Annotated in this window: 94 protein-coding genes and 10 tRNA genes (1 of these 104 only partly in view); 65 read left to right on the top strand and 39 right to left on the bottom strand. The window is 43.3% G+C overall.

The features are described from left to right. On the bottom strand, positions 1–235 hold a 235-nt coding region (locus tag C0J08_RS18235; RefSeq protein WP_212653316.1), incomplete at its 3' end, for a transposase. Between the two features lie 275 nt (positions 236–510). On the opposite strand from C0J08_RS18235, the gene C0J08_RS18230 reads away from it, so the two are divergent. From C0J08_RS18230 to C0J08_RS18220, 3 genes are all read left to right on the top strand, one after another. Further along, positions 511–1,677 carry a nucleotide sugar dehydrogenase gene (locus tag C0J08_RS18230; RefSeq protein ID WP_212653315.1) on the top strand — a complete coding sequence of 389 codons (1,167 nt, stop codon included), beginning with the start codon at positions 511–513 and terminating at the stop codon, positions 1,675–1,677. Between the two features lie 2 nt (positions 1,678–1,679). After that, a complete protein-coding gene (locus C0J08_RS18225; RefSeq protein WP_212653314.1) occupies positions 1,680–2,552 on the top strand; it encodes an NAD-dependent epimerase/dehydratase family protein in 873 nt (290 codons plus the stop codon). A 293-nt stretch (positions 2,553–2,845) separates the two neighbouring features. Next, entirely contained in the window at positions 2,846–3,889 is a 1,044-nt protein-coding gene (locus tag C0J08_RS18220) for an O-antigen ligase family protein (RefSeq protein ID WP_249344371.1), read from the top strand. A gap of 65 nt (positions 3,890–3,954) precedes the next feature. On the opposite strand, the gene bamJ is transcribed toward C0J08_RS18220, so the two are convergent. Beyond that, positions 3,955–4,680 (bottom strand): BamJ family beta-barrel-assembly machinery protein, encoded by a 726-nt coding sequence (gene bamJ, locus C0J08_RS18215; protein WP_212653312.1) that lies wholly within the window; start codon positions 4,678–4,680, stop codon positions 3,955–3,957. A gap of 430 nt (positions 4,681–5,110) precedes the next feature. Then, positions 5,111–6,025 (bottom strand): LysO family transporter, encoded by a 915-nt coding sequence (locus tag C0J08_RS18210; RefSeq protein WP_212653311.1) that lies wholly within the window; start codon positions 6,023–6,025, stop codon positions 5,111–5,113. 245 nt (positions 6,026–6,270) lie between these two features. Between C0J08_RS18210 and C0J08_RS18205 the strand changes: the two genes are divergently transcribed. Both C0J08_RS18205 and galE read left to right on the top strand, forming a co-directional pair. Then, positions 6,271–7,641, top strand: coding sequence for an MATE family efflux transporter (locus C0J08_RS18205; protein ID WP_249344369.1), 1,371 nt, complete (start codon positions 6,271–6,273; stop codon positions 7,639–7,641). Between the two features lie 43 nt (positions 7,642–7,684). After that, positions 7,685–8,707, top strand: a complete 1,023-nt coding sequence (gene galE, locus C0J08_RS18200) for a UDP-glucose 4-epimerase GalE (protein WP_212653310.1) — start codon at positions 7,685–7,687, stop codon at positions 8,705–8,707. Between the two features lie 60 nt (positions 8,708–8,767). Here the strand turns inward: galE and C0J08_RS18195 are convergent, their stop codons facing one another. After that, positions 8,768–10,276, bottom strand: a complete 1,509-nt coding sequence (locus C0J08_RS18195) for a cobyric acid synthase (RefSeq protein WP_212653309.1) — start codon at positions 10,274–10,276, stop codon at positions 8,768–8,770. Between the two features lie 86 nt (positions 10,277–10,362). Here C0J08_RS18195 and cbiB point away from each other — a divergent pair, with 86 nt between their 5' ends. The 6 genes from cbiB (at position 10,363) to C0J08_RS18165 (ending at position 14,541) form a co-directional block, all read left to right on the top strand. Continuing rightward, positions 10,363–11,355: an adenosylcobinamide-phosphate synthase CbiB gene (cbiB, locus tag C0J08_RS18190; protein WP_212653308.1), complete on the top strand. Its 993-nt coding sequence runs from the start codon at positions 10,363–10,365 to the stop codon at positions 11,353–11,355. Further along, entirely contained in the window at positions 11,340–12,437 is a 1,098-nt protein-coding gene (locus tag C0J08_RS18185; RefSeq protein WP_212653307.1) for an aminotransferase class I/II-fold pyridoxal phosphate-dependent enzyme, read from the top strand. The genes cbiB and C0J08_RS18185 overlap by 16 nt, the downstream gene beginning before the upstream one ends. Further along, on the top strand, positions 12,434–12,946 hold the full coding sequence (cobU, locus tag C0J08_RS18180) for a bifunctional adenosylcobinamide kinase/adenosylcobinamide-phosphate guanylyltransferase (RefSeq protein ID WP_212653306.1): 513 nt from the start codon (positions 12,434–12,436) through the stop codon (positions 12,944–12,946). The genes C0J08_RS18185 and cobU overlap by 4 nt, the downstream gene beginning before the upstream one ends. 100 nt (positions 12,947–13,046) lie before the next feature. Further along, complete coding sequence (gene gpt, locus C0J08_RS18175; protein ID WP_212653305.1) at positions 13,047–13,544, top strand: xanthine phosphoribosyltransferase; 498 nt, start codon at positions 13,047–13,049, stop codon at positions 13,542–13,544. A gap of 206 nt (positions 13,545–13,750) precedes the next feature. Next, a complete protein-coding gene (locus tag C0J08_RS18170; RefSeq protein ID WP_212653304.1) occupies positions 13,751–14,158 on the top strand; it encodes a DUF2914 domain-containing protein in 408 nt (135 codons plus the stop codon). Between the two features lie 50 nt (positions 14,159–14,208). Further along, positions 14,209–14,541 carry a DUF1904 family protein gene (locus C0J08_RS18165; RefSeq protein WP_212653303.1) on the top strand — a complete coding sequence of 111 codons (333 nt, stop codon included), beginning with the start codon at positions 14,209–14,211 and terminating at the stop codon, positions 14,539–14,541. Positions 14,542–14,757: 216 nt separating this feature from the next. Here C0J08_RS18165 and astB read toward each other — a convergent pair whose 3' ends face one another. From astB to C0J08_RS18145, 4 genes are all read right to left on the bottom strand, one after another. Continuing rightward, the gene (gene astB, locus C0J08_RS18160; RefSeq protein ID WP_212653302.1) at positions 14,758–16,104 is read right to left on the bottom strand and encodes an N-succinylarginine dihydrolase; all 1,347 of its coding nucleotides are present in this window, start codon (positions 16,102–16,104) and stop codon (positions 14,758–14,760) included. A gap of 33 nt (positions 16,105–16,137) precedes the next feature. Next, a complete protein-coding gene (gene astD, locus C0J08_RS18155; RefSeq protein ID WP_212653301.1) occupies positions 16,138–17,610 on the bottom strand; it encodes a succinylglutamate-semialdehyde dehydrogenase in 1,473 nt (490 codons plus the stop codon). Positions 17,611–17,691: 81 nt separating this feature from the next. Beyond that, the gene (gene astA, locus C0J08_RS18150; RefSeq protein ID WP_212653300.1) at positions 17,692–18,732 is read right to left on the bottom strand and encodes an arginine N-succinyltransferase; all 1,041 of its coding nucleotides are present in this window, start codon (positions 18,730–18,732) and stop codon (positions 17,692–17,694) included. Between the two features lie 61 nt (positions 18,733–18,793). Continuing rightward, positions 18,794–19,807: an arginine N-succinyltransferase gene (locus tag C0J08_RS18145; RefSeq protein WP_212653299.1), complete on the bottom strand. Its 1,014-nt coding sequence runs from the start codon at positions 19,805–19,807 to the stop codon at positions 18,794–18,796. A 155-nt stretch (positions 19,808–19,962) separates the two neighbouring features. Between C0J08_RS18145 and C0J08_RS18140 the strand changes: the two genes are divergently transcribed. Next, positions 19,963–20,190 carry a DUF1653 domain-containing protein gene (locus tag C0J08_RS18140; RefSeq protein WP_212653298.1) on the top strand — a complete coding sequence of 76 codons (228 nt, stop codon included), beginning with the start codon at positions 19,963–19,965 and terminating at the stop codon, positions 20,188–20,190. Positions 20,191–20,208: 18 nt separating this feature from the next. Here the strand turns inward: C0J08_RS18140 and C0J08_RS18135 are convergent, their stop codons facing one another. The 4 genes from C0J08_RS18135 to C0J08_RS18120 form a co-directional block, all read right to left on the bottom strand. Next, a complete protein-coding gene (locus tag C0J08_RS18135) occupies positions 20,209–21,189 on the bottom strand; it encodes a LysR family transcriptional regulator (protein WP_212653297.1) in 981 nt (326 codons plus the stop codon). Positions 21,190–21,300: 111 nt separating this feature from the next. Then, positions 21,301–24,378 (bottom strand): efflux RND transporter permease subunit, encoded by a 3,078-nt coding sequence (locus tag C0J08_RS18130; protein ID WP_212653296.1) that lies wholly within the window; start codon positions 24,376–24,378, stop codon positions 21,301–21,303. Then, positions 24,378–25,490 (bottom strand): efflux RND transporter periplasmic adaptor subunit, encoded by a 1,113-nt coding sequence (locus tag C0J08_RS18125; protein ID WP_212653295.1) that lies wholly within the window; start codon positions 25,488–25,490, stop codon positions 24,378–24,380. The genes C0J08_RS18130 and C0J08_RS18125 overlap by 1 nt, the downstream gene beginning before the upstream one ends. Before the next feature lie 133 nt (positions 25,491–25,623). Continuing rightward, positions 25,624–26,532, bottom strand: coding sequence for a LysR family transcriptional regulator (locus C0J08_RS18120; RefSeq protein ID WP_212653294.1), 909 nt, complete (start codon positions 26,530–26,532; stop codon positions 25,624–25,626). Positions 26,533–26,710: 178 nt separating this feature from the next. Here C0J08_RS18120 and C0J08_RS18115 point away from each other — a divergent pair, with 178 nt between their 5' ends. After that, complete coding sequence (locus C0J08_RS18115) at positions 26,711–28,201, top strand: CoA-acylating methylmalonate-semialdehyde dehydrogenase (protein WP_212653293.1); 1,491 nt, start codon at positions 26,711–26,713, stop codon at positions 28,199–28,201. 72 nt (positions 28,202–28,273) lie between these two features. On the opposite strand, the gene C0J08_RS18110 is transcribed toward C0J08_RS18115, so the two are convergent. Further along, entirely contained in the window at positions 28,274–29,338 is a 1,065-nt protein-coding gene (locus tag C0J08_RS18110) for a GGDEF domain-containing protein (RefSeq protein ID WP_212653292.1), read from the bottom strand. A gap of 217 nt (positions 29,339–29,555) precedes the next feature. Here C0J08_RS18110 and C0J08_RS18105 point away from each other — a divergent pair, with 217 nt between their 5' ends. Together C0J08_RS18105 and C0J08_RS18100 are read left to right on the top strand one after the other, a co-directional pair. Further along, complete coding sequence (locus tag C0J08_RS18105; RefSeq protein ID WP_249344368.1) at positions 29,556–30,089, top strand: COG3904 family protein; 534 nt, start codon at positions 29,556–29,558, stop codon at positions 30,087–30,089. 34 nt (positions 30,090–30,123) lie between these two features. Further along, entirely contained in the window at positions 30,124–30,408 is a 285-nt protein-coding gene (locus C0J08_RS18100) for a DUF1289 domain-containing protein (RefSeq protein WP_212653290.1), read from the top strand. Here C0J08_RS18100 and radA read toward each other — a convergent pair. From radA to glnK, 4 genes are all read right to left on the bottom strand, one after another. Next, positions 30,405–31,793, bottom strand: a complete 1,389-nt coding sequence (gene radA, locus C0J08_RS18095) for a DNA repair protein RadA (RefSeq protein WP_212653289.1) — start codon at positions 31,791–31,793, stop codon at positions 30,405–30,407. The genes C0J08_RS18100 and radA overlap by 4 nt on opposite strands. Before the next feature lie 109 nt (positions 31,794–31,902). Further along, positions 31,903–33,432 (bottom strand): carbon-nitrogen hydrolase family protein, encoded by a 1,530-nt coding sequence (locus C0J08_RS18090; RefSeq protein ID WP_212653288.1) that lies wholly within the window; start codon positions 33,430–33,432, stop codon positions 31,903–31,905. 198 nt (positions 33,433–33,630) lie between these two features. Further along, positions 33,631–34,896, bottom strand: coding sequence for an ammonium transporter AmtB (locus C0J08_RS18085; protein WP_212653287.1), 1,266 nt, complete (start codon positions 34,894–34,896; stop codon positions 33,631–33,633). 39 nt (positions 34,897–34,935) lie between these two features. Next, entirely contained in the window at positions 34,936–35,274 is a 339-nt protein-coding gene (gene glnK / locus C0J08_RS18080; protein ID WP_012071322.1) for a P-II family nitrogen regulator, read from the bottom strand. Between the two features lie 146 nt (positions 35,275–35,420). Between glnK and C0J08_RS22670 the strand changes: the two genes are divergently transcribed. After that, a complete protein-coding gene (locus C0J08_RS22670) occupies positions 35,421–35,546 on the top strand; it encodes a DUF4466 family protein (protein ID WP_249344366.1) in 126 nt (41 codons plus the stop codon). 226 nt (positions 35,547–35,772) lie between these two features. Then, positions 35,773–36,012 carry an accessory factor UbiK family protein gene (locus C0J08_RS18075; RefSeq protein ID WP_212653286.1) on the top strand — a complete coding sequence of 80 codons (240 nt, stop codon included), beginning with the start codon at positions 35,773–35,775 and terminating at the stop codon, positions 36,010–36,012. Positions 36,013–36,076: 64 nt separating this feature from the next. On the opposite strand, the gene C0J08_RS18070 is transcribed toward C0J08_RS18075, so the two are convergent. Further along, positions 36,077–36,292, bottom strand: a complete 216-nt coding sequence (locus C0J08_RS18070) for a TIGR02450 family Trp-rich protein (RefSeq protein WP_212653285.1) — start codon at positions 36,290–36,292, stop codon at positions 36,077–36,079. Between the two features lie 108 nt (positions 36,293–36,400). Here C0J08_RS18070 and C0J08_RS18065 point away from each other — a divergent pair, with 108 nt between their 5' ends. The 4 genes from C0J08_RS18065 (at position 36,401) to rep (ending at position 42,128) form a co-directional block, all read left to right on the top strand. Further along, entirely contained in the window at positions 36,401–37,912 is a 1,512-nt protein-coding gene (locus C0J08_RS18065) for a YifB family Mg chelatase-like AAA ATPase (protein WP_212653284.1), read from the top strand. A 139-nt stretch (positions 37,913–38,051) separates the two neighbouring features. Further along, positions 38,052–38,822: a hypothetical protein gene (locus tag C0J08_RS18060; protein ID WP_212653283.1), complete on the top strand. Its 771-nt coding sequence runs from the start codon at positions 38,052–38,054 to the stop codon at positions 38,820–38,822. 185 nt (positions 38,823–39,007) lie between these two features. Further along, complete coding sequence (locus tag C0J08_RS18055) at positions 39,008–39,937, top strand: bile acid:sodium symporter family protein (RefSeq protein ID WP_212653282.1); 930 nt, start codon at positions 39,008–39,010, stop codon at positions 39,935–39,937. A 142-nt stretch (positions 39,938–40,079) separates the two neighbouring features. After that, complete coding sequence (gene rep / locus C0J08_RS18050) at positions 40,080–42,128, top strand: DNA helicase Rep (RefSeq protein WP_212653281.1); 2,049 nt, start codon at positions 40,080–40,082, stop codon at positions 42,126–42,128. Between the two features lie 11 nt (positions 42,129–42,139). Here the strand turns inward: rep and C0J08_RS18045 are convergent, their stop codons facing one another. Beyond that, complete coding sequence (locus C0J08_RS18045; RefSeq protein ID WP_249344364.1) at positions 42,140–42,604, bottom strand: c-type cytochrome; 465 nt, start codon at positions 42,602–42,604, stop codon at positions 42,140–42,142. A gap of 94 nt (positions 42,605–42,698) precedes the next feature. On the opposite strand from C0J08_RS18045, the gene C0J08_RS18040 reads away from it, so the two are divergent. From C0J08_RS18040 to C0J08_RS18000, 9 genes are all read left to right on the top strand, one after another. Continuing rightward, positions 42,699–42,775: transfer RNA gene (locus C0J08_RS18040), tRNA-Arg, on the top strand. A gap of 252 nt (positions 42,776–43,027) precedes the next feature. Continuing rightward, on the top strand, positions 43,028–43,954 hold the full coding sequence (locus tag C0J08_RS18035; RefSeq protein ID WP_212653280.1) for a LysR family transcriptional regulator: 927 nt from the start codon (positions 43,028–43,030) through the stop codon (positions 43,952–43,954). A gap of 166 nt (positions 43,955–44,120) precedes the next feature. Continuing rightward, the gene (locus C0J08_RS18030; RefSeq protein ID WP_212653279.1) at positions 44,121–45,608 is read left to right on the top strand and encodes an aldehyde dehydrogenase; all 1,488 of its coding nucleotides are present in this window, start codon (positions 44,121–44,123) and stop codon (positions 45,606–45,608) included. 111 nt (positions 45,609–45,719) lie between these two features. Then, positions 45,720–47,045 (top strand): histidinol dehydrogenase, encoded by a 1,326-nt coding sequence (gene hisD / locus C0J08_RS18025; RefSeq protein WP_212653278.1) that lies wholly within the window; start codon positions 45,720–45,722, stop codon positions 47,043–47,045. A 381-nt stretch (positions 47,046–47,426) separates the two neighbouring features. Beyond that, the gene (locus C0J08_RS18020; RefSeq protein WP_212653277.1) at positions 47,427–48,506 is read left to right on the top strand and encodes an ABC transporter ATP-binding protein; all 1,080 of its coding nucleotides are present in this window, start codon (positions 47,427–47,429) and stop codon (positions 48,504–48,506) included. Continuing rightward, complete coding sequence (locus tag C0J08_RS18015; protein WP_212653276.1) at positions 48,503–49,387, top strand: ABC transporter permease; 885 nt, start codon at positions 48,503–48,505, stop codon at positions 49,385–49,387. The genes C0J08_RS18020 and C0J08_RS18015 overlap by 4 nt, the downstream gene beginning before the upstream one ends. After that, positions 49,387–50,211: an ABC transporter permease gene (locus C0J08_RS18010; protein WP_212653275.1), complete on the top strand. Its 825-nt coding sequence runs from the start codon at positions 49,387–49,389 to the stop codon at positions 50,209–50,211. The genes C0J08_RS18015 and C0J08_RS18010 overlap by 1 nt, the downstream gene beginning before the upstream one ends. Before the next feature lie 19 nt (positions 50,212–50,230). Further along, positions 50,231–51,259, top strand: coding sequence for an extracellular solute-binding protein (locus C0J08_RS18005; RefSeq protein WP_212653274.1), 1,029 nt, complete (start codon positions 50,231–50,233; stop codon positions 51,257–51,259). Between the two features lie 95 nt (positions 51,260–51,354). Beyond that, on the top strand, positions 51,355–52,974 hold the full coding sequence (locus C0J08_RS18000) for a GMC family oxidoreductase (protein WP_212653273.1): 1,620 nt from the start codon (positions 51,355–51,357) through the stop codon (positions 52,972–52,974). Between the two features lie 90 nt (positions 52,975–53,064). Here the strand turns inward: C0J08_RS18000 and C0J08_RS17995 are convergent, their stop codons facing one another. After that, on the bottom strand, positions 53,065–54,456 hold the full coding sequence (locus C0J08_RS17995; protein ID WP_212653272.1) for an aminotransferase: 1,392 nt from the start codon (positions 54,454–54,456) through the stop codon (positions 53,065–53,067). 573 nt (positions 54,457–55,029) lie between these two features. On the opposite strand from C0J08_RS17995, the gene C0J08_RS17990 reads away from it, so the two are divergent. The 5 genes from C0J08_RS17990 to C0J08_RS17970 all read left to right on the top strand — a co-directional run bounded on the left by C0J08_RS17990 (position 55,030) and on the right by C0J08_RS17970 (position 61,357). After that, complete coding sequence (locus tag C0J08_RS17990; RefSeq protein WP_212653271.1) at positions 55,030–56,637, top strand: GMC family oxidoreductase; 1,608 nt, start codon at positions 55,030–55,032, stop codon at positions 56,635–56,637. A gap of 33 nt (positions 56,638–56,670) precedes the next feature. Continuing rightward, complete coding sequence (locus tag C0J08_RS17985; RefSeq protein WP_212653270.1) at positions 56,671–58,053, top strand: purine-cytosine permease family protein; 1,383 nt, start codon at positions 56,671–56,673, stop codon at positions 58,051–58,053. A 275-nt stretch (positions 58,054–58,328) separates the two neighbouring features. Further along, positions 58,329–59,285, top strand: a complete 957-nt coding sequence (locus tag C0J08_RS17980) for a LysR family transcriptional regulator (protein ID WP_212653269.1) — start codon at positions 58,329–58,331, stop codon at positions 59,283–59,285. Positions 59,286–59,325: 40 nt separating this feature from the next. Beyond that, positions 59,326–60,474 (top strand): acyl-CoA dehydrogenase family protein, encoded by a 1,149-nt coding sequence (locus tag C0J08_RS17975; RefSeq protein WP_212653268.1) that lies wholly within the window; start codon positions 59,326–59,328, stop codon positions 60,472–60,474. A gap of 19 nt (positions 60,475–60,493) precedes the next feature. Beyond that, a complete protein-coding gene (locus tag C0J08_RS17970) occupies positions 60,494–61,357 on the top strand; it encodes an alpha/beta fold hydrolase (RefSeq protein ID WP_212653267.1) in 864 nt (287 codons plus the stop codon). A 399-nt stretch (positions 61,358–61,756) separates the two neighbouring features. Here the strand turns inward: C0J08_RS17970 and C0J08_RS17965 are convergent, their stop codons facing one another. After that, positions 61,757–63,280, bottom strand: a complete 1,524-nt coding sequence (locus tag C0J08_RS17965; protein ID WP_212653266.1) for a PAS domain S-box protein — start codon at positions 63,278–63,280, stop codon at positions 61,757–61,759. Further along, entirely contained in the window at positions 63,270–63,872 is a 603-nt protein-coding gene (locus C0J08_RS17960) for a response regulator transcription factor (protein ID WP_212653265.1), read from the bottom strand. Before C0J08_RS17960 ends, C0J08_RS17965 begins: the two co-directional genes overlap by 11 nt. Positions 63,873–64,276: 404 nt before the next feature. Here C0J08_RS17960 and C0J08_RS17955 point away from each other — a divergent pair, with 404 nt between their 5' ends. Next, positions 64,277–65,797 carry an aldehyde dehydrogenase family protein gene (locus C0J08_RS17955; RefSeq protein WP_212653264.1) on the top strand — a complete coding sequence of 507 codons (1,521 nt, stop codon included), beginning with the start codon at positions 64,277–64,279 and terminating at the stop codon, positions 65,795–65,797. Positions 65,798–66,724: 927 nt separating this feature from the next. Here the strand turns inward: C0J08_RS17955 and nhaR are convergent. After that, positions 66,725–67,621, bottom strand: coding sequence for a transcriptional activator NhaR (nhaR, locus tag C0J08_RS17950; protein ID WP_212653263.1), 897 nt, complete (start codon positions 67,619–67,621; stop codon positions 66,725–66,727). A 126-nt stretch (positions 67,622–67,747) separates the two neighbouring features. Here nhaR and C0J08_RS17945 point away from each other — a divergent pair, with 126 nt between their 5' ends. Continuing rightward, positions 67,748–68,161: an HPF/RaiA family ribosome-associated protein gene (locus tag C0J08_RS17945; RefSeq protein ID WP_212653262.1), complete on the top strand. Its 414-nt coding sequence runs from the start codon at positions 67,748–67,750 to the stop codon at positions 68,159–68,161. A 102-nt stretch (positions 68,162–68,263) separates the two neighbouring features. Here the strand turns inward: C0J08_RS17945 and C0J08_RS17940 are convergent, their stop codons facing one another. From C0J08_RS17940 to C0J08_RS17930, 3 genes are read right to left on the bottom strand one after another with little or no spacing between them, the layout of a single operon-like run. Further along, positions 68,264–68,668 (bottom strand): hypothetical protein, encoded by a 405-nt coding sequence (locus tag C0J08_RS17940; RefSeq protein ID WP_212653261.1) that lies wholly within the window; start codon positions 68,666–68,668, stop codon positions 68,264–68,266. Positions 68,669–68,677: 9 nt separating this feature from the next. Next, entirely contained in the window at positions 68,678–69,070 is a 393-nt protein-coding gene (locus C0J08_RS17935; RefSeq protein ID WP_212653260.1) for a hypothetical protein, read from the bottom strand. A gap of 30 nt (positions 69,071–69,100) precedes the next feature. Beyond that, positions 69,101–71,200, bottom strand: coding sequence for a TonB-dependent receptor domain-containing protein (locus tag C0J08_RS17930; protein ID WP_249344362.1), 2,100 nt, complete (start codon positions 71,198–71,200; stop codon positions 69,101–69,103). A 258-nt stretch (positions 71,201–71,458) separates the two neighbouring features. On the opposite strand from C0J08_RS17930, the gene C0J08_RS17925 reads away from it, so the two are divergent. The 3 genes from C0J08_RS17925 (at position 71,459) to C0J08_RS17915 (ending at position 74,537) form a co-directional block, all read left to right on the top strand. Next, the gene (locus C0J08_RS17925) at positions 71,459–72,307 is read left to right on the top strand and encodes an AraC family transcriptional regulator (protein ID WP_212653259.1); all 849 of its coding nucleotides are present in this window, start codon (positions 71,459–71,461) and stop codon (positions 72,305–72,307) included. 160 nt (positions 72,308–72,467) lie between these two features. Next, positions 72,468–73,133 (top strand): glutathione S-transferase family protein, encoded by a 666-nt coding sequence (locus tag C0J08_RS17920; protein ID WP_212653258.1) that lies wholly within the window; start codon positions 72,468–72,470, stop codon positions 73,131–73,133. A 183-nt stretch (positions 73,134–73,316) separates the two neighbouring features. Further along, positions 73,317–74,537, top strand: a complete 1,221-nt coding sequence (locus C0J08_RS17915; RefSeq protein WP_212653257.1) for an MFS transporter — start codon at positions 73,317–73,319, stop codon at positions 74,535–74,537. 50 nt (positions 74,538–74,587) lie between these two features. Here C0J08_RS17915 and C0J08_RS17910 read toward each other — a convergent pair whose 3' ends face one another. Both C0J08_RS17910 and C0J08_RS17905 read right to left on the bottom strand, forming a co-directional pair. Then, positions 74,588–77,020 carry a DUF2309 domain-containing protein gene (locus tag C0J08_RS17910; protein WP_212653256.1) on the bottom strand — a complete coding sequence of 811 codons (2,433 nt, stop codon included), beginning with the start codon at positions 77,018–77,020 and terminating at the stop codon, positions 74,588–74,590. Between the two features lie 9 nt (positions 77,021–77,029). Next, positions 77,030–78,643, bottom strand: a complete 1,614-nt coding sequence (locus tag C0J08_RS17905; RefSeq protein ID WP_212653255.1) for an NADH-quinone oxidoreductase subunit L — start codon at positions 78,641–78,643, stop codon at positions 77,030–77,032. A gap of 175 nt (positions 78,644–78,818) precedes the next feature. Between C0J08_RS17905 and C0J08_RS17900 the strand changes: the two genes are divergently transcribed. From C0J08_RS17900 to ppnN, 3 genes are all read left to right on the top strand, one after another. Continuing rightward, on the top strand, positions 78,819–79,724 hold the full coding sequence (locus tag C0J08_RS17900) for a LysR family transcriptional regulator (RefSeq protein ID WP_212653254.1): 906 nt from the start codon (positions 78,819–78,821) through the stop codon (positions 79,722–79,724). A gap of 33 nt (positions 79,725–79,757) precedes the next feature. Beyond that, a complete protein-coding gene (gene zapE / locus C0J08_RS17895; RefSeq protein ID WP_212653253.1) occupies positions 79,758–80,900 on the top strand; it encodes a cell division protein ZapE in 1,143 nt (380 codons plus the stop codon). 144 nt (positions 80,901–81,044) lie between these two features. Continuing rightward, complete coding sequence (gene ppnN / locus C0J08_RS17890; RefSeq protein ID WP_212653252.1) at positions 81,045–82,418, top strand: nucleotide 5'-monophosphate nucleosidase PpnN; 1,374 nt, start codon at positions 81,045–81,047, stop codon at positions 82,416–82,418. Positions 82,419–82,638: 220 nt separating this feature from the next. Here ppnN and glsB read toward each other — a convergent pair whose 3' ends face one another. The 5 genes from glsB to C0J08_RS17865 all read right to left on the bottom strand — a co-directional run bounded on the left by glsB (position 82,639) and on the right by C0J08_RS17865 (position 88,592). Further along, complete coding sequence (glsB, locus tag C0J08_RS17885) at positions 82,639–83,550, bottom strand: glutaminase B (protein ID WP_212653251.1); 912 nt, start codon at positions 83,548–83,550, stop codon at positions 82,639–82,641. A gap of 132 nt (positions 83,551–83,682) precedes the next feature. Then, positions 83,683–85,365 (bottom strand): choice-of-anchor I family protein, encoded by a 1,683-nt coding sequence (locus C0J08_RS17880; RefSeq protein WP_212653250.1) that lies wholly within the window; start codon positions 85,363–85,365, stop codon positions 83,683–83,685. A 110-nt stretch (positions 85,366–85,475) separates the two neighbouring features. After that, the gene (nudC, locus tag C0J08_RS17875; protein ID WP_212653249.1) at positions 85,476–86,285 is read right to left on the bottom strand and encodes an NAD(+) diphosphatase; all 810 of its coding nucleotides are present in this window, start codon (positions 86,283–86,285) and stop codon (positions 85,476–85,478) included. A gap of 73 nt (positions 86,286–86,358) precedes the next feature. Beyond that, on the bottom strand, positions 86,359–87,384 hold the full coding sequence (gene tdh / locus C0J08_RS17870; protein ID WP_212653248.1) for an L-threonine 3-dehydrogenase: 1,026 nt from the start codon (positions 87,382–87,384) through the stop codon (positions 86,359–86,361). Further along, positions 87,381–88,592 (bottom strand): glycine C-acetyltransferase, encoded by a 1,212-nt coding sequence (locus C0J08_RS17865; RefSeq protein WP_212653247.1) that lies wholly within the window; start codon positions 88,590–88,592, stop codon positions 87,381–87,383. The genes tdh and C0J08_RS17865 overlap by 4 nt, the downstream gene beginning before the upstream one ends. A 199-nt stretch (positions 88,593–88,791) precedes the next feature. On the opposite strand from C0J08_RS17865, the gene C0J08_RS17860 reads away from it, so the two are divergent. From C0J08_RS17860 to C0J08_RS17820, 9 genes are all read left to right on the top strand, one after another. After that, positions 88,792–89,856: a polysaccharide deacetylase family protein gene (locus C0J08_RS17860; RefSeq protein WP_212653246.1), complete on the top strand. Its 1,065-nt coding sequence runs from the start codon at positions 88,792–88,794 to the stop codon at positions 89,854–89,856. Between the two features lie 62 nt (positions 89,857–89,918). After that, a tRNA-Ser gene (locus tag C0J08_RS17855) sits at positions 89,919–90,009 on the top strand. A 41-nt stretch (positions 90,010–90,050) separates the two neighbouring features. Next, positions 90,051–90,126, top strand: a tRNA-Asn gene (locus tag C0J08_RS17850). 2 nt (positions 90,127–90,128) lie between these two features. Beyond that, a tRNA-Pro gene (locus C0J08_RS17845) sits at positions 90,129–90,205 on the top strand. Positions 90,206–90,232: 27 nt separating this feature from the next. After that, positions 90,233–90,308, top strand: a tRNA-His gene (locus C0J08_RS17840). Positions 90,309–90,321: 13 nt separating this feature from the next. Beyond that, a tRNA-Lys gene (locus C0J08_RS17835) sits at positions 90,322–90,397 on the top strand. Positions 90,398–90,428: 31 nt separating this feature from the next. Further along, a tRNA-Asn gene (locus tag C0J08_RS17830) sits at positions 90,429–90,504 on the top strand. Positions 90,505–90,506: 2 nt separating this feature from the next. After that, positions 90,507–90,583, top strand: a tRNA-Pro gene (locus C0J08_RS17825). A gap of 27 nt (positions 90,584–90,610) precedes the next feature. Next, positions 90,611–90,686, top strand: a tRNA-Lys gene (locus C0J08_RS17820). A 506-nt stretch (positions 90,687–91,192) separates the two neighbouring features. Here the strand turns inward: C0J08_RS17820 and C0J08_RS17815 are convergent. The 6 genes from C0J08_RS17815 to C0J08_RS17790 all read right to left on the bottom strand — a co-directional run bounded on the left by C0J08_RS17815 (position 91,193) and on the right by C0J08_RS17790 (position 95,044). After that, a tRNA-Tyr gene (locus C0J08_RS17815) sits at positions 91,193–91,276 on the bottom strand. 51 nt (positions 91,277–91,327) lie between these two features. After that, positions 91,328–92,275, bottom strand: coding sequence for a ProQ/FINO family protein (locus tag C0J08_RS17810; RefSeq protein WP_212653245.1), 948 nt, complete (start codon positions 92,273–92,275; stop codon positions 91,328–91,330). Between the two features lie 184 nt (positions 92,276–92,459). Continuing rightward, a complete protein-coding gene (locus tag C0J08_RS17805; protein ID WP_212653244.1) occupies positions 92,460–92,933 on the bottom strand; it encodes a hypothetical protein in 474 nt (157 codons plus the stop codon). After that, a complete protein-coding gene (locus C0J08_RS17800) occupies positions 92,930–93,160 on the bottom strand; it encodes a cell division protein ZapB (RefSeq protein WP_212653243.1) in 231 nt (76 codons plus the stop codon). The genes C0J08_RS17805 and C0J08_RS17800 overlap by 4 nt, the downstream gene beginning before the upstream one ends. A 60-nt stretch (positions 93,161–93,220) precedes the next feature. After that, positions 93,221–94,414 carry a flagellar assembly protein T N-terminal domain-containing protein gene (locus C0J08_RS17795; RefSeq protein ID WP_212653242.1) on the bottom strand — a complete coding sequence of 398 codons (1,194 nt, stop codon included), beginning with the start codon at positions 94,412–94,414 and terminating at the stop codon, positions 93,221–93,223. A 3-nt stretch (positions 94,415–94,417) separates the two neighbouring features. Further along, on the bottom strand, positions 94,418–95,044 hold the full coding sequence (locus tag C0J08_RS17790; RefSeq protein WP_212653241.1) for an LPP20 family lipoprotein: 627 nt from the start codon (positions 95,042–95,044) through the stop codon (positions 94,418–94,420). 392 nt (positions 95,045–95,436) lie between these two features. Between C0J08_RS17790 and dinB the strand changes: the two genes are divergently transcribed. The 13 genes from dinB to C0J08_RS17725 form a co-directional block, all read left to right on the top strand. Further along, positions 95,437–96,501: a DNA polymerase IV gene (dinB, locus tag C0J08_RS17785; RefSeq protein WP_212653240.1), complete on the top strand. Its 1,065-nt coding sequence runs from the start codon at positions 95,437–95,439 to the stop codon at positions 96,499–96,501. A 66-nt stretch (positions 96,502–96,567) separates the two neighbouring features. Then, positions 96,568–97,548: a hypothetical protein gene (locus tag C0J08_RS17780; RefSeq protein ID WP_212653239.1), complete on the top strand. Its 981-nt coding sequence runs from the start codon at positions 96,568–96,570 to the stop codon at positions 97,546–97,548. 111 nt (positions 97,549–97,659) lie between these two features. After that, entirely contained in the window at positions 97,660–98,328 is a 669-nt protein-coding gene (locus C0J08_RS17775) for an alpha/beta hydrolase (RefSeq protein ID WP_212653238.1), read from the top strand. A 38-nt stretch (positions 98,329–98,366) separates the two neighbouring features. Continuing rightward, positions 98,367–99,179, top strand: a complete 813-nt coding sequence (locus tag C0J08_RS17770) for an inositol monophosphatase family protein (RefSeq protein WP_212653237.1) — start codon at positions 98,367–98,369, stop codon at positions 99,177–99,179. A 31-nt stretch (positions 99,180–99,210) separates the two neighbouring features. Beyond that, entirely contained in the window at positions 99,211–99,669 is a 459-nt protein-coding gene (locus C0J08_RS17765; protein WP_212653236.1) for a DUF2489 domain-containing protein, read from the top strand. Then, positions 99,669–100,040, top strand: coding sequence for a hypothetical protein (locus C0J08_RS17760; protein WP_212653235.1), 372 nt, complete (start codon positions 99,669–99,671; stop codon positions 100,038–100,040). Before C0J08_RS17765 ends, C0J08_RS17760 begins: the two co-directional genes overlap by 1 nt. Positions 100,041–100,078: 38 nt before the next feature. After that, on the top strand, positions 100,079–100,909 hold the full coding sequence (locus C0J08_RS17755; protein ID WP_212653234.1) for a mechanosensitive ion channel family protein: 831 nt from the start codon (positions 100,079–100,081) through the stop codon (positions 100,907–100,909). Positions 100,910–101,045: 136 nt separating this feature from the next. Continuing rightward, positions 101,046–101,519: a transcription elongation factor GreB gene (greB, locus tag C0J08_RS17750; RefSeq protein ID WP_212653233.1), complete on the top strand. Its 474-nt coding sequence runs from the start codon at positions 101,046–101,048 to the stop codon at positions 101,517–101,519. 234 nt (positions 101,520–101,753) lie between these two features. Then, positions 101,754–106,037 carry a two-partner secretion domain-containing protein gene (locus tag C0J08_RS17745; RefSeq protein ID WP_212653232.1) on the top strand — a complete coding sequence of 1,428 codons (4,284 nt, stop codon included), beginning with the start codon at positions 101,754–101,756 and terminating at the stop codon, positions 106,035–106,037. Further along, complete coding sequence (locus C0J08_RS17740; protein ID WP_249344360.1) at positions 105,952–107,826, top strand: ShlB/FhaC/HecB family hemolysin secretion/activation protein; 1,875 nt, start codon at positions 105,952–105,954, stop codon at positions 107,824–107,826. Before C0J08_RS17745 ends, C0J08_RS17740 begins: the two co-directional genes overlap by 86 nt. Before the next feature lie 86 nt (positions 107,827–107,912). Next, entirely contained in the window at positions 107,913–108,533 is a 621-nt protein-coding gene (locus tag C0J08_RS17735) for an invasion associated locus B family protein (protein ID WP_212653230.1), read from the top strand. A 378-nt stretch (positions 108,534–108,911) separates the two neighbouring features. Continuing rightward, positions 108,912–112,121: an AfsR/SARP family transcriptional regulator gene (locus C0J08_RS17730; RefSeq protein ID WP_212653229.1), complete on the top strand. Its 3,210-nt coding sequence runs from the start codon at positions 108,912–108,914 to the stop codon at positions 112,119–112,121. 194 nt (positions 112,122–112,315) lie between these two features. Continuing rightward, positions 112,316–112,476, top strand: the start of a protein-coding gene (locus C0J08_RS17725; protein ID WP_212653228.1) for a DUF72 domain-containing protein. It continues 703 nt past the right edge of the window; 161 of the gene's 864 nt are visible here — the first part of the coding sequence; it begins with the start codon at positions 112,316–112,318; its stop codon lies beyond the right edge, outside the window.

Genomic DNA, 112,476 nt, shown 5'->3' with positions numbered 1-112,476 from the left:
GGTCGCGCTCTTCTGTCACTCGCTTGAGTTCTTTTCGAAGACGAAGAATCTCGCTCGACTCAGCAGAGGCTTCTGCAAACGATTCTGCCTCTGGGCCATATCGCTTAATCCAAGCATATAAACTGTGGGTGGTGTTGCCTAAGCGATTAGCCACTTCAGCAACACTAAAGCCTGCTTCAGTCACTTGCTTAACCGCTTCAATTTTGAATTGTTCTGGGTAACGTGTTTTGCTCATAAATACCTCTCAATTAGATCATTTTATCTAACTAAAAGGTGTCTAGCTAACTAGTGGCGATTCACCCTTTTATTGCAATAGTCTTACTTTATTGTGGTTGGCTTAGGCTGATGTGACTGATAAAATTGCAAGGCAGTCACTTTATTGCCTGTAATTGATAATTTTACTATTGGCTTTTTAAAAAATCGTTATTCCTTTTTTTATTAACCATATTAATTGAATAAAAAAGAGTTTTGGCCGTAAAGTTGAGATACTAGTATAGGTTTAGGAGTTTTATGAAAATCGCAGTGGCAGGAACAGGTTATGTGGGGTTATCCCTTGCAGTGCTTTTAGCACAAAATAATGAAGTAGTTGCTTTGGATGTCGTTCCCGAAAAAATTGCTTTATTGAACAATATGACGTCGCCAATTCATGATGTAGAAATTCAAGATTTTCTTGATAACAAAGCATTAAACCTTGTGGCGACTCTAAATAAGGAGCAAGCCTATACCGATGCGGATTTTGTCATTATAGCGACACCAACTGACTATGATGCGGAAACCCATTACTTTAATACTAAGTCGATTGAGTCTGTCATAGCTGATGTATTAGCTATTAATCCTAATGCTGTTATGGTTATCAAATCCACAATTCCTGTTGGCTATGTAGAAAGAACTAAGGCTAAATTTGGGGTTGATAATCTTCTATTTTCGCCTGAATTTTTACGTGAAGGCCAAGCTCTACATGATAACCTTTATCCATCTCGAATTATCGTCGGAGAAGTCTCTGAGCGAGCAACAAGGTTTGCAAATTTGCTCGTAGATGGAGCGATAAAAAAAGATATGCCGGTGTTGTTTACCGATGCGACGGAAGCGGAAGCGGTAAAGTTATTTGCCAATACTTATTTGGCTATGCGTGTGGCATTCTTTAATGAACTGGATACTTATGCAGAAGTTCATGGCTTGGATTCTCGACAGATTATTGAGGGCGTTAGTCTTGATCCTCGTATAGGAGATCATTATAACAACCCTTCTTTTGGTTATGGTGGTTACTGCTTACCAAAGGATACTAAGCAGCTACTTGCTAATTTTGAGTTGGTTCCTCAGGAGTTAATTGGTGCTATCGTTCAATCGAATGCGACTAGAATGGATTTTATTGAACATCAGATCTTGCTCAGAAAACCTAAAAAGGTGGGAGTATATCGCCTTATCATGAAAGCGGGTTCTGATAACTTTCGTGCAAGTGCTATTCAAGGCATTATGTATCGATTGCAGGGTAAAGGCATTGAGCTAGTTGTCTATGAGCCTGAGCTAAATCAGTCTGAATTTCACGACGTAAAGGTCCTTGATTCATTAGAAACCTTTAAAGAGGAATGCGATGTTATTATTGCAAACAGAATGAATGATGAATTGTCGAGTGTCACTGAAAAAGTATATACCCGTGATTTGTTTGCAAAGGATTAGAAATGAGCAATAAAAAAGTGTTAGTCACTGGTGGTGCTGGTTTTGTCGGCAGTCACTTGTGCGAACGCCTAATTAAACTGGGGGGCTATGATGTCTACTCACTTGATAACTACTTTACGGGTAGTGAATTGAATCATATTGGTGGGGTTACTTATATTCGTGGGGAGACGAGAGACATCTCTACCCTTGTAGATTTTTCTCCAAGCATGGTTTATCACTTGGGTGAATATTCAAGGGTTGAGCAGAGCTTTGATGATATAGAAAAGGTTTGGACCTATAACAAAGATGGTATTTTTGCAGTATTAGAATTTGTTAGAAAAGTTGGCTGTAAGATACTTTATGCTGGAAGCAGTACCAAATTTGGTGACGGCGGCTTTGGCCGCAGTGCTTCGCCTTATGCTTGGACAAAAGCCAGTAATACCGAGCTCGTAATGAATTATGGCCGCTGGTTCAATGTGCCCTATGCTATTACCTATTTTTACAATGTCTATGGTGATAGAGAAATACAAACGGGTAAGTATGCGACATTGATTGCTCTATTCAAAGAAAAAATGCGCAATGAAGAATCTTTGACAGTCGTCAGCCCAGGCTCACAGAGGCGAAACTTTACTCATATTGATGATATTATTGATGGCTTAGTACTGGTTGGTGAGCACGGCTATGGTGATGAATTTGGTATTGGTAGTGAAGAAGGTTTTAGTATCTTAGAAGTTGCTAATATGTTTGGTGGTCACGTGGAAATGCTTCCTGAAAGAAAGGGAAACAGAATGACGGCTGATGTAGTGACCGATAAAACTAAAGCATTGGGTTGGACTGCAAAGAGAACACTTTTAGATTATATAGAATCCTTGAGGATGAATCATTGGAAGTCATGAAGTTGGCTGCTTTAGATCTAATGTAATTGTTAATATTTACTTCGCTTTCAACGAATAATCTACTTTAATTTGAGGCAATCTGAACGATGTTGAGAGAAGGTTTTTTTGTTTTTGTATGGTTTCTTGCGGGCCTAACTTTTGCAATTTCTATAGGTATCTACGGTGGATATGGCATAGCCACATCATTATTGTTCCTCTGCTCTGCTTTTTTAGTCTATTTAAAACCTAAATGGTCAGAATTAAACGAAGATGATAAACGCTTATTTTACTCATTTCTGGCTTTTGGTTTGAGTATGTTTTTTTTCGTATTTATTGATGGTTTTCAGTTGAAGGATTTAGATCGACCTTCTCGGTTTATTTTAGTTTTGCCCGTGATGTTACTTCTGCTACAAGCTACCGATAAAAAAGAATGGCTCTGGCATGGAGTGGTGATAGGGGCTATTTTTGCCTTTGGAGTTGCTTGGTATGAGCGTGTGATCTTAGGCTACGGGCGAGCTGAAAACGGACAACATCCAATTATGTTTGGTAATACGGGGATGTTATTAGGCATGCTATGCTTTGCTTCATCCACTTACTTTTTGTCGCATAAACGCTATTTATGGCTGGTTCTTTCTTTAATTGCAGGTATATGTGGCGTCGGAGCTTCTGTTTTGTCTGCCTCTCGAGGTGGTTGGGTTGCTTTACCCTTAATTGGCTTATTTTTGTTTTGGCAAAGTCGGTTTTTATTTAAAAGGAGCGCATGGCTTTTGTTCGGGATAACTACCTGTATTTTTATTGTTTCAGCAATATTGGTGCCACAAACAGGGGTAAAGGAGCGGTTGAATGAAGCTGTTGGAGATGTTTCGAATTACACTAGTGGGGTGAATAAAGACACTTCGGTTGGTTTGCGCTTTGAGATGTGGAGGGCTGCTTTTTATATGTTTCAAGACTCTCCTGTTTTAGGGGCTGGAGTGCACAGCAGTATTGTTGTCAAGAAAGAATTGTTAGACGAGGGGTTGGTGATACCTGAAGCACTTGCGTATGGCCATGCTCACAATGAGTATATTAATGCTTTGGGTTATCGGGGAGTTGTTGGTCTTGCTTTTTTGTTATTAGTTTATTTGGTGCCACTTAGACTTTTTTTGAAAAAGATGGAGCAATATAAAGATAATTGGAATATTAAGTCTTATGCTATGGCTGGTGCTTTAGTCCCCATGTGCTATATGGATTTTGGTTTATCGCAAGTGATGTTTGCCCATAATATTGGTGTCATGATGTATGCCTTTCCTATAGTGTATTTTTGGGCCGCCGTTCGATGGGCAGAGCATGAAGAGCAAATTAAAACCATAGATTCCTGATTCAGCTCTGAAGAAAAAATGGCCGTCATGAATGACGGCCATTTTTATTTGCATTCTTAAGCTGGTTACTTGGCAGATGCATTTGCTTTAGGGGTGTCAGCTTTTTTGATGCTGTGTAATTCTACAACAAATTTTAGTGCGGCATTTGGTGGGATTGGGCCGGTACCACCAGGACCATAAGCTAAGTCAGCTGGAATATATAGTTCATATTTAGAACCAACAGGCATAAGTTGTAGACCTTCAGTCCAACCAGGGATAACGCCGTTTAGAGGGAAAGTGATCGCTTCACCGCGTTTATAAGAGCTATCAAATACGCTGCCATCTATTAGGCTACCTTCATAATCGACTTCAACCGTATCTGTTGCGTTAGGTTTTGCACCATTACCTTTGGTGATTACCTTATATAGTAAGCCTGAGTCTGTTTTTTTAACGCCGTCTTCTGCTTCTTTCTCTTTTAGCCAAGCTGCAGAGGCAGCTTTTGCTTCTTCAGCGGCTTTTTCTTGCTCAAGCTGAGCTTTCTTCATTTGTTCTTGCTGGTAGTCTTGAATGGTTTTCGTCACTTCATCCATCGTCATTTTGCTTTCTTTACCAGCAAATGCGTCTTGGAAACCTGCCATGAAAGTTTTCATATCGAGATTAGAGAAGTCTTGTGACATGCGAGTACCAAACATGGTGCCAATGCTGTAGCCAAGGCGCTGTTCTTTGGAATCTAGTTTGATCGAACTGTCGTCATGTGCATAAGCAAAAGAAACGGATGACATGACTAGCGCCGCAATAAGTGTTTTTTTCATAAGAAAATGTTCCATTATTTGTTGATTTATCACTTTGTGATGTAAAGCATTAAGACGGAGTTCGGATTCGCATTTTTTGACCAGCATTTGATGGGGCGAAAACAAAGCAGGAACAATGATATACGCCTTGTGCTTTGCAAAATCAGATCCGTCGTTTCTGTTTAACGTAAGTGTTCTAACATAAGATAGACTGTTTATGCCAATTATATGTTCTCACGTTACCAAAGCGACCCCTTCACCTGCACACTTTGTTTGAATTTCAATAGATAGAACGGTTCCACAAAGCACAAGACGTGTAATGAGATTAATCCTCTGTTCTTCACTGAGACAATCGCTTTTACAAAAGCATGACAGAGTTTGCGAAAGCCGCTTTGTTTGATTATGTGTCTTTACGTATATCTGACAAAATCGAGAGCGAGTTTGTTCGTTATTAATGAATTCCCATAAATAAGGGGATCAGAATTGGTACTAAAATACTCATAATAAAGCCACTGGCGATACAGACAGGGATGATTTGCGCACCATGAAATTTGCCAAGTATAGGCAAAGTAAAATCCATAGCCGTTGCGCCAGAGTATCCAACCGACATATGGCTGTTTAGTCGCGCTAAAAAAGGTATTAACATGAGTGCTAGTATTTCACGCCCAAGGTCGAGCAAGAAAGCGGTAGTACCTAGCACTGGATTGCCTAAGCCAGTAATAAGAATTCCGGATAAGCTGTACCAGCCAAAGCCTGAAACGACCGCTAGTCCCTGATGCCAACTTAACCCTAAAATTAGGCTACCAATCCAACCAGCCAATAATGTGGTGAAGATGGTGACCAATGCGATAATGACGCCTTGGGAATTTAAAAACAGTTTGCGAAGACGATGATTGCCTTGACGTAACTGACAACCAATTAAAAATAACAAAACATACAATAAGCCAGTGACTAATTCGTCTACGCCTGTAAGCCAATCTTTGGCAAAAATACCTATGATGACACCACCAATGACCCAAGCAAGGGTTTTTGCTGCGTCTTTTAGAGCATGGCTTTTGCTGTCAGATGGGCCCTGAGCAAGGTTATCTGCATGCATACCGCCAAATCTAGCGCCACTAAGATATAAGCCGATTAAACTGAACACGCTGATAAGCGTAAAGAAAATAATGGCCTGATAGCCAGCGATAAAGAGCTTTTCGGCTAAGTTGTCTAATGCTCCGAGGCTAAAGCCGATTAGACCAAGAATAAGATAAACCAATTGCTCTAATCCCTTTGCTACACGAGAAGGGGTGAATAACTTGATATTGACCCAGTAGCCGAAGAGTAAAGCGATTAATAAAGGGCCAAGGGTGGTGAGAATGGTCATGTTAGAACTGTCTTCCCTGTTTAGTCTAATTATCTAATTAATAGTGGAGCGGCATTTTCTCGGTATTGAGTGGTAAATACAAGTCGAGATCATGGGGTTGCTTTAGTATGGTGCAAAATAAAGTCAACCAACGGTGCAATAAATAGAGAACAGTGGTAAATTGCTCGGCTGTTTCAGGCAAGACCAATACAAGACTGAAGTATTTTAAGGTCTCGAATGTTTTTATGGATAATCGGCGGTGATGTGTGGCTAAGCGTTTTCCAGTGTTAAGAGAAGTTCTGCATTTATTATTTCCGATGATTCTTACTATGACATTGGAACTGTCGATCAGTGTTGTCGATACTATTATGCTAGGGCATTACAGTGCATTGCACTTGGCGGCTGTTGGGTTGGCTTCAAGTCTATGGCTGCCTGTGGGCTGTTTTTTGATTGGGGTGACTTTTGGTCTTACTCCACTGGTTACACGTCACTTACATGGTCGACAACCTAAATTAGTTAATCTCTACATGTCTCAAGCGGTTGGTCTGTCCATTGTGCTTGGTGTGATGGCTAGCTTGATCGTCATTTTCTTACTGCCTTATTTTGCTGGTTTGATGGCAACGGAAGAGGAAACAAGGCTGGTTTCTATTTCTTATTTGTATATTTTTGCCCCAGCTCTGCCTATGTTGGCATTGATGACAGCCTATAAAAATTTATTTGAAGCCGCAGGGCGTCCAGGCTTTCCTTTGTTTGTTGCCAGTTTTGGCTTGGTACTGAATATATTGTTCAACTATGTACTAATTTTTGGCCAGCTTGGTTTTCCTGAATTAGGCGCAAAAGGGGCGGCATTAGCGTCGGCTTTGTCATTGTATTTGGCTGTAACTATGTTTTTTGTTTACGACCGCTTTATGAATAAAACCCCGCTCTTTACTCGCTTAGTATGGCGTTATACACGTAAGTTTACGATCCTCTTGAATGTTGGTACACCTGCGGGTTTTGCCTTTGCGTTTGAAGTGGGACTGTTTTCTTCTATGACCTGGTTGATCTCATCATTTGGTGATCTGGCTTTGGGGGGAGGTCAGATCGTCATGTCTTACACTTCTTTCTTGTTTACACCTATGATGGCGATGAGCGCTGTGACGGCTATTGTGGTGGCAAAAGCCATGTCGAAAGAAGGTGTTGACGGCGTTAGAAAACGCATTCGGGTAATTGTACTGTTAGGTCTATCCTATGTGAGCGCCTGTTTTATTATCACTCAAGTATTTCATAACCAGATTCCTTATATATACAGCAACAATGCCGAAGTAGTGGCGCTAGCGGCGAGCATCTTGCTGATCTCTTCTTGTTATCAATTCCCAGATATGCTGCAAACGGTGTTTACTGGCGCGTTACGAGGCTTCCGCGAAACTCGCTCAACTATGATCGCCTTCGCTGTGTCGTTATTTGGCTTGAGTATTCCCTTCGGATTTTGGCTGTCCCATTACAGTCCTTGGGCGGAAACCTTGTCCTTACGAGGTTTTTATATTGGATTGGGAGCAGGTTTAACGCTGCTTGCGATAATCCTAATAGTGCGTTTTCAAATGGTATTGCGTTATTATGAAGGCAAACGCATTGCTTCTCCAAGAGAAGTCGCTTAACTAGAATAGACAAAACAAAGACAGAGTTTTTGCAGAGAATTTTATGAAAACTATTTTGGTAACGGGTGGCGCTGGCTTTATTGGAAGTCATACTTGTGTGGAGTTATTAGATCAGGGCTATGATGTCGTTGTCGTTGATAATTTGTGTAATTCCAATCCGGAAGTATTAAATAGAGTTGCGCAAATTACTGCTAAAACAGTGGCTTTTTATGCCGTCGATTTGTTGGACTCTTCGGCGTTAAATGCGGTTTTTGAGCAGCATTCTATTGATGCAGTGATTCATTTTGCTGGTTTGAAGGCGGTGGGAGAGTCCACTCAAATTCCACTATCTTATTACCATAATAATTTAACCGGAACGCTGATTTTATTAGACATAATGGCGAATCATGGTGTATTTGATTTGGTGTTTAGTTCTTCTGCAACAGTGTATGGCGATAATAACCCTATTCCTTATGTAGAGCATTTTCCTCTCAGTTCGACGAGTCCATACGGCCGAACTAAAGTCATGACTGAGCAATTTCTGCAAGATGCCCATGCGTCTGATCCTAGATGGAATGTGAGTCTGTTGCGATACTTTAATCCGGTTGGTGCTCATCCAAGCGGATTGATTGGTGAAGATCCGAATGGCATCCCGAATAACTTGATGCCGTTTATTACTCAAGTGGCTGTCGGAAAACGCGAGAAACTCAGTGTGTTTGGCGGTGATTACCCAACTCATGACGGTACAGGAGTTCGGGATTATATCCACGTGGTAGATTTGGCTTTAGGGCACATTAAAGCGCTTGAGAAACTGGCGAATCAAACGGAGAAAAGTATTGAAGTTTACAACCTAGGTGCCGGTAAAGGTTTTAGTGTGTTGGATGTGGTCAATGCCTTTGAAAAGGCATCAAAGCAGCGGATCCCATATGAGATTATGGCAAGGCGAGCTGGGGACATAGCAGAGTTTTACGCTGACCCGAAAAAAGCAAGCGACGCACTAGGTTGGCAAGTGCAGCTGTCTTTAGAAGACATGTGTCGCGATGCTTGGAATTGGCAGAGTAAAAACCCGCAAGGTTATAGTAACTAACTTATCCTTCTCGGTTTTTAGGGGAAACCTCTAACTCCTCCACCGTCGTGGGTGGAGGAGTTAGTTTGTCATTTTAAATACTCTACACTGTTCAATTAATGCATCAATGTCCATGTGTTGTTCTGCGCTGTCGGCGAGTCGGTCGATTTCTTTGTCGCGGAATTGGTCGTAGTTAAATGCTGCTGCTTGGTCAACCCCGGCCCAGTTGAGTAGGGCTTTGAGGGCGTCTGGGTGATCGAAGACTCCATGTAAATAAGTGCCGATGATTTGACCATCTGGTGATAGGTAGCCTTCTTTTTCGCTGTTTTCTTTGTTCTTTCCATCATCTAAGAGAGCGAAATGCGCAATCTGTGTTTCATCAGTAAAGCGTGAAACCCCCGAATGAATTTCATAGCCTGTCACTTGAGCATTGGCAGCGAAAGTGAGCTGACCTTGGCGTTGCTTAAGCTGTTTCTCCTCTTTTAAGACAGTTTCCATGGGGATAAAGCCAAAACCTGTAGATCGCGTGTTAGCGTGTTGGTTTTCTAGTCCTAGTGGATCCAGCAGTTGTTCGCCGAGCATTTGATATCCGCCGCAAATCCCGATGACTTTGCCGCCATATCGTAAGTGTTTGTTGAGGTAGTCTTCCCAGCCTTCGTGGCGTAAATAGGCGAGGTCGCTTTGTACGCTTTTGCTGCCAGGTAAAATAACCAAGTCAGCAGGCGGAATAGGTTCGTTGGCGCCTACTAGGGTGACTTGAACTTCTGGATGAAGGCGCAGAGCGTCCCAGTCTGTGTGGTTGCTGGTGCGCGGCATGATCGGTATGACGATGTTTAGTTTGGCGTTGCTGTCTGTTTTAATGGGGCTTTTGGCAACGGCGTCTTCGGATTCTAAATGGAAACCTTTTAAGAAGGGCAGCACCCCTAAAACAGGTTTACCAGTGCGTTCTTCAAGCCAATCTAGACCAGACTGCAATAAGCTGATGTCGCCACGGAAACGGTTTATCACAAAGCCAATGACTCTATCTTGCTCACTTGGGCTGAGTAAATCCAGTGTCCCAACAAGGTGAGCGAACACGCCACCTTTGTCTATGTCGGCAATGATAATCACAGGGCAATCAATGCTTTCAGCAAAGCCCATATTGGCGATATCACGAGCGCGCAAGTTTATTTCGGCAGGGCTGCCAGCACCTTCAATTAAGACGGCTTGATATTGATTGGCCAAACGCTGATATGAATCCAATGCAGCGACTTTGGCGATGCTTTTGTATTCGTGATACCCAACGGCGTTCATGTTGCCCACGGCTTTGCCTTGAATAATGACTTGCGCCCCAGTGTCTGTATTGGGTTTGAGTAGAATAGGGTTCATATCTACTTGCGGTTCTAGCCCGGCTGCATAGGCCTGTACCGCTTGTGCTCGACCAATTTCATTGCCGTCTTTGGTGACCGCGCTGTTTAATGCCATGTTTTGCGGTTTGAAGGGCGCAACGGAAATGCCTCGGCGATAAAATAAACGGCATAATGCCGTGACTAGGGTGCTTTTTCCGGCATCCGAGGTGGTTCCTTGGATCATTAAACTAAAGGCTGGCATTCAGTATCATCACGCTTTGAATCAATAAGGTGATAGAATTCTACCTGACCTATTCACCTTGTTAAGTGAAAAAACGACTTATATTTATGATCCTTTCTAATCTAGACTCTGCTATTCATGCTTTTTGCGATCATTTCTTAGCCTTTTCTTCTGTCACCAGTTTGATTTTAGTGGTCGCTTTGGTGTTGGACCGTTTGTTGGGAGAGCCCAATAGCTGGCATCCCCTTATTTGGTTTGGGCGTTGGGTGGACCTTTGTCGTCAGTATATTCAATTGCCATTAGATGCTTCTGCTTCTCGTCAACGTCTGGTGGGGTTTTTGGCTTGGCTGGTGGCGGTTCTGCCTTGGTTGGTGCTTTTATTGACTCTGCTGTGGTTGCTCCCTGATTGGATGGATGTGTTGCCGTCCGTTTTGGTGTTGTATTTTGCCATTGGTTGGCAAAGCTTGCGGGAGCATGCCTTGGCCATATATCAGCCGTTATCTGCATCGCCATTATCAGACGATAAGCTCGATGAAGCACGCCGTGCCGTGAGCTATATTGTCAGTCGTGATACGCAAAACTTGGATGAGTCAGCCGTGGCGAAAGCCGGTATTGAGTCGGTATTAGAAAATGGCAGTGACGCGATTTTTGCGCCTATTTTTTGGTTTTTGATATTTGGTGCGCCGGGTGTGCTTTTGTATCGTCTGGCAAATACGCTGGATGCCATGTGGGGCTACAAAACAGAGTCTTTATTGCACTTCGGCTGGTTTGCCGCGCGTTTTGATGATGTGCTGAATTATATTCCGGCTCGTTTGGTGATTTATACCTATGGTGTTTGTGGACATTGGCGTGCCGCGATTCGCAGTGCTCGTCGTCCTTCTGCGCGCTGGAAAAGCCCTAATGCTGGCCCAGTCATGGCCGCTGGTGCGGGAGCGTTAGGAGTTCAATTAGGTGGCGAAGCGCCGTATTTTGGCAAAATAGAAACCAGACCAATTCTTGGGGAAGGTGAACTTCCAAAACCTCATCATTTGAAAGAGGCGATTTGGCTGGTGGATAAAAGCGTGATTTTGTGGGGATTGGTTGTATGTCTGTTGGTCTAAAATCTTCTAAATTAAGCTGCACGCCGCCAAAGCATGGTGGTGATTTAGCATACTGGCAGCGCAAGGTAGGCGATGATGCGTTGAATTGGCTGGATTTATCCTCGGCCTGTAATCGTGAGCCTTGGCCGATTCCAGATACATCGCCGACGTTGTGGATGGATCTGCCTGATCAAGCGAATTTATTAGACGAAGCTGAGCGCTACTTTGCTCGTCGTCCCAGTGCTATTGGCGCAGGATCTCAGCACATCATTGAGTCTTTGCCTCCCATGTTGTTAGCCAGTCAGTCGTCCCCATTGCCTGTTTCGCAGCAAAAGGTTTTTGTCCCTCGCATTGGTTATCAAGAACATGCTTTTGCTTGGGAGAAGTGGGGCTTTGAGATTGACTATTACAATGCTGTAGAAGAGTTATTCGCGCAAAAATGGGCGGTTGCTGTGGTGATTCAGCCGAACAACCCAACGGGGGAGGTCGCTTCAGCTGAGGTTTTGATGCAGTTGATTGCTTACGCGGAACAGCAGAAAGCCTACCTTGTCGTGGATGAAGCCTTTATTGATGCTAGCCCTGAATTAAGTTTGTTAAATCATCAAACGGCTGAAGATCTGAGTGACGCTCTTTTTCTGATGCGCTCGGTTGGGAAATTCTTTGGTTTGGCAGGGGCTCGTGTCGGATTCGTTTTTTGTTCCAGTAAATGGCAAGCGGCCATTAAGAACTTGCTTGGTCCTTGGCCGGTAGCAACGCCGAGTTTGCATTTGGTGCAATTAGCTTTTGCTGATACCGCTTGGCAGTCTGGTGCAAGGCAAAGCTTAGCAATACGGCAGGCCGCCTTTGTTGAGCGCGTTGTGCCTAAGTTTAATACTATCTTTGATTCTCAAGAGTATATGTTGAGTCCGTTGTTTGTGACTTGGACTCTTGAAAGTGAGGACTATGCGGCGCAAGTCTTCGAGATGTTGCATCAAGTTGGTGTGCATACTCGTTTAGGTGAAGGCTGGATTCGTGTGGCATTGCCCGCTTTGCATGAAATGGGTGCGTTAAATAGCGCATTGATTCGTTTGTTAAAAACAGCGGGAGGTCGAGAGCTGGCATGAAGCATCTTGTATTGGGTGGTGTTCGCAGTGGCAAAAGTGCTTTTGCGCAAGAACAAGTCGTGTCGAGTGGCAAACCTGTGAGCTATGTGGCGACCTCTCAAGTTTGGGATGAAGACATGGCGGAAAGAGTGCGCCTACATAAAGCCAACCGACCAAGTGATTGGCAAATAATCGAAGAGCCACTGGTGCTGGCCGAGGTGTTGAGCTCTCTGAATTCACCGGAACAGGCTGTGATTGTTGAGTGCTTGACCTTGTGGATGACCAACTTATTGTGTTTAGAAGATGAAGACCGTTTAGAAGAAGAAAAACGCGCTTTACTGCGTGCTGTAGAAGATTTCGAAGGCGATTTGGTGTTGGTGTCCAGTGAAGTGGGTTTGGGTATTATGCCAATGAACGCATTGGCTAGACGCTTTGGAGATGAGGCTGGAGTAATGAACCAGATGTTAGCTAAATTGACCGATCGGGTAACTTTTGTTGCGGCGGGACTACCATTACCGCTAAAATCCTAATCTTCCACTTTATTCAGTGCTTTCTTGAACCATTTCTGCGTTCTTGTTGGCATTATATTATTCAAAATTGTAATTGATAGCGAAAAGCGTAGGAGCTTTGATGACCCCGTATTCAAAAGATTTTCCGGTATCTTGGGAAGAGTTACATAGAAATGCTCGTGCTCTGTCTTGGCGTCTGCTGGAGCAAGGTCCTTGGAAGGGGATTATTGCCATCACTCGTGGCGGCCTAGTTCCCGCGGCTATCTTATGCCGTGAGATGGATATTCGTTTGATCGATACTATTTGTATCGTGAGCTACGGTGAAGATGAAAGTGGCAAAGGGGCTATGAAACAGGGCGAGCTGAATGTCTTGAAAGGTGTAGAAGGTGATGGTGAAGGTTTCATCCTGATTGATGACTTGGTTGATACCGGTCGCACCGCGGCGAAAGTTCGTGAAATGTTGCCGAAAGCGCATTTTGCTACTATTTACGCAAAGCCAGCTGGTAAGCCGTTAGTGGATACCTTCATCACAGAAGTTAGCCAAGATACTTGGATACGTTTTCCTTGGGATATGGAATATACTTTTTCAACTCCATTAGCAAATCGACAAGGAAAATAAGAATTTTTATTTTCCTACGCTTTATTCTGGAACATAAAGGTTTGTCTTTCACTACAAAGAAATGAGAAGTCTTGCAAAATTTCACAAAAATCTCATTTCTTTTACACCATTTCAGTTTAACTTTGTGTTTAGATGATCTCAGAGTGAAGGCAGCCCGTGAAATAGCTGTTTTGAGAAATACCAATATAAATTCAATAGGCTTTGATATGAAACAAACAGTTATCAGAATTATGTTAGCGGGCGTCTTATCCTTGTTAGCCGCTTTACCTGCTTGGGCAGAAGGCACTGTCGCTCGAGCCCAGTTTTCTACCGATGTGGTAGACAGAGAACCGATTGATAATATTGGTCCAATTGTAAAAGTTGAATACGGCGAAATACAGCGAGTGTATTTTTTTACTGACTTGCGCAATATGTCTGGCAGTAATGTTATCCATCGCTGGAAACTTGATGGAGAAGATCAAGCGGATGTAGGGTTTGATATTGGTGGTGACCGCTGGCGAGTATGGTCGAGCAAACGCCTGATGCCTGGCTTCGATGGAAAATGGAGTGTGGATGTCGTGCAAGACGGCAAAGTGATAGACACTCGTACATTTGATTATGTAGATGAAGGTTAGTAAATAAGGCATTATCTACCTTTCACTTCAAGATCGAGTAAGGACTGAATATGCCTCATTTACGTGTTCGTGGACTAGCCTTTGATGAATTAGAATCCATTGCCGATATTCTAATCGAGAATCTCGCAGAGCTGACTGATACACCTAATTCACACTTTACTCTTGAGTATCAAGCCACCACTTACCTTGTGGTTGGTGGGGCTTCCCCTGCTTACCCATTTTTTGATGTCTTATGGTTTGATCGAGGCGATGAGATAAAGCGTAAAGTCGCTTTAGTCATTGAAGACTTGGTTAGACCGCTGGTGGACAGCGGACAAGACATTACTGTTTTGTTCCATGACCTGCAGGGTAAGGACTATTATGAAAATGGCGAGCATTTCTGAGCGACTTTTTCTCGATTACTGCGCTTGCTAACACTTTGTTAAAAATAGACTCGGAATGCTCATTTATAAATATAACTCGACTTTGGCTTCCTGCGTCGCCCTAACACCTACATCCATGTAGGTGTCCGCTTCCTCGTCTATTTTTGCCTCGTTTTAGCTTCGCTCGCTACATCGAGCAAATGCCTATATGTGTAACTTCTTTATTGATTTCGAACCTTACCTTTGAAATTCGTAGACGCTTCCCAGTTTCATTATCTGAGTTAATTCATCTAATGCCGTTCGGCTTTCGATTAGCAGTTGAGGGTCAGCAAGGTCTTTTTCATGCAGTTCGTCGCGGTAGTGTTTATCGACCCAAGTGTTTAAGCGTTCAAACAAGCCGTCATTCATTAAGGTTGATGGATTAATAGCGTGTTGTTCCGCTTGGGTTAAGGCAACGCGAAGTCGAAGGCAAGCTGGGCCACCGCCATTGCTCATGCTTTGTTTTAGGTCGAAGACTTTGATCTCCTTGATTGGAGATTGACCCGCCACTAGGCTATTCAAATATGCCCAAACCGCTGGGTTATTTTCACACTCCCCCGGTACAACGAGCACCATGTCATCATCACCACGGCTTAATAATTGGCTATTAAACAGATAAGACTGGATGCAATCTTGAACGGATACCGCGCTGCTGGGTACTTCAATTAGATGAAAAGAAGAAGCCCTATCTCCCCAGGCTTTAAGCAGGTCTTGCTTCATTTTAGCGGTATCTAAGAAGGCTTCTTGGTGGTAGAAGTGCGCATTGCGGTTACCAACGGCAATGACATCATTGTGAAAAACGCCTGCGTCGATGACATCTGGATTTTGTTGTGCATACACCACTTGCTCTGCGGATAAACCATGACGTCGAGCAACGGCCTGTGATGCCTCTAAGGTATGGCGAGCTGGAAATTTAGCGGGTTTTGGGGCGTTGCTGTTAAAAGCCTCCATTCCATACACGAAGAACTCGATCCCTTGTTCACCATAAGCATGACAAAAGCGGGTGTGGTTGGCCGCACCTTCATCGCCAAAGTGGTCAACACTTGGCAAAGCAGGGTGATGGGCAAAATGTTTCTCGTCTTTAAAAGTCGCTTGCAAAATAGCGCCTGTGGTTTCGTGCTCGATGGATCGATGGAATTTATTTACCAAGTTAGCGGGGGTGAAATGCACGCGTTTATCATGGGTATCACCACTGGGTGAAACGGTTGCGGCATTGGCTGTCCACATGCAAGACGCAGAGCTAACAGCCGCAAGCAGCTTAGGAGCTTGTTTAGCCGCTTGCGCTAGGATGTTGGCGTCACTGCCAGAAAATCCTAAGCGACGTAGCGTTGGGATGTGCGGGCGTTCGTGTGGAGCAAGAACCCCTTGGACGAATCCCATATCAGCCAAGGCTTTCATTTTTACCAAGCCCTGTTTTGCCGCCGCTTTGGGATTTGATGGACGCGAGGAATTACTCAAAGACGCGACGTTACCAAAAGATAGGCCGCTGTAATTGTGGGTTGGGCCCACTAAGCCGTCAAAATTGGCTTCTGTCGCAGTGTTCATAATGACCTCTTGTAAGTTGAGTATTCTGTGTCGTTAAAGGGTAATGCCGTGACCGAGTTTTTCCGGCATGGTTAAGCTGTCTGCCTCGATACTGGCCACTGGGTAAGCGCAGTAATCGGCCGCATAGTAGGCGCTGGCTCTATGATTGCCACTGGCTCCTGTGCCGCCAAATGGCGCGTTACTGGAGGCTCCAGTCGTTTGACGGTTCCAGTTAATAATGCCAGCACGGCTGTGCTGTAAGAACCACTCGTATTCGCCAACATCATCGGACAAAATCCCTGCCGATAGGCCGAACTTAGTATTGTTCGCAATGGTCATGGCTTGCTCTAAAGAGTCATAACGAACCACCGTCAGCAAAGGGCCAAAGTATTCCTGATCGGGAAGCTCGTCCAATATGTCTGTAGCATCAATAATGCCTGGTGTGACAAAGCCAGTTTGGCTGTCACCGCGGGTCATTTCTACAATTGGGCTGGCGCCTAAGGCGATCAGCTTTTGGTAGGCTTGTAGTAATCCATCCGCGGCTTGAGCTGAAACGATTGGTCCCATGAAGGGTTGTTCTTCAGCATCATAACGGTCGATTTTCAGGGCTTTGGTCGCTGTGACTAGGGATTGCAAAAGAGCATCGCCTAGAACGCCTTTTGGCAATAATAAACGACGGGCACAAGTACAGCGTTGTCCTGCTGATATGAAGGCTGACTGGATGATTTCATGCACGGCGGCTCGTTGATCGGCGACGTTTTCTGATACTAATAATGGGTTGTTGCCGCCCATTTCTAACGCCAAAATCTTGCCAGGGTGGCCCGCAAAGTCTTTATGCAAAATGTGACCCACTTGAGGGCTGCCAGTGAAGAACAAACCATCGATGCCTTGATGATTGGCTAGGGCAACGCCCGTTTCTCGCTCACCTTGAATCAAGTTAATGACGCCTGCTGGTAGCCCCGCTTTTTCCCATAGTTGAATGATGAGATCTGAAGTGGCAGGCGCTTGCTCACTGGGTTTGAACACCACCGTATTGCCGGCAATCAAGGCCGGCACAATGTGCCCGTTGGGTAAGTGACCTGGAAAGTTGTATGGGCCGAATACGGCAACCACGCCATGTGGGCGATGACGTAGTCGAGCGGTAGCGCCAGGCATGGGGGTGGTTTTTTCGCCGGTTCTTTCATGGTAAGCCTGTTTGGAAATGGCCACTTTGCCGACCATAGCGGCGGCTTCGGTGCGTGTTTCCCAAATAGGTTTGCCTGTTTCACGGCTGATAATGGTTGCGATCTCTTCGCTGTGTTCTTTCACCAATTCTGCGAAAGTTTCAATAATGGCTAAGCGTTCTTCCAGAGGTCGATTGGCCCAAGCAGGAAATGCGGCGCGAGCGGCATTAATGGCAAAGTCTACTTGTTCCGCTGTGGCCGTGTTGGCCTGCCAGACTAATGTCGCGTCTGAAGGGTCGATTGACTGAAGTGCGTTACCTTCGCCTGCTAACCATTGACCATTAATAAACTGTGCTTGTTTCATGATAACTCCTGTTAATTCGTGTGCTTTAAGCATGAATACTTTTCAATCTGCCACTGCTATTCAGGTAGCCGTTAAATGCGCTTACCTTGAATAGGGCGATAGTTCCACGATTCGAACGGGTTCTTTGTTTGTGATGCAGAGGGTGTCCGCTTCTTCTTGGGTCAATGTCATGGCACTGCCGGGCGGAGTAGATCGTTGGATCAAAATGCAGCGAAAGTCTTTTACTTTCGCATTTGAGACAAGATAGTAGTTACCCTCACCAATGCCTTTAGGTTGACCTATGTTAGCAAGGCAAAGCCGGCTTTCACGCACGGCGCGGATGTCTTGCACACGAGCTTCTAGGCTCGGGCCGCCATCAAAAATGTCGACATAGTTTTCGTAGCGGAAGCCTTCTTGTTCTAATAGGCGACGCGCTGGCGCGGTGTTTTTATGAACTTCTCCCAAGACCTCACGAGCGGCCGGTGGAAGCAAGTTGACGTACACAGGGTTGTTGGGCATCAACTCAGCAATAAACTGTTTGTTGCCCTGCGAGGTGAGCTCATCGGCTTCTTTAAAGTCGATTGAGAAAAAGTGACGTCCAAGACTTTCCCATAAAGGAGAAACACCGTTTTCATCACTCACGCCGCGCATTTCAGCAAAGACTTTTTCTGTAAAACGTTCCGGAAATTGTGCCATGAACATAAAACGTGCTTTAGACAGTAACTGGCCGTTTTTTGAGTGTCGGTACTCTTCTTCTAGAAATAAGGTGCAGATTTCACTGCATCCGGTGAAGTCATTATTCAGAATCAGAGTAGGAATCGCGTTATGTACACCCAGTTCACGAGAGGCATGTGTGATGGTTCCTAGGTGATAACTGTAAAATGGCTCATCTAAACCAACAGTTGCTAGCATTCCGCAGGTGCCGACTATGTCACCTGTTACAGTGTCTTCTAGCACCATTAAGTAATCTTCGTTATGGGGCTTGGTGATGTTCTCTTTGTTAAAAGAACGTACGGCGCCGTCGATCTTTTTCTTGAGAATGGCTTCGTCAGAGACTAAAGAGGTAAAACCAATCCCCGTTTTTTCAGCCAGTCGATAAAGTGACTTTAGGTCATTTTGAGAAATAGGGCGTATGACCATCATGATGGTGTTCCTCTTGTATTAAATTTGAACCACCTGAAAATTATGTGGCGTTGTTCATTGTTTATAGTGCGACCCACTGGATACGCTTACCGGATGAAATTCCTAATCGCTCTTGTGGCGACTTTTCTAGTGCCAAACCAGCGACTTGGGGCTCGGCTGGTGCGGCTGTAACTCTGAAGTTTTCCAAATGTCCTGTTGCAATTAGGTGCATTGCGCCTTTGGATGCTTCCGTTAAAGTCAGTGCTTTGCCTGTTTGTTGATGGCTGATGGTATGCAGGTTTTCTGTTCTGGCTTCAATGCTTGGACCCGCATCAAAGATGTCCACATAACCTCGGAACTCAAAACCTTCCTCTAATAAAATGTCTGCACTTTGCCCAGAATTTTCATGTATAACCCCAATGGCTTCTTGGGCGGCTTCTGGTAGGGTGGGTACATAAATGGGATAACGTGGCATTAATTCCGCGATAAAGTTTTTATTACTCACTCCTGAAAGATAGTCGGCTTTTTTGAAGTCCATGGTAAAAAAGTGTTTACCCAAGGCATCCCAAAACGCGGAGTAACCGTGTTTGTCACTTTCACCGCGTAGTTCGGCGAATAATCGTTTAGTAAAACGTTCAGGGTAACGCGCGATGAATAGCAGACGTGCCCTAGACAATAACGACATGGCAATAGGGTTTTGATGTGCTTTGTCGACCACTAGGGCGATTAGGCGACTGGTTCCGCTGTAGTCATGGCATAAGAAAAGAGCCGGAATGCGATTGTGAATTTGTAACTGTGGCGATGCATGAACCACTTCATCTATTCGATAGCTATAAAAGGGGGTGTCTACTCCGACCATGGCATCAATACCACAACAACCAACGATTTGATCATTGCTGGTATCCACTAACACAAACAAGTAGGATTCATTGCCTGGTTGCACCACATCGGTTTGAAAGGAGCGACGGGAAGAAGCGATTTTATCGTTTAGACGCTCTCTGTTTGCAGGGAAGTTTGTAATACCAATACCCGCCTGTTGAGCAAGACGTTCCAGCGCGGGAAGATCGGCAAAATCGACTGGTCGTACTAGATACATAAAGAATTCCTGAAAAATGAATGAGAGCATTGATAGTGACGTATTATTGCCGAGTTAAGTAAGGCACGTAAGATAGTAACTTTCGTATTAGCGACAGATTTTTCTGGATATTGGCTAATTGTGGTCGGATTTTTAAAAGTTTGGAGGTTTTGCATATGAAGTCAGGCGTTTATCAGCATTATAAAGGCGCACTTTATTGGGTGGAGCGAGTGGCAAAGCACAGTGAAACGGAAGAAGAACTGGTGATTTATCAAGCCTTATATGGCGAGTTTGGCTGGTGGGCAAGGCCGCTAAGTATGTTTCAAGAATCCGTTGAAATTAATGGTGAGAGTATTCCACGATTCGATTGGATTAAGGCTGAACGTGATGATATTAACGGCTAATAATTAGCCGTTATCGAGTTAGTCGGGTAAGTGCATCCAAGGAGATTCACGCATAAAATAAATGATTTGTTCTCTCAGCCAACGATGGGCCAGGTCATTATTAAAACGTTCATGCCAGAAAATGTGAATGGGGTGTCGACCACTGTAGTCATCCAGCTCCAAAACTTCTTTTGGAATAGGTAATAGTTTTACTGGATAGAAGTGGGCTTTTTCGCACATTACTTGTAAAAATAAGTCACCAATTGAACGGGAAGCAACCAATGCCATGCCTCTTTTTACGGCTTGCATCGCTACCATTAGGCTATCAGTCTCTAAATCTGGTTGAATGAAATGCCCTTGCTGTTTAAGCTTTTGTTCTGTTTTAAAAAAGGTGCTATCTCGATTGTTATGCAAATGATGGGTAACCACTTTATGAGACAGTAGCTCGGTTACGGTTAATTCATCTTTGTGATAAAGCGGGTGGGCCTCACTCAAGATAATGCAGGCTTCCATATAGCCAATTAACTTACTGCGAACATTACTGGGCGTATCATTAATGCGCATAATGCCAAGATCGACATTGCCAGAAACGAGTTCATCTAGACTGTAATCACCCCATGAGCTTATGGCTAATCGCATACCAGGGGCTTGATATTGTAGTGAAGCCAGTAGTGGCTCGATAAAGTTTTCTAAGTCTCCTTCTCCTACACGTAGCTTAATGCGTCGATCTAGATTTTTTAGGTCTAGAGAGTTTGGACTCATTAATTCAGAAAGAGAGTTTAAAATAGGCTGAATGAGGTCGTGTAATTCAGAGGCTCGCGCTGTAGGGCTGAGACCATACGCTTGGCGAGTGAAAAGAGAGTCTTTAAATAACTCTCTTAGCCGCTGTAAACTCTTGCTGAGCGCGGGTTGCGTCACTCCAAGCCTTTCTGCAGCGCGAGATACACTGCCTTCTTCCATGATAGTGACGAAGGCGACGAGTAACTTAATATCTAGTTTTAAGATGTCGTCTAAATGCATGATACTCTCAATATTATAAATAGATTTAAAATAAGAGTCTTATCAATGAGATAAGACTCTATTCCCGAAATGCAAGGTTTCCTTATTATTTAAAGGGGCTTTTCAAAAGTATTATTCAAAGTCTTCATGGTGACGATATTTGACTCGGAATAATATGGTGTAAAACACAGGGACTGCGATCAGTGTCAGTATGGTTGCAAAGCCTAAGCCGAAGGAAATAACCACGGCCATGCCTTCAAAGAAAGCATCATAAAGCAATGGTACCATGCCAAGTATTGTGGTGATCGCGGCCATACAAACAGGACGAACACGGCTTACGGCTGAATTGAAGATGGCTTCATATTTTTCAGTACCTTGCTCTAGTTCGTAGTTAATTTGGTCGGCCAGCACAATACCGTTTTTCACCGTCATACCAGATAAACTCAAGAAACCAAGTAATGCCATAAAGCTGAACGCTGAGTTCATCATCAATAGTCCTGTTGACACCCCTATCAAAGCCAGTGGCACACAGAACCAAATGGTCAGTGGCACACGAATGGAGTTAAACAGCAATATGGTGATGATAAACATGAACAGGTAGCCCATAGGCAAGGCTTTGAATATGTTGGCCTGCGCATCGGTACTGCTTTCGTACTCGCCACCCCAATCTAAAGCGTAACCTGGTGGTAAATGAATCGCTTCGATGGCACCACGAGTTCGAGAGAAAATTGCCATGGCGGTTTCATCTCCCAAAATCTTAGGATCTGCCATCACAGTAATGGTACGTTTACGATCACGACGTTCAATGATTGGATCTTCCCAAACGGTTTCAAATCCAGAAACCAGTGTTGAAAGAGTCACATAGGAACCAGATGCCGGGCTATAAATTTGCAAGTCGCGGATCTGATCGATAGATACCCGTTCACTTTCCGGAGCGATTCGAACAATGGGTAGCAGGTCCGTGCCTTCACGATATAGGCCGATCTTAGAGCCTGTGAAGTTGGTTAATAGAACATCATCCAATTCTTTTTTACTGATTCCAAGGCGTCTGGCTTGAGCATCATTAAAGATAGGGCGAAGGACTTTCACCGGTTGACGCCAGTTATCTTTGATATTTTCAAGACCACCATCGGCACGATAAATCTCTTGGATTTGAGCGCTGATTTGACGCAGTTTTTCTGGGTTAGGGCCACTTACACGCGCTTCCAGTTTTGCGCCACTTGCTGGTCCTAATTGTAGGCGTTCTAGTTTGACTTCCAGTTCCGGATACTCTTCCTGCATTTTGTAATACAAGTCTTTCAGTAAGCCTGGTATTACTTCTGTGCTCTTAGTACGAATGATGAACTGAGCGTAACTTGAATTCGGTTGAGTGGCATTGTAAGTCAGCATGAAGCGCAGCGCGCCTTGCCCGGTTGTCGACGTCACATAGTTGATACGATCGTCTTTAAGTAGATCACTTTCAATCCGCTTAACCGTTTCATATGTGCTATCGATATGCGTCCCTTCAGGTAGCTGAATGTCCATGTAGAACATAGGCGTAGTTGAAGGTGGAAAAAATGATTGTTTCACAAATTGGAATGCCCAACCTGCCGTAAATAAACTTCCAACCAACAGAATCACAGTAATCCAGCGGTAATGCATGGCTTTATCCAATAACCATTTATAACCGGTAAAGATAAAGCCTCGATATGGGTCTGTTGGTTCATTATCAGAGCCACCTTTTTCGATGCTTTCTTTAAAGAACAAATCGCAGAAAAAAGGCGTGAGTGTAATGGCCGTGATCCAGCTTAATAGCAATGAAATCAACAAGACATAAAACAGTGAGCCAACGAATTCCCCTACCGAGTCAGGAGACAAACCAATCGGAGCAAATGCGGTGACGGCAATGACTGTTGCGCCTAAAAGTGGCCATTTGGTTTGTTTTACCACCGCACTGGCGGCTTGCAGTTTGGTTAAACCTCTTTGCATGCCAATGAGTACGCCTTCGGTTACCACGATGGCATTATCCACCAGCATCCCCAGTGCGATAATTAAGCCACCTAAGGAGATTCGTTGTAAGTTGATATGGAAGTAATCCATGGCAATGAAGGTGCCAAGAATGGTCAACAGAAGAATGATACCAATCAAAATACCAGAACGAATGCCCATGAAAACCAGAAGCACTAGGATAACAATCCCAACGGCTTCTACTAAGTTGAGCAAGAAGTTCGATACGGAACGTTCCACTTCTTTCGATTGAAAGTAAATGGGTTCCATATTAAGACCAACAGGCTGTTGGTATCGTAGCTCTTCAATGCGCTTTTCTAATGCTTCGCCAATTTTTACTACGTTGACGTTGGCCGAGAATGAGATTCCAAGTAATAGCGACTTGGCGCCGTTGAAGTCAACAATGTGCGTTTGTGGTTCAACATATTCACGTTTCACCGTGGCAACATCACGAAGACGAATTAGATTACCATCGGTTGGGGTGCCTACAATCAGGTTTTCAAGTTCAGAAATGTCTTTGAACTCTCCTGTAGGGCTGATACGAATGTACTCACTGCCTACTTTTACTCGGCCTGCATTAGAAACGCTGTTTTGATTGGCGAGCAAGCTTTCTAGTTGGCTTGGAGCAATGCCCATATTGGCCATTTTAGAGCGAGAAATTTCAATGGTGACTTGCTCGTTTTGCTCGGCAGCCACGGTCACTTTCGCAACGCCATCGACCAAGACCAGCTCACGTTTTATGTAATCTACATAATTTTTAAGGTCTTTGTACGGGTAGCCTTCACCATTGATCGCCAGCATCACGCCGTATACATCACCAAAGTCGTCTAACACCATTGGCTTTGCTACACCGCTAGGAAATTGGCCTTGAATATCGCGGATCTTCTTGCGAACTTCATCCCAAATTTGCTTCAGCTCTTTGGCTCGATAAGTATCTTTGATGGTTAACTGAACTTTTGAATAGCCCGCTTTGGAGGTGGAAGTGATTTTATCCACATAGGGCAAGTTCTGTAGCTCTGTTTCAATTGGGTAAGTGACTTCCTCTTCTACCTGCTCTGGTGAAGCACCGGGGTATTGAGTGATGATTAATGCATCTTTAATAGTGAATTCAGGGTCTTCTAATTGACCAAGGTTGGTAAACGCCAAAGTACCGCCGACTAAGAGGATCAGGGTTACCATCCAGCTTGTTACTTTGCGTTGAATAAAATAAGCCGCAATATCCATTATAGGCCTCGCTCACGTGTCCAAGGGCGAACATGCATAGATTCAGTTAGGCTACTTACACCGGCGGCAACCACTTGATCACCCGCTTCAAGCCCTGAAGTAATTTCGATTTTATTGCCCTGTAAGGTTCCCAGTGTCACGATACGTGAGCTCACTTTGCCTGTGTCTTTGTTAAATACCCAGACTGTGCTGTTAGATTGGCCTGTTTCCGTATTTTCATGACGCATGACGGCTTCAACGGGAATTACTATGTGTCTGTTAGCCCCTAAAAGACGACTAAGATCGATATCGACGTTGGCGGTCATGCCTGGGAGCAAAGTATGTTCTGATTTGCTGTTACGAATCAGGCGTAGTGATACATCATAAGCCATGGTGGTTTGATTAGGAGTGGTATTGTGCTCTTTGTACACACCAGATAGTTTTTCGTCTGGCGCCACGTCTACAACAACATTTGCTTGGTAATCGGACTTCGTGGAACGAATGCTAACGACTAGACTTTCTGGCACTTGAAACTCAACATCCAAATCGTCAATATTCTGCATGTGCATGATCGGCGCCGTTGCACTGATGTATTGGAAGTTTTCAATGGCAACGGAAGAGATAACCCCTTTAAACGGTGCGTAAACCTTAGTGTATTTGAGTTGGTTTTTTGCTGTCTGTAAGGCGTTGTTAGCTTGATCTAAAGTTGCTTTTGTCGAATCGTATTGAGATTGAGTGGTGGCGTCTTGGCGCAACAAGTTTTTAATACGTTTGAATTGAGCTTCAGCAAGGTTTTGGTTTGCTTGAGCGAGTTCCACTTGAAGTTTGAAGTCGGTTGGATCAAGCACGGCCAGTAACTCGCCTTTTTGAACTCGTTGTCCTGCAACCACATTGACCTTCATTAATTGTCCACCAACACGGAAGGCGATATCGGCCTCTTCACTGGCTTTTAACTCAGCGGGAAAGCGGCGGATATTGATTGAATCGGTCGCTTCGATAGTGATTAATTTGACGGGTCGGATAATTTCTTTTTCAACGACTACGTCGTCTTCGTTCGACGAGCAGCCAGCTAGCATTATCGAGGCAGTGAGTGCCAAACCAATAATCGTACTAATACGTTTTTGGGGATTCATTGATTACTCCGTAAAGATAAAGAAAATACTTAGATGAATCCATTTTATATCTCTATGCTTGGGATATAAACTTTTAAATATATATTAAAGATATTCTTCTTTAGAATATCTTAGCCTATGATTTATATTCTATTTAATATGTTTTTTCGAGTTCGGCTAAGAATGTTTCCAAAATTAAATTGGCTCGGGCACCTTTTCGGGTAATCGCAGAGAACTGAGTAATGTAGTGACATTCATCAGGAAGGATAGCACGCATACGTCCGTCTCTAACCCAACGTTCCGCTACATGATCGGGTAAGAATCCAATATAACGTCCTGTTAAGATAAGGAAGGAGATTCCTTCTCTATCCGTGGCTGTTGCACTGGCGGTTAAAGGTTGATGTTGGGCTTTTATGTCAGGAGTTTGTGCATAGGCGGGTAGTACGGCATCAAAGTCTTTGAGTTTATTTTTGGATAATTGATGATTACTAACAGGGAATAATGGATGCGTATCACTGCAATAGAGCTTGGACTCTTCTTCATAAAGATGGTGATACTCTAAGCCGCTGAGTATTTTCAAATCTGGCACGATACCAACATGTAAGCGGCCATCCAACACACCTCTTTCTACATCAGTCGGTGGAATCATTCGAATATTAATCGTCACTTGCGGACCTTTGTCTTTTAGACTGGCTAATGTTCTGGTAATTCGAGTATGCGGTAGGGTAACAAGGTTGTCGGTAATACCAATATTTAGCTCCCCTTTTAAATGCTGGTGTAGGGCATTGATATTGGTTCTGAAGTCTTCGATAGAAGAAAGCAGTTGCAGGGTGAAATCGTATACTTTACTGCCTTCGTTAGTCAGTGAAAAACCAGAGCGACCTCGTTGGCATAGGCGAAAGCCTAAGCGAGTTTCTAAGTCGGAGATAGCAATACTAATGGCGGCGCGACTGATGTTTAGCTCCACCTCAGCGGCAGAGAATCCACCACATTCCACGACTGTTCGATAAATCCGCAAAATACGCAGATCGGCATCACTCACCTGACTTTGAAATTGGTTCATTCTTTATCCTGCCTTAGGAAACTTAGTTAAGTAAAAGATTAACTAAGCGTTAATAGATTCGACTTTTTATAATCTATTACTCTTGGCATAGTAGAGTCAATGCTTGTCATTGATGTGACTTTGTATTCTGTTGCAACAATGCCAATGGCCCTTTTTGAATGACTATTATGGAGTACTCATGGAAATTATCGGACACTTGATCGGCGGTAAACATTCAGAGCAAGCTGAGCGTACCCAAGAGGTGTTTAATCCAGCCACTGGTGCGGTAGCAAAAAAAGTGGCCATCGCCTCTCGTGATACAGTCGAAGAAGCAATTGCTGTCGCTCAAGCTGCGTATCCAGAATGGCGTAATACTCCACCATTAAAGCGTGCTCGTATTATGTTTAATTACAAAGCTTTGTTGGAAAAAAATGCAGATAAGATTTGCGAACTGATCGGAGCTGAGCATGGCAAAATTTGCCACGATGCTGCGGGTGAGTTGCAGCGTGGTATTGAAAATGTTGAGTACGCTTGTGGTGCGCCTGAGTTATTGAAAGGCGAGTTTAGCAAAAATGTCGGTCCTAATATCGACTCTTGGAGTGAGTTCCAGCCTCTTGGTGTTGTGGCTGGTATTACACCGTTTAACTTCCCCGCTATGGTGCCTTTGTGGATGTTCCCAATGGCAATTGTGTGTGGCAATACCTTTGTTTTGAAGCCTTCTGAACGAGATCCAAGTACGGCTATTTTTATTGGCGAATTGTTGCATGAGGCCGGTTTGCCTGCGGGCGTGTTTAACGTGGTAAATGGCGATAAAGTTGCCGTGGATACCTTGTTGGAAGATAAGCGAGTTAAAGCGGTAAGTTTTGTTGGGTCCACGCCGATTGCGGAATACATTTACAGTAAAGCCAGTGCTAATGGCAAGCGTTGCCAAGCATTAGGTGGAGCGAAAAACCATGCCATTGTGATGCCAGATGCCGATATGGACAACGTAGTGAGTCAGTTGCTTGGCGCTGCCTTTGGTTCGTCTGGTGAGCGTTGTATGGCATTGTCTGTTGCTGTGGCTGTAGGGAAAGCGGCGGGTGATGCATTGGTCGAGAAAATGGCAGAAGCAATGAAGCCATTAAAAGTGGGTGAATGTTCAGACAAATCTAATGATTTTGGTCCAGTGATTACCAAAGAGCATAAAGACAAAGTACTAGGTTTTATTGACAGTGCTGAGTCCCAAGGGGCGAAAGTGGTTGTTGATGGCCGCCAGCCGCAAGTGTCTGGTTATGAAAATGGTTTCTTTGTCGGGGCGACGTTAATTGATAACGTAACGAAAGACATGGAAAGCTACCAACAAGAGATTTTTGGTCCGGTTTTGCAAGTAGTGCGAGTAGACACTATGGAAGAAGCCATGACTCTAATTAACGATCATGAGTATGGTAACGGTACTTGTATTTTTACCCGTGATGGCGAAGCCGCGCGTTACTTCTCCGATAATATTGAGGTCGGCATGGTGGGGATAAATGTGCCGTTACCTGTACCAGTGGCTTATCACAGCTTTGGTGGCTGGAAGCGTTCTTTGTTTGGGGATTTACACGCTTACGGTCCTGACGCTGTGCGCTTTTATACCAAACGTAAAACCATCACTCAACGTTGGCCTTCGGCGGGTGTTCGTGAAGGTAAGAGTTTCTCTTTTCCGTCTTAAATGATGTGGATGGGGAATATGTATTAGTTCCAGGTGTTTCTTGCCATTCTTTCATGTAACGCAGGAAATATTTTAATGGTCGCTTACTACTTGGTAACGACCATTTTTTTTCGCTTGATAAAGTGAGCTATCGACGCGTTTTAGCGCCTCTTCTGCTGTCTCTCCTTGCTTTACTTGAATCAGTCCAAAACTACAGCTGATGGTTTGGTCCCAGTTTTCAACCGAGATGTTGTTCGGCATATCTTGGCAGATGGTTTCGATACGCTGCTGTATCTGACAAAGTTCAACATTTGGGAAAATGAATAAGAATTCTTCGCCGCCCCAGCGACTAGAAATATCCGTTTCACGCATGGACTTGGATAAATAATTGGCGATTTTGACAAGAATCTCATCGCCTTTACTGTGTCCAAGTTGGTCATTGACGCGCTTGAAGTAGTCCACATCCACTAAACTGATACAAAAAGGGACATGATTATTTTTTAGGTAATCAATATAGTAATTTAGCGCTTCAAGACCAAAACGACGGTTAAATAGCTGGGTGAGCTCGTCTCTTTCTGCCAGTTTTACCATGGATAAATATTGGTTCGAATAGGCATATCGAGAAACTGCAGCGGTGGTAATGAAGGGTAGGCTTGCTCCCATAAGATTAAATATCAAAAGAGGAGGGTAATAAGCATTTAAGCTATCCAGTCCGTCATGAAAAAATAAACACAGTGTGGCGAATATGGCGATATTGATGAAGGCCAGAATGGCTGACCAAGTAATTTTGAGGCAGGGGACGACCATTAATAATAGCGTCATGGGCCAGAGGTAATATTGAAAGCCTGCATCAATCCCAAGTAGGCTGGTGGCCGCAATTGCGTGGATTAGCACTTCTGTGTTCATAATCAAAACAGAAATTTCGTGCCGCTTTACTCGATTAAACCAGAGTGTGCTTAACCACGCTAAAACACTTAATATGTTCAACCAAGCTAATATGGTTTGATTCAGATAGATAAATAAAAAAATAAAAAGAAAATGAACCATACAGCCAGTTAGTGACGCGATGGTCAAAATGTAAGACGTTTGCTGAAGGCTGTTAATAATGTGGTTTGAAGTAAACGTATGTGGGTGTTTTAATTGGCTAGTATTTACCACGAGTGCTGCAATCCTTGACTTGTTTAGTTAGGTATATGAAAGTGCTTTTCAATCCACTAAATACACATTGTAATTACGGAAAAAAGATCGATTTTGGTTCACTCTTATTCATTTTTCTTACGCGACCGAGCATCACATGAAGAAAATACGCTACCTTGCTTCATTAACTAGATATTCACTGTTAATCATAGTTCTATTTTTAACTGCGTGCACAGGAATGGAAGCAAATCAGAAAACGGCTTCCAATGGCGATGATGGTTTGGTCATTGATGTGGAAAAAAATACGGCTTATTTATCTGGTGTTTTAGGTGCAGACTTAGTAAAGCAGCTAAGTGATATGATACGAAAAAATCCCAATGTCACAGAATTGGTATTGGTGGATGTGCCCGGATCTGTGGATCAGCAAGCGACGATGGAAGGGGCGCGCTTGATTAGACGACTAGGTTTGAATACCAGGATTGCATCAACGGGTTACGTGCTTTCTGGTGGCGTTGATCTATTCTTAGGAGGGGTGAAACGCAGTATCGGTGCTGGTGCTGGGGTTGGTGTCCATTCCTGGTCAGATGGCACCAAGGTCAGTGCGAAAAGTCTGAACCAAGCGGATCCTGTGCATGCTACCTACGTTAATTTTTATCTAGAAATGGGTGTTCCAGAGCGTTTTTATTGGTTTTCTTTGGAGGCGGCACCAGCGGATCGAGTCTATTTTTTATCACCAGAAGAAGTGTACGATTTCCAATTAGCGACAGAATAGTAAGAACTCATACATAGGCTTTGACGGAGGCATCTTGGAACAAATTGAACTGTTTGCCATAGAAAGCCCTTGCCGTGGAGTGTGTGAGAACAGTACGAAGGGGTTTTGCAAAGGCTGCTTGCGAAGCCGAGAAGAGCGCTTTCACTGGTTTTCTTTAACCAATGAACAACGCCATCACGTGCTCGACCTATGTAAACAGCGTCGAGCGCGTTTACTAAAAGCGCGCCAAGACAGGCTGGACGCCGACTCAGCGAAAGCCTTACCTTATGGCATGGATGATGAGCCGATTACGGATTTATTTGAATTAACAAACGATTAATTCTCAAAAATGGCATCCAGCGCCTCCGATAGGCGATCAACCCCAATCACTTTCATACCTTCAATCGGTTTCTTTGGGCAATTGGCTTTTGGCACTACCGCTCTTGTGAAACCATGTTTTGCCGCTTCACTAATGCGTTCTTGACCGGAAGGAACAGGGCGAATTTCACCTGATAAACCCACTTCGCCAAGCACCACCAAATCATGGGGTAGCACTCTGTCTCGGAAGCTCGATACCACCGCGGCAATGGCGGCTAAATCGGCACTGGTTTCTAGTACTTTTACACCGCCAACCACATTAAGGTATACGTCTTGGTCAGACGTTAATAATCCACCGTGTTTGTGTAAAACGGCCAATAACATGGCCAATCGGTTATGATCAAAACCAACGGTCACGCGTCTTGGATTACCTAAAGCAGAATCATCAACCAAAGCTTGAAGCTCGACTAGCAAGGGACGAGTTCCTTCCCAAACCACCATCACAAGGCTGCCAGCGGCGGGATGATTACTTCGGTTCAAGAAAATAGAGCTTGGGTTTTTGACTTCTTTTAAGCCATTTTCGAGCATGGCAAAAACACCTAGTTCATTTACCGCTCCAAAGCGGTTTTTCATGCCACGGAGGGTGCGAAAGCGAGAATCTTCAGACCCTTCTAGTAATACTGAGCAGTCCACCATGTGTTCCAGTACCTTTGGACCCGCCAAAGAACCGTCTTTAGTCACATGCCCAACCAGTAATACTGCGGTTTGGGTTTGCTTGGCGAAGCGCGTTAATACGGCGGCACTTTCTCTTACCTGAGAGACGCTTCCTGGAGCGGACTCGACACCGTCTAAATGCATAACTTGGATCGAGTCGATGACCATGATTTTCGGTTTGACCTGCTGGGCGGTCGTTAAAATAGCCTCTACATTGGTTTCCGAAAGCATTTTTAAATTTTCTGTTGGTAAACCAAGACGTTTTGCTCGCATGGCGACTTGTTGCAGGGATTCTTCCCCTGTGACATATAAGGCACTTTGCTGTTGTGCTAACCAACACATGGTTTGTAGCAAGAGGGTACTTTTGCCTGCGCCTGGGTGTCCGCCAATCAGCACGACACCGCCGGGTACTAACCCACCACCTAACACCCGATCGAATTCTTTTGCGCCAGAACTAAAACGTGGCACATCGCCTAAATCCACATCGGATAGGTTTTGAATGCCTGTCACGGCACCAGCATAACCTTGATAACGTGGATCTTGGCTAGCAGATACTCGAGCGGAAGTCTTGCCAGAGGTGAGGCGAATTTCGGATAAGGAGTTCCATGCACTACAGGCTTGGCATTGTCCTTGCCATTTCGCGTAGTCGGCTCCGCATTCATTGCATACAAAAGCGGTTTTTGCTTTGGCCATTAGAGTCTCTTTTGTCGTAAAAAAGGGCGCTAACAGCGCCTTTGATCAGTCTTATTAAATAAGCGTTTGGTAATAACGTCCATGTTATCACAGGAAAAAACGATTTCGCTTATTTGGACTTTTTCCAATTAACCGAATAAAGGTCCGTGCGGCGATCTTTTAAGTTGTTTACCGAGCCTTCGCTTCGAGTCAGTTTCAATTTATCCAAATCCAGATCCGAGAACATGATCATTTCTGTGTTTGGCGTGGTTTCTGCCATAACCGCATCGTGTGGATAAGAGAAATCTGAAGGTGAAAACACCGAGCTTTGTGCATACTGAATGTCTAGGTTTTCTACCTGTGGTAGGTTGCCACAGCTACCACAAATAACCACATAACATTCATTCTCGATAGCCCGAGCTTGGGCACAGCGACGGACACGCAAGTAGCCATTTTTGGTGTCAGTCCAGAATGGAACAAACAAAATGTCCATATCTTGCTCGGCCAATAAGCGACCCAACTCTGGAAATTCCACATCGTAACAAATCAAGATACCTACCCGGCCAGCATCGGTGTTGAAGACTTTTAAGTCATTACCACCTTCAATGACCCAATCACGGCGCTCATGAGGGGTGATGTGAATTTTCTTCTGTTCTTCCACTGTGCCGTCACGACGACACAAGTAGCTGACGTTATAGACTATGTCGTCTTCAATTACTGGCATTGAGCCTGTAATGACGTTGATGTTGTAACTGACAGCGAACTGAGACATCTCATTAATAAAGCGCTCAGTAAAGCTTGCTAAGAAGCGAATCGCTTCGGTTTGGTTACGCTGGTCTGGGCTTAATCCGATCAAGGGAGCATTGAAGAATTCAGGGAATAAGACGAAGTCACTTTTATAATCGGACACAGCGTCGATAAAGTATTCAACTTGCTTCAAGAGCTCGTCAACGCTTTCGACTTCACGCATTTGCCATTGAATGGCACCAATTCGAACTTGTGTTTTTCGGGAGCGAATAACATTGGTATCGGGTTCGAAAAAGATATTTTTCCATTCTAATAAAGTGGCAAAACCCTGTGATTTTTCATCCTCAGGTAGGTAGCGTTTTAATAGGCGCGTGACTTGGAAGTCGTTCGATAATTGAAACGTCAGAATAGGGTCGTAAAGCTTACGTTCACGTACGGCTTCTAGATATTCCGCGGCGCTCATTTCGTGGGCGTGTTCGTGATAGTTAGGAATGCGTCCACCTGCCAATATTGCGCGTAAATTATGTTGGCGGCATAAGTCTTTTCTGGCTTCGTACAAGCGACGACCAAGGCGGTAGCCACGGTACTCTGGTGCGATGAGAACATCTAGGCCATACATGGCATCACCACGGGCGTCATTTAGAATATTTTCTTTTTGGTCAATAAGATCATCGTAAGTATGTGGGTTACTAAAGCGCTGATAGCTGACCTGTACGGACAGGGCCAATCCGACAATTTTGCCATGGTCTTCCAGACAAATTTGCCCTTCAGGAAAGTCTTTGATGAGTTTGTGAATAGTGTGTTCTGGCCAAGATCCGCCAAGATCATGATAGACCTTATCCATCAATACTTTGATCTCGTCATAATCGTTGTTGCTGAGGTTACGAATCGTTAAATGTAAATCGTCGTGCATGCTGGCCTCTATAAATCGGTCTTTTATGTAAGGCATGATACCGTTTATCTGTGTTGGTAAGTAGAAGATTGTGAGTCAGTATCATGTTGATTGAGTAGTGATGAGGGCGTAAACAATTAACTCAATAGTATTAGCAAAAGAAAACCCCCGCCGAGGCGAGGGTTATCATTTAAAACATGGAGGTTTTAAGAAGAGGTATTAGCTCTTTTTGAATTCTGGGTAAGCTTCCATACCACATTCAGAGAAGTCTACACCTTCGTATTCTTCTTCTTCGCTTACTCGAATACCCATAATGGCTTTGATGATCAACCAAACGACTAGGCTAGTAACGAATACCCAGACGAAGATAGTAAGAGCACCTGCAATTTGACCACCGAAGGTTGTGCCATCGTTTGTTAGTGGCACCGCTAGCAAGCCCCAAAGACCCACAACACCGTGAACAGAGATCGCGCCCACTGGATCATCAATTTTTAGCTTGTCTAGAGTTAGGATAGACACAACAACAATCAGACCACCAACAAGACCAATTAACGTCGCACCTAGAGCTGATGGTGTATCTGGACCCGCAGTGATCGCTACCAGACCAGCTAGTGCACCGTTTAGAAGCATTGTTAGATCGGCTTTGCCGAACAAAATTCGCGCAAGTAATAGGGCACCAATAGCACCGCCTGCCGCTGCCGCATTTGTATTCAAGAACACCATAGCAACAGAGTTAGCGTTTGCGATATCGCCAAGTTTCAATACAGAACCACCGTTGAAACCGAACCAACCCATCCAAAGGATGAATGTACCTAGAGTTGCTAGAGGAAGGTTAGCACCAGGAATGGCACGAACTTCACCGTTAGGACCGTATTTGCCTTTACGAGCGCCAAGAACCAAAACACCGGCTAGTGCAGCAGAGGCACCTGCCATATGAACAATGCCTGAACCAGCAAAGTCAGTAAAACCAAGGTCGCCAAGGCTGAACATGCCGAATACAGAACCGCCACCCCAAGTCCAGTTACCTTCCATTGGGTAAATAAATGCAGTCATTACAATCGCAAAGATAAGGAATGACCAAAGTTTCATACGCTCAGCAACGGCACCAGACACGATAGACATGGCTGTCGCTACGAACACAACTTGGAAGAAGAAGTCAGATGCACCTGAGTAGATAGAGCCACCTTCAAATCCACCTTCACGACCAGCAAAGTCTGTTAGTGTTGAAGCTACATCTACATCTTGAATACCTGTAAGGAACCACTCGCCACCGTACATGATGGAGTAGCCGCAAATTAGGTACATGATGCAAGAAATGGCAAACAAAGCCACGTTCTTAGTTAAAATTTCAGTGGTGTTTTTGGCACGTACTAAACCTGCTTCCAACATGGCAAACCCAGCTGCCATCCACATAACCAGCGCGCCACACACCAAGAAATAAAAGGTGTCCATGGCATATTGTAAGTGAAAAATTTGATCTTGCATGTTTCGCCCCCCTAAAGGCTTGTATAATTCGAGCAGTGATTAAACTGCTTCTACACCAGTCTCGCCGGTACGAATACGAACCGCTTGTTCAAGGTTAACGATAAAAATCTTACCGTCGCCGATTTTGCCAGTGTTTGCAGCACCAGTAATGGCTTCAACCACCTGGTCAGTCATTTCGTCTGCAATGGCAAGTTCAATTTTTACTTTAGGTAAAAAATCCACTACGTATTCAGCGCCGCGGTATAGTTCTGTATGGCCTTTTTGACGTCCGAAACCTTTTACTTCTGTTACGGTGATACCTTGAACGCCGATTTCAGAAAGTGCTTCTCGAACATCATCGAGTTTAAATGGCTTGATGATGGCAGTTATAAGCTTCATACCCACTGTCTCCTTAGAAAGTCAGTTTTATTGTCGTATCGCAGGTACTTAGTTCTATTCAATATGTGTGCCATTTATGTTTACACCGCTATATCAAAGGCTTTGTAAGGATTTTGTCTATTTTTAGAAATTAAAAAGAGCTATCTATGGCTTTAATTAGTGCGGCATATTGGGATGTTGTACCGAATTTCTGCATTAACTTGGTGCAAGAAGCTGGAGTCTGGTTAAACTCTTTCTGTATTTATCTGTTCTATATCCTTGGTTTTAAATAGAAAATAAAGCAATTTATCACTAAGACTACGTGTGCCTTATTTGGTGGATTTGATGAAATGGCAATGGTGTTTTTTCAGGTTGTGCACAGAAAAGAGGCTATTTTATTTGAGTAAGTGTTAATAAATAGGGCGTTAGTGCACAAGATGTGAGAGGTGAGAACTTGTTTGTAACTTGCTCTGGCTTCTATACTATTAAGCATTGCAAATGCCCATTAAAGAGAGTGACATGATTGATCAATTTATAAAGCAACTCGGAACAGGATTAGAGCAAGCTGCCGAAACACTTGGTAAACTCCCTAAAGAAGAGATACAAGCACAACTACATGAAGTTGCGCGTAATACATTAAGCAAGATGGACTTGGTTACTCGAGAGGAATTCGAGGTTCAGGCGGCCATGCTAGTTAAATATCGAGAAAAGCTGGCGATGCTAGAAGCTCGTTTAAATGAGTTAGAAGAAAAAGAGTAGACCGCATTTTGACAAAGTGGGTTTGGGAAGAAAGAACCATATTTGACAGGAAAGTCGCTAGCTTTTACTTCCAACCTTGGAGCCAGTGATCTGGTGATGTTAAGTCTTGCCAAGGTAAAAGGTACTCGTTTTTGTTAATGACGGCTTCAAGAACACACTCAGTAACCTTGTCGTCTTCATCTCGTATGATTGTCGTAACAATGAAATGTTTTTCTTTTTGTTGTGGTGAAGTGGATGTCCATTTTGACATCAAAAGCTTGTTTGGGTTTATTTTGTGCATGACGCTTTAAACCTTAAATAAGTGAATAGACAAAGAGATACGAAAGAAAAGACAAGCTGGATTGCTTGTTATTAAAAACAGCACCATAAAATTGATCAAGGAGAGATCATGAGTTTAGCCACTATTTATAGTCGCGCCCGTGTGGGCGTGTCTTCCCCTCTAGTTACCGTTGAAACCCATATTTCAAATGGATTGCCTTCATTAAATATAGTGGGCTTGCCCGAGGCCGCCGTTCGTGAAGCCAAAGATCGTGTGCGTAGCGCTATCATCAACAGTCATTTTGAATTCCCCACACGGCGCGTCACGATCAATCTAGCACCAGCCGATCTTCCGAAGGAAGGGGGGCGATATGATTTAGCCATTGCGATCAGTGTGTTGGTAGCGTCCGGTCAGCTAGGAGAATTGAATTTACGAGATACCGAGTTTATTGGTGAATTAGCCCTGTCTGGTGATATCCGCGGTGTATCGGGTTTGTTGCCGTCCGCGATTGCCTGCCATCAAGCGAATCGGCAATTAATTCTACCCGAAGATAATCAGCAAGAGGCGGCTTTGGTCGAGGGGGATGCCGTGTTTGCTAAACATCTGACCCAAGTGACAGCTCATCTCTTAAAGTTAAGTAAACTACCCAATTGTGAATCTAAGCCAGCCGAGCCCTTGCCTTTAGACCATAAAGACATGCGTGATGTGAAAGGCCAGTATCAAGCCCGTCGAGCCTTAGAAGTTGCGGCGGCAGGTGGACATAATCTGCTTTTTATCGGCCCCGCAGGAACGGGAAAAACCATGCTAGCGTCTCGTTTACCCAGTATTATGCCCGCCATGACAGAAGCGGAAGCGCTGGCAGTTGCATCCGTTCAATCCGTAGCGGGTCGAAAAATGGGCCTAGATTGGTACTGGTCAGAGCGTCCCTTTCGATCGCCACATCACTCTTGTTCTGCCGCTGCACTAGTGGGAGGAGGTTCTATCCCTCAACCTGGTGAGGCGTCTTTAGCACACTGCGGTGTTTTATTCCTTGATGAGTTACCAGAGTTCGACCGTAAAGTGTTGGAAGTATTACGAGAGCCTTTAGAAAATGGCGAGGTGCATATCTCTCGTGCTCGTGGGCAAGTGACATTTCCTGCTCGCTTTCAGCTGGTTGCTGCCATGAACGCCAGTAATGAAGCTTATAATGGTGGACAAGATTATTACCAATCTAGTGCCAGCCAGAAGTACCTTAAAAAACTTTCCGCGCCATTTTTAGATCGTATTGATTTGCATGTGGAAGTGCCGCCTTTGCCTTCAAATGTTTTGGTCAATGCGCAAGAAGAAGGTGAGTCTAGCGCCAGTGTTCGTGACAGAGTTGAGCGGGCAGTCGCCAGACAAAGAGCACGACAAGGTGTACAAAACGCGTTATTGAGTGGTCGTCAGTTAGAAGCCATTTGTGCTTTGAGTCATGATGATAAACATTTTATGCAACAAGCCTTGGAAAAGTTAAAACTTTCGGCTCGTGCTTACCATCGAGTTTTAAAAGTCGCGCTGACATTGGCAGATTTGAATGATTCTCCTGTTACTAGAGCCCACTTAATGGAATCTTTAAGCTATCGGAAAATGGAAAAAACGTTATCAATGGCCGTCTCTTCTTAATCAATATGTAGGCTTAATTAATAAGTCAGAATCATGTTTTCTGGCTACATTTAAGTGAATATCTCAATATAACCATTTGATGGTGGGTTATTTATTCTATTCATGATAAAACGCTAGAAAAGGGAATAGAGAGTAGTCAATGAGTAAGCTGCCGTTTATTTTTGTTGTTATGTTATTGAGCTCTTTGGTTTGGGCTGAGTCCCGTGGCTTTGATTTAGAGTTAGGGCCACATATTTCCTCTATCAATTATTCTGAGACGGGCGGTGTTTCTCAACAAGGAAGGTCGTCAGGCATTAATGCGCGCTATTCAGCTTATTATCCGTTTGCTGTGATTCTCATTGATTTGTCTCACGCTAGTGGTGGTATGGATTATAAAGGTGCTGGAGAAATAAAAGGCATCAAGGCAGAAATGTATGAACTAAGAAGCATGTTAGGGCGTGCCTTTTACATGAATAATTCTTATCGACTCACACCTTATTTAGGTTTTGGTTATCGCCGCTCAACCGTCGATTCTAGTGATGATATCTCTTCTACTTCTATTGCTGGTTACAAAAGCCAACAAACGTATTTTTACAACCCCATTGGTATCGAAATTCAACAGTTAATGGGCGAGAATACTTGGGTCGTTGGCGGGCGTTTTGAGTTCGATAACCTACTTATGTCAAATAACGAAACTCGTTTAGGCGAATCTAGCATGTATAAGACTGTAGATTTGGCCCAGAAAGAGGGGCGAGGGTATCGGTTTTATTTAAATTTTCGTCAATTTTTAGATGATAATGGCAGTGGTGTTGTCATTGAGCCTTTCTATAAATACTGGGAGGTAGTCGGTTCCTCCCTTAAAAGCACGTCTAATGCGAATATAAAACATGATTCGGAAGAGTGGGGCGTGGCGTTAATGCTTTCTTTTTAAGGCACTTTTAATAGTAGATAAAAACTGTTTTAACCTTATTCATTTGGGTACAATTCTTTTCCCATTTTATCGCCCCTTAGTGGGCGATTTTTAATGGGAGCAATAATAATTACGTAGTGGTTGCGTGCTCGTGTTTGTCGATTAATTGGCGGCAATGGCGAGTGGCATATATGGAGTGTTGTTTTATGGTTATCCAGCTGTTCCCTTTTTGGGCCTTGTTGTTATCAGCAATTGCCTTTTTTCAACCGGATGTATTTGTGGGGTTGAAGGCACAAATTGTTCCATTGTTGACGGTTATCATGTTAGCAATGGGATTAACTTTAAGCCCAGCCGATTTCAAACAGGTGTTGAAAAATGGTAAAGCCGTTGGTGTGGGTGTGTTATTGCAGTTTTTAGTTATGCCTATTGCGGCCTTTGGTGTGGCCTTTGCGTTTGGCTTTGATACGGAATTAACCGTTGGTATGTTGCTAGTGGGCAGTGTGGCTGGTGGTACGTCATCGAATGTCATGTGTTATCTAGCAAAAGGCGATACCGCCTTGTCTATTTCTATGACGGCTATTTCCACCTTGTTAGGTGTGTTATTGACGCCATTCTTAGTGTCTCTGATGATTGGACAAAGCGTTGATGTGCCCGTTGCAGGTATGTTGATGAGTTTATTTAAAATTGTTTTGCTGCCTGTTGCGGCTGGTGTTTTGATTAATACATTTTTTTCAAAATTTGTCCGTAAGGCAGAACCTATTTTTCCTTATATTTCGATGTTTGCCATCGTGCTTATCATTGCCATCGTAGTGGCCTTGAGCGCCTCTAAGATAGTTCAAGTCGGTCTGGTTGTTGCCGCGGCGGTCGTTCTCCATAACGCAATTGGTCTGATTCTAGGTTATTGGGTCACGTATCTATTGGGCTTCGATGCTCGTGTTTGTCGTACCATTGCTTTTGAAGTGGGTTTGCAAAACTCAGGTTTGGCCGCAGCACTGGCTGTGAAATTTTTCACTCCTATGGCGGCTCTGCCTGGTACCATTTTCAGTGTATGGCACAACATTTCAGGTTCATTGTTGGCAAGCTACTGGAGCCGTCGACCTGTGGCTGAAAGCAGTCAAAACGAAGCAGACAAATAAGATATTAAGTTCATGATAAAAAGGGATGCCAAGTTGGTGTCCCTTTTTTGTGTCGCTTGCATGGTTATCTCAGTGCGAGAAAGTGGATTGTCGGGTACACTTACGGCTGATTTTTAATAGCCTTACGAGCCAGAGTTTTTCCATGAGTGAGTCCATGCCATCTATTTCCCATCGCCTTCGCAATTTGAATGAGCGACAGTTAGATGCTGTCAAACAGATTGATGGCCCCTTGTTGGTTTTGGCGGGTGCTGGATCAGGAAAAACCAGTGTAATCACCACAAAAATTGCCTACTTGATTCAAACTTGTGGTTTTAAAGCCAGCAGTATTATTGCGGTGACCTTTACCAATAAAGCCGCCCGCGAAATGAAAGAACGTGTCGTGGGCATGCTGTCTAAGCAAGAAAGTCGCGGCTTGAGTATTTCGACTTTCCATAACTTAGGCTTGCGGATTCTGCGCAAAGAGTTTCGTCGCGCAGGATTAAAAGACGGCTTCACTTTATTTGATTCACAAGACTCACTGAGCCTAGTGAAAGAAATTCTAGATAAAGAGTTTAATGGGCAAATGGACGCCGCCGCTTATTGTCAGAATACGATTTCCAATTGGAAAAACGACCTGACAACGCCACAAGAAGCCATGACCAATGCGGATACAGAAGAGTTTTTATTGGCGGCTCAAGTTTATACACAATATCAGCGTTATCTTCGTGCCTACAATGCGGTCGATTTTGATGACTTAATTCTGCTACCAGTTAGCTTATTAATGGCCGATGCCGAGCTACGCGATCGTTGGCAAAACAAAGTCCGCTACTTACTTGTGGATGAGTGCCAAGACACCAATGCCAGCCAGTATGAATTGATCCGCTTGTTAGCTGGGTTTCGTCGTTGCTTTACCTTGGTGGGCGATGATGACCAATCTATCTACGCATGGCGAGGTGCACGACCTGAAAACCTAGAACGCTTATCGGTTGATTATCCAAATTTAAAATTGGTCAAGCTGGAGCAAAACTACCGTTCTACCAAAACCATCTTGAAGGCTGCGAACACACTGATCGCCAACAACCCACATATTTACGATAAAGCCCTATGGAGTGATCACGAAGAGGGCGACCCAATTCGTATTATGGTGACCCGTAACGAAGACGCCGAATCAGAACGTGTCGCAGCGGAAATCCAGTCTCGCCATTTACGTCATGAAATTCCGTATCGTGATTTTGCCATCTTGTACCGTGGTAACCACCAAGCTCGACTACTGGAAATTAAGCTGCAGGCCTACCGTATTCCCTACAAAATGAACGGCGGCACCTCGTTTTTCTCCCGGGCGGAAATCAAAGACTTAATGAGTTATCTGCGTCTTTTGGTCAACCCTTCCGACGACAATGCTTTTTTACGTATCGTTAACTTGCCGCGCCGAGAGATTGGACCTGCCACCCTTGAAAAAGTGGGGAACCTTGCCACGGATCGTGGTGTGAGTTTGTTTGAAGCATCAGGTTATAAAGAGTTGGAAGACACTGTTTCCGGTCGTTCGCTAAAAAGTTTGCAAGACTTTGAGCGTTGGATGTCCAACTTGCGTCAGCGTTTAGAAGGCGCCTCGCCAGTGCCAGTTATCGAACAAATGATTCACGACATGGATTATTACGGCTGGATTCAAGAGCAAACGTCATCCTCCAAGGCGGGAGATCGACGCATTGAAAACGTGCGTTTTTTACTCGACTCTATTCAACGCATGATGGAATCCGCATGGGAAGAGGATGAAACAGCAGGATTGGATCAAGCGATTAGTAAACTATTACTGATCGATATGCTAGAGCGGCAAGAAGAAGAGGAAGACGAAGATAAGGTGCAGTTATTAACCCTGCATGCTTCGAAAGGCTTGGAATATCCTCACGTATTCTTGATTGGCTGTGAAGAAGAATTGCTGCCGCACAGAAACAGCATAGAAAATGACGACATTGAAGAAGAACGTCGTCTGGCTTATGTGGGAATTACTCGAGCGAAAAAAAGCTTATGTATTACCTTGGCAGCTAAGCGTCGACAATACGGAGAAGAAATTGATTGCATGCCGAGTCGATTCTTAGACGAATTGCCAGAAGAAGATCTTGTCTGGGAAGGTCGTAATGATGAAGGTGAAAGCTCTAAAAAAGAGCGCGGTCAGGCTTCTTTATCGGCTTTAAAGGCCATGTTAAACGGTTAAATCACAATTGATTAAGAGTCTGAACTCTTGTCGATCATGTATTGAATCGCACTGCGTAGCTCGTCCTCGGTGCAATTCGCGCACAAACCTTTGGGCGGCATGGCTTTGAAACCTGTCGTAGCGTGGTTTAATAAAGTGTCTATGCCTTTTTCAATACGCGGTTGCCAGTCGGCTTTATTGCCAAATTTTGGCGCGCCCGCCACCCCATTCATATGACAAGCAATACAAAAACTGTTGAATAGAGACTCACCAGAACGCGCTGCCTGCGCCGATTCGCTTACCACTAAGCTCATGGCTAAGCCACTAAATAGTAGGGCGCTAATACTGAGCTGGAAAGGTTTGCGTTGCATCGGTAGAGACGCTCCTAATAAAATAGAAAAATGAACAGTGAGTAAATTATCCTCGACTTCAAGCTTTGGGTAAATGACAGAAAAGCAGATAAAAACACGAATCTGCGGCTTTCCGTCATTAAGCACTGGAATCCTGAGGAATTTCCTTTAGAATACGCACTCCGATTTGTTCTGGCTCACTTTGTATCGCGCAAAGTATCATCGCCACGCAACAAGCAATGCGCCCGTAGCTCAGCTGGATAGAGCGTCGCCCTCCGGAGGCGAAGGTCGAAGGTTCAAATCCTTTCGGGCGTACCATTTCTCTCTATAAAAACCTTTCTTTTAAATCTCAAACTTATCATCCGCAATCAGTAAAAGATTCACTCCCTTTCATTCCTTTCATTCCTTTCATTCCTTCCATTCCTTTCATTTCTTTCGTTGAGAAACAGGACGAGCTCATTTTTGTCTTGTGTCTATTGTGTTCGGTGGTTCGTCTTTTGGTATAAGTTTTGCTTATGCAGGGGGAGTGTTTTTATTGATTAACCTATCTTATTCGTTGAAGGCTTAAGAATGACTCCAGTACATTTTACGTTGAAGCAGTTACGTTATTTCACCGCAGCGGGTGAATTAAGTAGCGTGACTCAAGCCGCAGAGATGATGTTTGTTTCTCAGCCATCTATTTCCTCTGCCATTATGCATTTGGAAGAGGTAACGGGTCTCAAGCTTTTTATCCGACATCACGCGCAAGGATTAAGTCTAACGTCTCAAGGATTAGAGTTTTATCGTAAGGCACGTAAGTTATTAGACGAAGCGAGTGCATTGGCTCAGTTTGCGGAGAGTCTGGGAAGTGAAGTGTCGGGTATTTTGAAGTTAGTCGGCTTTCCTACTTTTACTCCACGTTTAATGCCGATACTCATGAAGCGATTTTCTGATAAGTATCCAAATGTCATTATTGATTGCGATGAAATGCACCAGCGAGATTTGATCCGCGGCATTCTCGACTCTCATTATGATATGGGAATTACCTATGACATGGAGTTACCAAATACGATTGATTTTTACCCCTTAGCCTCTTTGCCTCCTTATGTTTTGATCAATAAAGATCATGCGCTTGCTAATCGACACTCGGTCAGTTTAGAAGATTTAGCGCCATATCCTTTGATCATGTTGGATTGGCCTATTAGCCGACAATATTTTACGTCCTTATTCCTTAATAATGGTCTTAAACCCAATATTGCCCACTATACCCAGTCGACAGGTATGGCACGTGGCATGGTGGAGAGTGGCTTTGGTTACTCTTTGCTCAATGCCCCCATTACGGATGATAAATTTGCGGATAACTCTAACTTGGTGGTTATTCCTATCGAGGGAGCTGTTACTCCTCTGACAATGGGGGTGGCGATGTTACATCAGAACCCATTAACGCCCGCTGGTGAGGCCTTTTTAGCCATTTTAAAAGACTATACCGAGGAAATTACCGCTTCGCTGTCGATATAGTCACTCTTCTAATTTATGCAATCAGATCGTTTACCTTTGGGTGAATTTTCTGACTTTGTGACTGGATTAGTTTTTCAAAAGCAATGCTTCAGGATTTGATATTTGTCAGAGGCTGGAGATGTGTTTCCATCGAATGAAATTCATTATGTGTTAAAAAGGATACAAGATGTCATCACCCACTACAAAACAAGGCTGGTTAGAGCTGAAAAATACCTTAGTTTATCAAGATAAAGCGTGGATAGACGGCAAATGGCATTCCGCTTACGGTGATGAAACTTATGAGGTCACGAACCCAGCAACAGGTGAGACGATTGTGACGATGGCAGCCTGTCAGCAACAAGATGTTGATTTGGCGGTGTCTGCGGCCAAGAGAACATTTGAGTCCGGAACATGGAGTATGTCTTCTCCAAGTCATCGCAAAGAGGTGCTGAAAAAATTAGCCGCTTTGATCCGTGAGAACCAAGATGAACTCGCCCTTCTTGAATCCCTAAACATGGGCAAACCAGTCGCAGATGCGCTTAATCTTGATATTCCTGGATCGGCCGCGTGTATTGAATGGTATGCCGAAGCGATAGACAAAATTTACGGTGATGTTGCACCAACCGACGCCAATAATGTGGCCACTATTACACGTGAACCTGTTGGTGTTGTCGGGGCGGTTGTACCTTGGAACTTCCCGCTTGATATTGCGGTTTGGAAGTTAGCCCCTGCGTTAGTGACAGGTAATTCCGTGGTTTTAAAACCTGCAGAAGAATCACCGCATACGGTGTTGAAGCTGGCTGAATTAGCAAAAGAGGCCGGTTTGCCTGATGGCGTATTGAATATCATCACGGGTATTGGGTCGGTTGCGGGTCAAGCTCTGGGTTTACACCATGATGTGGATAGTCTTGTTTTTACGGGCTCGACGGCGACAGGTAAACGTTTCTTAAAGTACTCAGCCGAGTCCAATATGAAGCAGGTTTGGCCAGAAACAGGGGGCAAGAGCCCTAATTTGATTTTTGCGGATTGTGATCTTGATAAAGCCGTTGAAGGGGCCGTTAATGGCATATTTTTCAATCAAGGCGAAGTTTGTTCCGCGAACTCTAGGATTCTGGTCGACAATAAAATTCGTGCGAAATTTGTAGAAGCCTTTGTAGAGGCCGCTGAGAAATTGGTGATTGGTGATCCGCTTGATCCTGAAACACAGGTGGGGGCGATCATTGATCAAGCTCAAGTCGAGCGAATATTAGCTGCCATTGAAACAGCGAAACAGCAGGGAGCCAAACTAGTCTTGGGCGGCAATGCAGACCTAAGCAAACGCTTTTTACACCCAACCATTTTTGATCAAGTGACCCCTTCAATGGACGTGGCAAAAGAAGAGATCTTTGGCCCCGTGGCTTCTATTATTGGTTTCGACAGTGAAGAAGAGGCCATTGCTATTGCCAACAATTCTATTTACGGGTTGGCGGCCTCGGTATGGAGCAATGATATTTCTCGTGTTTATCGAGTATCAAAACGATTGCGAGCCGGTACGGTGTCTGTCAATACGGTAGACGCACTGGATTTCACGACGCCTTTTGGTGGTTATAAACAATCTGGTTTTGGCCGTGATTTGTCTTTATATGCTTTGGATAAGTTTACTCAGTTGAAGACAACTTGGATAAAACTGTCTTAGTAAAAAACTCAAGAAGTTATCGAGATTAGCGTAAATAACGGGGTGGAGTCGGCGGCTTTTTCCGAGCCTTCCTCGTCTTTTTACCTGACAAAGTCATTGTTAGGATGCACTATGGAACATGAAGTAAGTGTTTGGGAGCTAGATGCCTTGTCTAGCGAAGCAAGACAGCTTTTATTAAAACGTACAGAATCTGATTTAAGTGATTACCTCAATAACGTTCGCCCCATTGTTGAGCAGGTCAAACAGCATGGGGATAAGGCACTGCTTGAGTTTACCAGCAAGTTTGATGGTGTGTCCTTGTCACTGGATCAATTGAAAGTCACTGAGGAAGAGTTTGTTGCCGCAGAGCAATCGATTGATGAGGCAACCCGTGAATCTATTTGTTTTGCTGCGAGTAATATTCGTCGTTATCACGAAAGCCAAAAGCCTGGTGAAATGACTTTACAAGAGGTCCGTAAGGGAAGTTTTGTTGGCGAACGCTTTTTACCCATTCCCTCTGTGGCTTGTTATGTGCCCCGAGGCAAAGGCTCTTTTCCTTCCGTACTCTTAATGAACGCGATTCCGGCTCTAGTTGCAGGCGTTAAGCAAACGATTGTGATTACGCCTCCTGGGCCGGATGGTTCGGTAGATGCAGCTACTTTGGTGGCGGCAAAAGAGATTGGTATTAAGGATGTGTACAAATGTGGTGGCGCTCAAGCGGTTGCCGCAGTGGCTTATGGAACAGAGACCATTCCACAGTGTAAAAAAATCGTAGGGCCTGGCAGTCCGTGGATGGTGGCTGCAAAAACGTTGTTATCAAACATCATTGATCCGGGAATTCCTGCTGGTCCATCTGAATCCATTGTATTTGCAGACGATTCTGTGGATGGTGGTTTAGCGGCTCTCGATCTGTTGATCGAGGCTGAGCACGGACCGGATTCTTCGGCTTTTTTAGTCACCACCAGTCGGAAAGTAATGGAGGAGGCTTTGGCTGCGCTTCCTGAGCACTGGGGCAGAATGGAAGAGTTGAGAACCTCTTATTCTTCAACGGTATTGTGTGGTGCGATGGGTGGGATTGTTTTGGCTTCCACCACACGAAGTGCGTTTCAGTTCATCAATGATTATGCGCCAGAGCATTTGCAAATTCTGAGTAAGGCCCCGTGGCAATTTCTTAATTTGATAGAAAACGCAGGGGAAGTGCTGCTTGGTGAGCATTCACCGAGTACATTAGGCAATTATGTATTGGGATGTAATGCCGTGCTGCCCACATCAGGTGCCGCGAAAACGGTGTCTCCATTGGGCGTTATGGACTTTATGAAGTTTATGTCTGTCGCTTATGTGACTGAGTCAGGTTACCCAGAAATGGCCAAACACGCTGAGCAGCTAGCGAACTATGAGGGCTTTGATGCTCACTCCAATGCCGTATCAGCTATTAGAAAGCAATATTTAAAAACGTGACATACATTGCTTTTAAACAAAAGAGTAGGAGCGACATTTCCTGCTCTTTTTTTTGCTAAGAATTAAGCGTTTGTGGTTTTTTGGTCTTATCTCAATTTCTTATTTTGTCTTGCAATGGTGCGAAAATAATTTCGCGCACCGATTTTGAGCTTTTATTTTGATTTTTTTAGGCTTTTGAACGTTTTATAAATGTCTAGAAGGGGATTTTATTCTTCAAAGCATACTTTAGTGCGCACTTGAGTAGCATCGGTATTTTTAATACAGAGGATTAGAAAAGTATTATTTATGTAATAAAGTCATTCAAGTTAATCTCGATTCATACATAAAGCATATACATCGCTTTAGCCCATTAATGTCGATTTATAATGTGTGAGTTTTAATATGAGTGAATCCGTTCAAATTAAAAATATTTCAAAACGCTACGGTTCTTATGAGGCGGCTAAAAATATTTCATTTGATATTCATGACAACGAATTTTTTACTTTATTAGGCCCTAGTGGTTGTGGAAAAACCACGCTACTCAGAATGATTGCCGGCTTTGAAATGCCAAACGCGGGTGAAATAAAACTTCATGGCTCTAACATCCATCAGCTTCCTGCTCATAAGCGTCGTGTGAATACGGTGTTTCAGAGCTACGCCCTTTTTCCACATATGACATTGGCTGAAAACGTGGCTTTTGGTCTTGAGATGATCCATTGGGATAAAGAAAAGCGCCAGCAGCGAGTGAAGGAAATGCTAAAGCTGGTTCATATGGAACAGTATGCAAACCGCTATCCTTTTCAACTCTCTGGTGGTCAGCAACAACGTATTGCCTTAGCCAGAGCACTTGCTCCAGAGCCAGAGGTACTTTTGCTTGATGAGCCTCTATCGGCACTAGATCTAAAGTTAAGACAGGCGATGCGTGAAGAGTTACAACTTCTTCAGCGTAAAACCGGTATCACCTTCATTTTTGTGACGCATGACCAAGAAGAAGCGTTAGCCATGTCCGATCGTATTTGTGTGTTAGCAGAAGGCAAGATTCAACAAATCGACACTCCAGTTAACATTTATGAAAACCCCGCCAATAAATTTGTTGCTGATTTTATTGGTGAAACGAATTTCATGTCGGCTAACGTACTGGATAAAAGAGAAAGCACTACCATCATTGAAACCTCATTTGGGGTGAATCTAACGCTAAATAATGCCGACTTACCCACTGTGTCAACGGGTGAAGAGGTTACCCTTTCTTTACGTCCTGAAAAAATAACCATTAATAAAGTAGGTGCAGAAATGGCCATTAATGGTCGCATTTCTCATTCTACTTATATGGGAGGGCACACCCATTACAATGTGGTTTTGGATGACGGCTTCAATATTAAAGTCTCAAAAAGAAACAGCATAAGCGATGATGTTACTTACGATCAGGATGAAGTAGTAAGTTTGAGTTTTTCACCTAACTCAGTAAGGGTGTTAAACGAATGAAAAAATTATCAATACATTTCTGGGGCGTGATTCCCGCTTATATCATCATGTCATTTTTGATGATTATACCGCTTGGTATTATTTTGTATGTTTCGCTGATGACATCCGATCCATATGGCGGTTTTAAAAGTATTTTCTCTTTAGATTCCTATGTTCAAATTCTTTATAGTTATGATTGGGATGACAACCTAGTTTTGAACTTTCACTACATAGAAGTTGTGATTCGAACCATCATTTTATCTATTGTGACCGCTGTATTATGTCTTGTTTTTGGGTTTCCTGTTGCCTATTACATATCAAGACAAAATACCAAGGTTAAAACCTTATTACTCTATCTGGTTACTCTTCCATTTTGGGTGAGTATGGTCGTGCGAGTTTATGCTTGGGTATTAATTTTAGGGGATGATGGCGTCTTAGAGTCTGGGCTGAGGTTCTTTGGTTTTGTCGGCGACATAGACAGTTTTTTATACACAAATAGCGCCATGTTAACTGGCATGGTCTATAGCTATATCCCATTAATGATTCTGCCTATTTATACCAGTATTGAAAAATTAGACGTTCGATTATTAGAAGCGGCTAGTGATCTGTACTCGACTCGATTCACAACCTTTAAAAAGATTATCTTGCCCCTCTGTAAGCCGGGGATTATTGCGGGTTTTGTTCTTGTCTTCGTTCCATGTCTTGGAACGGTATTGGAGCCCACTTTACTCGGCGGGGGCAAAACCATGATGTTAGGTAACTTGATTCAAAATCAGTTTGGCGTATCTCGTAATTGGTCTTTTGGTTCCAGTTTGACCATTTTACTCTTAGGTGTTGTTCTCCTGTTTATGCTTATTCAATCTCAACGAGCAAATAAACTATCCAATAAAGGAGTTAACTAATGAAGCGTTTGTTGGGTGGTTTGATCAATGATTCTGATCCAAGAAAATATCCAGGCTTTGGTTTAGTTTCTATTTTATTCTTTGTGTTTTTATATTCTCCCATATTAGTCATTGTGTTCTTTTCATTTAATGAAAATAAAATAGTGTCCATGTGGGGAGGGTTTTCTACACGATGGTATAAAAGCGCTCTTGAAAATAGCGCCTTAATGGACTCCCTGAGAGTGTCATTTACGGTGGCCATATTTGCGACGATATTCGCCACTATCATTGCCGTTTTAGCCGCATTGGCGTTAACAAGAAGTGAAACAATCAGGTTCAAGAATATATCAAATACCGTTGTTAATTTGCCTTTGATGCTTCCAGAAATTGTTTTTGCTGTTGCGATCTTGATTCTGTTTTCTCAATTAGGAATTAAAAACGGCATGCTCAAGCTTATTCTAGCCCATACCTGTTTTTGTATTCCTTTTGCTTTCTTACCTATTAGAGCACGACTGCAAGGTATGAATTTGGATTTAGAGCAAGCCGCTCAAGATTTATATGCGTCTCCTTGGATTGCTTTTAGAAGAATAACATTGCCCATTATTATGCCCGGTATCTTTTCTGGAGCCATGTTGAGTTTTGTTATTTCCATGGATGATTTTATAACAAGCAACATATTATCTGGAGGCGGTGCAACCACACTTCCTGTTTATATATTTTCCTTGGTTAAACAAGGCGTCTCTCCTGAATTAAATGCCATTTCAACCTTGATCATGCTGGTCTCAATTGTTGTGGCAACACCCTGTTGGTTTCTAGCAAATAAAAAAAGTAAATCTAAACATTAAATTTAAAGAGGACATTGATATGAAATACTTTAAAACTGCGCTCACAGCAGCGGTTATCGCTTCATCTTTACCATTGTCTGTTCAAGCAGCTGGTTCGTTGAATATCTACGCATGGGCTGAGTCGATTAAGCCTGAGCTGATTAGCCAGTTTGAGTCTGAAACGGGCATTAAAGTGGTCTTTGATAGCTATACATCGAATGAAGATTTATTGGCGAAGTTGAAATCGGGCACCACCAACTATGACCTAGTTTCTCCGAGCCAGCATTTTGTCGATATCATGATTAAGGAAGGCTTGCTTGAAAATATTCACGCGAATGAAATGCCGGCATTTAAGCATGTTGATAAGCAGTGGCAACATCAATGGTGGGATAAAACCTCTGAGTACTCTATACCGTTCGCATATGGCAGTGCTGGCTACACGGTAAATCGTGATCTATACGATGGACCAGCAACTTCTTGGAAGGAGTTCTTTGAACCCACTGAGGCTCTGAAGGGAAAAATTGCGGTGTTTAGTACACCAGATGAAGTGATACCAGCCGCCCAGCTTTATTTAGATATTCCTTTTTGCAGTGAAGACAGCAAGGAGATGAAGCGAGTTCTTGATTTGTTGAAAAAGCAGAAACCCTATGTGGCGGTTTACAGCTCAGACAATATAGGTTCGCGAATTGGCGGTGGTGAAGTGGCCATGCACAACTGGTGGGACGGCAACTCTATGAAAGCCCGCCGAGTAGATGGTGCGCCCATCGAATACGCTCAACCAAAAGAAGGTTTAGTGGGATGGATGGATTCTTTGGTCGTACCTAAAGGCGCGTCTAATGTGAAGAATGCCAAAGCCTTCATTAACTGGATTAGCGAAAAAGAGCATGCAACAGAGCAAGCTAATTATTACGGTCACTCTCCAGCCGTTGCGGTTGATTTAAGCAAGTCCATTAATACGCAAGAAAATGCACCAGAACTTTTCCCAACGGTGCCTGTGGTTATGGCTCAGGCTTGCTCTCCTAAAGCGCAAAAATTGGTCGATCGTGTTTGGACCGCATTACTCGAATAACTTTCTCAATCTCCTTTTCTAAAGCCAAGATTCTCTTGGCTTTTTTTTATTTCAAATTCTAGTTAGACAGCAATTTTAAACAGAGTGTAATTAACATGATAAGCAAAGGTTATGATTATATTATCGTAGGTGCGGGCTCATCTGGCTGTGTACTTGCTAATAGGTTGAGTAAAAATCCCCATATTAAGGTATGTCTTATCGAATCGGGTGGCTCGGATGCAAACCCAAGAGTGCAGGTACCAGCAGGCACCATCACTTTATATAAAAGCAAACACTTCAGTTGGAACTACTTCTCTACACCACAAAAAACCATGAATAACCGATCCTTACATACACCAAGAGGAAAGGTGTTGGGCGGGTCGTCCTCTATGAACAGTATGATTTATATTCGTGGCGATAAGAGTGATTATGATCAATGGGCCGCATTAGGTTGCGAAGGTTGGGGGTGGCAAGATGTGCTGCCTTATTTCAAGAAATCAGAAGGCAACCAATTGCATCAAAATCCGGATTATCATGGATTTACTGGCGAGTTATGGGTGGATAAGGCAAAAGATCCCAATCCTTTTTCTTATAAATTCTTAGAGGCCGCCAAGCAGGCCATTGGGTTGCCTCATAATGAAGACTTCAACGGTCATTCCAGTTATGGCGGGGGCATTTACAATCTCACGCAAAAAAATGGTCGCCGACTTTCAAGCTATCAAGCATTCGTTGCTCCAGTCTTGTCACAAAGAGCCAATCTGGATGTTCTGACGAATTGCACGGTTGAGAAGGTCATTTTCGATGGCAAACAAGCCACTGGCGTTAGGCTAAAAAACGCAGCCGGTAGTTCGGAGATAAAGGCCAATAAAGAGGTGATTTTATGTGCTGGTGCGTTAGGCAGTCCACATATTTTGATGAAGTCAGGCATAGGGCCGAAATCCGACCTCATTAATGCGGGGGTTGATGTAACGCATGATCTTCCTGGCGTGGGAAAAAACTTGCAGGAACATGTGGATGGTTTAGTGACGGTTCGTTCAAGCAGCCCTAAAACCTTGGGCTTTTCTTTCAAGGCACTGCCTGCAATTCTCACTTCCCCATGGCGTTATGTGTTCAATCGCAAAGGGTGGTTATCCACTAATTATGTCGAGGCGGGCGGTTTTGCTTTTACCTCGGAACAAGAAACGGTGCCAGATATTCAATTTCACTTTGTTCCTGGTTATCGCAGCCACCGAGGACGTTTATTTGAATGGGGTCATGGCTATGCGATTCACACTTGTGTGCTAAGACCTAAGAGTGTGGGGGAAGTGACCCTAGGGAAAAACCAAGAACTTAATATCGATTTCAATATGCTCAGTGATGATAGGGACGCTAAGACCCTAATCGAAGGCATTAAAATGGCTCGAAAAGTACTCGCCTCTTCGAGTTTTGATGGCGTAAGAGGGAAAGAAATGTTGCCCGGTAAAAATGTACAAACCGACGAGCAACTACTTGAGTATATTCGTGAATATGGTGCGACGGTCTTTCATCCAGTAGGGACTTGTAAGATGGGAATAGACCCTATGGCCGTGGTTGATGTCGATCTAAAAGTGCATGGATTACAAGGGCTTCGCGTTGTGGATGCGTCAATTATGCCGACTTTGGTAAGTGGCAACACCAATGCTCCGTGCATCATGATTGGGGAAAAAGCATCTGCTGCCATTTTGTCAGAAAACAACGCAACATCTGAGACTCCGTAAGCGTTTAACCATAAAAAAAGAGGAGCTAAGCGTATGCTTAGCTCCTCAAAAAGGCTCATAAATAGGGCTGGGAGGTTCCTAATAAGCCATTTAGAGAAATCCTTCTGTTTTCAGATCTGAGATTGTTTTTTCGATCGCGGTTCGTAATGTACTCACCAAAAAGTCGATGTTTTCTTTGGTCAGAATCAAAGGCGGCGACAAGATGTTCATGTGAGCGAGAGGACGCACCAATAAGCCGGCGTCTTCACAGTGATTGGCAATACGATCACCGACTTTGGCTTTGGCATCAATCAGCTCTTTTGTCTCTTTATCCGCGACATTCTCAATACAAATCATGAACTTTTTACCGCGTACGTCACCGACAATCGGTAGATCCATTAGGTTACGTAGTTGCGATTCAAAGTAAGCCCCCATGGTTTTAGCGTTGTCGCAAATCTTTTCTCTCTCTAATATCTCAATATTTTTAAGTGCGACAGCACAGCTAACAGGGTGACCTGAGTAGGTATAGCCATGTGTAAACAAGGCGCCTTCTGCTTGTGGTTTGTTGATGACGTTGTAGATTTTATCGGAGATGATGGTTGCACCAAGCGGTATGTAGCCAGAGGTCAAACCTTTCGCACAGGTAATGATGTCAGGAACAATGCCAAACTCTTCTTCGGAAGCAAACATATGGCCTAGTCGGCCAAAGGCCGTCACGACCTCGTCAGAAATGTAGAGCACACCGTATTTATGGCAGACGTCTAACGTGCGCTTATGGTAACCCGGTGGTGGCACGATTACCCCGCCAGCGCCCATGATGGGTTCTGCAAAAAACATCGCCACATTGTCTGGCCCTAGCTCAAGAATTTTATCTTCAAGCTCTTGTACTTTCTCGTCGCAAAAGGCTTCTAAGCTTTGCCCTTCTGGTCGGCGGTAAGGATTGGGGCAAGAAATATGGTGAACTAGGTCTTTTTCTACATCGAAACCAATATGGTCGAATTTGACACCCGTGATAGACATCGTCATATAGCTGCTACCATGGTAAGCATCGACACGAGAGATGATTTTTTTCTTGGTTGGCTTGCCTAACTGGTTGAAGTAAAAGTGTACTAAGCGAACAGCGGTATCGTTTGCCACTGAACCACCGCAACCATATAAAACATGATTTAGGTCACCCGGAGCCAGCTCAGCAAGTTTAGCCGAAAGCTCTGCCGCTGGTTGTGTTGTATGATGACCAAATGCCGAATAATAAGGGATTTTCATGACTTGGTCCGCCATGGCTTGGGCAATCTCTTGGCGACCATAGCCAATGTTGACGCACCATAATCCACCAATGCCATCTAGGTATTTTTTTCCTTCACCGTCTACGACATGGGCTTTATCGCCGCTAGATAAAATCATCGCGCCAGTGTCTTCGAAGGTCGCAAAATCAGTCCAGGGGTGAATGTGATGGTCTTTATCTTTTTTCCAGACATCTTGCATGTTTTTATCAGTGTAATTCATTCTCTGGATGACTCCTTATTGAACCTTTGAAATATAGTTAGCCTCCTTAACATAAAGTGTTGCTGTCTATAGTTAAAATACATATTTCTTTAGTACTGCATTAAAAAAACAGATCTAATGAATAGACTTAGATTACTTGTTTTTTTTGGGGTTCAGCGTTTCTCTAAAAGGTGTGATTGATGGCTTAATGTGGCCTTTAACAAGCATTGCTTAGTGCCTTTCATATCCATTGTTGTTTTTAATGCTGATCGGAATTTGTTTTTGATTGCGGTTAAATACTATTTTATCTTTATCTTTATCTTTATCTTTTCTATTTATTATGAAATGGCTGTTAAAATTTATGTCAATATTTTTATTAATCTATTTCTATAATTTTTTAGATACCTATAAACCAATTAAGTAAATTCTCTTAAATCCTTTGTTTTTATATTCTATTTTCTAAGTAGTGGTGTGTTGCATTTTAAGCAACACTGAATCCAAATGTTGTTATTGTTGATGTGTAATTAGACCGTAATATGAGGGTTAGATTTTTAAATTAACTGTATTGAAGAATTTTAGAATAGGGAAGAAGGCATGTTAGATAAAGTAACATTTGATTATATTGTTATTGGTGCTGGAACAAGTGGTTGTGTGGTTGCATCAAGGTTATCAGAAAACCCTAATAATAAAGTTCTATTAATAGAGGCTGGAGGAAAAGACAGTTCTTTTTGGTTGAAAATTCCTGTTGGTTATGGAAAAACGATCGCTGATCCTAAAGTAAATTGGTGTTATGAAACTGAAGAGAATCCATCATTAAATGGTCGGAGGATTTTTTGGCCTCGTGGTAAAGTATTGGGTGGGTCTGGCAGTATTAATGGCCTTATGTATATAAGAGGTCAGGCTGAAGATTATGATGGCTGGAGAGATTTGGGAAATAAAGGATGGTCTTATAAAGATGTGCTTCCTTATTTCAAAAAATCAGAAGATCAAGAGAATGGTGAGGATACTTGGCACGGTGTTGGTGGTCCAGTAACTGTAACTAACCTAGCCGATAATAACCCTCTTTATGACGCTTTAATTGGAAGTGCTCAAGCCGTAGGTATTAAAAGAAATGAGGACTTTAATGGTTTAGAACAATCCGGTGCCGGTTATTATCAAGGAACCATCAAAAATGGCATGAGAGTATCTGCTGCCACAGCCTATCTAAAGCCCGCTTTGCAAAGAGAAAACCTTACTATCACGACACGGTCTCAAGTAGAAAAACTCATCATAAATAATGGGCAGGTTGATGGGGTCCGTTTTTTTAAAAATAGTCAATATATGACTGTTTATGCAAATAAAGAAGTTATTTTATCTGGAGGAACAATTAATTCCCCTCATTTATTGATGCTTTCGGGTATTGGTGATGAAGACGAGTTAAAAAAAATTGGAGTTGGAGTAAAAGTAAATCTTCCAGGAGTTGGGAAAAACTTACAAGATCATTATGGCGGTCAAATTACATGGAAATGTAATCAGCCCATTACTCTTAATGATGTGATGATGAGTAAATGGCGACAAATGAAAGAAGGGCTTAAATGGTTAGCTTTAAGAAAAGGCCCTCTTGCAGTACCTGCCGGTCAAGCTGGATTATTTACTCAAATTCTTGAAGAGTCTAAAAGACCAGATATCCAGTTTTTGTTTCAGTCATTTAGTGGTGGTTATTATGAGGACGGTCTCTATAAGTTTTCAGGTTTTGCTAATTTTATGTGTCCTATTCGTCCTAAAAGTAGAGGGGAAATTAAATTAAAATCCAGTAATCCAAAAGATACACCATTATTAATGCCAAACTACTTTAGTCATGAGTATGATCGTTCAGTTTTATTAGGTGGTTTTAAGTTGGCGAGAGAGATTGCGAATAAGAGCCCGCTTAAAAAATTTATTTTATCAGAACATTTACCCGGTAAGGACATTAATACGGATGATGAAATTCTAGATTATTTCAGGATGAATGGAGGGTGTGTATCACATCAAGTAGGAACCTGCAAAATGGGAAGTGACAAAATGGCAGTAGTTGACAGTAAGTTAAGAGTATATGGCATTAGAAAACTACGTGTTGCAGATGCTTCTATCATGCCAACAGAAATATCAGGAAATACAAATGCTGCTTGTTTAATGATTGGAGAAAAAGCGGCAGATTTTATCATGAATAAAAGTGCTAACTAAAAATATAAAGTAAATAAGAATAGAGGAACCAACATGGCATCTTTAGTAACTAAAACAGACGATCACGCTTTAGAATCGGTACCAGTCAGTGAACGGCAAAGTGTTTGGCAACTTTCATGGAATACCGCGGGGTTGGCTACAACACTTGTTGCCTTGTTTGTCGGTGCGCTTGCGACCTTTATTGCGGGGATTGAAATAAGTTTCTATTCTGGACTTTTTGTGTGCTTAGTTTCTGGCTCACTAGGCTGGGGAATGGGACACATTGCCTATAAAACAGGATTATCAAGTAGTGTATTAGCAAGAATGTATGGTTTTGGTGAGAAAGGATCTTCTATTCTCGCTTTAGTGTTTGGTTTTATGATCATAGGTTTTATTGCACTTGAAAATGTCATGATTTATAAGACCTTATTATTCTGGATAAATATGGAAGACAATCTATTAAATAGTGCAATTACTTACGGGGTATTGACTTTATTATGGGTCATGTTTGCAGCATTTGGGTTCAAATTAATTTCAAAGGTTTCTTCTATCGCAGTGACAGTCTTTATCTTTGTTTTAGTCTTTATTCTGTATGATGTCATTCAAGTATCTAATATGTCATCTGAAGAGCTAGTAGGTTTTACTTCTCAACTTTCTATCGAAGCATTATCAGCTATGAATATTGATAGTGACTTTTCTAAATTTGCATTTTGTGTAAACGTCTTAATTGGTTTTGCTGGCGCTGCGGCTTTAATAAATGCCGATCTTGGCCGTTATGCTAAGAGTTCAACAGGAACTGGAGTTTCTGCATTTCTTGGAGCTTTTTGTCTTAATGTACTTATGTTGATAATCGGTGGAGTCCTGATGCACGCTGGAAGTGAAGAGATTGTTCAGTATCATATTGGACAGGGGATGTCACTTGAAGCTGCTCGTGCAGAAGTATTAAAAAGTCCGGAGTCTGTGGCGGGGGCCTTTATTATTTTTGGTGGGTCATTAGGTGGTCTATTGATGATTATGGCACAAGGAAAAATTCAGATAATTAATGCATATAGTGCCTCTCTTTCTTTAACAAGTTTCTTTGATTCGGTGTTTGGCTGGAAGCCTGGGCGTATGTTTTTTCTTGTCGTTGCCAATGTCTTAGCTTGTTTTATGATTTATATTAATATTCTTCATTTCTTCGAATCTTTTATGACGATTTTAGGTGTGCTAACTACATGTTTTTCCATGATTATTATGATTGATTATTTTTTGGTAAGAAAATGGCGTGATGGAAAGCCTCTCAATAATAAAGTTAACTGGCCTGCAATGATTTCAATTATCTTTAGTTTTATTATGGCTCATTATGTTTTTGTAGATTATGTCCCTATTGAGTTCTTTACTTCATCTATATCAGTGTTTGTATCATATCCTATATTTTATAAATTGATGGTTAAATAAAGCTATAGTTTCCTTTATGAATAATAGATTCATAAAAATGTGGGTATTTTCTCTTATATAATTTTTAATAGTTATTAATTACATATCTGGTATTTTTATATCGGTTAGGTGTTGTACTTTTAACGAAAATTACTTTAAGTGAAATGATCTATATATCTAGGGGGTTACCCCTAGATATATAGATAGTGAGATTTATTTCAATTTTTTTCAGCTTGCCGAATAATCGAGTTGTGATTATTTATTGAACATATAAATTTCAACGGTGGTCCACTTATATGCAAGTAGTTGATTTAGTCTCAGTCCCACAGTTTTCTGATCAAAGAATTTGTTACCTTTCACGCAGTCATAAACTTGGCTCTATTAGAGCTGCAGCAGATGAATTAGGGATGGCTCCTTCATCTTTAAGTCGTCAAATATCGAAACTAGAAGAAGACTTTAATGTTGAATTAGTAGCAAGAGGTGGTCGTAGTATTAAGTTAACAACTGCAGGGCTAATGTTAGTTGATTATTATGATTTACGTCTTATTGAACTACGTAAACTAATGAATCAAATTAATAATCTCCGCGACATCGGTTTAGGTTCTATTGTTATCGCTTTGGGTGATGGTCTTATTGACTCCAAAATAATAATGAGAATTAATGATGTATTTTCTAAATATAAAGATGTGAAAATTGAAATAATGGTTGCATCTTCTCGAGAAATTCAGGAAATGATATTAGAAGATAGGGTGCATATAGGTTTAGTTTTTTCTCCAGAAAATAGAACTGATTTTATACTTCATCATAAATTTAATCAGCCTTTGAAATTTATTACTAAGACTGGATCTGATTTAGCCGATAAAAAGTCTATATCGATAGAGGATTTTATAAATACACCTTTGATTTTATTAGATAAGAAATCAAATGCTAGAATTGTTTCGGATAGAATTTGTAAAAAGTTTGGGATCGATTTAGAACCAACTATAACAGCTAACTCTGTTCAATTTGTGCGTGATTTTGTAAAGAATGGAAAAGCTAATACGATTTTATTAGATTTGCCTTTTATGGAGGATATAAATGAAGGAAATATTGTTTCGATTCCTATTGTTGAAGATGGGTTTGATGATACGGAATTGAAGATTATTAGTCGAAGAGGTAATAATTTATCTGCTGTTTCAAAAGATATTGTTTTCTTTTTGGCTCGATTGGTAAGTGATGTTTGTTATGGAAATATAAATAAAATCTATAAATAACATCATGTTTTTTATTGTAAATTATTTTAAGGTTCTAACTATGGGAAATTACTTTAAATATAGTCCATCCGATAATGAAATAGAATTTCAAGCTGTATTAGAGGCAGTAGAAAAACGTCGGGAGGATTTTAATGAACTCCGATATGTTCCAAGAGACATTATTGACTTAATGAAAAAAGCGGGAATATTCCGTGCAAGTACACCAAGTATATTTGGTGGAAATCCGATGCCTCCTTTTAAGTTTATGGAAATGGTAGAAAGAATCTCTACGGTTGATGGTTCGGCAGGTTGGGTTTCAGCTTTTGGTTCGGCGAATACATATTTAGCTACACTACCAATTGAAACACAGAAGAAAGTCTATGCAACAGGCCCTGATCAGGTTTTTGCGGGCGGTTTTTTTCCTCCGCAGTTGGCTAGTAAAGCTGATAATGGTTGGAAAATTAGTGGCAAGTGGAAGTTTGCTTCAGGATGTATGGGGGCAGATTGGTTAGGTGTAGGGTTCATTCCTGATAAACAAGATCCTCAAAATATATTATGGGCAATTTATCCTCATAATGAAGTGGAAATCGAAGAAAGTTGGCATGTTGTTGGTATGCAAGGTACAGGAAGCCACGACCTTGTATTAAATGATAAGTTTATTGACCCTGAATGGACTTGTACTCGTTCTGGTGATGTCGAATTTGATGACCCTTTATATCGTTACCCTGCTTTAGCTTATCAAGCTCAAATCCATGCGGCGGTAAATATAGGGCTAGCACGTGCAGCACTTGATATTGCAATAGAAATGGCAGATGAAACGAAAATTATTCCTGGAGCTGCAAGGCTTTCCAGTCGTGCCTATTTTAAATCTACTTTGGCTCAAAGCGAAGTGAAGTGGCAGAGTGCGCGAATGTATTTTTATGATGTTTCTCAACGTGCTTGGGAATACATAGTAAAAGGAGAAGAAGTTCCTAGAGATTTACATAACATGATGTATATCAGTGCTTCTCATGCTGCACATACTTCTGCAGATATTATTCAAGACATCTTCCGTATTTGCGGAATTTGTGTGATCCATAAAGGTCATCGATTACAACTTATTGCTAGAGATAGTATGGTTGTGACTCAACACGCGGCAGTGAGCCTTGGCAACTTTGAAGCTGGTGGTGCTGTGTTAGTCAATGCCGATCCTGGATTTCCATATATTTAATTTAACGGCGGTTGATTTTATGACATGTTCTAACTCAAACACTGGCAAAGTAGTCAAAGATGAGCGTACTTTTCATTATGTCAATACTGAATTGGGCCAGTTGCATTATGCAGAATCAGGATCGGGAGAAGTTATGATTTTGCTACATCAAACTCCTCGATCTCTAGATGAATTTGCAGAAGTACAACCACTTTTATCGAAGCGCTGGCGTACGATCGCAATGGATATGTATGGTTTCGGGCAATCGAAAAAGTTTGCGGCCCCTCAAAGTATTGAGCAATATGCTCAAGGTGTTTTAGCTTTAACGAATGCTTTAAATATCGAGAAATTTTCACTGGTTGGCCATCATACTGGTATGTTTGTCGCATCTGAAGTGGCTGCGATAGCCCCTGATCGTGTGAGAGCTATTGTTTTATCTGCTGGTGATCTTGTCGACGATGAGTTTCGCAAAATGATGGAATCATTAGATGTCGATACCGCTGAGATTCAAGAAAATGGTTCACATTTACTAGAGTTGTGGCGTAAGCGTTTAGAATTATACCCTTCAGGGCATCCAGAGATTTTGGATCGTTTTATCCATGATGCGTTGACGCCAGGAGTGACACCATTGGAAGGACATTTGGCTGTTGCTAGATATAACATGCTAGAGCGGGTTCCTCTCGTTACTGCTCCTATCTTAGTGGTGGCAGCTATGGCGGATGTGATTACTTATGGGCGTACTTCACTTGTTGTAGAAGCCTATGACAATTCCCCGTTTGTGTCTCTTGTTGAAATTGAAGGAGGTGGTATTCCATTGATGGAGTTAAAGTCAAAAGAAGTTGCTGATGCTATACATTACTTTTTTGACGAGTTAGAAGAACAAAGCAGTTTAACTAGATTGTGATATTCATTATGGCTTAGGAAAGACAAATAAGGCTTCTATTTTTCTATAAACGGAGGATGAGCCTTATTTATATCTTTTCTAAATACGTGATGACTAGGAAAAACATGTCAGAATTTTAATATTATTCTTATTTCTATACCTTATTTGCTCCCATGGCGCTTTTGTGTCTCGGTGAATTTAACTGACTAAAGCACATTAATTAAGTGTTTCTTGGTATGGTTTTGAACTTATGGGAATAAGTGATAACCATAGTGATAATTCTTTTTTGCTTTTAAGTTTTCATATAGTTTTTAAATGATTTTTAGAATCATTGCAATGTTAGTTATAACTGGAAATGTTGCTCTAAAAAATAGAGCTACAAATGTGAGCTATCAATGTTAGATGAGTAATAAAATGTCCTTATTTATTTTGGAGTGTTTTGTCACTTTTATTGATAGGTAGACTAAAGTAAAAGCAAGATTTTTCGGGGTTGTGTTTTCTCTCTACATTAAAAAAACCATGATGTGCACTAATGATAGATCGACATAAAGAAAGACCTAGTCCAACGCCTGAGTCTTTGGTTGTGAAGAAACGTCCTGGCAACTCATCAATATTATTAAAAGGTAAATTTCCTCCTGTATCAGTGACGCTTAAATACATTTGATTTTCTTTTTTAAACGTTTTTATTGAAATTTCACTGTTTTCTAATGTGTTTTCCTCCATCGCTTCTATGGCATTAATAACAATATTCGTAATAACTTGCTGTATTAGCGTTGAATCGCAATAAATATAATCGTTGTCAATTATTTCTATTTTTAATTGGCAGGAATTTTCTTTACACCGAATCTCTATGAAAGCTAAAATGTCGTTTAATACATCTGATAATGTATTTTTTTTAATGTTCATAGGAGAGTTTCTTGTGAAATTACGTAAAGATTTTATTATATTAGCGGCTCTGTCAAGTTCTTTCTCAGCAAATCGGATGCCATCATTAAGGTCATTAGGTGAAAGTTGATTTGTTTCTATGCGTCGTCTATAGCCTGCAATATAATTTCTTGCTGCACATAAGGGTTGATTAACTTCATGTGCCATTGCAGCAGAAACTTCGCCTGCTATAGTAAGCCTCCAAAAGTGATTTAGTTGTTGCTCTCTATTTTTTTCTTCTTCTTCTTTTCTTAAACGATCTGTTACATCTCTAAAGTTAATGATGATATAACCAAATTCTTTTTTATCTAGGTGATTTTTAAAAGAAGATTCATGGTTTCTCCATTCACCTTTTGAATTTTTTATTCTATAGGAAATGCTTCCTTCAGTAACGATTTTTTGTTTTGCTTTAGATAAGAGTTTAAATATCTTAAAACCATCTTTCTCATCAAGATAATCTATAATATTTTCTTTAATACAGCATCGAGCAGGAAAACCAATAATATTTTTTACGGAGGGACTAACATATTTTAATATTCCATCCTTATCTATCAGGGCGATTCCATCAGATGAAACTCCAATTAGTCTTTTATAATATAGTTTTTGGTTTTTAATTTTCTTTTCTAATGCTTTTCTTTGTGAAATATCCCTAGCCATTCCTAAAATTAATGGAGGAGATGTTCCTTCTATTCTTTTTAAGTTAGCTTCGACTGGTATAACCCTACCATCTGCATGCTTTACAACCCAATCGAAAGTGAGAATCTTGTTAGAGTTTGAAGATTTTTTGATCAATTCAATGGCTTTTTTTTGATTATATTTATGATTTCCAATTGAAAGATCACCTACTGATAATTTTAATATTTCTTCCTTGCTCCTTCCGTATAGCTCACAAGATCGCTCATTAACTTCTAGGATTTTTCCTGTTGTTGCATCATGAATAATCATGGAGTCGTTTGCATATTGATAAATCATTTCAAAATCGAGATCAGTTTTCGATTTTTCTTCGGACTTAAGGTGCACTTTTCCATACCTCTCTAACAAAGTTCATAATTGAATTTGATCCAATTTTTTCTCTTATATTAGATCTATGTGTTTCAACTGTTTTTATACTTATGAAAAGTTCTTGGGAGATGGCTTTGCTAGACTTACCTTCTACAATACGATGATATATTTCTTTTTCTCTATCTGTTAATCTTTTTATTATGTTTTCTATTTCTCTTTTCTTTAAGAAGTTATCATAAAGTTCTTTACTTTTTTCAAGACTGCTATTTACGGAGTCAATTAATCTCTGATCATCGTAAGGTTTTTCTATAAAGTTAATTGCTCCTTTTTTAAGCGCTCTTACAGCCATTTGTACACTTCCATATGCTGTTAAGAAAATAATAGGCATAGTGCACTCTAATTTCTCTATTTCACTTTGTAATTCCAGACCACCAGTTTTAGGCATTCTGACATCTAAAAGTATGCAACCGACGCCAATGAACTCTGCTTCAGATAAAAATAAATCAGCGGACTCAAAGCACTTTACCTCAATTCCAACAGAGTTTAATAGCCAACTCACAGAATTTCTTACAGATTCGTCATCATCAATAACATATACAATACTATTCATATTTAATCTATTATTTACAGTAGGTTGAAGATGTAAAAAAATAAATAATTTTTTATGTCATGTAAACTTATAGCCAAATTTATTTATATTCATAATTTACCTAATTAAAACCTTTTCAATAATATACCTGTCTGTTGATTGTTGTATTGATACTATGAGTCAGCTTGGCTCTAGTGTCTATGGTTTTACTCCTAATTTATTCACTCTTTCTGGTGGTTTAGTTTTAAGCAATTATCATACCTTTTCTCTGATACTTGGGGTATACACTATCTACTTCATAAGTGAATTGAGAAAAAGTTTGAATAAAAGAGTGCTTAAAACGCAACAGTTATGTACTTTCAGGTTATCGATATTTAGAGGGCTTTATGGGAGATTGAATCTTTTATTTAAGGAGGCTTAGAGTTATGAACTTAAGTAATGACTATTCAATTTTAACAGATAAAGCACGTTTAGTAATTGGCTCTACGACAAAGCTGTTTATTGATGGATACTATCAGGAGCCAACAAAAGGACAGTATTATTCAATCGTAGATCCTAGTAATGATGAGCACATAGCACAAGTAGCTCGTGCATGCGCCACTGATGTAGATAAAGCTGTTGATGCTGCAACCCGTGCTTTTGAAACCGGAGTTTGGGCTTCAATGCGTCCTCATGAGCGTGAAGCTGCAATGCTTAGATTGGCTGAGCTTTTAATAGAAAATGGAAAAGAACTTTCCGAGTTAGAAACTTTATCTAGTGGCAAACTTATAAGTAACACTAGAGCCTTTGATGTTGATTTTTCCGTTTATACTTTGAGATATATGGCTGGATGGTCGACCAAAATTTCAGGTCAATCAATAGACTTGTCAGTACCTTACTTGCCTGATGAACATTTTAGTGGTTCAACAATGCATTTTCCTATTGGTGTAGTCGCAGCCATTACTCCTTGGAACGTACCTTTGTGTCAGGCTATTTGGAAATTGGCTCCTGTATTAGCTACTGGTTGTACTGTAGTGATTAAACCGGCAGAGCAAACTCCTTTAACCACTTTGCGTTTAGCTCAGTTATGTATCGAAGCGGGTATTCCTTCAGGTGTTGTGAATGTAATTACGGGCTATGGATCCGAAGCTGGAAAAATGCTAGTTGAACACCCAGGAGTTAATAAAGTCACTTTTACTGGTTCGACAGGAACTGGAAAGCTAATTGGTGCAACCGCTGCCAGTCAGATGAAGGCTTGTACATTAGAGTTGGGTGGTAAGTCCCCTGTTATTATTGCAGAAGATGCAGATCTTACTGAAGCAATTCCTGGAGCAGCTTGGGCTATTTGGGGGAATCACGGTCAAAATTGCTGTGCTGGATCTCGTTTATTGGTGCATCATTCTATTTATAACCAAGTGGTTGAAGGGGTGAAGGAAATAGCCGAAAGTCTTAAGTTAGGGCCAGGTCTTAATCCTTATTCTCAAATGGGGCCTTTAGTGCATAAAGAACATAGGCAGAACGTATTGAACTTCATTAAGTCTGGCCTTGAGGCAGGAGGAGAGCTTATTACTGGAGGGTATGCAGTTGAAGGCCCTGGTGCATATATTGAGCCGACGATTATTGCCTCTTTGTCTGCGGATGCTCACATGGTTCAGAATGAAATCTTCGGACCTGTTTTATCTGTTTTTTCCTATAGGGACGATGAAGAAGCCATAGCATTAGCTAACTCAACAAGCTTTGGATTGGGTGCGAGTATTTGGTCTAAAAATGTTGATCGAATTGACAAATATTTTCGTAGGTTATCCGCTGGAATGGTTTGGGTTAATAATCATAATGTGATTGATTTGGCACTTCCGTTTGGTGGGCATAAAGATTCGGGAATGGGGAAAGAATTAGGTTATCAAGGCATGATTTCACATACGAAAATTAAAACGAAGATATATAAAAGGAATTTAGGCTCGCTATAAAGCGGTTAATACTGATGTTTCGATAAAGCAGAGAAAGTTTATCAAATTTTAATTGTCACCCTGGCTAGATCTTTCAGTGTTCTTGGCGTTTGTTGATCTTTATTGTATGCGAGGAAAGTGGTCATTGAGCCATCGATTGCAGGTAAGATATCAGTATTCATCCTGATTAAGGAAGAGTGTAAACCATTAGACAACAAGAACTTAAAATTTCTAAAGACACCGTCATCAGGGTGGCCATTGATTTAGGTGTGCTCGGTATTTTCGCTGAAGTGTTTATTTATCATGCAAATAGCGGTGGAGGGCACAAAGTCCAGTTAAAATTACAAATAAATTAGTGCCGTCAATAAGTTCGAGTTTACAAATTTGAAGCGCTGTTCACCTATTACAATATCGGGCGTTGAAAATCTTCGCCTGGTCTTTGCTGTCTGGAGTGGTTGATTATCGTGTGTGCTCTGCCACTGTCTCACGTAGATTCAGATTGCTTGTTTGTATCCAACTTCACGTCTAGTGGCTGTTTTGCTATAAGATGATTTTTGATCTGTTTAATGAATGACGTTTTTTCGTCACTCGCTAATAGATATCGAATACGTCACCAAATCGATATGGCGATTAATTGAAAATAAATGAAATCATTATTTACTAAATGCTATTTTAGCGGCGCGTGAAGGGCTTGGTATTGCGATTGTCCATCCAGTTTTTGTCTTAGAAGTACTAAAAAGGCTCCAGCTGAACATGAAGTTTACTATGAGAGGGCTTCTTTCGTCGTATGGGACTAGATGATATTTATATCTTGGAAAAAGGTTTCTTTGGAGTGTATGAAAAGGTCTAAATTTTTTTGAGAAGCACCGTGGGTTTATGAGGTAGAGCAGCCCCAGCTGATTACTATTGAACACTTTTAGTGTTTGTATTGGTCCGAGTTTCACTTCGCTATTGGGGCTTGAGCCATCCTCTTGCCGCGTCCTTAATGGCAATAATAGCGGGATTTGAAAGGTGCTGTTCGGTGGCAATGATGAAGAATTGCTCGCGTATTTCTTCCGTGCTGCCGATGCTTTCAACCTGAAACTGCTTTTCGACTTCTTTGGCAATGGCTGATGGCACGATAAACACTCCGGCTCCGGCTTGCCCAAAGGTTTTCATCAAGGCTCGGTCGTCAAATTCCCCCATGATTCTCGGGTGAAGATGGTGCCTTTCCAGCCATTGTAAAAGTTGAATGTGTATCAATGACTGATCACTCGGAATCAACATGGGAGCACCGCGCAAGCAGGCTGGAAAGCTTTCTGGCGAGTGTTCGAGTAATCCAGGTGTCGCCATGAAACTGGTGCCACATTCGCCCAAGAAGTGATTAAAGCCGCGAACCGCTAGGTGTGGTGGGATTTGTCCATCGGCAATGATCAAATCCACTTTATGCAGCGCCAGTTCCCCTAATAGATCTTCTAAGCTGTTTTCTTTACAGACTAGGCGTACAGGGTCTTCTAATGCCATAGCTGGGGCAAGTAATCGGTGAGCGATAGACTTTGGAATCGAGTCGGCAATTCCGACCCGCAGTATTTGTGTGCGATCACTTGAGGCGAGACGGACCGATTGTTCCAACTCGCTCCCCAATGAAAATATTTCATCGGCATAGCCCAACACCATGTGACCGGTTTCGGTTAACTCAAGGTTGCGCCCCACCTTGTTAAATAAGGCTTTTCCCAGTTGTTCTTCCAATAGACTAATTTGTCCACTGATGGTTTGCGGCGTTATGTGAAGATGTTCGCTGGCTCGTGTAATGCTGCCTTGTTTCGCGACCATCCAGAAATAATGCAAATGTTTGAAATTAATCATCTTTCACCAACACTTCGAAAAAAACTGAGTATTTACATAAATAATTCGATTATATCTTATGAGTTTTTGTTAGTAAGTTGAAGTTTCCAACATAACTTACTCATTCATGAGTAAAAGGAGAGCAAGATGAGAATCAAAGTACAAGCACGTCGTCTAGCACTGACTAAAAGCCTGAAAGCGTATGTGAAACGTCGTCTTAATTTTGCCTTGAATTCCCGTTATGACAATATTCAACGAGTGACGGTCACGCTTACCGACGTGAACGGTCCGAAAGGTGGTGAAGACAAACACTGCCAAGTATTGGTCAAACTCAATGGCCAAAAAGAAGTGGTAATTAGTGAACAACAAGCCGATTTGTATTGCGCAATAGACAGCGCCGCGAGCCGCACCAGCCGCACGGTAACGCGACGCATTGAACGGCTACAACACAAGGCTACGCGACTTAAAGCCGCCTTTCATAAGATGAGGCCGCAGAAGAAAATGCCTCGGGATATCTATGAAGAATACGAAAACGAATATGGCTATTATCAACATGCCTGAGTAATCCCCTAGACCTCTGAACTGATGAGTGTAATAACCGCTTTGGCGAACCCACTAGGTTCGCCTTTTTTTTGCGATGAATACGATTTACATTGCTGCTGATTACTTAGCGCTTGTCTCCTGATGATTGGGAAGTAATCCTTTTGCAATTTCCATGGCTGCATCGGTTGATGATGCCATAATCAAAGGGTAGCCCCAGAACTTAGAAAACACTTCCGCGAAAGCTTTAAAGCCAAAACGTTTGGCGGCATTGGGCTCGATAAGAATCATAGCGACCACCCATTTACGAAGCTCTGCTTTGTTTTTTTTCATCCACAGAGACGTGCGTTTCTTTTCTTCCTTAGAGTGCTCGTGATCACCTGTCGGAGCGGAGTTGCTTAGCAGGACAAAGGGTTCACCTCGCTGTAAGTTGGCTTCGAATTCATCGAAATCTTTTTGAGAGTCTTGTCCTGGTTCATGGTCGAGACTGATCCAAACAAACGGGAATTGTGAGCTATTCATTGACATAATGTACTCCTATTTTTTCAATGCTCGCCAAGTGGCTACCATGGCACAAATACCAGGCAGGGTGATGAAGAAGAGGGCTGAGAATGTGACATGAGCACCATCTCGCATTCCGTCAACTATGCCTCCTAGTGTGTTTAATGCAACAAGCAAGGTGCCGATTATGAGTGCCAGCCATTGAGCTTTTGTACTGTCAATCAGGGTCAGTAGAACTGTTACAATCCAAGTCCCATAGTAAGCGGAAAACATCCACAGCATATTGGTTTCGAAGGTGATGTTTGGTCCTTTACCTTGTGCAATCACATAGCCATTAAGAAAGAAAAATAACTGTAGTGTCACAAAGAGGACAGCACCAACGGCGGTTGTTAACCAAAATAACGTGATTCTGTTTGCGTCTTTATTCATTTTAATACCTTTCATTGTTGTGGGTTGTGGTTAAAATTTTGCGGTTACGCCCAACCAGTAGCGACGGGCGTCTTCGACAAATCCATATTCGTTGTAGCTAATTTGTTGATTTGCTAGGTTGTAAATGGCAGCGCGCAAACTGAGAGTTTGGTTGATCTCGTAGTTGGCACCTATGTCGAATGTCGTAAACGAAGGTGATTCGACAGGGGATAACAGTTGAGCCGTCCCGCCAACGTTGTCACTGTCTTTACCTCGATAAGCTAAGCGAGCCCAAGTCGTTAATTCGTCCATCGGCTGGTAATTCAGCGTACTGGTGAGTTGGTGACGTGGTAGCTTGTTTAAGGGTTTTCCCTTGTACCGTCCTGACTCTTGTTTGGAGTCGGTGAAGGTGTAGCTGTTATCCCATGTGATGTTCGAGGATAGAGGGAGGCCTAAACTGGCTTCAATACCGCGAGTGATGGCTTTGTCTACGTTTGCGTAGGTCAGAGCGTTGGTGCCGCTCGGTGCGCTTGTACAGCTAGTATCGCAAGCGACAGTGGTTATCTTGTCTTCAAACTTGTTGTTGAATAAAGTTAACCCACCGGTTACGCCCTGTTTGCTGTACTGAATGCCAATTTCCTGACTGAGCGATTTTTCAGGTTTTAAATCTTCATTGCCATAAATGTTCCCTAAACCACTGGCCGAGGCATAGCCACTGGCGACTTGAGTCATATTAGGGGATTTGAAGCCGGAAGTGACGCCGCCTTTCAATGACCATTGTGGGGTTATTTCCCAGACACCATAAATACGAGGGCTCCAATGCTGACCGTAACGGTTGTCATCGTCGAGACGAGCGCCCGCGGTTAACGTAAAGGCATCGGTCAAATACCATTCATCTTCTGCAAATAGGGAGTTCTGCTTGCGAGTAATATCATATTGATTGGTCACGCGATTCGAAAAGCTGTCGTGTAGTTTATTGTGTTGGCTTCCTCCTCCAATGGTGACGAGATGATCTTCCAGTGGAATCGCTAAGGAAGTACGAAATTCGGTGTTTTTTAAACGAATATCTTGTGAGGAAACATGAAAGGTCTCCTGTTGGATATAGGTTTCTGATGTTCCCAAGTCCCATCGTCCCGTATGCGAAAGCGAGAAACGGTCGACATCGATTTTTTTGTCGTAGGGGGCGGCACAGCCGAAATAGGAATAGCTGGCGCAGTTTGGGTCGATACTTTTGCCAGGCTCTTGTTTGTTGCGTTGCTCTGTGTGGTTTACCTCAAAGATGATGTCGTGGTCTGCTGTTGGTGTCAGCGCCAACTTTGCGGTGAGGTTATTACGCGTGCTATCGCGATAGCCATTGTAGATCTCATCTTCGTCACGTTTAGAATATTGACCATACAGTTGTAAACCTAGCAGGTCTTGCTTGATTGGTCCGGTCAGAAAAAAGCTACCTTGATTGGCATTTCCTGACTGGGAATTTTCTTGCAATAAGGCGTCTGTACTCACTTCGCCGCTCCATTCTTTGGCGACTTTTCGAGTAATAATGTTGATGACCCCACCCATAGCGTCTGCGCCATATAATGAAGACATTGGACCACGCACTATTTCAATACGTTCGATGGCTGAAATGGGGGGTGTCCATGCGTTCATTTGGCCAAGTCCATCCGAAAGCCGACTGGTTTCTCGCGAGTCCGTTCGCTGGCCATCGATCAATGTCAGGGTGTAGGCAGAGCCCATGCCTCGAATGCTGACTTCTTTACGATCACTCCCACCTGTAGTGGTTAATCCAGGAACAGAAGAAAGCGCGTCGGCAAGATTTCGGTACGGTTTGCTTTCTAGCTCTTCACGAGTAATCACGCTGATTGAGGCTGGAGCATTATTGACTTCTTGTGCCACACCTCCAGCGGAGGCTGTGATCACCATGCCTTCTAGATCAACAGAGGAACCTTGAGTCTTTTGTGTCTTGCTTAGAGCCGTTGGCTCTTCCGCAAAGGCATTCATGGATAGACCTGAGGCAATCATGACGCCTAATGACAGAGAGCGACCCAGTCGTAAGACACCTTTATGAGAGGCCGGGGAATATTTGAGTGGCTGAGGTATAACAGAAAAGGTGTGTCGAGTGGCCGTTGTATTGGCTAAAATAGAATCTTTCATTAAAATGATACTCATTCTTATTTGTGATGAGTCATTTAACAATATTTCGATTCTTGCCGGATAGCGAGTATTGGCCAACTTATTGTTTATTCCGGCCAATTTTTGACTGTTTTATTCAATCCATCCTAATGTGAACTCAGTTAGCCCGCTTTTTGGCATTAAGATTTTCTTAGAAAGACGCTTGTGATCTTTTCGGAAAATTTAACTATAGTTGTTTTCAATTAGGCCAATTTTCTGACTGGGTAGCTTGTACTGATAATGAAGACTGTGAAAACCAATTTAACGGTGAATAAAACGAAGGATGTGGATGACGTGCCACGCAATGTGGTTGCGTTGAGTGCTACTGCTGTCACCAAAGACTGGGAGCTTGCACGGCACCAGCATCGCAAAGCACAGTTAATTTACTCTGTTCGCGGCATCATTCGATGTGAAGTTGAGGACGGTGTTTGGATTGTTCCTCCGCAGTGTGCGGTCTGGGTTCCGGGGGATCTAGTGCATTCGGCTCGGGGTTCTGGCGAATGTTATTGTTTATTTGTTGAACCAGAAGCCGTGGAAAACCTGCCTGAAACCTGCTGTACCCTTTCTGTGTCTCCGCTTTTTCGAGAGCTGCTTTTAAGGGCGACAGAGATTCCTGCCTTGTATGCTTTGGGTGGTCGAGAGGAGCGTCTGATGGCCACTTTGCTAGATGAATTGGTCATGGCACCCGTAGAGGATTTTTACTTCCCTATGCCGAGGGACCCAAGGTTACGTCAATTGGCGGAAATGTTATTAGCCGATCCTGCCGAAAAGATTACCAAAGGCGATTGGGCCTCTCGCATCGGTATGAGCGAGAGAAGTATGAGCCGATATATGTCTTGCGAAGTGGGTATGAGTTTTGGTCGCTGGCGTCGACAGCTTCACGTGATTATTGCGCTTCAACGTTTGAGCAAAGGGGAAAGCGTGCAAGAGGTGGCATTGGGGTTGGGCTATGAGAATGCCAGTGGGTTTGTCACCATGTTTCGTAAAGTCGTCGGCAAACCACCAGCAAGATATCTTTTCGAGCGCACAACAACATTAGAAACGAATAATGTGCCGACAATCATGTTGCCTGATCTCGGGGAAGCGTAAGGGGGAAATGGACCCTGTGAAAAGGCATTTACCTTGATGCTGGTGGAATTCGGTTGTGTCTATTTTGGCTGCCTAGTCATCTGTTTTTTGCTTTGTTGCGTATAGCTTGTTGTATAGACGCTATTAACAGGCGTTCCTGATAAGACGGTAAGGAGATTATATGATCAAGGTCCATCACTTAGAGAATTCCCGATCCCAGCGTATTTTGTGGTTGCTTGAAGAGCTTGGGCTTGACTATGAAATTGTCGAATATAAGCGTGATCCCGACACAGCGGCGGCACCAGAGTCACTGAAAAAAATCCACCCGCTAGGCAAATCTCCCGTGATCACGGATGGTGACCTCACTATTGCGGAGTCTGGGGCGATTATTGAATATTTGTTGGATCAGTATGATACGGAAAAACATTTGCGACCAACGGAGGGCAAAGCGTTATTGGATTATCGCTATTGGCTGCATTTTGCGGAAGGCTCTTTAATGCCTTTGTTGGTGATGAAGTTGGTTATGATGAAGGTGCCTGAAAGCCCGATGCCTTTCTTTATCAAGCCCATTGCGAAAGCGATCACCAATAAAATCCAAGAAAAGTTTATCACGCCACGTATTACGCCCCAGATGCAGTTTATTGAAAAGACTTTGGGTGAACATACTTGGTTTGCTGGAGAGAAATTAACGGCCGCTGACATTCAGATGAGCTTTCCACTGCAAGCGTCTAGCACCCGTATGGATTTGTCTGATTACCCCAATATTGCTCGTTTTATCAAGCAAGTAGAAGCCGTGCCCGCTTATCAGCAAGCGTTAGCGAAAGGTGGTGCTTTTACTACTTTGTAGCGTCTGTTTAAAAGTCTTATGGCATTCATAATCTACAAATTCACCATAAGGTTGTTATAAATAGGGCTTGTTTTAAAGCCGTGCGAAACCGATTTGCTGCTCGACTTATTTAAACGCGATGCATACTATGAAGGTCATTTTTGTGATTTGTCTTAGTTAGCTGTCTTAGTAAGGTAAGCATTCATGTCGCGTCCAGTGAAGTTATTCAGTGTGTCTATTGCTCTTATCTGCCTGTTGTTGGCGTTGAACTTTGGTTTGCGCTCTTCAATGGGCTTTTTTATGTCGCCAATAACCCAAGAGTTTGGTTATGGGCGTGAGGTGTTTGCCTTTGCTCTGGCATTGCAAAACTTATGTTGGGGGTTGTTCCAACCAGTAGCAGGTGCTTTTGCTGATCGCTTTGGCACCTTAAAAACCTTATTCATTGGCGCGGCCTTATATGCACTGGGGTTGTATGTGACTGCTGGTGCTGATGGCGTGCTCGGTCTGAATATGGGCGCTGGCTTGTTAATGGGTATGGGCATCGCGGCAACAGGGTTTGGTGTGGTGCTGCCAGCCATGGCGCGTATGGTGTCACCAGAAAAACGTTCGTTCGCTTTGGGGTTGGGCAGTGCGGCGGGCTCAGCGGGTCAGTTATTGGTCATTCCAGTGGCTCAAGAGTTCATTGCTGCTTATGGTTGGAGTAATGCTCTCGTGCTGTTGTCCTTATGTGCCTTGATGATGGTGTTATTGTCGAGCCCATTTCGCCATGAAAAGAATCCGTCGAGTGGGAATTCTGGCTCGATAGAAGTGGCGCAAACGATGAAAGAGGCATTGCGTGAAGCGAGTGCTTACTCTCATTATTGGCTTTTAGTGGTAGGCTTTTTCGTGTGTGGCTTCCAGTTGGCTTTTATTACAGTTCACATGCCTCCATTTTTATCAGACAAAGGATTTTCTTCAGAAGTGGCGGTAGCCAGTTTGGCTTTGATTGGCTTGTTTAATATTTTTGGTTGTTTGCTGTCTGGTAGCTGGGCGGGTAAATATTCTAAGAAGAAATTATTGGCGATTATTTACGCCCTAAGAGCTTTGGCGATTGCTTTGTTTATGACTTTGCCAATGACGGATGTTTCTGTGTATGCGTTTTCTATTGTCACAGGACTGCTGTGGTTAGCAACGGTACCGCCAACCTCAGGTCTGGTAGCGCAAATGTTTGGCTTACGCTATATGGGCTTGCTGTATGGCATCGTCTTTTTAGGCCATCAACTTGGCTCGTTCAGCGGTGTATGGTTGGGTGGTTATTTGTATGACACAACGGGATCTTATGATGTTGTTTGGTGGTCCGCATCCATCATTGCATTGATCACGGCTTTCATTCATATCTTAATTGACGAGCGTCCAGTAGCTCGTCTGCGCGCTATTGAGGCTTAAGTTATAAATGGAATAGAAGCCACGCAATTTGGCTTCTATTGGTTTTCTTTCTATTTTTCTGCTTGCCATGCTTGCTGGTAAAAACGCGCAATTTTGTCGTCTTCCCACTGGAATAAATACAACCAACCATTGTCGATCAAATGCTTAACAATATCGTGTTTTGCGGCGATTTGTTCGATGGCGGATTTGGGCGCAGCCACATACACAGCAAGTTTAACGGGTGTGTGCATCCACTTCTGACCATCGTTTAAAGACTGCAAAGAAAGACCAATTCGTAAGTCTCCTCCATTACCTTCAAATACACCAATGTTTCCGCCTACGGCATTGTGCAGCACTTTATTACCACAGCCGAATTTGAAGTTATCGGTGACGGATAAATTGTATTGCATGTTGATCCAGTGAGTGACCAACATAGGGGCCGTCAAAATACGCTCTAGAATGGCAAAGTCTGGGTCATTCTGTGGATCATAGTCATGCAAAAAACTGCGTCCTTTAAGATCAAGGTGACGGGTCTTCTGACGTGGAGCGATGATAAAAGAATTATTGTTAGCAAGTCCCCATTCTGGGTTAACTTGTGACCAGTCGTTGGCGCGCTTGCTAAAAGCTTTCGAGCGTTGTTTGTCTGAAGCGTCCAGCAAGGCGGTATCTAACTTTGCTGCGCGCTCTTGTTGAGCAAGAGATTGGGCTTTTTCAAACCAATCCATTATGTTGCGATCGATGGGTTTGGCGTCTTTCGTTTGATCAAAGCAAGTTAATTGATCTGTGGTGGTGTTATGCAACGCCGGGACAAATTGTGTGTCGCTAGGAATTTCCATCCCCATGTCGTTGAGTAAGGCGCGCACTTTCTGGTCATTCAGCAAAGAAGCCAATACTCTTACGTTTACCTCGCCACTTTGTCCGCCACAGGCTCCACATTCTAAACCGGCAGCATGCAGGTTGTTACTGGTATGACTACCGTGACCCACTAACATGACGATAGGCGCATAAGCAGATAGCTTGATGGTGTCTAAAATTCCTTTTGCCAACTGGGCTTTGTCTTGATCCGTTAGTAGGACACCTTGTTGTGTTAATTGCCAATGAGTATTAGGGGCTAGGCGATTCGCAGGGTGTTCTTGTCTTTTGGAAAAGAGTGTTTGTTTGAACATTTTAAAGGCATACCACCACCCCATTGATTCCACCATGGAAAAAGCCGCAGGAGCCGCGTGTCCCCAACGATACCAACGAGCTTCTTTTTGTTGGTGGTGAACGTGGCCTTTGTCACTATCACTTTCAGTTACTGTGATGCCTGCTTGCAGTAGCCCTGGTAGCTGTGGGCGCACATAATGGCTGTCTTTGGCTTTGTATTCGATGGGCAGTCCAAAAAAGCCGGCAAAGCCCAGTGTTTGAATGGTGGTAGATTGTTTTTCTAAGGCGCGGCGAAACACTTCGGAGCGTACGTCGATACAAAAAATGGCCTGTAGCTCTGGTCTTGTCTGCGTTGTGTTATTGGCCTGCTCAGTAGTGAGTGTTTGGTTTAAGCTTTTTTGTTCGCTGTATTCCAAGGCCAAGGCCCACACTTTCGATGTGATTAGGGCGTCTTTATGGGCTTGGATCAGGTTTGGAATAGCCTGTTTTTGTGCCGTCCATTTGGTATTGATGGCTGAAAGTAACGCTGGGGCAGTGTGCTTCAGGTAACGCCATACCACCAACTCCCACGCCATTTTGATGGCCAGCAAGGATTCCACATGATCATCTTTTGCAAGGTTGTCGTTGTTTTCGCCTTTCGACCAATTCAAATACGCCAGATAGCTGCTCCAGCCATTGATATCCAGCAGCAAGGCTTTGGCAAAGAAAGACAATGCTTGATCATCTAAGGCCAGCTCTTCAATCACTAGAGCGAACAAGGCGTCTTTGTCGGTTGGAAGGTTGTGGAAAAAGTCGGTTAGCTTGGCTTCGCCCATAACAATGCTTAAGCCTTTGTCTTCGTTGGTGACTTCTAACCAATGGCTGTACAAGTCCAGCTCGTTATCAATGTTCTGCTGTCTTAGGGTCGGGCTTTGTTGTTGATAGTGAGCAGCGCAAAATTGGCTCACTTGATGGGTAATTTCATCATGCCAAGACATTTTGTTAGCCGGTCTTTGTTGATCGGCAAGGTCTGCAATATTGCGCCAAGAATCGGGCAAATTATTGGCTTGAGACAAAGGCTCAAGTAAGGCGTTTTGCTCAGTGAGGCCATAGTGTGCTGCAGCTTTGGTTAGGCAATGGCGTGAAATTTTCCCTTCATCAAACCAAGCGCGATACGTCTCATTAGACATATAGGTTTTGATGCCAGCCAAGGCCGATAATTCATCAGAAATCTCATCAAAAGGTTTATCAACCAAGGACCAAAGTGGATTGACGGCGATCAGTTTATCCAATGGCCAATGGGGAGCAATAGTGCGAGTCGCTTCAAGCAATAGGTTTTTTTGCTGCATGCTTAAAGTAGGTAGCGTCTTGGTAGTCATGCGATTCTCCTAAGGTTTTGGCGACGTTTGGTGAGTATTGGATGTGTAGTGCTGCTCTTTGGCTCTGGCTGGCAGAGTGACAGGCCAGAATTTAAGAACAAGACGTGTTAACCATTCATCAAGGTAAAGTCCGGCAAACAGCGCAATGGATAAACGACGAATGGCGCGCCAGCGAACTTGATAGTGCAGCAAGGCACTTAACCCAAAGAGTAGGCTAAACAACACCATGGCCCAGATATCCGCTAGGGAGAAGGCCTGTACTGTATGAGTCGGATAACTTGGCAGCGCATAGTGTGTCACGAATTTTAAGGCCGCATAAATCACACACAGAACCAATCCCATCACGAAGGTATAAATAATAGAAGGCGGATGCTCACAGGTACGCCACTGGATAATAAGCACGGTCAGGGCAAGTGCGAAGAGCCACCAAGTGCTAAATGCGCTGTCGAAGCCAAATACGGTTCGGATGACGACGACGCTGACAGTGCTAAGCCCAATGGCCATTAGCCAAGTTTGTACATTGGGTATCGCCACTTTGTTGGTTTGAGGGTCTGCTTTTGCTGCACTAGAAAGGCGTAAGCGAATGGCGTCATTCACCGCGTTACCTGAGTTGAGAAAAGAGTAGGCTTTGTAAAAGGAATGAGCGAGCAAATGCAGCAGCACTAATTCATACAAACCTAAGGCAAACTCCAGCAACATCAAGCCCATTTGCGCACAGGTAGACCAAGCCAAACGCACCTTGATACTGATACGAGTGGTCATAATCAAGGCACTAGAAAGTGTGGATAATCCAGCGACGAGTAATAATAACCAGATGGCATAATGGCTTTGAGCCACCACAGGTGTGAATAAAAGCAGTAGATATCCACCTAAATTAATCACACCCGCATGTAACAAGGCGCTGACAGGTGTCGGCGATTCCACCACCTGAATTAACCAGCCATGGAAAGGCAGTTGAGCACATTTGATCAGCGCCGCAAAGGCGATCAAGCAAGCGGCAAGGTGCTCTTGCCAATGTAGGGGGAGTCCAGCGTCATATTGAGCGACAGCGGTATTGATAATCGTGTTGATGTATACGCTGTCGTATTGTTGGTAGAGCAGGGCAAAAGCGGCAAACAAAGACAGTTCGGCCACTCGTGCCAGCATAAACTTTTTATGAGCGGCAAGAATGGCGCGAGGGCGATCACCATAGAAGGTTAATAAGTTGTTGAGGGACAAGCTAATACCCAACCAACCAAACCAAAAAATCACCAAATGATTGGTGGTGACCGTAATAGCAACCGATGCCAAGGTAAACATTAACCAACGATAGTAGCGGTTTAGATTGGCTTGCCCTGCCATGTAATTGCGTGAAAAGCTGATCAGCACCCAGCCCATGATAGTTACTAGCCCCAGCATGATCTGATTCAGTGCTGAATGGCGAATCAAAGCAGACGATTGCCAAGCATCAGTAAAAAAATAACTGATAGGAAAGGTGGAAAAAAACACGACCACCAAGAAAAGACTTAATCGAGAGGTTTTTTGTGCCACATAAGTGGTCTTTTCTCGGCCTACAAAACAGCCACCCAGAAACAAGGTAAAGGGAATAAAAATGGGTAAGAAACTTAATGCGACTAAGGACATACATAACCTATGTTTACGGGCTAAATGATTTTCGGAGATTATGAAGGCTTTATTAAGTTAATAAAAATACATATATTAACTGCAAACGTTCTGTTTTATGTATGTGTTACGATTTCGATGTGACACTGCTTGTCATTTCGTTAAACGACCACAGTGAATGTTAGAGTGACTATCCATGGCGCGATTGAATTACCATCATTTGTATTATTTTTGGCGAGTGGCCAAGAGCCCGAGTTTGACGGAAGCCGCAGAAACTCTGCATATTTCTCAATCTGCGCTTTCCGCACAGATCAAACAGTTGGAACAAAGTTTGGATCTGGTGTTGTTTATCCGACAAGGACGTAAGTTAGTATTAACGGACATTGGTCGCCGCGTACTGGCTTATGCTCAAGACATTTTTAACACGGGGGAAGAGTTAGAAAAATTTATTCAGAAGGACAGTGCTACACAGGTTCAACACATTACCATTGGTGTGCAGAGTAATTTATCGAGAAACTTTATTGAGAGTTTTATCGCACCATTGTTAAAAAGTGAGCATGTGGATTTTTCTCTTTCTTCACGAGGTATGGCCGATTTGCTGGATGGGCTGGTTAATCATGAGCTGGACTTGGCTCTGACTAACCGTGCTATTTTAAGCGAAGGTCATGACACCACGTGGCAAAACCAACTGGTGGCGCGACAGGCGGTCGCCATTATTGGGCCCTATGGAGAAAAGCCAGCAACGCCTTTTCCGCAGGGGTATGAAGATAAAAAATGGGTAGTGCCTGGGCGCAATACAGAAATTCGATCGTCCTTTGAGTCTTTCTGTGCCACGCATCAGTATCAGCCTGATATCAAAGCCGAAGTCGACGACATGGCGATGCTGCGTCTGTTGGCAAGGGACAGCGGCTATTTGTCTGTCTTACCGCCAGTGGTGGTAAAGGACGAGATACAATTGAAGTTACTACAGGATTACGAAAGTATTCCTCAAGCGTTTGAAAATTTTTATGCCATCACTATGCCACGCAAGTTTACGTCTCAATCGGTATTGGACTTGATCAGACTCGCCATTCATCAGTACTCGGTGGATCATTCGCTTTAAGGCATCTTGCGTCAACTTAATTAAGGTCATCCCATGACACCTTTGCACATTTATCAAACTCGTTTAGCACACAATGAAGTCAGTTTTGATGCTAGCCAACAGCCTGCGCTGGAAGAGTTAGAGCGAGTGTATCAATCTCTTGTCATGAATTCGTCTGCCAGTACCGAGCCATTAAAAGGCGTTTATCTTTGGGGCGATGTGGGGCGTGGTAAGACGTTTTTGATGGATTTATTTTGCCAATGTTTGCCTGAAAAAATGGCACTTAGACTGCACTTTCACCACTTTATGGCGCGTTTACACAAAGAGTTGAACCTCGCTTTTGGTCAGAAAAATCCATTAAAAGGCATTGCAAAACGCTTGGCGTCCGAGTGTCGAGTGCTGTGCTTTGATGAGTTTTTTGTGTCAGATATTGGTGACGCCATGTTGCTAGGTGGCTTGGTTGAAGCCTTGTTTGAAGAAGGTGTGGTGCTGGTGGCCACTTCCAACATCGCCATTAAAGATCTTTTTCAGAACCAACTACAAAAAGAACGATTTGCCCCAGCCATTGCTTTATTAGAAGCCAACTTAAAGGCGGTTCATCTTAGTGGTGAAGAGGATCATAGATTACGCCACACGGGATCCTCGCCCATTTATTTTGTTAACGAAGAACAAGATATGTCAGCCTTGTTCAAACAGTTGGCGAAGGGCGATATTCATCAGCAGCCGCTGCAAGTGTGCCGTCGTTCTATTGAGGTGATAGCATCAGCAGAGAACATGGCTTGGTTTGATTTTTATGCCCTATGCGATGGCCCAAGATCTTCTTTGGATTACATTGAGCTGGCGCGTATTTATCCTATGATCATGCTTTCTGGCATCCCAGAGCTGAGCAGTGAACCCTATGAACATATCAAGGCTCGTGGCACAGAAGACGGCGCGATTGGCTCAGGCCAAACGGGTGAGCGCGCTGTGTCGTTGGGTGTCAATGATGATGCTGTGCGACGCTTTATTAGCTTGGTTGATGAATGTTACGACCATCAGGTGGTTCTATTATTAAACGCCGATGTACCGCTGGATAGTTTGTATCTGAATGGTACTTTGTTGTTTGAATTCCGCCGTACTTATAGTCGTTTAATTGAAATGAAATCTCATTATTATCAAGGGTTGAGAAATCGCGTTCAGGAGAAGAGGGGCACTTAAAGCGCTGGCTAAATAATTGATTTCATTCTGAGTATTTTTGTTAAGTTTTTCGTTAATGCTTGATAAAAGCCAATTGCGCGACCACTATATTTAAAAGTAATAAAGTTTAATAACATAAATAAAATGACAAAAAGGAGGGCGATCATGCAGTACGAAGATCGCGTTGATGCGTTAGTCGCACCGAAAGGTTCGTTAGAAATGTTGTCTCAAGATGAGATATCACGTCTGTCAGAAGAATCCGGCCCACTCCATGACCTATTTCACCGTTGTGCCTTGGCGATTCTTAACTGCGGCAGTGATTCCGATGATCCACAAGCGGCAGTGGAAGAATTTAAAGATTTTGAGATTCGCATTATTCAGCAAGAACGGGGCGTAAAACTGCAACTGAAAAATGCGCCAGGCAGTGCGTTTGTCGATGGCAAAATGATCAGCAGTGTTCGTGAAATGCTGTTTAGTGTGTTGCGAGATATTATTTTTACTCAGCATGAATATATTCTTGCACGAGGATTGGAAAACGCCAGTTCAGACAAGTTAACCAATGTGGTATTTGAACTGTTGCGTAATGCTAATGTGTTCCGCCGTATTCAGAATCCCGACATGGTTGTATGCTGGGGTGGCCATTCTATTGCTCGTCATGAATACGATTACACGAAACGAGTTGGCCATGAGTTAGGTTTGCGTGAACTGAATATTTGTACCGGTTGTGGACCAGGTGCAATGAAAGGGCCAATGAAAGGGGCAGCGATAGCTCACGCCAAACAACGTATCAAAAATGGCATTTATTTAGGTTTAACCGAGCCTGGGATTATTGCCGCTGAATCTCCAAACCCGATTGTGAATCAGTTGGTTATCATGCCGGACATTGAGAAGCGTCTTGAAGCCTTCGTCCGTGCTGGACATGGCATTGTTGTCTTCCCCGGTGGCGCCGGAACGGCAGAAGAAATTTTGTATATTTTGGGTATCTTGTTGCATCCTAAAAATAACGATGTGCCATTTCCATTAGTGTTTACTGGCCCAAAAGAAAGTGCCGATTATTTTGAGCAAATTCACGCATTCATCGGTGAGGTTCTAGGGGCGGAAGCTCAGAATAAGTACCGCATCATTATTGATGATGAAGTCGAAGTGGCTCGTGTGATGAAGCACGGAATGGAGGAAGTTCGTCAATATCGTAAGGCGCACCAAGATGCCTTTTATTACAACTGGAAACTGCATATTCCAGAGCAGTTTCAGCACCCGTTTGAACCAACGCACGAGAATGTGCGCAGTTTAAACTTGCACTTTAATCAAGAGACACACTTGTTGGCGGCGGATTTGCGTCGTGCATTTTCTTCGATAGTGGCTGGTAACGTAAAAGCCCAAGGCGTGGCTTATATCAAAGAATTTGGGCCATTTGAGATTCATGGTGACAAAGCCTTGTTGGCCAAACTGGATGCCTTGTTACAAGCCTTTGTTCGTCAGCAACGGATGAAGTTGCCGGGCAGTGCTTATGTGCCGTGCTATAAGGTCATCACAGATTAGTTGGATGGCTACTGCGCTCGCCAATACTTTGTTAAAAACAGACTCAAAATGCTCATTTATAACCCATAAACTCTGCTTTTTCGTCTGTTTTTGCCTCGTCTAGGCTTTGCTCGTAACGCCATCCTGAGTTGGGTGGCTACTGCGCTTGCCAATACTTTGTTAAAAACATCAATAAAAAAGGGCTTCTCGTGAAGCCCTTTTCTGTTTCTAACGGTTAAGCTTAACCAAACACTGACCAACCGATGCTTTCCGATAGGGCTTCAAGAGCCGCCATGCCAGCGAGAGAGTTGCCGGATTTATTCAGCTCTGGAGACCAAACACATACAGAAAAACGGTTAGGCACAATGGCAATGATGCCACCTCCCACGCCACTTTTTCCAGGCAGTCCAACACGAAATGCAAAGTTGCCAGCTTCATCGTATAAGCCACTGGTGGCGAGTAGACCATTTACTTGAGTGGTTTCTCTGGCGGTCAGTACTTGCTCGTCACTAATCTTTGAATAGCCCTTGTTAGCTAAGAAACTAAAGGCTTTGGCTAAGTCGACACAGCTCATTCGCATGGCGCAATTATCAAAGTAGCTATGCAATACGGCTTCAACGTCATTTTCAAAATTGCCAAAGGCTTTCATTAAATAGGCCATGGAAGCGTTACGCGCGCGAAACTCGTATTCTGAGTCAGCAACCACTTTGTCTGAGCTTAGGTGATCGTTACCGGCTAAACGGCGGATAAACTCTCTCATGGCGTAATGCGGTGAAGCAAAGCGTGACTGATTCATGTCGCTTATTACCAAAGCGCCGGCATTGATGAAGGGGTTTCTAGGTACGCCTGCTTCGTATTCTAGCTGTACTAGCGAGTTAAACGGGTTACCTGACGGTTCACGTCCAACCCGCTTCCACATGTCTTCGCCATAGTGTTTGATGGCAAGGGTTAAGCTAAAGACTTTAGAAATACTCTGGATAGAGAAGTCGGTATTGGCGTGTCCCGCATGGTAAAGCTGGCCATCGTTACTGTAGACAGCGATACCAAATTGGTTTGGGTCGACATTGGCCAATGCCGGTATGTAGTCTGCGACTTTACCTAATCCGATTAATGGTTGTACTTTTTGTTGTATTGAATGCAGTAAATCTTCCACATCACTCTCATTAAACAGTGTTAAAGGGGGCGGCTAGTATAGAGAAAGTGATAGGGAAACCCCAGCGTAATTTCCTAGAAAAAAGGCATAAAAAAGCCCCCAAATTTGGGGGCTAATTTGCTCTTGGTAAGATCATTCGTTGCGTGGGGAAATACCGTAAACCGAGGTGGTGCCACTGACCTCATTGCCTACAATGAGTAGCGCTTGCCCAGTTGGGCTGTCTTCTTTTGATACAAAGCTCATGCCTTCTGGTCCAAGGTCGCCAGCAGCAGACGTATCGGCTTTTGCTTTGAAATTACGGCTGGTTAAATATTGTACAAATTTGCTTTGGGTCGGTGTTGTGATGTCGTAAACCATGATGCCACCAACGCGCTCTAAGCCAATAAAAGCATAGGTGCGGCCATCAATTTGACCGAGGGTGAGTGCTTCAGGTTCTGGGCCTTTATCATCACTGCGATTATCTGTTTTGTTTGAGTCATTTGAGGCATTAAAACCGTTTTCACCCAATTGCGCAGCGGTTATACGTTCGAAGTCGCTACCACTATCGAAAACTTGTTCGCCTGTTTCACCGTTCCAGATTGAAAAAGAGCGAGCGCCATAGCCGTATAATTCGGTAAAGGTACAGTTAGTGGGAACGCCTTTTACTCGTTCACAGTCTTTTGCGCCTAGGGTGCTGGTGATTTTCATGCGACCTAGATTTGTGGCGTCTTCCAATTTACCTTCTATGCTGTGTTTGAGTTGGCTGGTGAGAGCCAGACGGCTGTTGTGATCCGCAAGGTCTTTGACACGATATTCTTCACTGAAGCCTTTATAGTCTCTTGAGTCGCCTTCATTGGCGGTGACTATATAGGTTTTATCTGAGACGCTGTAGGAAGCGATGCTGTCTGGCATGTACATGCCTAAAACAGGCCAGTTTTGTAATTGGATGGTTTTGTCTTTATCACTGACATCTAGCTCATTGCCGACTTTGTTGTAATCTTTAACGCCCAATGCCCAAATGGTATCGACGTTCTTCTTCGTCAGGTCGATTTTGGCAATGCCGTTGTTTTCTTGCAATGATACGAAGGCAAAGCGATTGTCTTTGGATACTGTGATGTATTCAGGCTCTAAGTCCTGTGCAACACTGGCATTTGGGCCAAAGATGCGTAGTCCAGCTGGGAGTTCAGATGCTCTAGAACCACCCTTGTTGAAATCACGGAAAGACACTTGGGTAACGTCTTTTTGACTGAGCATGCTGATGTCATTCGGGATGCGGATGATACTCACGCTGCCTTCTGGGTCGATGGTGTATTCATCGTTGGGCTCGCCCTCGTTGGCGACAATGACTTGTTTGCCATCGTGAGTGAAGGTGACCATGTCAGGTAATGCGCCAACTTCTACGGCCGTGATAAAGGTATGATCTTTAATTGTGTAGAAAGCGATGTAGCCCATATTTTGTTTTGGCTTGGCTTCAATAGCAACGGCCATGATGCCGTTATGGACGCTCACGCTGTTTGCCGCGCCTAGTTTAATGCCCATCAATCCAGCAACATCTTTACTGACATCCAGTGTTTTGATTTTGCTCGGTGCGGTCGGGTCTGTCATAGATAGAACATCTATTTTGCCAGAGTCCGCATTGACCACAAAAGTTTCATGTGTGCTTGCATCATAGGCCACGATTTCAGCTGCGCTACCGTCAAAGACGCCAGATTCATAGCGTCCTAAAAAGCTAAGCTCGATAGACGAGGTGGCTGAGCTTGTTTCGCTATTGGTTGTTGTGCAGCCGCCAAGTAAAGCAACAGTGGCACATAGTGGTAATGCAATGGGCAAACGCATGAAGGAGTCTCCAGAGTGATAAAAAGTGCATACACTCTAACGACTGAATATGACAAGAAAATGGCAAATAGCAGTGAGTTTGTACTTACTGCTATTTGTCGCTACTTAATTTAAGAGCTTTGGCTTTTTATGTGTTCAATATGCTGAATTATCAATTGGCCTGATATGGTGGCATTGTTTGGTATGTTGGGAAGGTTATCAATTGGATACCAATACGCTTCTTCTATCTCGCCTGGTGCGGGAGATAGTTCACCACTTTCGTAATCGGCAAAAAAGCCCGTCATGAGTTGGTGGGGAAAAGACCATGGCTGGCTGCTGACATAGCGTATGTTGTTTACTTCTATGCCGACCTCTTCACGTACCTCACGTGCAACCGCTTGTTCTAAGGTTTCTCCTGCTTCAACGAATCCTGCAATATTACTGAATCTGTCTTTAGGGGCTTGGGGGCCTCGGGCCAGTAAAATTTGATTGTCTTTGCGGATGGATACAATGATGCAAGGAGAGATTCTTGGGTAATGGCGTAGGTTACAAGAAGGGCAGATTTTTGTGTGTTCGGTGGCATGCTTGTTGTTCATCGCGGTGCCGCAGCGACCACAAAATTGGTGGTCTCTATCCCATGTTGATAGCTGATGGGCTCGACTTAACAAAATATAATGATCTTGATCTTGTAGGAACAGCAGTTCTCTCAGGCCTATTTCTGTGAAGCCCTTTGGGATAGATTCAAAACGACACACAAAGATATCTTGTCCATGCCACTGTCCGCAATAGACTGCATTCATGTTTGAGTTAGGTTGAAAATGCGTAAAAGGAATAAGAAAGGTATTGTCTGGTGATTCTACCAATACTTGGTTGCGATGGAGCAATATATAGAGCGCATCTTGATGTGGGAGTGGATGTGTATGAGTACCTATTTCTAACATGTAATTACTCGGCTTGCGTCTAAAAGAATTACGCTAACGCGATCACCCTCTAGACGCAATAACCTAGATGGATTTAATTCCAATCTAGAATGACTTTCCCAGACTTGCCTGATGCCATAGTGTCAAAACCTTGTTGAAAGTTGTCAATATGAAAGCGATGGGTAATGATCGGGCTAATGTCTAAGCCAGATTGCAACATGGCGACCATTTTGTACCAAGTTTCGTACATTTCTCGTCCGTATATCCCTTTAATAATAAGTCCTTTAAAGATAACTTGATTCCAGTCGATTGCTGTCTCTTTTCCCGGAATGCCAAGCATGGCAATTTTGCCACCGTGGTTCATACATTCCAGCATGGATTGGAAGGCGATATCATTACCTGACATTTCCAGCCCCACATCGAATCCTTCGTGCATGTCTAACTCGTTCATTATATCTTTAAGAGATTCTTGGCTAACGTTCACTGTGCGGGTCGCGCCCATTTTTTTCGCCAGATCTAGGCGAAAGTCATTTACATCGGTAATCACCACATTTCGAGCCCCTACGTGCTTAGCAATTGCGGCGGCCATTGCGCCAATTGGTCCTGCGCCAGTGATTAAAACGTCTTCACCGATTAAATCGAATGATAGAGCGGTATGAGTTGCGTTACCAAATGGATCGAATATGGCGGCTAACTCATCACTAATGTTATTGGGTATCTTGAATGCGTTACTGGCCGGAATAACTAGGTATTCGGCGAATGCACCACTACGGTTGACGCCAACCCCTAGAGTTTTGCGACATAGATGACGACGCCCCGCACGACAATTACGGCAATGACCACAGGTAATATGGCCTTCACCAGAAACGCGGTCTCCGATGTTGAAACCAGATACTTCCGGTCCCACTTCGGTAATGACGCCAACAAATTCATGGCCGACTGTCATTGGCACAGGAATGGTATTTTGTGCCCATTCATCCCATTGATAAATATGCATGTCTGTGCCGCAGATGGCGGTTTTGTTGATTTTGATGACAACATCGTTGTGACCACATTCAGGTTGTGGCACGTCTGTCATCCAGATGCCTTTTTCGGCGTGCGTCTTCGCAAGTGTTTTCATTGCTTATATCCCTCAATAATCCCCATCTCACGGCCTACCTTAGCGAAGGCGGCTATGGCACGGTCAAGTTGCTCTGATGTGAGTGCCGCTGACATTTGTGTACGGATTCTGGCTTTTCCCATTGGCACCACAGGGTAGGCGAAACCTGTCACAAAGATCCCTTCTTTATACAGCGCATTTGCCATTTCTTGTGCGAGTTTTGCATCCCCTAAAATAACCGGAATAATGGGGTGGTCACCAGGAATGAGATTGAAACCTAAAGCGCTCATCTGAGAGCGAAAGTATTGGCTGTTGGCTTTTAGTTGCGTACGGGCTGAATCGCCTTGTTTAAGCAATTCGACAATTTGTAAACTCGTGGCGGTAATCACAGGGGCTAATGAGTTAGAGAAAAGATAAGGTCTAGAGCGCTGGCGTAACCAATCTACGATGCTTTTAGAGGCGCTTGTGTAGCCGCCTGATGCTCCGCCAAGGGCTTTGCCTAATGTGCCTGTGATGATGTCTATGCGGCCTAATACACCACAGTACTCATGACTGCCACGACCGTTCTCACCTAAAAAACCTACCGCATGGGAATCATCCACCATGACTAATGCATCGTATTTATCTGCAAGGTCACAAATTGCTTTAAGGTCAGCGATGATGCCGTCCATGGAAAATACGCCGTCAGTGACAACCAGCTTGGTTTTAGCACCGTCTTTGTCAGCCTGTTGAAGTTGGGCTTCTAGTTCGTTCATGTCGTTATTAGCGTAACGATAACGCTTTGCTTTACACAGTCGAATACCATCGATGATACTGGCGTGATTTAAGGCATCACTAATGATCGCATCTTTTTCACTTAATAACGTTTCAAATAGGCCTCCGTTAGCATCAAAGCATGAAGAATACAAAATGGTGTCTTCCATTTGCAGGAAATCACTCAGACTTTTTTCTAATTGGGTATGTATATCTTGTGTGCCACAAATAAAACGTACGGAGGCCATTCCATAGCCGTATTCATCTAATGCTCTATGGGCGGTTTGGACCACTTGGCTGTCGTTTGCCAGTCCGAGGTAATTATTCGCGCAAAGATTAATTAAAGGGGTTTTATCCGCCGTAGTAATTTGGCTCGCTTGCGGTGTAATCAGTGGGCGCTCTATTTTATAGAGGCCTTCTTCTTTTAGTGTTTGTAGCTGGCTCTCTAAATTTTTGTAAAAAGCAGATCGGCTCATAATATTTCCTCTTGTGGAGATGGCTATTTCCTGTGCTTTAAAGTTCTTGTTGTTTCTTGAGTGTAGGAGGGCGGCGCTAAAATAAGTAGATGCAGTGACATAGCAAAACAGGCATAACAGTTTTGCTTTTTGAACAGGCTGGTCATGCTGTCAGTTCGTCCGTAGAATGTGGACAAACATTAAGCAAAGAGGAAACGACATGTTGTCAAAGGCTCATTACAGCATTTTACTTGGAGCGTTAGGCGCCAGTATGGCGGCTAACGCTCAAGATTATTTACCTGTTCTGCAATATCACCATGTAAGTGCCAGTTCTCCGAAATCGACCTCTGTTACGCCTGAGCAATTTACTGAACAAATGGATTACCTAAAAAATGCAGGTTTTCAGGTCGTGGATTTGCGCACAGCCTTGGATGATCTAAAGGCCAACAAAGCATTACCTGAAAAAGCGGTTGCCATTTCATTTGATGATGCCTATCGCAGTATTTACCAAGCGGGTTTTCCCATTCTCAAAGAAAGAAATTTTCCTTTTACTGTCTTTATTAATACAGAACCGGTTGAGCGTAAGAGTCGCAGCTTTTTGACTTGGGATCAGATGAAAGAGATGGAGCAGTCCGGTGGCGTGTTTGCTAATCATACCATTAGCCATCCTTACATGCTGCGCAAACTGAAGGGAGAGTCAGACCAAGCTTGGAAAGCGCGCATGGCAAAAGAAGTGGATACCGTAGAAGATTTATTGAAGAAACATTTAGGTCATTCTCCGAAAATGTTGGCTTATCCTTATGGAGAGTCGGATTCACAAATTCGTGAAATGATGAAAGAGCGAGGCATCATGGCCTTTGGTCAACAGTCTGGAGTGGTGAGTGCAGACTCAGACTTTGAAAATCTACCACGTTTTCCTGCTTCTGGTGCTTATGCAAAGTTATCTACATTAAAAACCAAGCTTAACGCTAAGCCTATGCCTTTGTTGTCTGAGGAAACGGGCGGCGATTACGCAACGGATAAACCCGTTTCTATTAGTTTGACCTTTAAAGAAGGTCAGTATCGTTTGAAAGACTTGGCTTGTTATGTCGCCGGGCAGGGTAAGGCGAAATTAGATTGGTTATCAAAGACCAAAGTTAAAGCAACAGCAGAGAAACCATTTAATGTGGGGCGTGGCCGTATTAACTGTACTATGCCTGATAAAACGGGCAGACATTACTACTGGTACTCTAATGTTTGGATTCGTACTTCCCCTGATCAGGGCTATGTGAGTGAAAAAAGTTAAACTTTTTTAAAAAAGAGGTTGCACTGAAATTTCAAATCAGTATTATACACCTCGCTCGCAACGGAGGGGTGGCAGAGTGGTTTAATGCACCGGTCTTGAAAACCGGCGTAGGTTAGTAGCCTACCGAGAGTTCGAATCTCTCCTCCTCCGCCATCTTATTAAGGTGGTTGTTGTAAGCAAGATAAAATATTAGTTCCTCGATAGCTCAGTTGGTAGAGCAAATGACTGTTAATCATTGGGTCACTGGTTCGAGTCCAGTTCGAGGAGCCATTCGGAGTATAGCGCAGTCTGGTAGCGCGCCTGCTTTGGGAGCAGGATGTCGGGGGTTCGAATCCCTCTACTCCGACCATTTATTTTATCATCACCATTAGTAATGGTGGGCGTAGCTCAGTTGGTAGAGCTCCGGATTGTGATTCCGGCGGTCGTGGGTTCAAGCCCCATCGTCCACCCCATTACTTGATAGTTGGGTCGTTAGCTCAGTTGGTAGAGCAGTTGACTTTTAATCAATTGGTCACTGGTTCGAATCCAGTACGACCCACCAACTATCCCTATACAGATCAAATCTGATTAATTCCTCGATAGCTCAGTTGGTAGAGCAAATGACTGTTAATCATTGGGTCACTGGTTCGAGTCCAGTTCGAGGAGCCAATCGGAGTATAGCGCAGTCTGGTAGCGCGCCTGCTTTGGGAGCAGGATGTCGGGAGTTCGAATCTCTCTACTCCGACCATTAATAAATCAGCCAAAAATTATGAGCGGGTCGTTAGCTCAGTTGGTAGAGCAGTTGACTTTTAATCAATTGGTCACTGGTTCGAATCCAGTACGACCCACCATTTCCTCTCTTTTTTCCTTTCTAATAAATTTTAATTTATATCCTTGATATTCCATTAAATAACTTCAAAATCGTCTATCGTCTATCGTCTATCGTCTATCGTCTATCGTCTATCGTCTATCGTCTATCGTCTATCGTCTATCGTCTATCGTCTATCGTCTATCGTCTATCGTCTATCGTCTATCGTCTATCGTCTATCGTCTATCGTCTATCGTCTATCGTCTATCGTCTATCGTCTATCGTCTATCACATTAAGCTGTTTGGTTTGTGTTGGATGCTAGGAGGCTTGTGAGGTGCTTTAAGAGATTACTTACTGTCTTGGTTGGTGTGCGGTGGGGGTTGTTGTGCTAGGTGAGAAAAGGTGAAAGCAAGTGCAATGACGAAGTTGTGGATAAGTTTGTGGTTAAGTTGTGATCTTGCTGGTGTGAGCTTGTGTTAGGATTTTATTCAGTAGAAGTATTAGGTTTTCTGTGAGGTAAGATGTTGAATCTTAAAAGAAACTGCTAATGGTGGAGGGAGGTGGATTCGAACCACCGAAACTTTCGTGGCAGATTTACAATCTGCTCCCTTTGGCCACTCGGGAACCCCTCCACAGCAGCGCGACGTATAATATACATCGCGCTTTTGGATGTAAACAGTTTTCTAGGATTTATTTAATAATTTCTCAAGTTTCGCCTTCATGCGCTCTTCAGGAGATAAGTTGTCATAGATATCTTCTTGCTTAGAGGCATTTTGTTGGCTCTTGGCTTTAGGTTTTGAGTGACTTTTTGCCTGAGTTTTGGGTTTGCGAGACGGCTTGGTCGGTTTGTCTTTTGCGGGTCTGCTTGTTGTTGCTTTGGCTTTTGCAGGAATCATGGATTCTGGTAAAGCAGGCTCGTTGTTAACAGCAACACCTTCTAAGTCGACTCGAGGTTGTCCAGATAGAAGACACTTTTTGTATCTGTCTGAGCGCGTATAAGCCGCTAGAGCGCGTTTTTGCTTGCTGGCATTAAAGTCATCATCCAGAACCATGTCTTTGTCTATGCCTACTTTTAGTGGCTTAGGTTGATTCCAGTCAAACGCTTTGGGGTAACGGTCTTCAAGCATTTTTATCAGACGGCGATTGTTCTTTTGGTTTTTTTGACGTTTTCTTTGTTCTGGCGTCAAAGTCGCTGTCTCTGCAGTGCTTTCGCTTGCTTCTTGTACGCTAGTGTCGGTATCGACTAGTTTGTCGTCTTCTTGCAAGCCGTTAAGCTCAGGTTGTTGTGTGGTCATGTAATCAATCTGTTCTGTTGTCGTGGGTGTTGTGCTGCTGCTATCAGCAAGCTCGTGCAATAAATCAAAGTTGAGCTGGTGTTCTACCGAGCCCACTTTTATTGCTTGCTCTGGAGGTGATGCGCTATTCAAAAGATCGAGAGAGTCTTCAATATAAAGTTGCAATTGGTCTTCTGTGGAGCGATCTGCCATATGTTGTAATAAATCCATTGAAGCGCTGTGTTCAATAGAATTATCGTTGTTTCCTTTTAACCTTTTGATCTCCGCGTTAGCTTCTTTTAGCTGCTGCGTTAACCAGTTAATTTTTTCTTCTAGTTTGGTTATCAGTTGGTCCATAAACACAAGGCTCAGTTTGTTATTGGAGTCAGCGGAATTCTTTGTGTATTGTTTGTGCCAATCATTTCTTTTCGCTGATCCTCATTTGGCAGTGTGATGGATATATTGCTACCTTTTTGCCACCAAACATAAGTCAATGTGATTAAGAAACTAACAGCGAGAATGGGTAATAGTTTCATTTTGTTCAGAAAGTAAGTCCGGCACCAATCATGACGTGCTTATCATAGGTATCATTGTCACTGTTTAGTATTTTAATAAATACATCAAGGCGCGATGTGTTTGATGTAGCGATTCGGAAGCCAGCTTCAGGGTAGTATACAGTATCATCAAGGAATGAAACGCCGCCGCCAATAAATGACCACATCGGCGCTCCTGGAAATAGTTGAAATGCTGGTGTTGCGCTGTAAAAGCGAGAACCTATCGTAACTGAGCTTTCGAATTTTTCTCCTAATACAAATGAGAAACCGCCATAAAAAGAAATGTTTTCTGGCAGCGTGTACTCCATTGATGTATTAAGTATTGATGTTATGTTGCTGTGTCTAGTGTCGCTATTTGGACGAGCAGCTGTCGATTCGAAGGTTACTAGACTCGCAATTTGGTCTTGTGCTGATGCGTGAGCACTAACTAGAACTAAAGCTGCAAGTAAGAGTGATTTCATTGTTTGTCGTCCATTTGATTTAATCTATTGAGCATTTGAGAAAGAGAAGATTCCCAGTTTGATTGCTGCTCTTTCGTTTGGTTTAGTGTGCTTTCGATTTCACTTTTTTCTTCGCTCAATTCGTAGTTTTGCATTTCGAGTTCAGAGATACGTTTACGTAATGAAGATATTTCTTCTACGGCTTCATTGATGCGTTGTTCTAGGTGGTGAAGTAGCTCGTTATTCATTGTCTTTGTATCCTAAAAAGTAAAAACGCCGTTAATATGTAGGGCGTCATTTTGTAAAAATTACCAAGCAATTACAACATCTTGTTGTTGCACGTTGAGTATGTGTGAATCAACAACAAGCTCTCCAACAGAAAAGTTCGGTTGAACCTGCTTGATTGTAACACTGATGTTGGCATTGTTCAGCTGAGTCTGAGCTGATTGCAACTGGTTAAACACCTCGTAGCGTCGATAAACATTGAATTTATCTCCTTGCTTAATGCCAGCCAACGAGCCAGCAGAAATATGAATCCTATTGCCTTCAGTTCGAAAAATATTGGCAATAAATGGTTGGCAGCGTAACTGTTCACTAGTGTCTAAGGCGCTTTCTTTTAATGCCTGTTGAACCACTTTACCATAATGAACTGTCCAGAACTTAGCGCTTCCGAAACCAATTCTGGCATGATCAGAAACATCCCAGTTACCGACTTCACTATAGCGGTGTTCAAATAACAGTGCACCACTAAAACCGTCGTATATGTATATATCGACCACAAAGTTTCTTTCTTTATCAATTCCTTCATCTAATAAATCTTTGGCATCTTTGTCGTCTGGGTGTCTTAGATACAATTCGCCGATGTCTCTAATGACGCCACTCATAATATATTGAACGCCAAGCTGTTCACTGATTCGGGTTACGTTGGTTAATGAACCGTCATAGTTTGTGGACGAGGGAGCATTTATTAGGTCTGGATAAATGGCGATATTGGTTGCTGTCAGAGCTCTTAAGTAGCCTTTTTTATTGATTTGATCTGCAAGGTCTTTAGGGAGTTCTCTGGAGATGTTGCTGAGCTCGCCAAGTCGAGCTTGTTGTGGGACTTGTAATTCAAATCCTGTTATTCCAATGGTTTTTTTATAATAGCTTGTTGGGCCTGTGCTGCATTGGGAGTCTGGTGTTACTTCTACTCGGGCAATAACCGTTAGAAAGTCGCCATTCTGTTCTTCAGAAAGAATTCGAGCTTGTTGAACATAACCTGAGCTGCGAATTTGTAAACTTGAGTCTAGTTCGCCATTATTGAGCTCGTCTTTAACGTTGACTCTAGACCCAGATTCAAGAACCGCTTGTTTGATTGCTTGTTGAGTGGCTCTGTAGCGAGCGTCAGCGATATCATTGTCGTAAATAATGGCCTCGCCTTTAGCGTCAACACTTCTTGAAAGAGCGTTAACGGAAAAAAGGAGGCATAAGGTGATGGCTAGCAGCCGAGTTAAAACAAACATTACTTATTCAATGCTATAGAAATTAGTCGTTGGAGTGGCGCTTTGTACATTAACCGCACGATATCCTGGTTGGATTTTACAGTTAGGATCTGTTTGTAGGCTGCCTGAAGTAACACATTGACGAAAGTTTTCTTGTAACGCCATTTCAACAACGGTTTCAAATGTGCCGTCTTCATGTTCGCGTTGTGAAACAACTTTTGCGCCAACGAGGTAAGCGTCCACATAGGTTCTTAATTCATCATTTTGTAGCACCATATTACTTAGGGAACTAGAACCATCAATTTTTAAACCGTAGACACGCTCTGATAAGTTCCTGTAGGCATCTAGCATGGAACTGCGTAATGTCATGATGCGTGCTTGAGATTTGGTAAAACGTTTGCTGGTGATCATGGCTGCGTAGCCTGTCGCCGTTACTACGATGGGCTCTTGTTTGATAACTGCGATGCTGTTGTTTGCGTTTAATGCACCGTTTTGAGTATATGTTGGTGCTTGATTTCCTACCTGATTACCATTACACGGTGCTACTGTCGTACAGGTGGTGTCAGCAGTGCTTGGTTGGTTGAGGTTTTGGCAGCCGGCAAGGGTTATTGCACCTATGGCAATTAAAAAGATTCGAAGTGATAATGTCATAGTATTGCCCTTTCTATAGAAGTCTTTGCCTTTCTATCCTGCCTTTAGAAATAGAGCGACTTTTAAAATCGTTCTATTTAGTGAGTCAGTCAATGCTATCGGCGTTCATTATGAGTGATGTATAAAAAAATCTTTATTTTTCAACATGACTAATCTCATGCACAAAATGTAAACTATTTTACGCTCTAACGTCCATGTTTGCTCACCTAAAAATGCACATTTTCTTTGTCTTAGTTAGAAAATTGACCGATTCAGACGCTATTCTAGATTTTTTTTAGATATTTTTCAGTAAAGCTTTTTTTGTCTGCAGGAAAAGCCATATTTTGATTGGGGTGGTGAAGGTAGTATTTGGATTGTGTATACTGTGTTTTTATACAGTTCATCCGAGTGTCATGTCACAAAATCGAAAGATTATTCATATCGATGCGGATTGCTTTTATGCCGCAATAGAAATGCGCGATGATCCCGATCTTAGGGATATTCCTATTGCTATTGGCGGCCCTGAAGGTGGTCGAGGTGTCTTATCTACGGCCAATTACGCAGCTCGTGTTTTTGGGGTTCGTTCTGCGATGCCAACATCTGTAGCCAAGCGTCTATGCCCAGCTTTACTGGTTATACCAGGAAACATGAATAAATATCGAGTTGCCTCTGAGCAGATGCACGCTATTTTTCGTGAATTTACTGACATTATTGAGCCTTTGTCGTTGGACGAAGCCTATTTGGATGTAACGAACACGAAAGTCTTTCAAGGAAGTGCTACCCGAATAGCGGAAGAAATTCGCTCCCGCATATTGGCTGAAGTGGGAATTACCGTGTCAGCGGGTGTGGCGACGAATAAGTTTATTGCTAAAGTGGCAAGTGATTGGGACAAGCCTGATGGGTTAACTGTGGTGACACCAGATAAGCAGTTTGAGTTTGTGTCTAATGTTCCTGTGAAGTTTATTTCTGGAATTGGCCGTGTTGCCCAAGAAAAGTTGGCGGCATTGGGGGTTTTTAAATGCGCAGATTTACAAAACTTGGATTTTTCCATATTACAAAAAAGCTTTGGTAGTATGGCTTTCCGGTTATCTCAATTCGCCCTTGGTATTGATGACAGACCAGTGAAGGTATCTAGGGAGAGAAAAAGTGTGTCTGTGGAACATACTTTCTCTAAAGATTTGCCTGATTTGAATGCTTGCCAAGCAGTCTTGCCTATTTTGCTAGCCGATTTGAAAAAGCGTATGGCGGGAAAAAACTACGAGTCACAGCTAATTAAATACTATCTTAAGGTGAAGTTTGACGACTTTACCCAAACGACGATAGAGCAATCGATAAAAGCAAAGCTATCGGATGATGTGTTTTCACAATTATTAAAGCAAGCATACTCACGGTATGCTCGTCCTGTTCGTTTGATCGGTGTCGGCTATCGTTTATCTCCTCCTGAACCTCACCAGTTAAACCTGCCTTTTGATGTGTAGTGTAAAAATTGATCAATTTTTGAGTTGCATACTATACTTAAGGTGGATAATTCGGAGGTGCTCATTATGTTGAAACAACAGAGTAAGTTTGATTTTACAAACCTAAGTATGCCCAGTTCCCTGTCGCATAGGTTGCGGTTTGATGTGGAGCAAACACTGAGCTGTTTGTATGCCGATGCTTCTTTGGTTGATCAAATGGATGAATTGTATCTACCTTTTTCAAATTGGCTAAGTCAAAAGGTTCATTTAGGTAAGGGGCCTTTAATCGTAGGTGTTGGTGGGGCGCAAGGGTGTGGAAAAACGACATTCTGCAGTGTGATAAGCCGTATATTAAATAAGGGCTTTGATCTTAATAGTGTGGTCATTAGTCTGGATGATATGTACAGCACTCGGCATGATCGCTTGAAATTTGCAGATGAAACCACGCCCATGTTTTCTGTTCGAGGGGTGCCAGGTACGCATGATGTCAGTTTTGCTCTTTCTCTTTTTGAACGCTTGAAAGATCTTAAAGAGGGGGAGGTGATGAAATTTCCTCGCTTTGATAAATCCATTGATGATCGAAAGTCAGTTCAATTATGGCAAGAAATTCAGGGCCCAGTGGATGTGGTTTTATTTGAGGGTTGGTGCGTTGGGGCACCACCGATGACGGAGGGAATGGATAAACCGCTAAACAATCTAGAGGCTGAAATGGATGCGGATGGTGTTTGGCGCAACACTGTCAATGAGCTTTTGCAGGGAGTTTATAAGTCACTGTTTTCACAAATTGATTTGATGGCCTGGATGCAGGCACCAAGTTACGATGTCGTTTATGAATGGCGCAATAAGCAGGAGCGGGTGTTGGAAAGTCACCTACATGATATTCATGGCATTTTACTTGATACCATTGATTTGAAAGTGATGTCTTCAAAAGAGTTGAAGCGTTTTATGCAGTATTATGAGCGATTAACTCGCCATATGTTGGCGGTGATGCCAAGTAAAGCCGATGTGCTGTTTAAATTGAATGAAAAACAAGACGTTGTGGACATGCGTTTTCCTATTGAGCACTGATAGTATGAGTAAGTTTTACAGGCAGTAGCATGTTCTAAATGTCGAGTGAAAAAAATCAATATGATAGGCTAGGGTATAGTACGCTAGCCTATTTTTTTGGAGTGTTGAAATATGACTGAGTTATTGCCATCCGTTTTGGTAGAGACAAACGAGCAGCCGGACTCTGCCATTATTTGGTTGCATGGCCTAGGGTCAGATGGTCATGATTTTGAGTCTTTGGTGCCTGCTTTGTCTTTATTACCGACCTTAAAGGTGCGTTTTGTGTTTCCTCATGCACCACGTCGTCCTGTTACCGTTAATGGCGGCATGGAAATGCGTGCTTGGTATGACATTTATGAAATGACACTAGAAAGAAAAGTCGATATGGAAAATATCGAAGAATCTTGTTTGCAAGTGGAGCAATTGATTCAAGACCAAATCGATAAAGGAATTGCTCCGAACCGAATTATACTGGCTGGATTTTCCCAAGGTGGTGTCATCGCTTATCAAACAGCATTACGCACGAAGCATGTTTTGGCGGGCATTCTTGAACTATCCACTTACTTGGTTAATAGTGATAACCTTCCTGAGGCGAGCGATTGCCCTAATGGTCAAACGCCAATTTTAATTCATCATGGCTCGCAAGATCCTGTCGTGGCGCCAGTGTTAGGCGTTCAAGCAAGAGATCTTTTGGTATCTAAAGGGTATTCTGTTTCGTATCAATCCTATGACATGCCGCATTCCGTTTGTCCTGAACAAGTGCAGGATATTTCTCATTGGTTGAATGAACGTTTGGCGTAACAGTCTAGCTATTTTCTCTCATTTGTTAAGGAATATTTGTGTCTGAAAACTATGAAGAATGGCTGGAGTTTGCGAAAACTTTAGCGGTGAAAGCTGGCGAGATGATCGTCGAGGCGCGAGAGAGTTCAAATTTCGTTCGCGACTATAAAATGCATCATGAATTGGTTACCTCGACGGATATTGCGGTTGATCAGTATATTTGTAGTTGCATCCTTGAAAGTTACCCATCTCACCGTATTTTGTCAGAAGAATCTTCGCCTAGTATGGATCTAGGTAATATTGGCGAAGACATTCCTGTCTGGGTGATTGATCCCATTGATGGGACGGTAAATTTTGCCCATGGTCATCATCATGTCGCAGTATCTATTGGACTTTATATTGGCGAACAGCGCATTTTAGGCGTGGTGAATGCGCCGTTTTTAAAAGAGTGCTTTTGGGCTCTAAAAGGATCAGGGGCTTTCTGTAACGATAAACCTTTGGCCGTTTCAGGAGCGAAAGAGTTAAGGAATGCTCTTGTGGCGACAGGGTTTCCTTATCAAAAAACAGCACTGACTCCTATTATTGAAAGAGTCTCGCGTATTTTACATCACTGTCAGGATGTACGTCGTAATGGTTCGGCGGCGTTGGATTTATGTTGGGTCGCTGCTGGTCGATTAGACGCGTATTTTGAAAGTGTTAAGCCTTGGGATATGGCGGCGGGAACGTTAATCGCTGAAGAGGCGGGAGCCAAAGTGGGATATTATTTATCCCATACTGCTACATGGCCTGATGTCGTTAATGGAGAGGGGCTTTTGGTGTCTTCGCCCGAGTTATATAACGATTTGTTGGTGCTTGTTGACCTTGGTTTATAGCCTGTTTGTATTTTGTTAAATTGGATTTTTTATGTCTTTTACAGCGTTTATGATTGTTTTGCTTTGTTGTCTTGGTGTGATTGTCGTTTCTCTTTGGTTTATTCGTCATCAACTAAAGTTAAACAAAGCACGAGAAGAAAAAATTCGTGCTGGTGAAGAGCGTTTTAATGAAGAGCGTCAAAAGAGAATTGACAGTATTCGGGTTTTGTTAAAAGCCGCCGGAACGGAAGAATTGAATTGGATAGAGGCCAGTATTCGGATTAAGCATTTGCTTGACCAACTGAGTGAAGACTTTTCCGAGCATGAAGATATTTCAGCTTTCTATATCATTAATGAGAAAACCCAACATATTCCTACCCATAGTCAATGGAGCGAATTGCCAAAGCCTGCTCGAATGAAGTTTCGTTCCGAAATGGAAAGCTATGAGTCTGAACATGCCGATCAATTACAAAAGGCTAGATTGGCCTTGCTAGAGTACGATTTCAAATAATGTGGCTACAATTATTGGTTTCTACCAGTTTTTTGTTTTTATTGCTGGTGTTCTTAGTGTGGTTTTATATTCGTCATCAATCCAAAGTACCCTACTATAGGTTAACGCAAGACCAATGTGTCACCTTGCTCCAAAAGGCGATTCAAGGTGTGTTACCTGAATATGAATGGCATGCTTTTTTAGGAATGACGATGAGAGATGACGAAGCGTTGGATGAACTTAGAGAGCAGTGTTTAGAAATTGATGAGGATGGAGTGAAAGGTACGCAAACCATTAATGGTCAAGCTTGTATGTCTTTTAATAAAAAAGGAATCTCTCAACTGGAATTGCTACTAGATGAGTGGCAGCATAAAACGAATTACTTAGTTTGATTCAATTCTTTAATTTTACAGCATAGGGTTTAAGTATTATGAATGAGGTAGAAGCTTTATTAAATCAAGGGACAGAGATGCTGCCTTGGTTGGTTGATATGGCTATCAACTTGGTGGTTGGTCTTGTTATTTTCTTTATGGGCAAATTTATTGCTTCCAAAGTATCTCACTGGTGTGAAAACCGATTGCTAAAAGCATCTGTTGATCAAGCGGTTGCTGGCTTTGCTTCGAGCATTTTGTATGCCTTAATGTTCGCGGGTGTAGCACTAATGGCATTAGGGCAAATTGGTGTTGAAACAACATCGTTTATTGCCATTCTTGGTGCGGCTGGTTTAGCTGTGGGTCTTGCTTTACAAGGGTCATTATCTAATTTTGCATCAGGAGTACTTATAATTCTTTTACGCCCGTTTCGTTCTGGAGACTTTATTGATGCAGGTGGTCAAATGGGGACGGTAAATCGAATAGAACTATTTCATACCTATCTTAGAACGCCAGACAATCGTGTCATCATAGTACCAAACTCTTCAGTGATGAATGGCTCTATTGTTAATTTCTCTCGCGAGGCGACTCGCCGCTTAGACCTTGTTATTGGTATAAGTTATGATGCTGATATTCGCTTGGCGAAGCAAATTATGGAAGAGATTGTAAATGCTGATGAGCGCATTTTGAAGGATCCAGCTTGTTTGATTGCGGTTTCTGAGTTGGCCGATAGTTCTGTTAATTTCTTCTTGCGCCCTTGGGTGGCGTCGGGTGATTACTGGGCAGTAAGAGCGGATCTTTTGGAGAAAATAAAATACACCTTTGATGAGCGTGGAGTTGGTATTCCATATCCACAAATGGATGTGCATGTGCATAAGCAAGAGTCGTAAGCTGCCATAGCTTTAGTATTTTATATTTGTAGAATGTGTAATGCCGCCAAGCAACCGCTGGCGGCATTTTTTGTGTTTCATTTAAATACGCTTTGAATGTTTTAATTTTATCTAAGTAGCAATATTGGAAGTCATTATGCGAGCAAAGCTCATCACCCGTGAAGGACATCAAAAACTCAAAGAGGAAGTGGATTTTTTATGGCGAAAGGAGCGGCCAAAAATAACTGAAATTGTGACGTGGGCCGCAGGACTTGGTGACAGATCTGAAAATGCAGATTACCAATATAATAAACGTCGCTTGCGAGAAATAGATCGAAGAGTTCGCTTTCTTCGAAAAGTTCTCGAAGATATTCAAATAGTCGATTATCACCCTCAGCAAGATGGGAAAATTTTTTTTGGGGCATGGGTTACGCTAGAGGATGATGATGAAAATACACTGCGTTTTAGGATTGTTGGAGGTGAAGAAATCTACGGACGTGACGACTACATCTCGATAGATTCTCCGATGGCTAAGGCTTGTCTAGGAAAGCAAGTGGATGATGACGTTGTTGTTCGAGCTCCCGCTGGCGAAAAGTCTTGGTATGTTTTAGATATTCAATACGAGAAGTAAGTGAATCTTCACTTCGTGGTTATGTCATTAGGAGCGATCAAGATAAATTTTTTAATTCATTAGCTAAGAGTCTATATGGGATATTAACTATCAAGTCAGTTGGTTGACGGTGAATGGCTAATATCACCGAAAAAAAATTCAAAAAATAGCCATTTCAAACCATTCTGTGACCATTTTGTTACCTTTCTTTCCTTAGAATTAGAATAATTTGTCTTTGGTAAGTAGGTAATTACTATGAATCATCGTTATCGTGTTGTGTGGAGCTATTGTCGCTCTATGTTTATGGTGGTGGCTGAGAATGTGCGCTCTTGCTCTCGCACTTCCAGTAGTAAAAGCGCTTCTGTTGATACCTGTTCAAGATCCGTTGGGCCCTTCCAAAAGAGTCTACTCACTCAAACCATGGCGTTAATATTGGGTAGTGTCACATCGATAGTGGCCTATGGCCAGCAGCCAGCCTTACCCGTTGGTGGAAACATTGCCGCAGGACAAGTCTCCATAGGTACGTCAGGCAATACCATGACAGTTACCCAAGGTTCGGATAAAGCCATTGTTAACTGGGGCAGTTTTTCGGTCGGTAAAGAGGCAGCCGTCAATTTTGTCCAGCCGGGTAGCGCTTCAGCGATTTTGAACCGAGTGACTGGCTCAACCACCTCGACCATCGCAGGCTCTATTAATGCGAATGGTCAGGTGTTTCTGATCAACCCCAACGGCATCGCCATTACCTCAGCGGGTTCGGTTAAAGTGGGTGGTGGCTTTGTGGGGTCCACCCTGAATATCTCCGATAAAGATTTTTTGAACGACAGTTTTGTTTTTAAAGGTGATGGTGCGTCGGCGGGTGTCAACAATGCAGGTATTATTACTGTGGGTCGCGGTGGCTATGCGGCGTTGATCGGTGGAACCGTGCAGAACAGCGGCCAGATTGCCGTTCCGCTTGGTAAAATAGGCCTTGGTTCTGGTGAGCAAGTGACGCTCAACTTCTCGGGTGATGGTTTTTTGAAAGTCGCTTTACCAACCAAGGCAGAGGCCGAAGACAACAGCGCATTAATCGACAACCAAGGCATATTGTCTGCTGACGGCGGTACGGTGTTGATCTCGGTGGCGAGTGCTCGCGATGCCGCGCGCCATGTCATCAACCTTTCAGGTGTAGTTGAAGCGAACAGCGTGTCCGGTCAGGATGGCAAAATCATTATCGGTGGTGGCCAAGGCGGCGACGTAACTTTGTCTGGCACGGTCACAGCCACGTCTGCCAATGGCAAAGGTGGCGACATCACGGTGACAGGTAAAAATATCGCCCTAAACGACGCCACTATCGATGCGTCGGGTGCCGCCGGTGGCGGTAACATTAAGATTGGCGGTGATTACCAAGGCACAGGCAATACTCAACGAGCAGATACCACCCGCGTCGATACAACCAGTGTGATCCGCGCCGATGCTACCCAAAGTGGCAATGGCGGCAAGGTCATTGTTTGGTCGGACGATTTGACCACCTTTGATGGCCTAATCACTGCACTTGGTGCAGACACTGGCAAGGGCGGCGATGCGGAAGTCTCCGGCAAGGCAACCCTTGCCTACAACGGCTTCACCAATTTAAGCGGACCCGGCGGCTTTGGTACCTTGCTGTTAGACCCGTATAACATCACCATTTCCAGCAATACGGCTTCAAATTCCTCTGGCACCAGCGCCACCGGTGATGACAGTGTGATTAATGTTGGCACTCTGGAAACCGCCTTGGGCGCAGCCAATGTGACTATCACTACTGGCGGTGCCGGTTCTGCGGGCACACAAGCTGGCGATATCACGGTAGCAAACGACGTAACATGGACCAGTGGTTCAACCCTAGAGCTGTCGGCGTATCGCAACATTACGCTTAATGCCAATCTCTCTGGCGGTGCGGGGGCTAAAATCGTGCTGCGTTCGGATAATTCGGGCACAGGTAATGGTACAGTGGCCTTTGGTTCAGGCATCAAAGCCACCGCAACGGGCGGAGTGAGCATTTATTACAACCCAACCAGCTATACTTCAACCACGGACTATTCCGGCAACATGGGCTCCAGCACCACAGCCACGGCTTATATGCTGGTGAACACACTGCAAAATCTGCAAGACATCAACACCAATTTGGCTGGCACCTACGCCCTCAGCAAAGATATCGACGCCAGCGCCACAGCAAGCTGGAACAGCGGGGCAGGCTTCGTGCCTTTGGGCAATAACTCTACTCAATTCACTGGCACTTTCGATGGCCAAAGCCATGTGATTTCCAACCTCACTATCAATCGTTCTACTACGGACTATGTTGGCCTGTTTGGTTATACCAATACTGGCTCTATTATACGCAATGTTGGCCTTGAAGGCGGCAGTATTAAGGGGCATGACAAGGTCGGCGGCCTTGTGGGGCAAAGTTTCGGCACCACTAACAACGCTTATGCGACTGGAACGGTGATGGGAAGGAACTACGTCGGCGGTCTTATGGGGCAGAATACAGGCACAGCCAACAACGTTTATGCCACTGGAGCGGTGACGGGAACTGACTACGTCGGTGGCCTCATAGGTAGAGGTGTAGTCAGCAACGCCTATGCGACGGGAGCGGTGACGGGAACTAAGTTCGTCGGAGGTCTCTTGGGGGCTGCCTCCAACAATATCAGTAATGCCTATGCCACCGGGGCGGTGACAGCTACTGATCAAGTCGGAGGTCTCGTGGGGGTTAACGGATCGTTTAAAATTAGCAATGCTTATGCCACCGGGAAAGTGACGGGCAGCTCCAATGTCGGCGGCCTCTTGGGGAAGGATCAAGGCGGTACGACCAATTCATCCTTTTGGGATACCGAGACCACGGGACAAGCCAGTTCGGCGGGGGGGACGGGGCTGACTACAGAGCAGGCCCGTAATAGCAGTAATTATACTGGCTGGGATTTTAGCACCGACTGGTATCAAGCGGCAGACATGCGGCCTATTTTGCGTTCGGAAGCGGCCACGGCAGTGGGTGGCGTAATTTCGGTATCGAACCTTCATCAACTGGCGCTAATTGGTGCCAATCTTTCTGGTACCTATCATTTGACTCATGATATCGACGCATCGGCAACCAATGCCGCAAGTGACACTTACAGGGCTGCTAGTATTTGGGGTAGCGGCGGTTTCGTGCCTTTGGGCAATAACTCTACTCAATTCACTGGCACCTTCGATGGCCAAAGCCATGTGATTTCCAACCTCACTATCAATCGTTCTACTATGGACTATGTTGGCCTGTTTGGTTATGTCAAAGCAGGCTCCACTATCCGCAATGTGGGCCTTGAAGGCGGCAGTATTAAGGGACAGGACAACGTCGGCGGCCTTGTGGGGAAGAATTTCGGCACCACTAACAACACCTATGCGACTGGAACGGTGACGGGCAAAGCTTCTGTCGGCGGCCTTGTTGGAGGGCTCTTTGGCGGCACCGTTAGCAACGCCTATGCCACTGGGGCAGTGACGGTAACTGGCGGCTACGCCGCTGTCGGCGGCCTTGTTGGGTATCTTGTTAACGGCACCATTAACAACGCCTATGCCACCGGGGCTGTGACTGGTAATAGTTCTCTCGGCAGCCTTGTGGGGTTCAATGGTAGTGGCACGATCACTTCATCCTTTTGGGATACAGAGAGCACAGGTCAAAACGTTTCGTCGCGTGGTGATAAGGGTCTGACCACGGCAGAGATGAAAAAACTATCGAGCTTCACGGATTGGGACATTGATGATGAAGGTGGTACGGGAAAGGTTTGGCGTATTTATGATGGTTATACCGCGCCACTATTACGCAGCTTTATGACTGGGTTGACCATCACGGGTGGCACTGCCAGCAAAACCTACGACGGCAGTGCCACTTCAACGAATGTGGGTACCGTGACTTACAGCGATACCAATTATGATACGTCACTGGTCAATGGCACGGCACAGTATCAATATACCGCTAACAGCAAAAATGCTGGTAGCTATAGTGGTTCAAACCTAGCCATGTCAATGAGCGGATTGTACTCTTCCCAACGGGGGTACGATATATCCACAAAATCCGGCACGCTGACTATTAACAAAGCGGCGCTGTCGGTGACGGCCAGCGATGCGTCTAAGACGTACGACGGCAAAGCCTATACAGGCGGCAATGGCGTGACCTACACCGGTTGGGTGAATGGCGAAACCAACGCGGTTTTGGGCGGTTCACTGGCCTATGGCGGTACTTCCCAAGGAGCAACCAATGCGGGCAGCTATGACATTACAGCATCGGGTTTGACGTCCGGTAACTACGACATTTCCTACGTCTCCGGTAAGTTAGTTATTTCTGCTGCAGCGCCAACGACGCTAATGCCCACATCACAATCAGATGTCGGCTGGATCACCAATAGTTTCGCCTTTACACCAGGCAGTTTTGTGCCAAGTGCTCAGTCTCAGTCGGGAGATTCAGGGTCGGATGGCGATGGTGAGTTTACGCAAGATAAGCGTCTTTCTGGTGCTGTGTGTTTTGCTGGCAGTGACTTTGCTGTCTCTTGTAACTAAAAGTGGCAAATTAATTCGAGTCTGGAAAAGTAAGGTTAAAAATAATTTTATGATGTTTTGGGACAAATTTACCTCTATTGCGACGGCGCTTTTTGTGGCTGGCTTAACCGCTTTGCCTTTGTCGGTGTTCGCAGAAACGGCCAGTCAAGTGACTCAGCCCAGTTATGCGCCTGAGGTGACCAGCCCAGCGCAAGGCAGTTTGGATTTACCTGCCACGTCAAACTTAACGGCGCCAGCGGGGGCGGACACATTGTTTGTGAAGCCATCGGGGTTGACAGTCGAAGGGCAATTGCCTGAGCTACAAGCTGAGACGGCCGTTATCGAGGCGTCGATCAAAGACCAACGCGTGAGTGGTCGTGCGTTGTTTGCGGCTGCTCAAGCCTTGGAGGCCGCCTATGTGAAAGCAGGCTATCTGTTGGCGCGAGTGACGCTACCACCACAAACCATTGTTGACGGTATGGCGCTGAAGTTGATCGTTACGCTGGGGTATGTGGAAAGTATTGATGCCACCGCTTTTGAAGATACTGCTCGTCGTCGTATCGAAGCGGTGTTGCAACCTTTGGTAGGCAATCGTGCGCTGACCAATCGCGAACTAGAGCGTCGCTTGTTGTTGGCTGGCGATATTCCCGGTGTGTTGATGCAATCTACACTCAAAGCGGGTGAGGAGAAGGGAGGTACTGTGATTGTGGTCGATGGACGTGCTAATCCCATCTCGTTTAATGCGTCTTTTGATAATAGCTTGAGCGATGGACTGGGTAACAATAATGCCAGTTTTGGAGCCAACTTTAACAATATGTTGGGTCTTGGGGAGGTGGGGTATGTGCAATTAGGAGGCTATTGGGGCACTAAAAATGGTGTATCTGATAGCGACCCGCGTAACCGTCAAATGGTGGCAGGTTTTACCTTGCCGCTGTCTATCAATGGCTTGTGGCTGAATGTAGAAGGAGTGGACAGTCGTACTCATCCAACGTCTGATCTTAGTTTTACTATGCTCGATGAGTATCAACGCTTCGCCACCAAGCTTGGTTACAACTGGATTCGCAGCCGTCATTTTAACACCAGTTCGGAAATTGGTTTTGGTATGTCAAACGAAACTCAAAAAGTAGAGACAAGCACGACTCGCTCGAATTGGACTCAAGACAAGCTTCGCGTACTGCGCTTCACGCAAAATGCTGACTTATACACAACATGGGGGAGTTTCATTTCGGGTAATGCGACCGTGTCTTTTGGCCTAGACCGCTTGGGAGCTCGGCAGGGAACCACCGCGTTGCCTATGTCACGCAGTGGTGCGGAACCGGACTTCAGCAAGTTGGAGCTGAGTGGTCACTATTCACAAGGCTTGGCGGATAAGCAAGTGCAATGGTCTGTGGCCGTAAAAGGACAAACCTCTTTTGGTCATGTGATGGCGTCTTCTGAACAATTTGGTTTGGGTGGCTTTGATGGGCTGTCTGCCTTTGACGGCGGTGCATTGATGGGGGATTCAGGTGCCATGGTGCGCACCGAATTGACTTGGCCGTTGGTTTTGCCTGCTCCAACGTCCTTCCCCTCGTTGGGAGCGGCGGTGGCACCTTACGTGTTTGGTGCAGCAGGTTTTACTAAGTTGGAAAACGCGACCGCACTAGAAAATGCAACGAACCATGCCAACGCGTTTGGACTTGGCTTGCGTTTTGGTGTGTCGCAAAAAGCGTCTTCATTGGGAACTACTTTGACGTTGGAATACGCCCATGGCAACCAAGACAATGGTTCGTCGGACAATCGTTTTAATCTGCGCTGGCTCGCCCAGTTCTGATTGGTGTATTAACCCATGAATACCTTGCTCTGCCGCATAAATGACGGTGCTATTTTTTATTTGTTTAAATAATGAGCGCTAATAGAATGACCAAAATAAGTATCCGCCTTTCTCATATCACTATGGCACTGTGTGCCGCAACTATGGTGTTTACTGCACCTCTTGTTACGGCTGCGGAGTCTGCTAAGCAAGCCGCTGTTTCAAATAAACCGTTAGAAACGACGGCAACGTATGGCAATTGGGTGTTGCATTGCGTGCAATTACCTAGCCCATCTAATGGCAAGGATGATCAGGCGGATGATCAGGCGGATGATGCGAGTTGTGAAATTGTGCAATCGGCTCAGATACAAGGGCAATCTCGCCCTGTGATGCAAATGGCCATTGGGCGTTTACCAGGCCAAAAAGACTTCACTGTGACAACAGTGATACCCGTAAATGTGTCTATTCCAGGTCGTGTTCAGATTGTGATTGATAGTGAAGCCAAAGAGACAAAAAAGAAAGCCGATGGATTTGACCTGACTCTGACTCGCTGCCTACCAAGTGGTTGTGTTGCCGTTACCAAGCTGGATAACAAAATGCGCGCCCAGATGAGTGCTGGAATCGCTGGTCAGCTGAAATTTATCAGTGCGAATGGGCAAGAAATTGCTATTCCATTGTCTTGGATGGGCTTTACTCAAGCAATGACATCATTGGATAAAAAAGAGTAAAGCAAGTACTGCGCTGACGTTATTCTCTTGCTTCGGCGGTGTAGTCTCGACGTTCAAGGCATTACATATCAAAAAAATCGTGAAGGGTATCAACTTCTTTCGGTTTAAGTGGCTGGAAAACCTTAAGATTGGTGTCTTCTTTTTAGGCAATTTCCAGCGTTTACGGCGCTTCTTACCCAAAATTTCCTTGCTATAAACACATATTCATATATGTGTTACCATTTCTGTGTTTAGTCAGTGTCGATTCAGTACTTTTACTATTGTCAATCAATGATTTGTCTTTATTTATACTAAAGCGGCACCTAGCTATGTATTCCTCTGATGGTTAATTTTGTATATAAAGCATAATGAAAAGAAGGCGGCTAGTGTAGGATATGTATGTCAACGGATGAAGCGTCTACAATTAGGTATAGTGTCAATAACAAGCTAATCGCTCCTCGTTCCACAACAGTTTTTCATCGCAGAAAACTACTGAATTACCTTGATTCAGTGTCTTCGGATCTTATTTGGGTATCTGCGCCAGGAGGATCTGGGAAAACTACGCTGGTAGCTGACTGGCTAGATCAATCTAAAACACCACATATTTGGTTGAGGCTTGAGGAATCAGATTCTTCCTTAGGAACATTCTTTTATAATTTAGCACTGGCTGCACGTCATTCATTTCCGGATGATGCGAGAGAACTGCAGGCTTTTACACAGGAATACTCATTGGCGCCGGCCACTTTCGCTGTCAATTTCTTTAACTCTCTACTGGCTGTTTTTCCCAATGATACCGCGACATTTGTGCTCGATGACTATCATGAACTGACTGATAGTTCGCCTGTGCATGAAGTGATTAATACGGTTTTGGAACATCCAGATCATCAATTTCGTTTTGTTGTTATAAGTAGGCATTCATCGCCACAAGCCTATTTGACGCTTAAAGCCACTCATAAAATGACACATTTGGATTGGCAGGACATTCAGTTTTCCCAAGCCGATACTAAGCAGCTTCTTGAGCTGGAACTGTCTCGTGAGATCTCCCCAGAAGTGCTTGCTTATATCCAGCATGAGGCCGGTGGGTGGGTATCAGGAATTCGTTTGATTGCGTCCAGAATATATGAGTCTGATTGGGTTAACCCGTTGACTAAAGACAGTCATGTTGAAGTTCTGAAAAAAGATGCTTTTGACTATTTTGCTTTGGAGGTTTTTGCTGGTTTTAATGCTGAAATAAAAAGATTGTTGATTAGAACTTCGTTTATGCCTTTTTTTACGTCTGATATGGCCTTTGAAATATCAGGTGTTAAAAAATCTTTTATTTATCTAGAAGAGTTTGTTAGAAAAAATCTTTTTCTTCAGTCTCATCAAGGAAATCCAGTTACATACCGTTATCATCCGCTTTTCCAGTCTTTTCTAAGTAATTATGCTCAAGCGAACATGTCTGCTAAGGAGATTTCGGAGGTATCGTATACTTCTGCTCGAATTCTTTCTGAAATGGGCGCTTTTGAATCGGCGATAGAGATTTTCATTAATAATGGTTTTTATGATGAAGCTCGCTTACTAATCAATGAGCAATCAGAAGCTCTCCTTAAGCAAGGTCGAATACAACAACTGCTCAAGTGGTTTGAGAAAATCCCTGAAGACTTTGTTATCAAAGAGCCCAAGTTATTGATAACTCTTGGGAAAAGTCAGCTTCTTTCATCGCCTGAAAAGGCGTGCGAACTGTTTTTTAAAGTGATTAGGCACTCTATAGAAAATAATGATAAAGCATCTGCTATAGAAGCCTATGGGATGTATTTAGAAGCGCTGTCTATCTCAGGTAGAGATTATCATTTGCTTGAAGATTGTCTTTATGGTCTAGAAAGCTTGCTTGAAGATCCGACCCCTGAAACCTTGAAAGCAGCTGAGAGTATTGCTTGTGTTGTGCTGTGTTCAACATCCTTTGTTGCGTTAAATCATCCATTGCAACAGCGTTGGAAAGAGTTAGCAAAAAAATATATTCAATGTACCCAAGCTCCGGCCAGTCTCATAAAAGCCTGCAATAACATGATGATTTATTATCGGTTTGCTGGTGAGGATCATAGTACCTATCATCTGATTGATATCTTGAGTCCGCTCAGGGAGTTTATTGAGTCAATTCCCTTATTGAAATTGCAAACTCAGGTTATTGATGCATTTCATTATGGTTATGTATTAGGCAAAGGGGAGCAGTCAGCTGATATTTGTAGAAGGGGGATTCAGGAAGGTCTAAGTACAGGTATTCGTCTCTATGAATTTTGGTTTCGCTATATTCTTGTTCTGACTTTACTCCGAAGCGAACATATAACAGAAGCAGAGGAGCAAATTACGCTCTTATTAGCTCAGTATTCTGAATACCCACCCGTCCGTAAGGCCGATATTTTAACGCTCTCGGCTATGTGTGCTCTGTATAAAAAAGACTTATATAAAGCTCGGCATGACATTGAAAATGCCAATGAGTTGTTTGCTAGATCGGGTGCTAGCTTCCCTGTGATATGGTCAGGGGTGATTATGGCCATCATAAAATATGAACTTGGGGATATTGAAGGCTGCCATAGCTTATTGCAGACTCTTGAGCAAAAAGATTGGTTGGGATCTGCCTATGCAAAATATCAAGCGCTATGTTTGGAGGCATGGATTGAGTTAAATACCGACGAGAATTGCACTGACAAGCTAGTGGAAGCATTTGCTTTGGCTCGTCGCCAACACTTTATTTTTATCCCTCTTATAGGAAGGGCCGCCTTTATTGAATTATGCCAAAGAGCTTTGCATTTCGGTGTAGAGACAGAGTATGTAAGGAATATTATTTCTGAGCATCTTTTGGTGCCAGATAACCCTTTGTCAACTTCGCATCTCTGGCCATTTCCCCTAAAAATATACACTCTGCAGCCGTTTAAGGTGATAGTGACAACGTCAGAAGGTGAGTCTGAATTGAGCTTGCAGCCGAAGTCCCTTGAGTTATTAAAGGCGTTGATTGCTTTAGGTGGATACAATGTATCTATAGAAAAAGTCTGTGATACCCTCTGGGGGGATTCGGATGGTGATGCTGCTTATAAATCATTTAAAACGACTCTTTATCGACTCCGCAAAACATTAGGGTCTGAAAATTATATTGTTGCTAAAAATAATACACTTTCTTTCTCTCGTGAATGTTGGGTAGATGCATTATGTATTTGGGATGAGCGACTGTTAATGTCTCCGAAAAAAATGCTCCTCGTTCGAGAGCTAGTGTCATTGTGCCATTCTCCTTTTCTCAGTGAAGACGGTGACTCAAGCTGGGTGGTTCGCTCTCGAATACGTATAAGTCGTAATGTAACGAAACTATTCAATTACGCCGCTCAGACCTTGCTTGATCAAGATAAATCTGACGAAGCGATTACTTACTATGAGCAGGCGTTAGAAATAGACCCATTTGAAGAAGATTATTATGCGGGCCTTATGGAGTGTTACCATAACATGCGTCGGCTTGATCGGATTTATGCGACTTATCAGCGTTGTCTTGATGTGTTTGGGACCATGAATCAGTTGACTCCATCGTCTAGGTTGAGCGGCTGTTACGAAAATCTGATAGCGCAATACTCTAATAATTAGTGGCTAGTTGTGTGTTTCTTCATTAGTGCATTGAGTGTCTCTTTTTAAGCATTTTGGTATTTATCCTGTAAATTCTAGTGGCTAATCGGACATTTATTATCATTGTAGGGCACTATCCTGATATCTATGTGGATGATTATTTTGCCTTTAAATCATGACATAAATGATGTGGACAAACATCGCTAAGTTGAAATATGAAAATTTACTATGGTATGGCGCAGTGGCAACATCCAGCTTGGGTAAATTGGCTTTATCCTGCTTCATTGCCAAGTGCTGAAAGAATTGCCCTATATTCGCAAGTATTTTCGACGGTCGAGGTGGGGAGTACTTTCTATACCAAGGTGGACGATGCCCA

The organism is Marinomonas sp. CT5 (genome assembly GCF_018336975.1).
In the GTDB taxonomy this organism is placed as follows: domain Bacteria; phylum Pseudomonadota; class Gammaproteobacteria; order Pseudomonadales; family Marinomonadaceae; genus Marinomonas.
Note: the sequence above shows the minus strand (reverse complement) of the source record. Positions and strands in the feature narration are given on the sequence as shown.

What these genes read in the sequence shown, in the direction of transcription:
- astA (WP_212653300.1), bottom strand. Translation starts at nt 18,732, where the DNA reads ATGATGGTCATACGCCCTATTTCTCAAAATGACCTAAAGTCACTTTAT.
- C0J08_RS17905 (WP_212653255.1), bottom strand. Translation starts at nt 78,643, where the DNA reads ATGTCCTTAGTCGCATTAAGTTTCTTACCCATTTTTATTCCCTTTACC.
- zapE (WP_212653253.1), top strand. Translation starts at nt 79,758, where the DNA reads ATGACACCTTTGCACATTTATCAAACTCGTTTAGCACACAATGAAGTC.
- ppnN (WP_212653252.1), top strand. Translation starts at nt 81,045, where the DNA reads ATGCAGTACGAAGATCGCGTTGATGCGTTAGTCGCACCGAAAGGTTCG.
- C0J08_RS18125 (WP_212653295.1), bottom strand. Translation starts at nt 25,490, where the DNA reads ATGAATCCCCAAAAACGTATTAGTACGATTATTGGTTTGGCACTCACT.
- C0J08_RS18210 (WP_212653311.1), bottom strand. Translation starts at nt 6,025, where the DNA reads ATGACCATTCTCACCACCCTTGGCCCTTTATTAATCGCTTTACTCTTC.
- C0J08_RS17800 (WP_212653243.1), bottom strand. Translation starts at nt 93,160, where the DNA reads ATGAATAACGAGCTACTTCACCACCTAGAACAACGCATCAATGAAGCC.
- C0J08_RS17975 (WP_212653268.1), top strand. Translation starts at nt 59,326, where the DNA reads ATGGGAAATTACTTTAAATATAGTCCATCCGATAATGAAATAGAATTT.
- C0J08_RS17730 (WP_212653229.1), top strand. Translation starts at nt 108,912, where the DNA reads ATGTCAACGGATGAAGCGTCTACAATTAGGTATAGTGTCAATAACAAG.
- C0J08_RS17915 (WP_212653257.1), top strand. Translation starts at nt 73,317, where the DNA reads ATGTCGCGTCCAGTGAAGTTATTCAGTGTGTCTATTGCTCTTATCTGC.
- C0J08_RS18020 (WP_212653277.1), top strand. Translation starts at nt 47,427, where the DNA reads ATGAGTGAATCCGTTCAAATTAAAAATATTTCAAAACGCTACGGTTCT.
- greB (WP_212653233.1), top strand. Translation starts at nt 101,046, where the DNA reads ATGCGAGCAAAGCTCATCACCCGTGAAGGACATCAAAAACTCAAAGAG.
- C0J08_RS17935 (WP_212653260.1), bottom strand. Translation starts at nt 69,070, where the DNA reads ATGAATAAAGACGCAAACAGAATCACGTTATTTTGGTTAACAACCGCC.
- C0J08_RS18065 (WP_212653284.1), top strand. Translation starts at nt 36,401, where the DNA reads ATGAGTTTAGCCACTATTTATAGTCGCGCCCGTGTGGGCGTGTCTTCC.
- C0J08_RS17775 (WP_212653238.1), top strand. Translation starts at nt 97,660, where the DNA reads ATGACTGAGTTATTGCCATCCGTTTTGGTAGAGACAAACGAGCAGCCG.
- C0J08_RS18225 (WP_212653314.1), top strand. Translation starts at nt 1,680, where the DNA reads ATGAGCAATAAAAAAGTGTTAGTCACTGGTGGTGCTGGTTTTGTCGGC.
- C0J08_RS18120 (WP_212653294.1), bottom strand. Translation starts at nt 26,532, where the DNA reads ATGAACCAATTTCAAAGTCAGGTGAGTGATGCCGATCTGCGTATTTTG.
- C0J08_RS18060 (WP_212653283.1), top strand. Translation starts at nt 38,052, where the DNA reads ATGAGTAAGCTGCCGTTTATTTTTGTTGTTATGTTATTGAGCTCTTTG.
- C0J08_RS18075 (WP_212653286.1), top strand. Translation starts at nt 35,773, where the DNA reads ATGATTGATCAATTTATAAAGCAACTCGGAACAGGATTAGAGCAAGCT.
- C0J08_RS17920 (WP_212653258.1), top strand. Translation starts at nt 72,468, where the DNA reads ATGATCAAGGTCCATCACTTAGAGAATTCCCGATCCCAGCGTATTTTG.
- astD (WP_212653301.1), bottom strand. Translation starts at nt 17,610, where the DNA reads ATGAAACAAGCACAGTTTATTAATGGTCAATGGTTAGCAGGCGAAGGT.
- C0J08_RS22670 (WP_249344366.1), top strand. Translation starts at nt 35,421, where the DNA reads ATGGCTTTAATTAGTGCGGCATATTGGGATGTTGTACCGAATTTCTGC.
- dinB (WP_212653240.1), top strand. Translation starts at nt 95,437, where the DNA reads ATGTCACAAAATCGAAAGATTATTCATATCGATGCGGATTGCTTTTAT.
- C0J08_RS17810 (WP_212653245.1), bottom strand. Translation starts at nt 92,275, where the DNA reads ATGGACCAACTGATAACCAAACTAGAAGAAAAAATTAACTGGTTAACG.
- C0J08_RS18140 (WP_212653298.1), top strand. Translation starts at nt 19,963, where the DNA reads ATGAAGTCAGGCGTTTATCAGCATTATAAAGGCGCACTTTATTGGGTG.
- galE (WP_212653310.1), top strand. Translation starts at nt 7,685, where the DNA reads ATGAAAACTATTTTGGTAACGGGTGGCGCTGGCTTTATTGGAAGTCAT.
- C0J08_RS18010 (WP_212653275.1), top strand. Translation starts at nt 49,387, where the DNA reads ATGAAGCGTTTGTTGGGTGGTTTGATCAATGATTCTGATCCAAGAAAA.
- C0J08_RS17865 (WP_212653247.1), bottom strand. Translation starts at nt 88,592, where the DNA reads ATGAGCCGATCTGCTTTTTACAAAAATTTAGAGAGCCAGCTACAAACA.
- C0J08_RS17900 (WP_212653254.1), top strand. Translation starts at nt 78,819, where the DNA reads ATGGCGCGATTGAATTACCATCATTTGTATTATTTTTGGCGAGTGGCC.
- C0J08_RS17735 (WP_212653230.1), top strand. Translation starts at nt 107,913, where the DNA reads ATGACCAAAATAAGTATCCGCCTTTCTCATATCACTATGGCACTGTGT.
- C0J08_RS17930 (WP_249344362.1), bottom strand. Translation starts at nt 71,200, where the DNA reads ATGAAAGATTCTATTTTAGCCAATACAACGGCCACTCGACACACCTTT.
- C0J08_RS17995 (WP_212653272.1), bottom strand. Translation starts at nt 54,456, where the DNA reads ATGAATTACACTGATAAAAACATGCAAGATGTCTGGAAAAAAGATAAA.
- rep (WP_212653281.1), top strand. Translation starts at nt 40,080, where the DNA reads ATGAGTGAGTCCATGCCATCTATTTCCCATCGCCTTCGCAATTTGAAT.
- C0J08_RS17960 (WP_212653265.1), bottom strand. Translation starts at nt 63,872, where the DNA reads ATGAATAGTATTGTATATGTTATTGATGATGACGAATCTGTAAGAAAT.
- cbiB (WP_212653308.1), top strand. Translation starts at nt 10,363, where the DNA reads ATGATCCTTTCTAATCTAGACTCTGCTATTCATGCTTTTTGCGATCAT.
- astB (WP_212653302.1), bottom strand. Translation starts at nt 16,104, where the DNA reads ATGAACACTGCGACAGAAGCCAATTTTGACGGCTTAGTGGGCCCAACC.
- C0J08_RS17940 (WP_212653261.1), bottom strand. Translation starts at nt 68,668, where the DNA reads ATGTCAATGAATAGCTCACAATTCCCGTTTGTTTGGATCAGTCTCGAC.
- C0J08_RS18090 (WP_212653288.1), bottom strand. Translation starts at nt 33,432, where the DNA reads ATGCACGACGATTTACATTTAACGATTCGTAACCTCAGCAACAACGAT.
- C0J08_RS17805 (WP_212653244.1), bottom strand. Translation starts at nt 92,933, where the DNA reads ATGAAATCACTCTTACTTGCAGCTTTAGTTCTAGTTAGTGCTCACGCA.
- C0J08_RS18070 (WP_212653285.1), bottom strand. Translation starts at nt 36,292, where the DNA reads ATGCACAAAATAAACCCAAACAAGCTTTTGATGTCAAAATGGACATCC.
- C0J08_RS17740 (WP_249344360.1), top strand. Translation starts at nt 105,952, where the DNA reads ATGGCGATGGTGAGTTTACGCAAGATAAGCGTCTTTCTGGTGCTGTGT.
- C0J08_RS17795 (WP_212653242.1), bottom strand. Translation starts at nt 94,414, where the DNA reads ATGTTTGTTTTAACTCGGCTGCTAGCCATCACCTTATGCCTCCTTTTT.
- C0J08_RS18005 (WP_212653274.1), top strand. Translation starts at nt 50,231, where the DNA reads ATGAAATACTTTAAAACTGCGCTCACAGCAGCGGTTATCGCTTCATCT.
- tdh (WP_212653248.1), bottom strand. Translation starts at nt 87,384, where the DNA reads ATGAAAACACTTGCGAAGACGCACGCCGAAAAAGGCATCTGGATGACA.
- C0J08_RS18035 (WP_212653280.1), top strand. Translation starts at nt 43,028, where the DNA reads ATGACTCCAGTACATTTTACGTTGAAGCAGTTACGTTATTTCACCGCA.
- C0J08_RS18195 (WP_212653309.1), bottom strand. Translation starts at nt 10,276, where the DNA reads ATGCCAGCCTTTAGTTTAATGATCCAAGGAACCACCTCGGATGCCGGA.
- C0J08_RS18105 (WP_249344368.1), top strand. Translation starts at nt 29,556, where the DNA reads ATGGAAGCAAATCAGAAAACGGCTTCCAATGGCGATGATGGTTTGGTC.
- C0J08_RS17765 (WP_212653236.1), top strand. Translation starts at nt 99,211, where the DNA reads ATGTCTTTTACAGCGTTTATGATTGTTTTGCTTTGTTGTCTTGGTGTG.
- C0J08_RS18015 (WP_212653276.1), top strand. Translation starts at nt 48,503, where the DNA reads ATGAAAAAATTATCAATACATTTCTGGGGCGTGATTCCCGCTTATATC.
- C0J08_RS17925 (WP_212653259.1), top strand. Translation starts at nt 71,459, where the DNA reads ATGAAGACTGTGAAAACCAATTTAACGGTGAATAAAACGAAGGATGTG.
- C0J08_RS17745 (WP_212653232.1), top strand. Translation starts at nt 101,754, where the DNA reads ATGAATCATCGTTATCGTGTTGTGTGGAGCTATTGTCGCTCTATGTTT.
- C0J08_RS18115 (WP_212653293.1), top strand. Translation starts at nt 26,711, where the DNA reads ATGGAAATTATCGGACACTTGATCGGCGGTAAACATTCAGAGCAAGCT.
- C0J08_RS18230 (WP_212653315.1), top strand. Translation starts at nt 511, where the DNA reads ATGAAAATCGCAGTGGCAGGAACAGGTTATGTGGGGTTATCCCTTGCA.
- C0J08_RS17880 (WP_212653250.1), bottom strand. Translation starts at nt 85,365, where the DNA reads ATGCGTTTGCCCATTGCATTACCACTATGTGCCACTGTTGCTTTACTT.
- C0J08_RS18165 (WP_212653303.1), top strand. Translation starts at nt 14,209, where the DNA reads ATGCCTCATTTACGTGTTCGTGGACTAGCCTTTGATGAATTAGAATCC.
- gpt (WP_212653305.1), top strand. Translation starts at nt 13,047, where the DNA reads ATGACCCCGTATTCAAAAGATTTTCCGGTATCTTGGGAAGAGTTACAT.
- C0J08_RS18220 (WP_249344371.1), top strand. Translation starts at nt 2,846, where the DNA reads ATGTTTTTTTTCGTATTTATTGATGGTTTTCAGTTGAAGGATTTAGAT.
- C0J08_RS17985 (WP_212653270.1), top strand. Translation starts at nt 56,671, where the DNA reads ATGGCATCTTTAGTAACTAAAACAGACGATCACGCTTTAGAATCGGTA.
- C0J08_RS18085 (WP_212653287.1), bottom strand. Translation starts at nt 34,896, where the DNA reads ATGCAAGATCAAATTTTTCACTTACAATATGCCATGGACACCTTTTAT.
- C0J08_RS17780 (WP_212653239.1), top strand. Translation starts at nt 96,568, where the DNA reads ATGTTGAAACAACAGAGTAAGTTTGATTTTACAAACCTAAGTATGCCC.
- C0J08_RS18135 (WP_212653297.1), bottom strand. Translation starts at nt 21,189, where the DNA reads ATGCATTTAGACGACATCTTAAAACTAGATATTAAGTTACTCGTCGCC.
- C0J08_RS17990 (WP_212653271.1), top strand. Translation starts at nt 55,030, where the DNA reads ATGTTAGATAAAGTAACATTTGATTATATTGTTATTGGTGCTGGAACA.
- bamJ (WP_212653312.1), bottom strand. Translation starts at nt 4,680, where the DNA reads ATGAAAAAAACACTTATTGCGGCGCTAGTCATGTCATCCGTTTCTTTT.
- C0J08_RS18170 (WP_212653304.1), top strand. Translation starts at nt 13,751, where the DNA reads ATGAAACAAACAGTTATCAGAATTATGTTAGCGGGCGTCTTATCCTTG.
- C0J08_RS17955 (WP_212653264.1), top strand. Translation starts at nt 64,277, where the DNA reads ATGAACTTAAGTAATGACTATTCAATTTTAACAGATAAAGCACGTTTA.
- C0J08_RS17755 (WP_212653234.1), top strand. Translation starts at nt 100,079, where the DNA reads ATGAATGAGGTAGAAGCTTTATTAAATCAAGGGACAGAGATGCTGCCT.
- C0J08_RS17790 (WP_212653241.1), bottom strand. Translation starts at nt 95,044, where the DNA reads ATGACATTATCACTTCGAATCTTTTTAATTGCCATAGGTGCAATAACC.
- C0J08_RS17860 (WP_212653246.1), top strand. Translation starts at nt 88,792, where the DNA reads ATGTTGTCAAAGGCTCATTACAGCATTTTACTTGGAGCGTTAGGCGCC.
- C0J08_RS17980 (WP_212653269.1), top strand. Translation starts at nt 58,329, where the DNA reads ATGCAAGTAGTTGATTTAGTCTCAGTCCCACAGTTTTCTGATCAAAGA.
- C0J08_RS18185 (WP_212653307.1), top strand. Translation starts at nt 11,340, where the DNA reads ATGTCTGTTGGTCTAAAATCTTCTAAATTAAGCTGCACGCCGCCAAAG.
- C0J08_RS18055 (WP_212653282.1), top strand. Translation starts at nt 39,008, where the DNA reads ATGGTTATCCAGCTGTTCCCTTTTTGGGCCTTGTTGTTATCAGCAATT.
- C0J08_RS18000 (WP_212653273.1), top strand. Translation starts at nt 51,355, where the DNA reads ATGATAAGCAAAGGTTATGATTATATTATCGTAGGTGCGGGCTCATCT.
- C0J08_RS17910 (WP_212653256.1), bottom strand. Translation starts at nt 77,020, where the DNA reads ATGACTACCAAGACGCTACCTACTTTAAGCATGCAGCAAAAAAACCTA.
- hisD (WP_212653278.1), top strand. Translation starts at nt 45,720, where the DNA reads ATGGAACATGAAGTAAGTGTTTGGGAGCTAGATGCCTTGTCTAGCGAA.
- nhaR (WP_212653263.1), bottom strand. Translation starts at nt 67,621, where the DNA reads ATGATTAATTTCAAACATTTGCATTATTTCTGGATGGTCGCGAAACAA.
- C0J08_RS18030 (WP_212653279.1), top strand. Translation starts at nt 44,121, where the DNA reads ATGTCATCACCCACTACAAAACAAGGCTGGTTAGAGCTGAAAAATACC.
- radA (WP_212653289.1), bottom strand. Translation starts at nt 31,793, where the DNA reads ATGGCCAAAGCAAAAACCGCTTTTGTATGCAATGAATGCGGAGCCGAC.
- C0J08_RS17970 (WP_212653267.1), top strand. Translation starts at nt 60,494, where the DNA reads ATGACATGTTCTAACTCAAACACTGGCAAAGTAGTCAAAGATGAGCGT.
- C0J08_RS18130 (WP_212653296.1), bottom strand. Translation starts at nt 24,378, where the DNA reads ATGGATATTGCGGCTTATTTTATTCAACGCAAAGTAACAAGCTGGATG.
- nudC (WP_212653249.1), bottom strand. Translation starts at nt 86,285, where the DNA reads ATGTTAGAAATAGGTACTCATACACATCCACTCCCACATCAAGATGCG.
- glnK (WP_012071322.1), bottom strand. Translation starts at nt 35,274, where the DNA reads ATGAAGCTTATAACTGCCATCATCAAGCCATTTAAACTCGATGATGTT.
- C0J08_RS18145 (WP_212653299.1), bottom strand. Translation starts at nt 19,807, where the DNA reads ATGTATCTAGTACGACCAGTCGATTTTGCCGATCTTCCCGCGCTGGAA.
- cobU (WP_212653306.1), top strand. Translation starts at nt 12,434, where the DNA reads ATGAAGCATCTTGTATTGGGTGGTGTTCGCAGTGGCAAAAGTGCTTTT.
- C0J08_RS17760 (WP_212653235.1), top strand. Translation starts at nt 99,669, where the DNA reads ATGTGGCTACAATTATTGGTTTCTACCAGTTTTTTGTTTTTATTGCTG.
- C0J08_RS17945 (WP_212653262.1), top strand. Translation starts at nt 67,748, where the DNA reads ATGAGAATCAAAGTACAAGCACGTCGTCTAGCACTGACTAAAAGCCTG.